This window comes from Bradyrhizobium sp. RD5-C2 (assembly GCF_019972155.1).
Taxonomy (GTDB): domain Bacteria; phylum Pseudomonadota; class Alphaproteobacteria; order Rhizobiales; family Xanthobacteraceae; genus Bradyrhizobium.
In genome coordinates, this window is sequence record NZ_BOVL01000012.1 from 399,279 (window position 1) to 506,006 (window position 106,728).

General features: G+C 63.6%; 108 protein-coding genes and 2 pseudogenes (1 of these 110 cut by a window edge). 48 read left to right on the forward strand and 62 right to left on the reverse strand.

The window, feature by feature from the left end:
• The 3 genes from BraRD5C2_RS16190 to BraRD5C2_RS16200 form a co-directional block, all read left to right on the forward strand.
• On the forward strand, positions 1-1,198 hold the 3' portion of the coding sequence (locus BraRD5C2_RS16190) for an ABC transporter substrate-binding protein (protein ID WP_223969702.1). It extends 149 nt beyond the left edge of the window; only the last 1,198 of its 1,347 coding nucleotides appear in the window; its start codon lies off the left edge, out of view; its stop codon occupies positions 1,196-1,198.
• 130 nt (positions 1,199-1,328) lie between these two features.
• Positions 1,329-2,285, forward strand: coding sequence for a carbohydrate ABC transporter permease (locus BraRD5C2_RS16195; protein ID WP_223969703.1), 957 nt, complete (start codon positions 1,329-1,331; stop codon positions 2,283-2,285).
• A 40-nt stretch (positions 2,286-2,325) separates the two neighbouring features.
• On the forward strand, positions 2,326-3,168 hold the full coding sequence (locus BraRD5C2_RS16200; RefSeq protein ID WP_223969818.1) for a carbohydrate ABC transporter permease: 843 nt from the start codon (positions 2,326-2,328) through the stop codon (positions 3,166-3,168).
• 169 nt (positions 3,169-3,337) lie between these two features.
• Here the strand turns inward: BraRD5C2_RS16200 and BraRD5C2_RS16205 are convergent, their stop codons facing one another.
• The 7 genes from BraRD5C2_RS16205 to BraRD5C2_RS16235 all read right to left on the reverse strand — a co-directional run bounded on the left by BraRD5C2_RS16205 (position 3,338) and on the right by BraRD5C2_RS16235 (position 9,300).
• Positions 3,338-4,159 carry an energy transducer TonB family protein gene (locus BraRD5C2_RS16205; RefSeq protein WP_223969704.1) on the reverse strand — a complete coding sequence of 274 codons (822 nt, stop codon included), beginning with the start codon at positions 4,157-4,159 and terminating at the stop codon, positions 3,338-3,340.
• 5 nt (positions 4,160-4,164) lie between these two features.
• Positions 4,165-4,611 carry a TonB system transport protein ExbD gene (gene exbD, locus BraRD5C2_RS16210; RefSeq protein ID WP_223969705.1) on the reverse strand — a complete coding sequence of 149 codons (447 nt, stop codon included), beginning with the start codon at positions 4,609-4,611 and terminating at the stop codon, positions 4,165-4,167.
• A 3-nt stretch (positions 4,612-4,614) separates the two neighbouring features.
• Positions 4,615-5,415 carry a tonB-system energizer ExbB gene (gene exbB, locus BraRD5C2_RS16215; protein ID WP_223969706.1) on the reverse strand — a complete coding sequence of 267 codons (801 nt, stop codon included), beginning with the start codon at positions 5,413-5,415 and terminating at the stop codon, positions 4,615-4,617.
• A gap of 214 nt (positions 5,416-5,629) precedes the next feature.
• Positions 5,630-6,103, reverse strand: a complete 474-nt coding sequence (hutX, locus tag BraRD5C2_RS16220; protein WP_374708007.1) for a heme utilization cystosolic carrier protein HutX — start codon at positions 6,101-6,103, stop codon at positions 5,630-5,632.
• 47 nt (positions 6,104-6,150) lie between these two features.
• On the reverse strand, positions 6,151-6,483 hold the full coding sequence (locus tag BraRD5C2_RS16225) for an antibiotic biosynthesis monooxygenase family protein (protein WP_097673166.1): 333 nt from the start codon (positions 6,481-6,483) through the stop codon (positions 6,151-6,153).
• Positions 6,484-6,623: 140 nt separating this feature from the next.
• The gene (locus BraRD5C2_RS16230; protein ID WP_223969707.1) at positions 6,624-8,972 is read right to left on the reverse strand and encodes a TonB-dependent hemoglobin/transferrin/lactoferrin family receptor; all 2,349 of its coding nucleotides are present in this window, start codon (positions 8,970-8,972) and stop codon (positions 6,624-6,626) included.
• 112 nt (positions 8,973-9,084) lie between these two features.
• The gene (locus BraRD5C2_RS16235) at positions 9,085-9,300 is read right to left on the reverse strand and encodes a hypothetical protein (RefSeq protein ID WP_223969823.1); all 216 of its coding nucleotides are present in this window, start codon (positions 9,298-9,300) and stop codon (positions 9,085-9,087) included.
• On the opposite strand from BraRD5C2_RS16235, the gene hemP reads away from it, so the two are divergent.
• From hemP to BraRD5C2_RS16265, 6 genes are all read left to right on the forward strand, one after another.
• Positions 9,224-9,424 carry a hemin uptake protein HemP gene (gene hemP / locus BraRD5C2_RS16240; RefSeq protein WP_223969708.1) on the forward strand — a complete coding sequence of 67 codons (201 nt, stop codon included), beginning with the start codon at positions 9,224-9,226 and terminating at the stop codon, positions 9,422-9,424. The genes BraRD5C2_RS16235 and hemP overlap by 77 nt on opposite strands.
• Before the next feature lie 8 nt (positions 9,425-9,432).
• A complete protein-coding gene (locus BraRD5C2_RS16245) occupies positions 9,433-10,383 on the forward strand; it encodes a heme/hemin ABC transporter substrate-binding protein (RefSeq protein ID WP_223969709.1) in 951 nt (316 codons plus the stop codon).
• Positions 10,380-11,480: a FecCD family ABC transporter permease gene (locus tag BraRD5C2_RS16250; protein ID WP_223969710.1), complete on the forward strand. Its 1,101-nt coding sequence runs from the start codon at positions 10,380-10,382 to the stop codon at positions 11,478-11,480. The genes BraRD5C2_RS16245 and BraRD5C2_RS16250 overlap by 4 nt, the downstream gene beginning before the upstream one ends.
• Positions 11,477-12,280, forward strand: coding sequence for a heme ABC transporter ATP-binding protein (locus tag BraRD5C2_RS16255; RefSeq protein ID WP_223969711.1), 804 nt, complete (start codon positions 11,477-11,479; stop codon positions 12,278-12,280). The genes BraRD5C2_RS16250 and BraRD5C2_RS16255 overlap by 4 nt, the downstream gene beginning before the upstream one ends.
• Positions 12,281-12,388: 108 nt before the next feature.
• A complete protein-coding gene (locus tag BraRD5C2_RS16260) occupies positions 12,389-13,741 on the forward strand; it encodes an esterase-like activity of phytase family protein (protein ID WP_223969712.1) in 1,353 nt (450 codons plus the stop codon).
• Between the two features lie 235 nt (positions 13,742-13,976).
• Entirely contained in the window at positions 13,977-14,441 is a 465-nt protein-coding gene (locus tag BraRD5C2_RS16265; RefSeq protein WP_223969713.1) for a hypothetical protein, read from the forward strand.
• A 19-nt stretch (positions 14,442-14,460) separates the two neighbouring features.
• Here the strand turns inward: BraRD5C2_RS16265 and BraRD5C2_RS16270 are convergent, their stop codons facing one another.
• From BraRD5C2_RS16270 to BraRD5C2_RS16280, 3 genes are all read right to left on the reverse strand, one after another.
• Positions 14,461-15,297: an enoyl-CoA hydratase-related protein gene (locus BraRD5C2_RS16270; RefSeq protein ID WP_223969714.1), complete on the reverse strand. Its 837-nt coding sequence runs from the start codon at positions 15,295-15,297 to the stop codon at positions 14,461-14,463.
• 84 nt (positions 15,298-15,381) lie between these two features.
• Positions 15,382-17,058 carry a mucoidy inhibitor MuiA family protein gene (locus BraRD5C2_RS16275; protein ID WP_223969715.1) on the reverse strand — a complete coding sequence of 559 codons (1,677 nt, stop codon included), beginning with the start codon at positions 17,056-17,058 and terminating at the stop codon, positions 15,382-15,384.
• A gap of 180 nt (positions 17,059-17,238) precedes the next feature.
• Positions 17,239-18,666 (reverse strand): MFS transporter, encoded by a 1,428-nt coding sequence (locus BraRD5C2_RS16280; protein ID WP_223969716.1) that lies wholly within the window; start codon positions 18,664-18,666, stop codon positions 17,239-17,241.
• Positions 18,667-18,749: 83 nt separating this feature from the next.
• On the opposite strand from BraRD5C2_RS16280, the gene BraRD5C2_RS16285 reads away from it, so the two are divergent.
• Positions 18,750-19,211 (forward strand): MarR family winged helix-turn-helix transcriptional regulator, encoded by a 462-nt coding sequence (locus tag BraRD5C2_RS16285; RefSeq protein WP_223969717.1) that lies wholly within the window; start codon positions 18,750-18,752, stop codon positions 19,209-19,211.
• Between the two features lie 72 nt (positions 19,212-19,283).
• On the opposite strand, the gene BraRD5C2_RS16290 is transcribed toward BraRD5C2_RS16285, so the two are convergent.
• The 11 genes from BraRD5C2_RS16290 to BraRD5C2_RS16340 form a co-directional block, all read right to left on the reverse strand.
• Positions 19,284-20,456: a thiolase family protein gene (locus tag BraRD5C2_RS16290; RefSeq protein WP_223969718.1), complete on the reverse strand. Its 1,173-nt coding sequence runs from the start codon at positions 20,454-20,456 to the stop codon at positions 19,284-19,286.
• Positions 20,457-20,683: 227 nt separating this feature from the next.
• Positions 20,684-22,273 carry a phosphoglycerate dehydrogenase gene (serA, locus tag BraRD5C2_RS16295; RefSeq protein ID WP_207835184.1) on the reverse strand — a complete coding sequence of 530 codons (1,590 nt, stop codon included), beginning with the start codon at positions 22,271-22,273 and terminating at the stop codon, positions 20,684-20,686.
• A 124-nt stretch (positions 22,274-22,397) separates the two neighbouring features.
• Positions 22,398-23,570: a phosphoserine transaminase gene (locus tag BraRD5C2_RS16300; protein ID WP_223969719.1), complete on the reverse strand. Its 1,173-nt coding sequence runs from the start codon at positions 23,568-23,570 to the stop codon at positions 22,398-22,400.
• Between the two features lie 78 nt (positions 23,571-23,648).
• On the reverse strand, positions 23,649-23,861 hold the full coding sequence (locus tag BraRD5C2_RS16305) for a hypothetical protein (protein WP_223969720.1): 213 nt from the start codon (positions 23,859-23,861) through the stop codon (positions 23,649-23,651).
• Between the two features lie 167 nt (positions 23,862-24,028).
• Entirely contained in the window at positions 24,029-24,499 is a 471-nt protein-coding gene (locus tag BraRD5C2_RS16310; RefSeq protein ID WP_223969721.1) for a GNAT family N-acetyltransferase, read from the reverse strand.
• A gap of 18 nt (positions 24,500-24,517) precedes the next feature.
• Positions 24,518-25,108, reverse strand: coding sequence for a glutathione S-transferase family protein (locus BraRD5C2_RS16315; RefSeq protein ID WP_223969722.1), 591 nt, complete (start codon positions 25,106-25,108; stop codon positions 24,518-24,520).
• 71 nt (positions 25,109-25,179) lie between these two features.
• Positions 25,180-26,031, reverse strand: a complete 852-nt coding sequence (locus BraRD5C2_RS16320; protein WP_223969723.1) for an outer membrane protein — start codon at positions 26,029-26,031, stop codon at positions 25,180-25,182.
• A gap of 191 nt (positions 26,032-26,222) precedes the next feature.
• Entirely contained in the window at positions 26,223-27,074 is an 852-nt protein-coding gene (locus BraRD5C2_RS16325) for an outer membrane protein (protein ID WP_223969724.1), read from the reverse strand.
• 301 nt (positions 27,075-27,375) lie between these two features.
• Entirely contained in the window at positions 27,376-28,635 is a 1,260-nt protein-coding gene (locus BraRD5C2_RS16330; protein ID WP_223969725.1) for an MFS transporter, read from the reverse strand.
• Between the two features lie 291 nt (positions 28,636-28,926).
• Positions 28,927-30,273: a phosphoglucosamine mutase gene (gene glmM / locus BraRD5C2_RS16335; RefSeq protein WP_223969726.1), complete on the reverse strand. Its 1,347-nt coding sequence runs from the start codon at positions 30,271-30,273 to the stop codon at positions 28,927-28,929.
• A 217-nt stretch (positions 30,274-30,490) separates the two neighbouring features.
• Positions 30,491-30,664, reverse strand: a complete 174-nt coding sequence (locus tag BraRD5C2_RS16340; RefSeq protein ID WP_173640907.1) for a hypothetical protein — start codon at positions 30,662-30,664, stop codon at positions 30,491-30,493.
• A gap of 123 nt (positions 30,665-30,787) precedes the next feature.
• On the opposite strand from BraRD5C2_RS16340, the gene BraRD5C2_RS16345 reads away from it, so the two are divergent.
• The gene (locus BraRD5C2_RS16345) at positions 30,788-31,924 is read left to right on the forward strand and encodes an alpha-hydroxy acid oxidase (RefSeq protein WP_223969727.1); all 1,137 of its coding nucleotides are present in this window, start codon (positions 30,788-30,790) and stop codon (positions 31,922-31,924) included.
• Positions 31,925-32,093: 169 nt separating this feature from the next.
• On the opposite strand, the gene BraRD5C2_RS16350 is transcribed toward BraRD5C2_RS16345, so the two are convergent.
• The 7 genes from BraRD5C2_RS16350 to BraRD5C2_RS16380 all read right to left on the reverse strand — a co-directional run bounded on the left by BraRD5C2_RS16350 (position 32,094) and on the right by BraRD5C2_RS16380 (position 40,690).
• On the reverse strand, positions 32,094-32,702 hold the full coding sequence (locus tag BraRD5C2_RS16350; RefSeq protein WP_223969728.1) for a single stranded DNA-binding domain-containing protein: 609 nt from the start codon (positions 32,700-32,702) through the stop codon (positions 32,094-32,096).
• 362 nt (positions 32,703-33,064) lie between these two features.
• Positions 33,065-33,643: a hypothetical protein gene (locus tag BraRD5C2_RS16355; RefSeq protein ID WP_374708008.1), complete on the reverse strand. Its 579-nt coding sequence runs from the start codon at positions 33,641-33,643 to the stop codon at positions 33,065-33,067.
• Between the two features lie 115 nt (positions 33,644-33,758).
• The gene (locus BraRD5C2_RS16360; protein WP_223969730.1) at positions 33,759-34,637 is read right to left on the reverse strand and encodes a shikimate dehydrogenase; all 879 of its coding nucleotides are present in this window, start codon (positions 34,635-34,637) and stop codon (positions 33,759-33,761) included.
• Between the two features lie 31 nt (positions 34,638-34,668).
• Positions 34,669-35,310, reverse strand: coding sequence for a YoaK family protein (locus BraRD5C2_RS16365; RefSeq protein WP_223969731.1), 642 nt, complete (start codon positions 35,308-35,310; stop codon positions 34,669-34,671).
• 90 nt (positions 35,311-35,400) lie between these two features.
• Positions 35,401-37,383: a WG repeat-containing protein gene (locus BraRD5C2_RS16370; RefSeq protein ID WP_223969732.1), complete on the reverse strand. Its 1,983-nt coding sequence runs from the start codon at positions 37,381-37,383 to the stop codon at positions 35,401-35,403.
• 182 nt (positions 37,384-37,565) lie between these two features.
• Positions 37,566-39,614, reverse strand: coding sequence for an elongation factor G (locus tag BraRD5C2_RS16375; protein WP_223969733.1), 2,049 nt, complete (start codon positions 39,612-39,614; stop codon positions 37,566-37,568).
• Positions 39,615-39,784: 170 nt separating this feature from the next.
• Positions 39,785-40,690, reverse strand: coding sequence for a LysR substrate-binding domain-containing protein (locus BraRD5C2_RS16380; RefSeq protein ID WP_223969734.1), 906 nt, complete (start codon positions 40,688-40,690; stop codon positions 39,785-39,787).
• 124 nt (positions 40,691-40,814) lie between these two features.
• On the opposite strand from BraRD5C2_RS16380, the gene BraRD5C2_RS16385 reads away from it, so the two are divergent.
• A complete protein-coding gene (locus BraRD5C2_RS16385) occupies positions 40,815-41,747 on the forward strand; it encodes an alpha/beta fold hydrolase (RefSeq protein WP_223969735.1) in 933 nt (310 codons plus the stop codon).
• On the opposite strand, the gene BraRD5C2_RS16390 is transcribed toward BraRD5C2_RS16385, so the two are convergent.
• The 3 genes from BraRD5C2_RS16390 to BraRD5C2_RS16400 all read right to left on the reverse strand — a co-directional run bounded on the left by BraRD5C2_RS16390 (position 41,744) and on the right by BraRD5C2_RS16400 (position 44,464).
• Positions 41,744-42,226, reverse strand: coding sequence for a DUF992 domain-containing protein (locus BraRD5C2_RS16390; RefSeq protein WP_223969736.1), 483 nt, complete (start codon positions 42,224-42,226; stop codon positions 41,744-41,746). The two genes, BraRD5C2_RS16385 and BraRD5C2_RS16390, sit on opposite strands and share 4 nt — an antisense overlap.
• A 254-nt stretch (positions 42,227-42,480) precedes the next feature.
• The gene (locus BraRD5C2_RS16395) at positions 42,481-43,005 is read right to left on the reverse strand and encodes a DUF992 domain-containing protein (protein WP_223969737.1); all 525 of its coding nucleotides are present in this window, start codon (positions 43,003-43,005) and stop codon (positions 42,481-42,483) included.
• Positions 43,006-43,261: 256 nt separating this feature from the next.
• Complete coding sequence (locus BraRD5C2_RS16400; protein ID WP_223969738.1) at positions 43,262-44,464, reverse strand: pyridoxal phosphate-dependent aminotransferase; 1,203 nt, start codon at positions 44,462-44,464, stop codon at positions 43,262-43,264.
• A gap of 643 nt (positions 44,465-45,107) precedes the next feature.
• Between BraRD5C2_RS16400 and BraRD5C2_RS16405 the strand changes: the two genes are divergently transcribed.
• The 3 genes from BraRD5C2_RS16405 (at position 45,108) to BraRD5C2_RS16415 (ending at position 46,338) form a co-directional block, all read left to right on the forward strand.
• Positions 45,108-45,761 carry a glutathione S-transferase family protein gene (locus BraRD5C2_RS16405; protein WP_223969739.1) on the forward strand — a complete coding sequence of 218 codons (654 nt, stop codon included), beginning with the start codon at positions 45,108-45,110 and terminating at the stop codon, positions 45,759-45,761.
• A 180-nt stretch (positions 45,762-45,941) separates the two neighbouring features.
• On the forward strand, positions 45,942-46,118 hold the full coding sequence (locus tag BraRD5C2_RS16410) for a hypothetical protein (protein WP_223969740.1): 177 nt from the start codon (positions 45,942-45,944) through the stop codon (positions 46,116-46,118).
• Positions 46,119-46,194: 76 nt separating this feature from the next.
• On the forward strand, positions 46,195-46,338 hold the full coding sequence (locus BraRD5C2_RS16415; RefSeq protein WP_223969741.1) for a hypothetical protein: 144 nt from the start codon (positions 46,195-46,197) through the stop codon (positions 46,336-46,338).
• A gap of 22 nt (positions 46,339-46,360) precedes the next feature.
• Here BraRD5C2_RS16415 and BraRD5C2_RS16420 read toward each other — a convergent pair whose 3' ends face one another.
• Positions 46,361-46,714, reverse strand: coding sequence for a DMT family protein (locus BraRD5C2_RS16420; RefSeq protein ID WP_207835159.1), 354 nt, complete (start codon positions 46,712-46,714; stop codon positions 46,361-46,363).
• 210 nt (positions 46,715-46,924) lie between these two features.
• On the opposite strand from BraRD5C2_RS16420, the gene BraRD5C2_RS16425 reads away from it, so the two are divergent.
• From BraRD5C2_RS16425 to BraRD5C2_RS16435, 3 genes are all read left to right on the forward strand, one after another.
• Positions 46,925-47,740 (forward strand): PAS domain-containing protein, encoded by an 816-nt coding sequence (locus BraRD5C2_RS16425; RefSeq protein WP_223969742.1) that lies wholly within the window; start codon positions 46,925-46,927, stop codon positions 47,738-47,740.
• Between the two features lie 102 nt (positions 47,741-47,842).
• Entirely contained in the window at positions 47,843-48,304 is a 462-nt protein-coding gene (locus BraRD5C2_RS16430) for a GNAT family N-acetyltransferase (protein ID WP_223969743.1), read from the forward strand.
• Positions 48,305-48,579: 275 nt separating this feature from the next.
• Positions 48,580-49,518, forward strand: coding sequence for an aldo/keto reductase (locus BraRD5C2_RS16435; RefSeq protein ID WP_223969744.1), 939 nt, complete (start codon positions 48,580-48,582; stop codon positions 49,516-49,518).
• A 149-nt stretch (positions 49,519-49,667) separates the two neighbouring features.
• On the opposite strand, the gene BraRD5C2_RS16440 is transcribed toward BraRD5C2_RS16435, so the two are convergent.
• Both BraRD5C2_RS16440 and BraRD5C2_RS16445 read right to left on the reverse strand, forming a co-directional pair.
• Entirely contained in the window at positions 49,668-50,897 is a 1,230-nt protein-coding gene (locus tag BraRD5C2_RS16440; RefSeq protein WP_223969745.1) for a DUF1501 domain-containing protein, read from the reverse strand.
• Positions 50,894-52,477, reverse strand: a complete 1,584-nt coding sequence (locus BraRD5C2_RS16445; RefSeq protein WP_223969746.1) for a DUF1800 family protein — start codon at positions 52,475-52,477, stop codon at positions 50,894-50,896. The genes BraRD5C2_RS16440 and BraRD5C2_RS16445 overlap by 4 nt, the downstream gene beginning before the upstream one ends.
• A gap of 328 nt (positions 52,478-52,805) precedes the next feature.
• Here BraRD5C2_RS16445 and BraRD5C2_RS16455 point away from each other — a divergent pair, with 328 nt between their 5' ends.
• Together BraRD5C2_RS16455 and BraRD5C2_RS16460 are read left to right on the forward strand one after the other, a co-directional pair.
• Positions 52,806-53,480, forward strand: coding sequence for an HAD family hydrolase (locus tag BraRD5C2_RS16455; protein WP_223969748.1), 675 nt, complete (start codon positions 52,806-52,808; stop codon positions 53,478-53,480).
• A 149-nt stretch (positions 53,481-53,629) separates the two neighbouring features.
• Positions 53,630-54,364, forward strand: a complete 735-nt coding sequence (locus tag BraRD5C2_RS16460; RefSeq protein WP_223969749.1) for a hypothetical protein — start codon at positions 53,630-53,632, stop codon at positions 54,362-54,364.
• Positions 54,365-54,411: 47 nt separating this feature from the next.
• Here the strand turns inward: BraRD5C2_RS16460 and BraRD5C2_RS16465 are convergent, their stop codons facing one another.
• On the reverse strand, positions 54,412-55,008 hold the full coding sequence (locus tag BraRD5C2_RS16465) for a TetR/AcrR family transcriptional regulator (RefSeq protein ID WP_223969750.1): 597 nt from the start codon (positions 55,006-55,008) through the stop codon (positions 54,412-54,414).
• A gap of 90 nt (positions 55,009-55,098) precedes the next feature.
• Between BraRD5C2_RS16465 and BraRD5C2_RS16470 the strand changes: the two genes are divergently transcribed.
• Positions 55,099-55,890, forward strand: a complete 792-nt coding sequence (locus BraRD5C2_RS16470; protein ID WP_223969751.1) for a crotonase/enoyl-CoA hydratase family protein — start codon at positions 55,099-55,101, stop codon at positions 55,888-55,890.
• A 119-nt stretch (positions 55,891-56,009) separates the two neighbouring features.
• Here BraRD5C2_RS16470 and BraRD5C2_RS16475 read toward each other — a convergent pair whose 3' ends face one another.
• Positions 56,010-56,717 carry a glutathione S-transferase N-terminal domain-containing protein gene (locus BraRD5C2_RS16475; protein WP_223969752.1) on the reverse strand — a complete coding sequence of 236 codons (708 nt, stop codon included), beginning with the start codon at positions 56,715-56,717 and terminating at the stop codon, positions 56,010-56,012.
• A gap of 220 nt (positions 56,718-56,937) precedes the next feature.
• Here BraRD5C2_RS16475 and BraRD5C2_RS16480 point away from each other — a divergent pair, with 220 nt between their 5' ends.
• Both BraRD5C2_RS16480 and BraRD5C2_RS16485 read left to right on the forward strand, forming a co-directional pair.
• Entirely contained in the window at positions 56,938-58,053 is a 1,116-nt protein-coding gene (locus tag BraRD5C2_RS16480; RefSeq protein WP_223969753.1) for an MBL fold metallo-hydrolase, read from the forward strand.
• The gene (locus BraRD5C2_RS16485) at positions 58,050-58,685 is read left to right on the forward strand and encodes an SCO family protein (protein WP_223969754.1); all 636 of its coding nucleotides are present in this window, start codon (positions 58,050-58,052) and stop codon (positions 58,683-58,685) included. Before BraRD5C2_RS16480 ends, BraRD5C2_RS16485 begins: the two co-directional genes overlap by 4 nt.
• Positions 58,686-58,841: 156 nt before the next feature.
• Here the strand turns inward: BraRD5C2_RS16485 and BraRD5C2_RS16490 are convergent, their stop codons facing one another.
• A complete protein-coding gene (locus BraRD5C2_RS16490) occupies positions 58,842-59,075 on the reverse strand; it encodes a hypothetical protein (RefSeq protein WP_207835145.1) in 234 nt (77 codons plus the stop codon).
• Positions 59,076-59,190: 115 nt separating this feature from the next.
• Here BraRD5C2_RS16490 and BraRD5C2_RS16495 point away from each other — a divergent pair, with 115 nt between their 5' ends.
• The 6 genes from BraRD5C2_RS16495 to BraRD5C2_RS16520 all read left to right on the forward strand — a co-directional run bounded on the left by BraRD5C2_RS16495 (position 59,191) and on the right by BraRD5C2_RS16520 (position 65,333).
• The gene (locus tag BraRD5C2_RS16495) at positions 59,191-60,093 is read left to right on the forward strand and encodes a LysR substrate-binding domain-containing protein (protein ID WP_223969755.1); all 903 of its coding nucleotides are present in this window, start codon (positions 59,191-59,193) and stop codon (positions 60,091-60,093) included.
• The gene (locus BraRD5C2_RS16500) at positions 60,086-61,396 is read left to right on the forward strand and encodes an NAD(P)-binding domain-containing protein (protein WP_223969756.1); all 1,311 of its coding nucleotides are present in this window, start codon (positions 60,086-60,088) and stop codon (positions 61,394-61,396) included. Before BraRD5C2_RS16495 ends, BraRD5C2_RS16500 begins: the two co-directional genes overlap by 8 nt.
• Before the next feature lie 64 nt (positions 61,397-61,460).
• Positions 61,461-61,685, forward strand: a complete 225-nt coding sequence (locus BraRD5C2_RS16505; protein WP_223969757.1) for a hypothetical protein — start codon at positions 61,461-61,463, stop codon at positions 61,683-61,685.
• Positions 61,682-61,888, forward strand: coding sequence for a hypothetical protein (locus BraRD5C2_RS16510; protein ID WP_374708000.1), 207 nt, complete (start codon positions 61,682-61,684; stop codon positions 61,886-61,888). The genes BraRD5C2_RS16505 and BraRD5C2_RS16510 overlap by 4 nt, the downstream gene beginning before the upstream one ends.
• 112 nt (positions 61,889-62,000) lie before the next feature.
• The gene (gene uvrB, locus BraRD5C2_RS16515) at positions 62,001-64,913 is read left to right on the forward strand and encodes an excinuclease ABC subunit UvrB (protein ID WP_223969758.1); all 2,913 of its coding nucleotides are present in this window, start codon (positions 62,001-62,003) and stop codon (positions 64,911-64,913) included.
• Positions 64,914-64,916: 3 nt separating this feature from the next.
• On the forward strand, positions 64,917-65,333 hold the full coding sequence (locus BraRD5C2_RS16520; RefSeq protein ID WP_223969759.1) for a pyridoxamine 5'-phosphate oxidase family protein: 417 nt from the start codon (positions 64,917-64,919) through the stop codon (positions 65,331-65,333).
• Positions 65,334-65,359: 26 nt separating this feature from the next.
• On the opposite strand, the gene BraRD5C2_RS16525 is transcribed toward BraRD5C2_RS16520, so the two are convergent.
• The 6 genes from BraRD5C2_RS16525 to BraRD5C2_RS16550 form a co-directional block, all read right to left on the reverse strand.
• Positions 65,360-65,554, reverse strand: a complete 195-nt coding sequence (locus BraRD5C2_RS16525; RefSeq protein WP_223969760.1) for a hypothetical protein — start codon at positions 65,552-65,554, stop codon at positions 65,360-65,362.
• Between the two features lie 108 nt (positions 65,555-65,662).
• A complete protein-coding gene (locus tag BraRD5C2_RS16530; protein ID WP_223969761.1) occupies positions 65,663-66,163 on the reverse strand; it encodes a GNAT family N-acetyltransferase in 501 nt (166 codons plus the stop codon).
• A 37-nt stretch (positions 66,164-66,200) separates the two neighbouring features.
• Positions 66,201-66,353 carry a hypothetical protein gene (locus BraRD5C2_RS16535; protein ID WP_223969762.1) on the reverse strand — a complete coding sequence of 51 codons (153 nt, stop codon included), beginning with the start codon at positions 66,351-66,353 and terminating at the stop codon, positions 66,201-66,203.
• A 27-nt stretch (positions 66,354-66,380) separates the two neighbouring features.
• Positions 66,381-66,587: a hypothetical protein gene (locus BraRD5C2_RS16540; protein ID WP_223969763.1), complete on the reverse strand. Its 207-nt coding sequence runs from the start codon at positions 66,585-66,587 to the stop codon at positions 66,381-66,383.
• Positions 66,588-66,955: 368 nt separating this feature from the next.
• Positions 66,956-67,147 (reverse strand): hypothetical protein, encoded by a 192-nt coding sequence (locus BraRD5C2_RS16545; protein WP_223969764.1) that lies wholly within the window; start codon positions 67,145-67,147, stop codon positions 66,956-66,958.
• 70 nt (positions 67,148-67,217) lie between these two features.
• On the reverse strand, positions 67,218-67,457 hold the full coding sequence (locus tag BraRD5C2_RS16550) for a hypothetical protein (protein WP_223969765.1): 240 nt from the start codon (positions 67,455-67,457) through the stop codon (positions 67,218-67,220).
• A gap of 143 nt (positions 67,458-67,600) precedes the next feature.
• Between BraRD5C2_RS16550 and BraRD5C2_RS16555 the strand changes: the two genes are divergently transcribed.
• The 7 genes from BraRD5C2_RS16555 to BraRD5C2_RS16585 all read left to right on the forward strand — a co-directional run bounded on the left by BraRD5C2_RS16555 (position 67,601) and on the right by BraRD5C2_RS16585 (position 72,375).
• Entirely contained in the window at positions 67,601-68,434 is an 834-nt protein-coding gene (locus BraRD5C2_RS16555; protein WP_223969766.1) for a hypothetical protein, read from the forward strand.
• Positions 68,435-68,633: 199 nt separating this feature from the next.
• The gene (locus BraRD5C2_RS16560; protein WP_223969767.1) at positions 68,634-69,077 is read left to right on the forward strand and encodes a nuclear transport factor 2 family protein; all 444 of its coding nucleotides are present in this window, start codon (positions 68,634-68,636) and stop codon (positions 69,075-69,077) included.
• 127 nt (positions 69,078-69,204) lie between these two features.
• Entirely contained in the window at positions 69,205-69,465 is a 261-nt protein-coding gene (locus BraRD5C2_RS16565) for a hypothetical protein (RefSeq protein ID WP_223969768.1), read from the forward strand.
• A gap of 301 nt (positions 69,466-69,766) precedes the next feature.
• Positions 69,767-70,201: a nuclear transport factor 2 family protein gene (locus BraRD5C2_RS16570; protein WP_223969769.1), complete on the forward strand. Its 435-nt coding sequence runs from the start codon at positions 69,767-69,769 to the stop codon at positions 70,199-70,201.
• Between the two features lie 262 nt (positions 70,202-70,463).
• The gene (locus BraRD5C2_RS16575; RefSeq protein WP_223969770.1) at positions 70,464-71,429 is read left to right on the forward strand and encodes a hypothetical protein; all 966 of its coding nucleotides are present in this window, start codon (positions 70,464-70,466) and stop codon (positions 71,427-71,429) included.
• A 154-nt stretch (positions 71,430-71,583) separates the two neighbouring features.
• A complete protein-coding gene (locus BraRD5C2_RS16580) occupies positions 71,584-72,006 on the forward strand; it encodes a hypothetical protein (RefSeq protein ID WP_223969771.1) in 423 nt (140 codons plus the stop codon).
• A 228-nt stretch (positions 72,007-72,234) separates the two neighbouring features.
• Positions 72,235-72,375 (forward strand): hypothetical protein, encoded by a 141-nt coding sequence (locus BraRD5C2_RS16585; RefSeq protein ID WP_167350365.1) that lies wholly within the window; start codon positions 72,235-72,237, stop codon positions 72,373-72,375.
• A gap of 108 nt (positions 72,376-72,483) precedes the next feature.
• Here BraRD5C2_RS16585 and BraRD5C2_RS16590 read toward each other — a convergent pair whose 3' ends face one another.
• The 3 genes from BraRD5C2_RS16590 to BraRD5C2_RS16600 form a co-directional block, all read right to left on the reverse strand.
• Positions 72,484-72,627, reverse strand: coding sequence for a hypothetical protein (locus BraRD5C2_RS16590; RefSeq protein WP_223969772.1), 144 nt, complete (start codon positions 72,625-72,627; stop codon positions 72,484-72,486).
• A gap of 182 nt (positions 72,628-72,809) precedes the next feature.
• The gene (locus BraRD5C2_RS16595) at positions 72,810-73,292 is read right to left on the reverse strand and encodes a MaoC family dehydratase (protein ID WP_097673100.1); all 483 of its coding nucleotides are present in this window, start codon (positions 73,290-73,292) and stop codon (positions 72,810-72,812) included.
• A gap of 8 nt (positions 73,293-73,300) precedes the next feature.
• The gene (locus BraRD5C2_RS16600; protein ID WP_212316264.1) at positions 73,301-73,759 is read right to left on the reverse strand and encodes a MaoC family dehydratase; all 459 of its coding nucleotides are present in this window, start codon (positions 73,757-73,759) and stop codon (positions 73,301-73,303) included.
• 321 nt (positions 73,760-74,080) lie between these two features.
• Between BraRD5C2_RS16600 and BraRD5C2_RS16605 the strand changes: the two genes are divergently transcribed.
• Entirely contained in the window at positions 74,081-74,377 is a 297-nt protein-coding gene (locus BraRD5C2_RS16605) for a DUF4282 domain-containing protein (protein WP_050404422.1), read from the forward strand.
• 423 nt (positions 74,378-74,800) lie between these two features.
• Here BraRD5C2_RS16605 and BraRD5C2_RS16610 read toward each other — a convergent pair whose 3' ends face one another.
• From BraRD5C2_RS16610 to BraRD5C2_RS16620, 3 genes are all read right to left on the reverse strand, one after another.
• Complete coding sequence (locus BraRD5C2_RS16610) at positions 74,801-75,481, reverse strand: ParA family protein (RefSeq protein WP_223969773.1); 681 nt, start codon at positions 75,479-75,481, stop codon at positions 74,801-74,803.
• 181 nt (positions 75,482-75,662) lie between these two features.
• Positions 75,663-75,989, reverse strand: a complete 327-nt coding sequence (locus tag BraRD5C2_RS16615) for a hypothetical protein (RefSeq protein ID WP_374708001.1) — start codon at positions 75,987-75,989, stop codon at positions 75,663-75,665.
• A 216-nt stretch (positions 75,990-76,205) separates the two neighbouring features.
• Entirely contained in the window at positions 76,206-76,541 is a 336-nt protein-coding gene (locus tag BraRD5C2_RS16620; RefSeq protein ID WP_223969775.1) for a hypothetical protein, read from the reverse strand.
• A 369-nt stretch (positions 76,542-76,910) separates the two neighbouring features.
• Between BraRD5C2_RS16620 and BraRD5C2_RS16625 the strand changes: the two genes are divergently transcribed.
• Positions 76,911-78,182 carry a tyrosine-type recombinase/integrase gene (locus BraRD5C2_RS16625; RefSeq protein ID WP_223969776.1) on the forward strand — a complete coding sequence of 424 codons (1,272 nt, stop codon included), beginning with the start codon at positions 76,911-76,913 and terminating at the stop codon, positions 78,180-78,182.
• A gap of 480 nt (positions 78,183-78,662) precedes the next feature.
• Here BraRD5C2_RS16625 and BraRD5C2_RS16630 read toward each other — a convergent pair whose 3' ends face one another.
• Positions 78,663-79,874 (reverse strand): CaiB/BaiF CoA transferase family protein, encoded by a 1,212-nt coding sequence (locus tag BraRD5C2_RS16630; RefSeq protein ID WP_223969777.1) that lies wholly within the window; start codon positions 79,872-79,874, stop codon positions 78,663-78,665.
• Positions 79,875-79,876: 2 nt separating this feature from the next.
• Positions 79,877-80,644 (reverse strand): enoyl-CoA hydratase/isomerase family protein, encoded by a 768-nt coding sequence (locus BraRD5C2_RS16635; RefSeq protein ID WP_223969778.1) that lies wholly within the window; start codon positions 80,642-80,644, stop codon positions 79,877-79,879.
• Positions 80,645-80,890: 246 nt separating this feature from the next.
• Between BraRD5C2_RS16635 and BraRD5C2_RS16640 the strand changes: the two genes are divergently transcribed.
• Entirely contained in the window at positions 80,891-81,967 is a 1,077-nt protein-coding gene (locus tag BraRD5C2_RS16640; protein ID WP_223969779.1) for an AraC family transcriptional regulator, read from the forward strand.
• Here the strand turns inward: BraRD5C2_RS16640 and BraRD5C2_RS16645 are convergent.
• The 4 genes from BraRD5C2_RS16645 to BraRD5C2_RS16660 are packed head-to-tail and all read right to left on the reverse strand — an operon-like array spanning position 81,930 to position 85,479.
• Entirely contained in the window at positions 81,930-82,082 is a 153-nt protein-coding gene (locus BraRD5C2_RS16645; RefSeq protein WP_223969780.1) for a hypothetical protein, read from the reverse strand. The genes BraRD5C2_RS16640 and BraRD5C2_RS16645 overlap by 38 nt on opposite strands.
• A 16-nt stretch (positions 82,083-82,098) precedes the next feature.
• On the reverse strand, positions 82,099-83,454 hold the full coding sequence (fahA, locus tag BraRD5C2_RS16650) for a fumarylacetoacetase (protein WP_223969781.1): 1,356 nt from the start codon (positions 83,452-83,454) through the stop codon (positions 82,099-82,101).
• Between the two features lie 16 nt (positions 83,455-83,470).
• Complete coding sequence (actP, locus tag BraRD5C2_RS16655; protein ID WP_223969782.1) at positions 83,471-85,165, reverse strand: cation/acetate symporter ActP; 1,695 nt, start codon at positions 85,163-85,165, stop codon at positions 83,471-83,473.
• Positions 85,162-85,479 carry a DUF485 domain-containing protein gene (locus BraRD5C2_RS16660; protein WP_223969783.1) on the reverse strand — a complete coding sequence of 106 codons (318 nt, stop codon included), beginning with the start codon at positions 85,477-85,479 and terminating at the stop codon, positions 85,162-85,164. The genes actP and BraRD5C2_RS16660 overlap by 4 nt, the downstream gene beginning before the upstream one ends.
• An 852-nt stretch (positions 85,480-86,331) precedes the next feature.
• Between BraRD5C2_RS16660 and BraRD5C2_RS16665 the strand changes: the two genes are divergently transcribed.
• A complete protein-coding gene (locus BraRD5C2_RS16665; RefSeq protein WP_223969784.1) occupies positions 86,332-87,441 on the forward strand; it encodes a DUF2336 domain-containing protein in 1,110 nt (369 codons plus the stop codon).
• Positions 87,442-88,815: 1,374 nt separating this feature from the next.
• Here the strand turns inward: BraRD5C2_RS16665 and BraRD5C2_RS39800 are convergent.
• Together BraRD5C2_RS39800 and BraRD5C2_RS39805 are read right to left on the reverse strand one after the other, a co-directional pair.
• Positions 88,816-89,424, reverse strand: coding sequence for a sensor histidine kinase (locus tag BraRD5C2_RS39800; protein ID WP_463671635.1), 609 nt, complete (start codon positions 89,422-89,424; stop codon positions 88,816-88,818).
• 24 nt (positions 89,425-89,448) lie between these two features.
• Positions 89,449-90,612 (reverse strand): annotated as a pseudogene (locus tag BraRD5C2_RS39805) (PAS domain-containing protein); the annotation flags it as partial.
• Between the two features lie 685 nt (positions 90,613-91,297).
• On the opposite strand from BraRD5C2_RS39805, the gene BraRD5C2_RS16675 reads away from it, so the two are divergent.
• Genes BraRD5C2_RS16675 through BraRD5C2_RS16685 form a run of 3 tightly spaced genes read left to right on the forward strand, consistent with a single transcriptional unit; the run spans position 91,298 to position 94,654 of the window.
• Positions 91,298-91,762 carry a (2Fe-2S)-binding protein gene (locus tag BraRD5C2_RS16675; RefSeq protein ID WP_223969786.1) on the forward strand — a complete coding sequence of 155 codons (465 nt, stop codon included), beginning with the start codon at positions 91,298-91,300 and terminating at the stop codon, positions 91,760-91,762.
• Between the two features lies 1 nt (position 91,763).
• A complete protein-coding gene (locus tag BraRD5C2_RS16680; protein ID WP_223969787.1) occupies positions 91,764-94,013 on the forward strand; it encodes a xanthine dehydrogenase family protein molybdopterin-binding subunit in 2,250 nt (749 codons plus the stop codon).
• Between the two features lie 8 nt (positions 94,014-94,021).
• Positions 94,022-94,654, forward strand: a complete 633-nt coding sequence (locus tag BraRD5C2_RS16685; RefSeq protein ID WP_223969788.1) for a hypothetical protein — start codon at positions 94,022-94,024, stop codon at positions 94,652-94,654.
• 212 nt (positions 94,655-94,866) lie between these two features.
• On the opposite strand, the gene BraRD5C2_RS16690 is transcribed toward BraRD5C2_RS16685, so the two are convergent.
• The 3 genes from BraRD5C2_RS16690 to BraRD5C2_RS16705 form a co-directional block, all read right to left on the reverse strand.
• On the reverse strand, positions 94,867-95,064 hold the full coding sequence (locus BraRD5C2_RS16690) for a hypothetical protein (RefSeq protein ID WP_223969789.1): 198 nt from the start codon (positions 95,062-95,064) through the stop codon (positions 94,867-94,869).
• A gap of 1,672 nt (positions 95,065-96,736) precedes the next feature.
• Positions 96,737-96,907: a hypothetical protein gene (locus BraRD5C2_RS16700; protein ID WP_223969790.1), complete on the reverse strand. Its 171-nt coding sequence runs from the start codon at positions 96,905-96,907 to the stop codon at positions 96,737-96,739.
• A gap of 470 nt (positions 96,908-97,377) precedes the next feature.
• On the reverse strand, positions 97,378-97,794 hold the full coding sequence (locus tag BraRD5C2_RS16705; protein ID WP_223969791.1) for a hypothetical protein: 417 nt from the start codon (positions 97,792-97,794) through the stop codon (positions 97,378-97,380).
• 89 nt (positions 97,795-97,883) lie between these two features.
• Between BraRD5C2_RS16705 and BraRD5C2_RS16710 the strand changes: the two genes are divergently transcribed.
• Entirely contained in the window at positions 97,884-98,081 is a 198-nt protein-coding gene (locus BraRD5C2_RS16710) for a hypothetical protein (protein WP_223969792.1), read from the forward strand.
• 122 nt (positions 98,082-98,203) lie between these two features.
• Here the strand turns inward: BraRD5C2_RS16710 and BraRD5C2_RS16715 are convergent, their stop codons facing one another.
• On the reverse strand, positions 98,204-98,515 hold the full coding sequence (locus BraRD5C2_RS16715) for a hypothetical protein (protein ID WP_223969793.1): 312 nt from the start codon (positions 98,513-98,515) through the stop codon (positions 98,204-98,206).
• A gap of 1,161 nt (positions 98,516-99,676) precedes the next feature.
• On the opposite strand from BraRD5C2_RS16715, the pseudogene BraRD5C2_RS16720 reads away from it, so the two are divergent.
• Positions 99,677-100,315, forward strand: a pseudogene (locus BraRD5C2_RS16720) (ATP-dependent DNA ligase); the annotation flags it as partial.
• Positions 100,316-102,020: 1,705 nt separating this feature from the next.
• A complete protein-coding gene (locus BraRD5C2_RS16725; RefSeq protein WP_223969794.1) occupies positions 102,021-102,206 on the forward strand; it encodes a hypothetical protein in 186 nt (61 codons plus the stop codon).
• A 1,176-nt stretch (positions 102,207-103,382) separates the two neighbouring features.
• On the opposite strand, the gene BraRD5C2_RS16730 is transcribed toward BraRD5C2_RS16725, so the two are convergent.
• Complete coding sequence (locus tag BraRD5C2_RS16730; protein WP_223969795.1) at positions 103,383-103,718, reverse strand: hypothetical protein; 336 nt, start codon at positions 103,716-103,718, stop codon at positions 103,383-103,385.
• Between the two features lie 351 nt (positions 103,719-104,069).
• Between BraRD5C2_RS16730 and BraRD5C2_RS16735 the strand changes: the two genes are divergently transcribed.
• Both BraRD5C2_RS16735 and BraRD5C2_RS16740 read left to right on the forward strand, forming a co-directional pair.
• Positions 104,070-104,231: a response regulator gene (locus BraRD5C2_RS16735; RefSeq protein WP_223969796.1), complete on the forward strand. Its 162-nt coding sequence runs from the start codon at positions 104,070-104,072 to the stop codon at positions 104,229-104,231.
• A 516-nt stretch (positions 104,232-104,747) separates the two neighbouring features.
• Positions 104,748-106,728 (forward strand): Ig-like domain-containing protein (locus BraRD5C2_RS16740; RefSeq protein ID WP_223969797.1); only part of this gene is annotated, 1,981 nt, incomplete at its 3' end.

Sequence of the window (106,728 nt, forward strand, 5' to 3'; positions counted from 1 at the left end):
CCTGCGCATGCTGCGGCCGGTGCGCTTCGTGCAGGCCGACGAAGACGTGTTCCGCGCCAATGCCAAGAAGTTCACCGACAAGACCGGCGTCGAGGTCAAGGTCGACTTCGTCGGCTGGGAAGACATCAATCAGCAGACCGCGGTGACCTCTAACTCCGGCGCCGGCCCCGACATCATCATCGGCTTCGGCGACGCGCCGCACATCTATATCGACAAGCTGATCGAGCTGACCGACGTCGCCGACTATCTCGACAAGCGCTACGGCGGATGGCTGACGCTGGCGCGCCGCTACGGCATGCGCTCGAAGTCGAAGAGCTGGATCGGCCTGCCGTTCGGCGCCTCGGGCGGCCCGCTGGTCTACCGCAAGTCGCTGGTCAACGCGGCCGGCTTCGACAAGGTGCCGGAAGACCACGCCGGCATTCTCGAACTCTGCAAGAAGCTGAAGGCGACCGGCAAGCCGGCGGGCTTCGCGCTCGGCAACGCCGTCGGCGACGGCAACGGCTTCGCCAACTGGCTGTTGTGGTCGCACAACGCAGCGCTGCTCGATGAGGAAGGCAATATCATCGTCAACAGCAAGGAGACGATCGGGGCGCTGAAATATTTGAAGGAGCTCTATCCGACCTTCATCGCCGGCACGCCGTCCTGGAACGACGTCTCCAACAACCGCGCCTACTCGTCGCAGGAAATCGGCCTGACCGCCAACGGCGTCTCGCTGTACTTCTCGCTGAAGAACGATCCCGCGACCAAGGCGGTCGCCGACGACACCGAGCATCAGCTCCTGCCCAGGGGATTGGCATCGACTTCGCCGATGTCGGGCCTGACCCTGAATGCGATGGCGTTCAAGCACAGCCCGTATCCCAACGCGGCGAAGGCGTTCCTGCAATTCATGCTGGAGAAGGAGCAGTACGAGCCGTGGCTCAACGCCAACTCCGGCTACTGGTCGCAGCCGCTTGCGGCCTACGCGGACGCTGCGGTGTGGTCGGGCGATCCCAAGGTCGCGATCTTCAAGGACACGATGAAGAGCCCCTATTACAACGGCTACAAGGGGCCGATCTCGACCGCGACCGGCGCCGTCACCGCCGACTATGTGCTGGTGCAGATGTGCGCCTCGGTGGCGACCGACGCTGCAACGCCGGAAGCCGCGGCCGCGGAAGCCGAGCAGCGCGCCAAGCGGTACTTCCGGCGGCAGGGCCGGTAACGGCGGTCATTGAACCGTGGATCTGGACCAACCGTCATTGCGAGCGAAGCGAAGCAATCCATGGTAACACGAGGGAACGGATTGCTTCGTCGCTTCGCTCCTCGCAATGACGGCAGCTGACGAGCATTCAATGTCTGTAACGACACTCCCTTCACGGGCACGAGTGCTGCGCCAGCCGGGCCGGCTCGTGCGGCTGTTCGACTACAAGCCGTTCCTGATCGTGATGTGCCTGGCGCCCGCGATCGGCCTGCTGCTGGTGTTCCTCACCTATCCGCTCGGCCTCGGCATCTGGCTCGCCTTCACCGACACCACGATCGGCCAGCGCGGCATCTATATCGGGCTCGAGAATTTCCAGTATCTGCTCAAGGACCCGCTGTGGTGGAACGCGGTGTTCTACTCGATCTTCTATACCGCGGTCGCGACCTTCGGAAAATTCGCGCTCGGCTTCTGGCTGGCGCTGCTGCTCAACAACCATTTCCCGTTCAAGAGCCTGATCCGCGCCATCGTGCTGCTGCCGTGGATCGTGCCGACGGTGCTCTCCGCACTGGCATTCTGGTGGATCTACGATCCGCAGTTCTCGATCATCTCCTATCTGCTGGTCGACGTGCTGCACCTGCGCGACAGCAATGTCGACTTCCTCGGCTCGCCCTGGCCGGCGCGGTTCTCGCTGATCGCGGCCAACATCTGGCGCGGCATCCCGTTCGTCGCGATCTCGCTGCTGGCCGGGCTGCAGACCATCTCGCCCTCGCTCTATGAGGCAGCGATGCTCGACGGCGCCACCTCCTGGCAGCGCTTCCGCTACATCACCTTCCCGATGATGATGCCGATCCTGGCGATCGTGATGACGTTCTCGATCATCTTCACTTTCACCGATTTCCAGCTGGTCTACGCCATCACCCGCGGCGGCCCGGTCAACTCGACCCATCTGCTCGCAACGCTGGCGTTCCAGCGCGGCATCGCCGGCGGCGAACTCGGCGAAGGTGCTGCGATTGCGGTCTCGATGATCCCGTTCCTGGTGTTCGCGACGTTGTTCAGCTACTTCGGCCTCGCCCGCCGCAAATGGCAGCAGGGAGAAGCCAATGACTGACGTCGCAGCCTCCAACGTCGCGCGCGCCGCACCGGACACGATGTCGTGGGACTCCGGCGCCCGTCGCGTGGTGATGATCTATCTGCCGCTCGCCTGCTTCGTCCTGATCCTGTTGTTCCCGTTCTACTGGATGGCGATCACCTCGTTCAAGCCGAACGCGGAGCTCTTGAACTACAAGGAGCACAATCCGTTCTGGATCACCTCGCCGACGCTCGCGCATGTCAAGCATCTGCTGTTCGACACCTCGTATCCGCGCTGGCTGAAGACCACCATGCTGGTCGCGATCGGCTCGACTTTCCTGTCGCTGTTCGCCTCGACGCTTGCCGCCTACGCGATCGAGCGGCTGCGCTTCCGCGGCAGCCCCTATGTCGGGCTCGGCATCTACCTCGCCTATCTGGTGCCGCCGTCGATCCTGTTCATTCCGCTTGCCACGGTGATCGTGCAGTTCGGCCTGTTCGATTCACCGCTGGCGCTGATCCTGGTCTATCCGACCTTCCTGGTGCCGTTCTGCACCTGGCTGCTAATCGGCTATTTCAAGTCGATCCCCTACGAGCTCGAGGAATGCGCGCTGGTCGACGGCGCGACGCGGCTGCAGATCCTGTGGCGGATCACGCTGCCGCTCGCGGTGCCCGGTCTGATCTCGGCCGGCATCTTCTCCTTTACGCTATCCTGGAACGAGTTCATCTACGCGCTCGCCTTCATCCAGAGCGGCGCCAACAAGACCGTGCCGGTCGCGATCCTGACCGAGCTCATCACCGGCGACGTGTACCAGTGGGGCGCGCTGATGGCCGGCTCCCTGCTCGGCTCGCTGCCGGTCGCGCTGTTCTACTCGCTGTTCGTCGACTACTACGTGTCGTCGCTGACGGGGGCTGTGAAGGAGTAGCGGGGGCATCGGTCGAAGCGAACTCAGTCTGTCACCGTCATCCTGAGGTGCGAGCGGAGCGAGCCTTGAAGGATGAACGGCCACCAGCCGGGCCGTGCATCCTTCGAGACGCGGTGCGCGCACCTCAGGATGACGGGATAGCGAGATCGCCCGTCAAGAGTATCGGACGCTACCTTGGCACGAACGCAACCGGCACGCTGAAACCCATCGAGCCCTGCGTGACCTCGGATGGAAACGCCGGAAACGGCTGGGCCTGGCGCACCATCGCCAGCGCCCGCGCGTCGAAGGTCGGATTGCCCGAGGAGCCGCCGAGATGGCTCGACAGCACCTGCCCGCCGCGGCCGAGCGTGAACACCAGCCGGACCACGCCACGCTGGCCGTTGCCGCCGGCGGGATAGGAGTGGAAGCGCAGCAGATGGGCGCGGACGCGTGCGTTGTAGGCCGCGATCGCCGACGCCGCTGCGCCGGCGCTGATCGCGGATGCTGCGGGCGCCTGACGCTCGGCCCGGCTCGGCGCGCTGGTGCGCGGCGCGGGCGTCGCCTCGGACGGCTTCTTGGCCTCGCGACGGACCACCTTGGGCTTGATCGGTTCGGGCTTCCGCTCCGGAACGACCTTTGCGGGCTCGGGCTTCGGCGGCGTGGCCTGCTGCTTCTGCTCCGGCGGCGCCGTCACCTCGGGCTTCTCCTGCAGCGGCGTCGGCGCGATCTCCTCCGGCACGGGCCGCGCGGCGGCAGGCTCCGGCGGCGACGCGTCAGCCTCCTGCATCGCCGGGCCCGGCGGCAGCTCGGTCTCGGAAATCGCCGGCGCCGAGGTGATCGGCGTCAGGTCGACCAGCACGGCCGGCACCGCGACGCCCGGCGGCGGCACCGAGACCCATGTGATGCCGAGCGCAATCAGCGCAGCATGCGCGGCCAAGATCGCGAGCGCCGACAGGCTCCACCGCCTCAGCCTGATATCGTCGCCCGCACCATGGAGCGCATACACGTTCATCGAGATCAGCTTCGCCCGTCGAGGCCGACCAGCGCGATCTTGAGATAGCCGGCATTGCGCAACAGGTTCATCACCTCCATCAGGTCGCCATAGCTGACGGCCTTGTCGGCGCGCAGGAAGATGCGCTCGTCTTTCTTGCCCTGCGTCGCGCCATCAAGGGTCGCGGTCAGCGCGTCGCGCGCGATCACGTCCTCGCCGACCGCGACCGAGAGGTCGGGCTTCACCGTGACGAATACCGGCTTGTCCGGCCGCGGCTGCGGCTCCGCGGTCGAGGCCGGCAGATCGACGCCGAGATCGACAGTCGCGAGCGGCGCCGCCACCATGAAGATGATCAGCAGCACCAGCATCACGTCGATGAACGGCGTGACGTTGATTTCATGCGCCTCGACCAGATCGTCGTCGCTGCGACGCCGGCCGCCGAATGCACCGCCAGAACCGAGCTTCGCGCCCATCGCCTACTCCGCAGCGCGTGCCAGCCGGAACAGGCTGCGATCGCCCTCGCGGCTGACGAGCAGCATCACCATGACCGAGGCATCGCCGAGCAGCGCACGGTAGGCCGCGATCGAACGCGTCAGGTGATTGTATATCACGACCGCCGGGATCGCGGCGACGAGGCCGAGCGCGGTCGCCAGCAGCGCCTCGGCAATGCCGGGCGCGACGACGGCGAGATTGGTGGTGTGGGCCTCGGAGATGCCGATAAAGGCATTCATGATGCCCCACACCGTGCCGAACAGGCCGACGAACGGCGCGGTGGCGCCGATGGTGGCGAGCACGCCGGTGCCGCGCGCGATCTGCCGCGACATCGCCGCCTCGACCCGCTCCAGCCGCAGCGCGATCCGCTCCTTGAAGCCGTCGTCGAACATGCCGCCGGAGAGCGCGGCTTCGCGCGACGCCGACTGCACGATCTGTGCGACCGCATCGCTGCCGTCGCGGCTGGCCTGCTCGACCTCGGCAAGCTGCGTGTCGCGCTCCAGCAGCCCGATCCGCTGCCGCGCAAGCGCGGTCTTGCGACGGATCTCGACGGTCTTGGCAAGCCAGACCGTCCAGGTGGCGAGCGAGGCGAAGGCGAGCCCAATCATCACCGCCTTCACAACGATGTCGGCGCTCTCGAACATGCCCCAGGGCGAGAGGTTGCGCGGCAGCAGCGCGGCGTCGGCTGCGGCGAGTGCAGCGCTTGGGAGAGATGTGGCTGCGACCGCAATCAACTGGACCACGATTGATCGCCGGCTGCTTCTGTCAAACGTGCAAATTGGCATACTCACCTCCAACCACGCCTCACCTCGCCCCGCTTGCGGGGAGAGGCATAGGCCGCCGAAGGCGGCCGTCCTCGAGAACGCCGAAGCGGAACTTCGGCTATGTCGCATCGCAAGATGCGATCCGGGTGAGGGGGACTCTCCACGAGCACGGCGCCTGGAGAGGCGCCCTCACCCCGACCCTCTCCCCGCAAGCGGGGAGAGGGACAAGAAATCTTCAGCCCGCTTTCGGTGCCAGGCGGTCCGCCAGCGCGTGGAAGCGCACCAGCTGATCGCCGCGCAGCGCGCGCGTCTCGTCGCGGCCGACGAACACCTTGAACATGATGCCGCCGTCGAGATTGATGAAGGCGATGAAGGCCGACACCTTGCCCATGAAGGGCCGCTCGACGAAGGCGATCGCCGCACAGCGCTCATGCCTGAGGTGGCCGTGCAGACCCTTCGGCTGCATCAGGTTGAAATAGCCGCGGCCCACCTCGCCTTTCGGAATGGAGCCGGTGAACTCGAAAATCGCGTCATCGGTGTGCACGATCAGCGTCACCTCGCCCCATTCCGCGATGTCCTGCATCGCGGCGACGAACTCGCCGCCACCGATCCGCATCAGGCTGTCGGGTAACGCCTCGAGCACCGCGCGCGGCGTCACCTTGCGTTCGCGCGCTACGTCCTCGATCACAGCGCCGGGATTGTCGGCCATGTAGGCCTTCAACCCGGCAAGCTCCGCGTTCTGCACGGCCGCCTCCGTCACGCCGGGCTCTTGGCGCGCTCGGTGATCAGCACCTCAAAACCTTCGAATCTGGGATGGCCGAGATAGAGGCTGCCGCCGGTCTCGTTGCCGGCGCGGGAATGGGCGCGGCGGAACGCATCGGACTTGGTCCAGTCCTCGAACGCCGCCTTGCTGGCCCACACGGTGTGGGTCGCATAGAGCGTGTGGTCCTCGGCCTCGGGGCCCTTCACGAGGTGAAACTCGATGAATCCCGGCAGATCGCCGAGATAGGATTCGCGGGTCTTCCAGACGGTCTCGAACGCCTGTTCCTTGCCCTTGATCACCTGAAACCGGTTCATTGCGATGAACATGAAAGCCTTCTCCTGTTTGACGGCGGATGCCCGCGGGCGATCCTGCCGGTTGATCTCGTTGATATCATGAACGCGCCAAAGCCGCGCTGGGGGCACCAGCGCGGCCGGAGCAACCTGGATGGAATGATCGGCTCGTCGCGTTACGCTCCACCTAGGTGAATCTTCAGCCCGGCCTTGTAAACGGTGCCCGGACCGGGGCTCGAGAACAGCACGTCGTTCTGCGTCGTGCCGTCGCTCGACGAGCCCGGGATCGCATAGGGCCGGTAGTACTGGTTCAAGAGGTTGTCGACCGACGCCGTGAAGGTGATGTCCTTGGTGGCGTTCCAGGTCAGATAGAGGTTGACCAGCTCGTAGCCGGTCGAGGGCAGATAGCCCGCCGGCAAATCGTTGTTGGCGCCGAACGAGGACCATTGCGCGGCAATGATCAGCGTGCGATCGAGCAGGCGGACGCCGCCCGTCGTCGTCACCTTGCGCGGCGTGATGGTGGCGAGCCCGACATTGGTCGCGGTATTCCGGCCACGCATCAGGTGGCCGGCGACACCCACGAACCAATCGCCCGCGTCATACATCGTCTCGAGCTCAAAGCCTTCGATGCGGGCGTGGGCGATGTTCTGGTACTGGTAAAACTGGCTGAAGCGTCCGAACGGCGTCGTGGTCGGCGTCGAGGCGACGAGGTCGATATAGCCGTCGACGTCGTTGTGGAACAAGTTGATCTTGCCGCGGAATGAATCATTCGCGGTGAAGATGCCGTCATACTTCAGGTTGATGCCGGCTTCCTTGTTCTTGCCGACCTCGGGCCGCAGCGCCGCGTTGGGCAGGAAGCAGAACAGGCCGCTGGTGCCGTCGGGGCAATTGAACAGCGCCGGGCCGCCGCCGGTGGCGTGGCCACCCGAGATCAGGGTCTCGGTGATCGACGGCGCGCGATAACCTTCGGCATAGCTCACATAGGGCGTGAAGCCGGCCACCGGCGTGACGCCGACCGTGATCTTCGGCGACAGCCGGTCGCCGCTGGTCGTGGTGTTGACCGAGGTGAGCTCGTAGTGATCGTAACGCACCGCACTGACAAGCTCGAGCCAGGTCGAATAGTTCTGCTTCAACTGGACGAAGCCGCCGGACACCGTGCGCTGGCCGCCGGGTGTCGTGATGTTGGAGTTGCCGCGGGAGTCGAAGGTCTCGACATCGTCGCGGAAGGCGTCGAAGCCGTAGGTCACGGCGTTGCGCCAGTCGCCGAAATTGAAGCGCGAAGTGTTGTTGACGTCGAGGCCGACGGTGTCGAGCGAATAGCCGCGCTTGTCGCCGACGCAGCCGGAGATGTTGTTGCCGGGATTGGCGAGCGTGCAGACGCCGCCGCCTGACGTGATGCGGTTGTTGTAGGTCTTGACCTGGTCGTTGTCGGTGCGGTTGCCGTAGACCGAGATGTTCCAGTCGAACAGCATGTCGTCGGGCTTGGAATATCGCCAGCTCAGCGTACCCGTATAGTTCCTCGCGTCGGAGGCATAGACCGAAGAGCCCGCGATCGCGGCCAGCGGCGCCGCAGTCGTGGTCGGGCCGCGGTTCGGCTGACCGATATTATACTGGTAGTCCTGGAAGACGCCGCCGATCTTGAACTCGTGGCCTTCGGCCGGGCGGATTGTCACCTTCATCAGGCCGGCCGCGATATCGTTGCCGGTGTTGCCGATCTCGGTGCCCGCGCCGTCCTTGTAGTTGCTCTGGGTGCGGTAGACCGCGCCGCCGAACACATCGACGTTCGGATCGGCGCGCACGCCGCCGAACACCGACCCCATGCCGCGGTCCTTGTTGCTGCCGTAGGAACCCGACATGTCGACGCCCCAGCGTTCGCCGGGACGCACCACATCGTCGATATCCTTGGTGCGGAACGAGACCACGCCGCCGATCGCGCCGGAGCCGTAGATATTCGCGGTCGGGCCGCGCACCACGTCGACGCCGCCGATCAATTCGGGATCGAGGAAGAACGAGCCGTTGGCGTTGTGGCCGGTGCGCTGATAGTTCTGCCGCGCGCCGTCGACCACGACCGCGACGCGGCCGAAGTCCTGCAGGCCGCGGATGTTGATGACTGTCGCCGGATCGTCGCCGCGTTCCTGGAACGAGACGCCGGGCACGTTATAGAAGATGTCGGAGACCCTGTTCGGCTGCAGGCCCTGAATCTTCTCCAGCGTGACGGAACTGACCGGCGCCAGCGCGTCGATCGCGCGCTCTTCGGTCTTGGAGGCGACCGCCGTGATGGTGTCGAGTGATTGCACCGGCACCGCGCCGATCTGCGCGCGCGCATTCATCGCAGATGACGCCGCCGCCTGCGGGTTGGCCGCAGGCTTCGGCTTGCGCTGGGCCTGCTTCGGCCGCTCGGTCGCGAGACGCGCAGCCGACGCATCGGCGGTTTGCGCCAAACCGCTTGCCGGCAGCGCTGCCGAAAATGAAAACACCGACGCACCCAACATCAAGGCGCGCGAAACCCTAGCCCTGTCAGCCATTCTAGCCCCAGCCCGATCATCGCTTTTCTGGTTTGGCTGGCGTGCGCTCCACCGAGCGGCTTGCTGGCTACGTTGCGATGCAAGCCACAGGCTCGCATCGTGTGATGATTGGTTACGAGCCGGCAACAAAACGGTCAAGAATGCGGCGGCGCTGTTTACATCGATTGTAAAGTGCGGCCGTTGGAATGCGCCTTCGCCCGCTTATACAAGCAAGCATCATTTGAAGATTTCGAAGGCGCAGCACCACGAGCATGTCGGCAACTTCCGGAGACAACATCGGCGCGGCGGGAAAGCAGGCCGTATCAGACGCGGCCAAAACGCTCGTCATGCACGGGAATCGCCTCGACAGCCGCGACCTGTTCTCGGCTGAGCGCGAGATCATCATCGTGCATGGCGAAGAGCATTACCGCTTGCGGCTGACCTCGCAGAACAAGCTGATCCTGACCAAATGACCGCCCCGATGACAATTTGTCGCACGCTCGCTTTGCTCGCGCTCTCCTGCCTGCTGCCGATCGGCGCAACCTCGGCCGAGGGCATCACCGTGCACGACGCGCGCGACCGCGACGTCGTGATCGACGATCCGACGCGGATCGTCTCGATCGGCGGTGCGATCACCGAGATCCTCTATGCGCTCGGCTTCGAGGACCGCATCGCCGGCGTCGATGCGACCAGTCTCTACCCGCCGTCTGCGCTGCGCGAGAAGCCCGACGTCGGCTACATGCGACAGCTGTCGCCGGAGGGCGTGCTCGGCCTGCATCCGTCGCTGGTGCTCGCGGTGCAGGGCTCCGGGCCGAAGGAGACCATGGACGTGCTGGAGGCGGCGAAGGTGCCGCTGGTGCTGGTGCCCGAGGCGTTCTCGGAAGCCGGGCTGGTCGAGAAGATCAAACTTGTGGGCCATGCCATGGGCGCCGATCCGCGCGCCGCTTGCCTCGCCAGCGCGGTGGAGAGCGATCTCGCACAACTGCGCACGCTGCGCGCCAAGGTCACAAAGCCGGTGCGCGTGATGTTCGTGATGTCGCTCTTGAACGGTCGGGCGTTGGCCGCGGGCCACAAGACCGCCGCGGACGAGATCATCCAGCTCGCCGGCGGCGTCAACGCGATCGACGGTTACGACGGCTACAAGCCGGTCAACGACGAGGCCATCGTGGCTGCTAAACCCGATGTCGTACTGTCGATCGATCGCGGCAAGGACTCGCTGACGTCAGATACCGTGTTCACCCATCCGGCCTTCGCACTGACACCGGTTGCGACCAACAAGGCCTTCATCGCGATGGAGGGGCTTTATCTGCTCGGCTTCGGACCGCGCACCGCGGCCGCGGCGCGTGACCTCTCGGTCAAGCTCTATCCGGCGCTGGCGCCGGAGGCCGCAACCTTCAAGCCGGCGGCGCTGACCGCGAATTGCCGGCAATGAGCGTGCTGGCCGAACGCTCCGCGCGTGCGAAACAACGGCGCGCCGGCATGTCGCTACGGCCGGCGGCGACCCTCACCCTGCTCTGCCTGCTTGCGGCGCTCGCGGGGGCCGCCCTGGTCGCCCTGACGGTCGGGGCCGCGGGTATCCCAATGGCACGGCTTCCCGCCGCGCTCGGGCTATGGGGCGACGGCGCGGCCAACCCGTTGCTCGCGCGCGACCAGCTCGTGGTGTGGTCGATCCGGATCCCGCGGATCGCGGCGGCCGCGATGGTGGGCGCTCTGCTCGCCGTCTCCGGCGCCATCATGCAGGGCCTGTTCCGCAACCCCCTCGCCGATCCCGCGCTGGTCGGCGTCTCTTCCGGCGGCGCGTTTGCCGCCGCAGTGGCAATCGTGTTCACCGACAGCCATCTCGGCGAGAGCCTGCGCTTCCTGCAGCATCAGTTGCTGCCCATCGCGGCCTTCGCCGGGTCGCTGATCACGACCATCGTGCTCTATGGCATTGCGAGCCGTGGCGGCCGGACCTCGATCGCGATCTTCCTGCTCGCCGGGCTTGCGATTGCCGCGATCGCCAATGCCGGCATCGGGCTCCTGGTCTTCGTCGCCGACGACCGCCAGCTGCGCGACATCACCTTCTGGATGCTGGGTTCGCTGAGCGGCGCGACCTGGACCAAGCTCACGGCGCTTGCCCCCGTGCTGGCCGCGGCTCTGATCGCCTGCCTCTGGATCGCGCGCGGGCTCGACGTGCTGGTGCTTGGCGAAGCCGAGGCGTTCCACAGCGGCGTCGACGTCGAACGGCTGAAGCGCATTTCGATCGTCCTGGTGTCAGCGATGACCGGGGTCGCGGTTTCGGTCTGCGGTGTGGTCGGCTTCGTCGGCATCGTGGTGCCGCATCTGCTGCGGCTTGTGATCGGACCCGGGCATCGCCTGCTGCTGCCGGCTTCCGCATTGCTCGGCGCCATCCTGCTGGTCGGCGCCGACACCGTGGCACGCACCATCGTGGCTCCCGCCGAGATGCCGATCGGCATCCTGACCGCGGCGATCGGGGCGCCGTTCTTCCTCGCCATGCTGCTGCGCCAGCGCGGGCTGGTGTCACTGTGAGTTCGCTGATCGAAGCACAGTCGGTATCGATGACGGTCGGCGGCGCCACGCTGGTCGATGCGGTCTCGCTGCAGATCGGCGCCGGCGAGATGGTCGCGATCGTGGGTCCCAACGGCGCCGGCAAATCGACCCTGCTGCGAATGCTGTCGGGCGATCTCCGTCCGTCGCGCGGGACGATCCGGCTCCGCCAGCGCGATCTCAATGCCTACGGTCCGCGCGAGCTGGCGCAGCACCGCGCGATGCTGTCGCAGCACGTCAACGTCACCTTCCCGTTCACGGTCGAGGAAATCGTCAGCATGGGCGCCGGCGAGAGCCCGCGCGCGGTGACGCGTGCGCTGGTCACTGCCGCGCTGGACGAGGTTGGGCTTTCGCATTTCCGTTTCAGGCAATTGCCGACACTATCCGGCGGCGAGCAGCAGCGCGCGCATTTCGCCCGCGTGCTGGTGCAACTCGCCTGCGGCGAGGCGCTGCATGGGCCGGGGCTGTTGCTGCTGGACGAGCCGACCTCAAGCCTCGATCTGCGGCATCAGATCGACCTGGTCGAGACCGCCCGGCGGCGCGCCGCGCGCGGCACCGCCGTGATCGCGATCCTGCATGATCTCAACCTCGCGATGCGGTTCGCCGACCGCATCCTGCTGCTGCATCGGGGCCGGCTTGCCATCGACGGCGACCGTGCCGCCGCGATGCAAGCGGACACGCTTCGTAAGATCTTCGAGATCGACGCCACGATCGACTACACCGGGGGTGGCGTGCCGTTCCTGCTGCCGCAGACGATGCGGCCGGCGGCCAAGGCGACGTAACGCCGCAAGCCTTATCCCGTCGCAACATCCGCGATTCACAAAACTGTCAGCCGGCTGTAACAGGCGGCTCGGAGAACACCGCATCGTTTGTACTTTGGGAGATCAACCATGCGCCTGTCACTGCTCTGTTCCGTCGCCTCGATCCTGCTCGCCACATCGGCGTTCGCGCAGAGCGAGGGCGAATTCCCGGCGACGCTGGCAGGACACGCCGTGATGCCGGCGGAGAGCTTCATCGACGCCCCCACTGACGCGCCGGCCGATCTGAAGACATCGGGCAAATACACCACCGGCAAGCGCGTCGACGCCATCGGCACTGTGATCGGCAAGTCCTACGAGCGGCCGACCGGCGTGTCGCTGCCGTTCAAGGGCCAGCCGCTGCAGGGCCATTCCGGCATCAAGGCGATGCCGGACGGCTCGTTCTGGGTGATTACCGACAACGGCATGGGCGCGCGCTACAACTCGGCGGACTCGATGCTGTACCTGAACCGCTACAAGATGGACTGGGCGAGCGGCAAGATCGAACGCCAGGAGACCGTGTTCCTGCACGACCCCGACAAGAAGGTGCCGTTCCGCATCGTTCATGAGGACACCGCCAAGCGCTACCTCACCGGCGCCGACTTCGACACCGAAGGCTTCCAGATCATCAACGATACCTTCTGGATCGGCGACGAGTTCGGGCCGTATATCCTCAAGGCCGACAAGACCGGCAAGATCCTCGCGGTGTTCGAGACGGTCGCCGACGGCAAGCCGGTGCGCTCGCCGGATCACTGGGCCGTGCAGTCGCCTGGCGCGCCCGGCGCCACCTACACCAACGTCAATCTGCGCCGCTCCAAGGGCTATGAGGGCTTTGCCTCCTCCAAGGACGGCAAGTTCCTCTACGGCCTGCTCGAAGGGCCGCTGTGGGATGCCGACAAGAAGGACTGGGAGAAGGTCGACGGCAAGGAAGCCTCGCGCATCCTCGAATTCGACGTCGCGGCGGAGAAGTTTACCGGTCGCTACTGGCAATATGTGTTCGAGCAGAGCGGCAACGCGATCGGCGACTTCAACATGATCGATCCGACCCAGGGCCTCGTGATCGAGCGCGACAATGGCGAAGGCACCGCCGACAAGGCCTGCCCGCAGGGCACCCGCGGCGAGAACTGCTTCCCTGACCTCGCCAAGTTCAAGCGGGTCTACAAAATCGAGCTGTCGGACGCCAATGTCGGCAAGCCGGTGCGCAAGATCGCCTATATCGACCTGATGAAGATCCGCGATCCGAACAAGAAGGCCCGCAAGCCGCTCAACGACGGTGTCTACACCTTCCCGTTCTTCACCATCGAGAACGTCGACCGGGTCGACGAGACCCACATCATTGTCGGCAACGACAACAACCTGCCGTTCTCCTCGAGCCGCGATCCGAACAAGGCCGATGACGACGAGTTCGTGCTGCTCGAAGTCGGTGACTTCCTGAAGGCGAAGTGAGCGGTTGCGCTTGCCGTCAACAACAGCGTCGTCGCCCGGCTTGACCGGGCGACCCAGTATTCCAGAGGCGCCCGAGTTCAACGGATAAGCCGCAGCGCACTGGATGCCCCCTCAAGGCGGGCATGACAGTGAATTTGCGGCAAACTCGGCGGGCCATAAGGTCAGCCTAATCCAACGGTTGTCTTGCAATTGTCCCTCTACCGAAGCGCTCAATGATGATAGCCTCCGCCAGTACGTGAATCGCCTGGGGCAAATCATGCGAGAAAAATCCAGCCTGACCTACATCGAGGCGTTGATCGCCGCGGGCTTCGTTGCGTATTTGAGCTGGGACGAGAGCTGGGGCCTTCCGCCTGGACTGGCCGCATTGCTTCTCGGCGTGATCGTCTACGTTGCCTACCTATGCCTGATGCGACGGTTGGTGAGATTTCACCAAAACAGCTATGAGATCGTGGCGACGATCCTGGCCGTTGCGTGGGGCGTGCTGGCTTACCTGGTCACTGGCGCGCTGCAGGCGGGGTTCGCCAACCAAATACCCGCCACGTTGCTGATGCATCTGTGGCCCTGGATCGCGGCGCTGGCGGCTTTCATCGGAGCACTCACCAGCAAAGTGCGCTTCATGGACGATGTTCGCGAATATGTCGTCGGCCGCCGCGCGCGCTGGGACAATCAGCAATGGCTGGAGGAGGACGCGGGCTTCTAGCCCGCATTCGCAAAAGCCATCATTCCTTCCTGGTCCGGTAATCCCCGAACGTGGTGTCGCGCTGGTCGAGCTGGGTCTTCACGCTGGCGCCGTCGCGGCGGAAGCCGGCCATGTAGGCCTTGCTGGCCTCGGTGGTGAAGGCCAGCGCCTGGATCTCGGTGCCGGCGCGCATCGCGGCGCGGGCGCCCATGATCTCCATCGCGCGATGCACTGAGCGCTTGTTGAGCTGCTGCAGCTCGACCGGCACCTTCGCGGCGCGCTCGGCGAAATCCAGCGTCTTCGCCTCCAGCTCGGCGAGCGGGAACGAGCGGGTCGCATAGCCCCACTCGGCGGCCTCGCGTCCAGACATCGCATCGCCCGTCAGCATCAATTCCATGGCGCGGCGCATGCCCACCAGCCAGGGGTGATACTGCATGTCGGGCGGGCTCATCAGCCGCACCGGCGGATAGCCGATCTGGGCATCGTCGGCGACATAGACCACGTCGCAGGCAGTCGCGAGCTCGGTGCCGCCGGCGAGGCAATAGCCGTGCACCTGCGCGATCACGGGCTTGGCGAGATCCCAGATCGAGAACCAGCCTTCGACGACGTGGCGCGACCACTGGCCGGGGCCGGGTGCCGAATGATAGGGCTGATCGACGCGGTTGTCGGCGGAGAGATCATAGCCTGCCGAGAAGCACGGACCCGCGCCGCGCAGGATCGAGATCGAAATGTCGGGATCGCGATCGGCCTGCTCCAGCACCTCGAAGATCTCGCCGCGCAGCCGGTTGTTCAGCGCGTTGCGCTTCTCGGGCCGGTTCAGTGTGATGCGGCGGACGCGCGGTCGCGGATCATCGACGATGATGTGCTGGTAGCTCATGGAACCTCCCGATCTCAGGCTTTTTTTGCCGTTGGCAAAATGTTGCCCGAGATCGGGAGGGATGTCATCGGCTACCGGTGCAGATCAGCCCGCCGGCACCATCACGACGCCCTTGTCCTTCGGCCAGCGCATCCGCCAGGCGAAATTGACGTCGCGGACTTCACCGGCCTTGGCCTCGAACGCCCACTCCAGCACACCGCGCTTGTCGCGCAGGTTGATGGTGGTGGCAGGCGTCGACGACGACAGCATCTCGACCACGATATCGTCGTTCTCGCTGACCGGAAGCTGATCCTGGATCGCGACCTTGATGGGGAAGTCGTGGCCGTTGCGCACCGTGGTCTTGAACGCGCGCTCGTCGGTCTTCGACGTCGTCACGATCAGGCCGGCGGAGCCTTCATTGCGCTTCACCACCGTGCGCTCGATCTTGACCTTGTCGTCGGCGCCGAAGCCGAGCCGCACGGTCTCGTCTTTGGCGGCGGTCGCCATCCGGCTGCGGCCGACAAAGATGCCGTCGCGATAGATTGCGACCAGCCCCGGCAGCAGCGGCGCGTCGTCGGCCTGCACGAAGCTCGCCTCCAGGAACGCGGTCGGATCGATCACCGGGACGGCGCGGATGGCGAGATCGGGAGTGATCATGGCCGTCGAGATGCGCAGGCTCTTGGCGCCCTCATTGGCGGTGACGCTGACGCGGCCGGGAATCTTGAAGGTGGCCTGGAAGGCGCCGATCTCGGGGGTTGCCTGTTGCTCGTCAAGGGCCGTTCCTGCGCCAAGGCGGAATTCCTCGAGCGCGGCGGCCGCCGGAGCGGGCGCAAGCGCGGATCGCTGTTGCACGCTGTCAAGCAGCTTGCCGGCCATGGCCGGCCGCGGCGGCTGTGGGTACTGCACGATCAGCGAATGGAGATCGGGCGCGTTGCCGCCGCGCGCGACGCGGACGGTGGAGACGACGAGCGCGACGTTCGACCAGTCCTCGCCGGTGGTCTGGGTGATCTCGGCGCGGCGCACCAGCTCGATCGCCGGCTTGCGGTCCTTGGTCCCGGTATCGAGACGGGCGTCGTAGAGCGGCGTCCAGCGCGCGTTGCGCACCGCATAGGTCACCCGCAGCGTCGCGCGGGTGGCAGCGGCGGAGGCCAGCTCGATCCGCACCTCGAGCTTGCTCGGCGGCTTGGCGGCGCGCTCCGCTTCAAGCCGCACGATCTCGCGATCGATGTCGCGCTGCTTGCGTGCGGCGTCGCGGATCGCATTGTCGGCGGTCGCGACCTCGTCGCCGACCGCCGAGAACGCGGCGCGCCACTCGCTGACCGGACGCGCCTCGCCCTTCTCGCCGATCCCGACCGGCGCGGCCTCGGCGAAATGTTCGGCGAATTTGCGCCGCGCCTCGGCCGAGGTGATCATGCCTTGCAGATCCTCGCGCTGGTCTCGCAGCGCCTCGATCCGCTTGTCGATCTCGGGCAGGTTGGCCGGCGACACCGGGTGCGGATGCCGCGCGTCGATGGCCCCGATCGTGAGCTTGGCGCCAGCCTCGCCTTCCACCCGCAGCGAGCCCGTGTCGAGCGCCATCGGGAAATCCTTGGCGATGAGGGTGTTGTCGCCGGCGGGCAGATCCAGCGTGATGACACGGGTGACGCTCGCGCCGTCGGGATAGACGGTCACGGCATCGACCTGCGACGCCGCATCGAGATTGGCCGCCTGCAGCGGCCCGGCAACCAGCGTACCCACCAGCACCAGGCTGGTGGTCACAAGACAATTCGCAATCCTTCGCATGACATCCCTCCGGAAAAAACGCCGCATGGCGCGCGAGACGAACGGCGCGCCGGGCTCGAAGGCGCGCCGTTTCTCGTGGTGAGACGCAGCGAGGAAGGGACTGGTTCGATTGAGGTTTCCCTGCGGCGCAACGATGGCGCGCTCGCGGCTGCCGGATGGCGCGGCGGCGGCTTTGACCCGTTAGTGGTCCGCCCTGCGCCGGATGAACAGGTAATTCGGTACGAAGCCGGCAATAGTGATGGCGATCATGATCCACCAGCCGCGATGAAACGCCGCGATCCGCTCAGTCATCGAGGCCGGCGTTGCCAGGATCGCGACAAAGATCGCGACGCCGATCGCCAGCGCGGCCTGCCGGATCATGTTGATGACACCGGAGCCGGTCGCAAATGACGAAGGCGGCAGCGAACCGGCACCGACGCCCATCAGGGTCGGAAAGGTCAGCCCGACGCCGATGCCCGTGAACATCATGCCGACCACAAAGGCGGGCATGTCGGGGTCAACTCCAAGCAACGTTGCCCAAATCGCAAGACCGCCCGCGAACGATACGATCCCGGCGGACACGACGGCCGCGGCGCCAAATCGCGCGATCAGGCGGCGGGCAAACAACAGCGAGGTGAACGGGACAAGCAGCGGACCCGGCGCGATCGCAAGGCCGGTCTTCAGCGCCGACCAGCCCCACACCGTTTGCTCCCACAACGCCACCGACAGCAGCATCGCGCCGAAGGCCGCCGAGTATGGCGCCATGACAAACGTCGCCCCGGTGAACGGCCGCACCTTGAACAACGCAGGATCGACGAAGGGATTCTTCGAGTTGAGGCAGTGCCACGTAAAGGCAGCGAGCGAGACGGCTGCGATGGCAAAGCCAAGCACGACGCCGCGCGAACCCCATCCCCAGTCATTGGCCTTCACGATCGCAAGGGTGAGCGCACCGATGCCGCAGGTGACAAGTAGCGCCGCCCATGAACTCGGACGCGGCACGTCATGGCCGGGCACTTCCGGCAGTTTCAGCCAGCCGATGATCAGTGCGAGGATGCCGATCGGGATATTGACGATGAAGATCCAGCGCCAGTCGAAGGTGACGAGCACGCCGCCCGCCAGCGGCCCGAGCGCGGCCGCAAGGCCGCCGATCGCCGTCCAGGTCCGCACCGCGCCGGGACGCTGCTCGGGAGGGAACGACGCCAGCAGCAGGCCGATCGAGGTCGGGGTCATCAACGCCGCACCGGCGGCCTGCGCGACGCGGGCGACGACCAGCAATTCGACGTTGGGCGCAAGCGCGCAGGCCGCCGACGCGGCCGTGAACAGCGCAACGCCGAGCAGGAAGCTCAGATTGCGGCTGTGGCGTTCGGCGAGCCGGCCGAAAAACACCAGCAGCGCCGCATAGACGATCGCATAGCCATTGAGGATCCAGGACAAATCCTCGAGCGAGGCGCCACGGAATTCCTGCGCGATGTTCGGCAACCCGACATTGACGATGAACAGGTCGAGGTTTGCGAGGCAGATGCCCACCGATACGATCGCGAGCACCTGGCGCGGTGTTGCGACACGGGAGCGTGGCCGCGCCTCAGTTCCGATAGCCAGCCCGATCGTCTCCGCCTCGATCTCCGACATCACATCCTCCAAATATGTGCATATGCATCTATTGCCTTTAGGTGCATATACATGTATCTGTCAAGCCTAGTTTGGAGGCAGCGATGGTGGTGAAAACGGAACCCAGCCGGTGCAATCTCACGGCGTTGCGCAAGGCGACGCGGCGCGTGTCGCAGCTCTACGATCAGGTCCTGGCGACATCCGGCCTGCGCGGCACGCAACGCGCCATTCTGGTCCACATCAGACGTTCGGGCGCGCCGACGATGGGCGAACTGGCCGCCGCGCTGGTGCTCGACCGCACCGCGCTCAACCACAACCTCAAGCCGCTGGAGCGCGATGGCCTCCTGAGCATCACCGTCGACAAGAATGACCGGCGCAGCCGCCTGGTGCGGCTGACCAAACGCGGCGAAGCCCGGCTTGACGAGTCGCAGGCCGCCTGGCGTGAGGCGCAGGAGCGCTTCGAGACCGCTTTCGGCGCGAAACAGGCCGCCGATCTCAGGCAGACGCTCGAGTTGATCGCGGCGCTCGAGTTCGGCGAACGCGCCGCGGATTTGCCGGCAACATAACCGGCTTCAAACGGAAGCGGCCCGGCGTTACCGCCGGGCCGCTGGTTCTGACACGATCAGGATCGGTCGCGCTCAGCTGTAGATCTCGAACAGGCCTGCGCCGCCCTGGCCACCGCCGATGCACATGGTCACGACGCCCCACTTGGCCTTGCGGCGGCGGCCTTCCTGCAGCAGGTGGCCGGTGAGCCGGGCACCGGTCATGCCGAAGGGATGGCCGATCGCGATCGAGCCGCCGTTGACGTTGTACTTCTCGGGATCGATGCCGAGCTGGTCGCGCGAATAGAGGCACTGGCTGGCGAAGGCCTCGTTGAGCTCCCAGAGATCGATGTCCTCGACCTTCAGGCCGTGGCGCTTCAAGAGCTTCGGCACGGCGAACACCGGACCGATGCCCATCTCGTCGGGCTCGCAGCCGGCCGAGGCCCAGGCGACGAAGCGGCCGAGCGGGTTGAGGCCGCGCTTCTCGGCGTCCTTGGCTTCCATCAGCACCACCGCAGCGGCGCCGTCGGACAGCTGGCTGGCATTGCCGGCGGTGACGAACTTGCCCGGGCCCTTGACCGGCTCGAGCTTGGCAAGGCCTTCCAGCGTGGTTTCGGGGCGATTGCACTCGTCGCGATCGACGACGTAGTCGACGATCGACTCGGCCTTGGTCGCCTTGTCGACCACCTTCATCTTGGTCTTCATCGGGACGATTTCGTCCTTGAACTTGTTGGCCTGCTGCGCGGCTGCCATGCGGCGCTGCGACTCCAGCGAATACTCGTCCTGGTATTCGCGGCTGAGCTTGTAGCGCTCGGCGACGATGTCGGCGGTATCGATCATCGCCATGAAGATGGCGGGCGCGGTCTTCAGCAGGTCGGGATCGATCGATTCCTTCGGCGAGCCGCCGCCCGGAATCGAGATGCTCTCGACGCCGCCGGCGACGATGCAATCGGAGCCGTCGGAACGGATCGAGTTCGCAGCCATCGCAATGGTCTGCAGGCCCGACGAGCAGAAGCGGTTCACCGAGACACCCGCGGTCGACTTCGGCAGGCCGGCGAGCAGCGCCGCCTGACGGCCGATGTTCGGCGCGCCATGCGCGCAATTGCCGAGATAGCAATCCTCGACATAGTCCTTGTAGACGCCGGCGCGCTCGACCGCGTGCTTGATGGCGTGCCCGGCCAATGACATCGGCGGGGTGATGTTGAATCCGCCACGGCCGGACTTCGCCAGGCCGGTGCGCGCGTAGGAAACGATTACGGCTTCACGCATTGTTTTCTCCCTCTGAGATCGCCGGATAGTGGCGCGTCTTGACGCCTTCGTACACATTTTTCATCGGGCGCAACAGCTATACCAGGCGCCCCGGAACGGCAAACGCCGCCTCCGGGACCGGAGGCGGCGTCATGTTCCGCAGATCGGAATTTGGATGTGCTTGAGCGGTATCTTCCCGCGTCATGCCGGCCCGTCCCGGGCGATGACGAGAGCCGCTCAAACAACGTTTAAAACGTCAGCGCCTTGGCCTGCTTCACCTGCGGCAGCGACTGCACCTTGGCGAGCAGATCCGCCGGCACCGCACCGTCGACCTCGACCAGCGCGATGGCGTCGCCGCCCTGCTTGACGCGGCCGAGATGGAAGGTCGCGATATTGATTTTCGCGTCACCCAAGAGGCTCGCGAACGCGCCGATGAAGCCCGGCTTGTCCTCGTTGGTCACGTAGATCATCGACTTGCCGAACTCGGCGTCGACGCGAATGCCCTTGATGTCGACGAGACGCGGCTTGCCGTCGGCATAGACTGTGCCGGACACCGAACGCTCCTGGCGCTCGGTGGTGACGGTGACGGTGATCAGGCTCTCATAGTCGCTCTGCGCGGCGCGAACGACCTCGTCCACCACCATGCCGCGCTCCTTGGCGACGACAGGCGCCGACACCACGTTGACCTCGCCCAGCATCGGCCGCAGCAGGCCGGACAGCACCGCCGAGGTGATCGCCTTGATCTTCATCTCGGCGACGTGGCCCTCGTAGGTGATCGTGGTCTTGAGGATGCCGCTCTCGGTGAGCTGGCCGGCGAACGAGCCGAGCTTCTCGGCGAGCTCGATGAACGGCTTCAGCTTCGGCGCCTCTTCCGCCGTGATCGAGGGGAAGTTGACCGCGTTGGAGATCGCGCCCGACAGCAGATAGTCCGACATCTGCTCCGCGACCTGCAGCGCGACGTTCTCCTGCGCCTCGGTGGTGGAGGCGCCGAGATGCGGGGTGCAGATCACGTTGGGGTGGCCGAACAGCACGTTCGAGGTCGCCGGCTCCTCGACGAACACGTCGAAGGCGGCGCCCGCGACATGCTTGGAATTCAGCGCATCGACCAGCGCCTGCTCGTCGACCAGGCCGCCGCGGGCGCAGTTGATGATGCGCACACCCTTCTTCATCTTGGCGATCGCGGCCGCGTCGATGACGTTGCGGGTCTTCTCGGTCAGCGGCGTGTGCAGCGTGATGAAATCGGCGCGCTTGAGCAAGTCGTCGAGCTCGACTTTCTCGACGCCGATGTCCTTGGCGCGTTCCGGCGACAGGAACGGATCGAACGCGATCACCTTCATGCGCAGGCCGAGCGCGCGGTCAGCGACGATCGAGCCGATATTGCCGCAACCGATCACCCCGAGTGTCTTGGCGGTGATCTCGACACCCATGAAGCGGTTCTTCTCCCACTTGCCGGCCTGGGTCGAGGCGTCGGCCTGCGGGATCTCGCGCGCCAGCGCCAGCATCAGAGTGATGGCGTGCTCGGCGGTCGTGATCGAATTGCCGAACGGCGTGTTCATCACGATGATGCCCTTGGCGGTCGCCGCCGGAATCTCGACATTGTCGACGCCGATGCCGGCGCGGCCGATCACCTTGAGCTTGGTCGCCTTCTCGATGATCTTGGCGGTCGCCTTGGTGGCCGAGCGGATCGCAAGGCCATCATAGTTGCCGATGATCTCGGCGAGCTTGTCCTTGTCCTTGCCGAGATTGGGCTGAAAGTCGACCTCGACGCCGCGATCCTTGAAGATCTGCACGGCAGCGGGAGACAGCGCGTCGGAAATCAGAACTTTGGGTTTTGTCATCGGAATGATCCGTTGCTGAACGATGCGTTTGAATACACGAGGGCCGCGGGCGCGAAGCATGCGCGGCCACTTTGCACGATGGATGGCCGGGTCGAGCCCGGCCATGACAAGATCGATGACTTGCTTATGCTGCCTTGGGCAGCGCTGCCTTGGTTTCGGCGAAGGCCCAGTCGATCCACTGCGTCAGCAGTTCGACGTCCTTGGCCTCGACGGTGGCGCCGCACCAGATCCGCAGGCCCGCCGGCGCATCGCGGTAATACGCGAAGTCGAAACCGGCGTTCTCCTTCTCCACCAGCGCGACCAGCTTCTTGCAGAAGTCAGCCTGGACATCGGCGGGAAGCGAGGTGATCGCGGGATCGGTGAACTTCAGGCACACCGAGGTGTTGGAGCGGATCGCGGGATCCTTGGCCAGGAAGTCGATCCAGGGCGTCCGCGCCTTCCAGTCGGCGAGCGCCTTGGTGTTGGCGTCGGCGCGCCCGATCAGCGCCTTCAGGCCGCCGATCGACTTCGCCCAGTTCAGCGCATCGAGATAGTCCTCGACGCAAAGCATCGAAGGCGTGTTGATGGTCTCGCCTTCGAAGATGCCCTGGTTGAGCTTGCCGCCCTTGGTGAGGCGGAAGATCTTCGGCAGCGGCCAGGCCGGCTTGTAGGTCTCGAGCCGTTCCACGGCGCGTGGGCTGAGGATCAGCATGCCGTGCGCCGCTTCGCCGCCGAGCGCCTTCTGCCAGGAGAAGGTGACGACATCGAGCTTGGCGAAATCGAGCGGCTGCGCGAAGGCAGCCGAGGTCGCGTCGCAAATCGTGAGGCCTTCACGGGTTGCGCTGATCCAGTCGGCGTTCGGCACGCGCACGCCGGAGGTGGTGCCGTTCCAGGTGAAGACGACGTCGGACGCAGGGTCGACCTTGGCGAGATCGGGAATTTCACCGTAAGCCGCATTCAGCTTGGTGACGTCCTTCAGCTTCAATTCCTTGACGATGTCGCTGACCCAGCCCTCGCCGAAGGATTCCCAGGCGAGCGTGGTGACGGGCCGCGCACCGAGCAACGACCACAGCGCCATCTCGACCGCGCCGGTGTCCGACGCCGGCACGATGCCGATCTTGTAGTCCGCAGGCACCTCAAGCACTTCGCGCGTCAATTCGATCGCGAGCTTGAGCTTGGCCTTGCCGACCTTCGCACGATGCGAGCGGCCGAGGGCGGCGTCCTTGAGATTGTTGGGGTTCCAGCCGGGGCGCTTGGCGCAGGGGCCGGAGGAGAAATGCGGCACGTTGGGCCGCGAAGCGGGCTTCGCTGCAGTCATAATCTACCCTTCCAGATAGCTGCCTCTCGGTGGGGAGAGGTTTCCCGCCGTCGGAAATAGTGGAAGGGCCCCAAAACGTCAAGGAAGTTCGGACTTTTCCGGGGCAATCGGGGGATCACGGCTGATTGATGGGGCGTCCTCGACCTGCTGCATCGTCTCCTGATCGAGCAAATCTGCCGCGAGAGTCATGATCTTAACTGCCCTGCGCCGGCTCGATACTTTCAAAATGCTCTTATCGCCGGCCTGCACGATGTACTCGTTGCCGACCCGCACGATCGAATAATCCGACATTCCAATCCCCAGTCGCCGCCGCCCCGTGGGAGACGCCCGACATACCGGACTCGTTCCGCCCCGTAAATTCACGGAGACCGGCTTAGTTTATTGGCTGTTAACCGGATAGCGCAGCAGCGGCTACCGCAGGCATTGTCCTGTATGCGGCACAACTTCTTGCGTGCACGTCAAAAGCGGAGCGTCATGCCCACATGGCTGCGCGCGAATCCGAGCCGCTCATAGAAGCGCTGCGCATCGACGCGCGTGTGATGCGTCAGCAACTCGACGAGCATGCAACCTTGCGCACGCGCCTCCGCGACCGCCCACTCCACGAGCTGCTCGCCGATACCGCGGCTGCGGCAGTGTGTTGCGACACGGACGTCCTCGAGCAGGCCGCGCGAAGAGCCCTGCGAGCTGATGCCTGGCAGAACCGCAAGCTGCAGGCATCCGACAACGGCGCCCTCCCCATCGACGGCGACGACGAGTTGCAGGTTCGGATCACGCTCGACCCGCGCAAAGGCATCGTAATAGCTTTGCGGCAGCGGATCCGCGATCCGCTCGCGCGCACTGCCGAGCGGATCGTCCGCCAGCATGCCGACGATGGCCGCGACATCCTCGCGGCGGGCGCGGCGGATCGCGATCGATGAAGCTTCACGCATGGCGGCATTCACTCAATGTCAGCGCACAGCCGGCAGGCCGAGCACATGTTCGGCGTCGGCGATCCAGCGGCGGATCATGGGATAGCGTTCCAGCGCGAGTCCGCCGTCCTCCGCAACGCGCGTATAGGCGAGCAGCGAGACGTCGGCGAGCGAGAACGCATCGCCGACCAGGAATTTCGTACCGGCAAGATGCCGCTCCAGCTGATCGAGCGCCCCATAGCCGCGCTTGATGAGGTGCGGATCGATCTCCGACACCGCCTTGCCGAGATACACGGTCTGAAAGCGGCAGACGGCGACATAGGGCTCGTGGCTGTTCTGCTCCCAGAACATCCAGGCATCCATCTGCGCCGCGCGATAGGGGTCGCCGGGGATCAGATCGCTGCCGCGCGCGAGGTAGCGGATGATGGCGTTGGATTGCGCGAGCGTGCGGCCGTCATCCAGTTCGACCGTCGGCACCTGGCCCCAACCGTTCAGCTTGAGGAATTCCGCGGTGCGGCTGCCGCCCTTCATGGTGTCGATCTCGACCCATGTGTACGGCAGCGCCAACTTGTCGCACACCCATTTCACCTTCAGGCAATTGCCTGAATTGGCGTCGCCGTGGATTTTCATCTGAGGTCGCTCCGCTTGCGGAGCAACATCCGATCAGCCGCACATTGCAGTGTCAAGCGAGGCGGCGTGCGTCAGAACTTGTAGCCGATGGCGGCGCGCACGCTGTTCTGCGTGACCGACGTGTTCTTGACCGGTGCGAACTTGACGTATTCCCACTCGCCGCGCACGAAGACACAGTTCCACAACATGTATTCCAGGCCGAGACCAGCGGTCCAGCCGGCAACGTAGGCGTCCGTCTTCGCATCTGTCGCGGTTTGCGAAAACTGCGGCAGTGCAAAGGTGGTCGAACTTCCATCAGCAAAGTTGATCGTTCGGTTCACGGAGCTGGTGACTGTGCGCGAAACATCCATTCGGCCGACTGCGAGGCCGCCGAAGGCGTAAGGCAGGAAGTCACCGGTCGCCCAACCCGCGCGGCCGCGGAATGTCATCTCGTCCTTGAGTTTAAGCGACGCGCTTCCATTCAACGTCACGCCGTCGGCGGCAGTGGCGCCGACTGGCAGGACCAGGGTCGGCTGAGCGACTTGAATCGGACCCAGACTTCCGGAGGTCGTTGTCGTCAGTCCGGACCAATAGGTATAGTTTGCTTCGACACCGACCACGACGTCGTCAAACTGATAGTTGCGTCCGACGAATGCGCCGAAGCCCGAGCTTTGCGCATTGACCCGACCCAGCAGATTGAATTGGGACGTCGGCGCCTGCAGCGTCGTGTTGCGGAAGATGGAATTGGTCAGGGAAGCAACGCTGCCCCCGAAGTCGGTGTTGATCCATGTCTGGCTGACCTGGCCGCCGGCATACCAGCCGTCCCAGTTTCTGGTCGGCGCGCTGGAAGCGGGAAGACTGCCGCGAAGGAAATCAGGCATGTCGGCCGCCTGCGCGCCGGTCACCGCCCCGAACATCATCGCCACCAGCAAGAACCTACGCATTGCAACGCTCCATCCCACTCACCGAATGCGCGTTGATCATCGCCTGTTAACCTTAACCAATCGTTGTCGCCGGCGGCTTTCGACCACTCAAGTTGCAGAAGGTGGCGACATGACACGCAAAGAAAAACGGCGCGGGATGATCCCGCGCCGCTTCAATCGTTAACCGTGAAGGCTCGAAATTAACCCTCAGATCAGCCCTTGCGGATCAGCGGGGGCGGCGGCGGCGGCGGCAGCACGTCGCAGCACGGCAAGGCGAAGCGCACGCCGAGCTTCACATCCTGCGAGGTCATGTCGCGGTACTGGAAGCTCGAGGGACCGGTCGGCGTGCCGTCGAAGAAGTGACCCTGGCCGTGGCCGGCCGTGCCCATGTCGAGGTAGCGATAGGCCAGTTCAACCGTGAAGTTGTTGGTGACCCTGTAGGCGACACCGGCATGCAGCGCCCAGGCGAAGTTGGTCTTGGTGGCGCCGTCGGCGACGAAGGAACTGGTCACGCCGGACCCGGTCGGGAACGTCGCGACGTCGGAGAAGGCCGAGGTCTTGATCACCGCAGCACCGACACCGGCACCGATGAACGGGGTCAAGCAACCCCAGGTGCCGAGATCGGCGTAGATGTTCGCGAGGCCGACCCAGCTCTGGACGCCGCCGTGGTAGGTGTCACCCAGCGAACTCGGCCCGGGGAACGTGAAGAAGTCGGTGCCGTTGAAGCTCACCTTGGAGCGATACTCACCGGTGATGTCGGCGCGGAACCAGCTGTTGAATTGATAGCCGACGCCGACGCCGAACAGCATGCCGCTGTCGAAGCCGGTGCCGAACTGGTTGAACGTGGTGCCGGCCGGCAGCGTGTCGTAGGCATTGGCGTGCAGCTTGGCCTGGGTGTTGGTCATGCCGATGTCGCCGCGCAGATACCAGCCGCCGAAATCCTGGACCGGCGGAGGAGCATACGCCATCGGGGGCGGCGGCATGATCGGCATGTCGGCAGCGAACGCCGCCGAGGACAACAGGGATGCCGCTCCGGCGGCGATCAGGGTCTTTACGCTACGCATTGGCTTCGTCCTTTTGGCCCAAGTGAGGCGACACGAAAGGCCCCACGTCTGAAACTCACGGGCGGACGATGGCAGCAAATGTTTAAGCGGCACTTAACCCTAATTTTTAAGGTTGATTTTCTCTCACCTTTTGCTGCGGCTGTTGCTTATGGGGCCATAAAGGCGCGCGTGCAGCGGCGAAAGATGGCGATCTCGCCACAGGTGCTAATGAAGCGTTGGCGCACGCGCGCGGTTTGCAGCGCACGCAAGCGCTGAGCGTTAGCGAATGCTTAATGAAGGGCGGCGCCCTCGCCGCGGACGTTCAGCGAACGGCCTTCGGCATCTTCGGCAGGAACACCGCGAGCAGGCCGATCGCCGGCAGGAATGAGCACAGCTGATAGACGAAGGCGATGCCGGTGTGGTCCGCAAGCTTGCCAAGCACCGCGGCGCCGAGACCGCCGATGCCGAAGGCGACGCCGAAGAACACGCCGGAGATCATGCCGAAGCGATGCGGCATCAACTCTTGCGCAAATACGATGATCGCCGACGTCGCCGACGAAATGATCAGGCCAATCACGACCGTCAGCACGGCGCTTGTGAACAGTCCGGCATAAGGCAACGCCAGCGTGAACGGCAGCGCGCCGAGGATCGAGAACCAGATCACGTATTTGCGGCCGAAGCGGTCGCCGAGCGGTCCGCCGATGAACGCGCCCGCGGCGTTCGCCGCCAGGAAGATGAACAGATAGAGTTGCGCCGCCTGCGTCGAGACGCCGAACCGGTCGATCAGATAGAAGATGTAATAGCTCGACAGGCTCGAGACATAGAGCTGCTTGGAGAACAGCAGCGCAACCAGCACGATGAGCGCGGTCATCACGCGCCGCCGATCCGGATGGTCGGGATGCCGCTCGATGGTGACCGCCTTCTTGCCTGCGATCTGCGGCTTGTACCAAACGCCGATGCGCCAGAGGATCACGATGGCGAGGAACGCGATCGAGGAGAACCAGGCGATCGAGGGCTGGCCGAACGGCACCACGATCAGCGCGGCGAGCACCGGCCCCATCGAGGTGCCGAAACTTCCGCCGAGCTGGAACACCGATTGCGCGAAACCGTAACGCCCGCCCGAAGCCAACCGCGCGATGCGCGAGGATTCCGGGTGGAACACCGCGGAGCCGAGACCGACCAGCGACGCCGCGATCAGGATCATTCCATAGGAGTGCGCGACGCTGAGCAACAGCAGCCCGAAGAAGGTGAAGCCCATGCCGGTCGCAAGCGAGAACGGCTGCGCTTTCTTGTCGGTGAAATGCCCGACCAGCGGCTGCAGCAGCGAGGCGGTGAACTGGAACGCCAGCGTGATCATGCCGATCTGCGCGAAGTCGAGCGCGTAATTGTCCTTCAGGATCGGATAGACCGAGGCGATCAGCGACTGCATCGTGTCGTTGAGGAAGTGCGAGAAGCTGATGCCGGCAAGCACGACATAGGCCGGCCCCGCAGCGGCGGCCGCCTTCGCGGCCTGCGCGGCAGTCAACTCCGGCACCGGCACCGGTTCGCCCAGTGCCTGCTCGCTTACGACGGGCTTGTTCAATGCAGCATTCCCGGCAGGATTCGCAAAACTACCTCCGTGTCGTACGACGCGGAGGTGAAACGGACCAGTTGCGCTGGACGATGGCAGCGATGCGCTATGTGGCCGACGCGCGAACTCTCTCGCCGTCATCCTGAGGAGCGGCCTCTTGGGCCGCGTCTCGAAGGATGAATCGGCCACCAGCCGGGCCGTGCACCCTTCGAGACGCGCGCAAGAGCGCGCTCCTCCAGCGACAAAGGCGAAGCCTTTGCGCGAGAGGATGACGGATCACTGGCTGATGCAGCCGGAAGGGCCTTACGCCGCCGCGGCGTGGCCGAGTGCGCTGACGATGTTGTCGACGACCTCTTCTACCAGGATGCGATCGTCGCCCTCGCCCATCACGCGGATCACCGGCTCGGTGCCGGAGGGGCGGATCAGCAAACGGCCATGGCCGTTGAGGCGCTTCTCGCCGTCGGTGATCGCGGACTTGACCTCGGCGTCGTCGAGCGGCTTGCCGCTGCGATAGCGCACGTTCTTCAGGATCTGCGGCAAAGGATCGAAACGCCGGCAGATCTCCGACACCGGGCGGCGCAGCTTCTGCACCACGGCCAGCACCTGCAACGCAGCGACGAAGCCGTCGCCGGTGGTCGAATAGTCCGACATGATGATATGGCCCGACGGCTCGCCGCCGAGATTGTAGCCGCCGCTGAGCATCTGCTCGAGCACGTAGCGGTCACCGACCGGGGTACGGACCATCGAAAGCCCGAGGCCCTGCAGGAAGCGCTCCAGTCCGAGATTGGACATTACGGTCGTGACGATGCCGGGCTTGGCGAGGCGCCCCTCTTCCTTCCAGCTCTGCGCGATCACCGCGAGCAGCTGGTCGCCGTCGACGATATGGCCGCGCTCGTCGACCAGGATGACGCGATCGGCGTCGCCATCGAGCGCGATGCCGATGTCGGCGCGCATCTCGCGCACCTTCCGCGACAGCGCTTCCGGCGAGGTCGAGCCGCATTCCTTGTTGATGTTGAAGCCGTCGGGTTCGACCCCGATCGGCACCACGTCGGCGCCGAGCTCCCACAGTGCTTCCGGCACCACCTTGTAGGCGGCGCCATTGGCACAATCGACCACGACGCGCAGGCCGTCGAGCGAGAGGTCGCGCGGCAGGGTGCGCTTGGCGAATTCGATGTAGCGGTCGTGGACGCCGTCGATGCGGCGGGCGCGGCCGAGGCTCGCGCTCTGCGCCAGGCGGCGGTCGAGCGATTCGTCGAGCAGCTGCTCGATCTGCTTCTCGACATCGTCGGAGAGCTTGAAGCCCTGCGGGCCGAACAGCTTGATGCCGTTGTCCTCGAAAAGATTATGCGACGCCGAGATCATGACGCCGAGATCGGCGCGCATCGACTTGGTCAGCATCGCGATCGCCGGCGTCGGCATCGGGCCGACCAGCAGCACGTCCATGCCGACCGAGGTAAAGCCTGCGACCATGGCGTATTCGATCATGTAGCCGGACAGCCGCGTGTCCTTGCCGATCACGACGCGATGGCGATGGTCACCACGCTGAAACACCAACCCTGCGGCCTGCCCCACCTTGAGCGCGAGCTCCGGCGTGATCAGCCCATTGGCGCGGCCCCGAATTCCATCGGTCCCGAAATATTTGCGGCTCATGATACCCCCAACACGGACCTCTCGAACCACCCGGCGAGAGAGTCCTGAACGCCTACCAGTGTAGCGTGCATCGGCCTTATAGACTGCCAGGCGCTAAAATGACTTCAAAAAATATGATGAATCATTACCGCGGCCGAACCGCGTTTTTCGGCATTAACGCGCTGAAAAATATAACATTATCGCCCTTCAGGCAATCCCCGGGAACGAGCGCTGTCCCCTACCTCTTGCCGCCTCGTTTGACGTGCTGGTCGCCCTTGCTGGGGGCCGGCTGGGTGACATTGACCGGGTCGGAACCGGGAAACGTCTCCTCCAGGCCCTCTTCCAGGGCCTCGTCGAGCCGGCGCTTTTCGGCATTGTCGTCTGGCTTCGGCTTGGAGCCTGATTGCGTCATCGTGCTCTCCTGTCCGTCTTCAGATTTGGCGGGCCTTCCAACCATGCTAGATGACGGCAAGACCGAACACCCGCAAGACGTCTGCATCGAACTTGCGACCGAGAAGAAGGGCCGGGAACGTCCATGAAGCACATTACCTGCATTGAAGACCTGCGCCAGCTGCACAAGCGCAGGGTGCCGAAGGCGTTTTTCGATTATGCGGACCGCGGCTCCTACACCGAGGATACGCTGCGCGCCAACTCCGAAGACCTGCAGCAGATCAAGTTCCGCCAGCGCATCCTGGTCGATGTGTCCAAGCGCAGCCTGGCGACCACGATCCTGGGTGAACCCTCGGCGATGCCGCTGATCCTGGCGCCGGTCGGCCTGCTCGGCATGCAGCATGGCGACGGCGAGATCCACGCCTGCCGCGCGGCCCAGGCGGCCGGCATCCCGTTCACCCAGAGCACGATGTCGATCTGCTCGATCGAGGACATCGCGGCCGCCGTCGAACAGCCGTTCTGGTTCCAGCTCTACGTCATGAAGGACCGCGGCTTCATCAAGTCGCTGATCGAGCGCGCGATCGCGGCGAAATGCTCGGCACTGGTGCTGACCGTCGATCTGCAGGTGATCGGCCAGCGCCACCAGGACATCAAGAACGGCATGACGGTGCCGCCGGAATGGTCGCTGTCGAAACTGATCGACTTCGCGACCAAGCCCGCCTGGGTGTCGGGCGTGCTGCAAGGCAAGCGCCGCACCTTCGGCAACATCGCAGGCCACGTCAAAGGCATGGACGACATCGTCAAGCTCTCGGAATGGACCGCATCGCAGTTCGACACCACGTTGAACTGGAAGGACATCGACTGGATCCGCAGCATCTGGCCGGGCAAGCTGATCCTTAAAGGGATTCTTGATGTCGAGGACGCCGAGCTCGCCGCCAAGACCGGCGCGCAGGCAATCGTGGTGTCCAACCATGGCGGCCGCCAGCTCGACGGCGCTCCGTCCTCGATCGAGGTGCTGCCGGAGATCGTCGACGAGGTCGGCTCGAAGCTCGAGATCATGTTCGACGGCGGCATCCGCACCGGCATGGACGTCATGCGCGCGCTCGCGCTTGGCGCGAAGTCCTGCATGATCGGCCGCGCCTATGCCTACGGCCTCGGCGCCGGCGGCGAGGCCGGCGTCGCCAAGGCGCTCGACATCTTGGGCAAGGAGCTCACCACCACGATGGGGCTGTGCGGCGTCAACACCATCGCCGAGATCGACGACAAGGTGCTGGCCGTTTAGGGCGCAGCCACGTACTCCCTCGTCGTCCCGGGCAAGCGAAGCGCGACCTATCGTAGCCCGTCATTCCGGGATGGTCCGAAGGACCAGACCCGGAATCTCGAGATCCCCCGATGCGCAATTGCGCATCTGAGGTTCGATGCTTCGCATCGCCCCGGGATGACGCTTCGCGTCACATCGGCGGCGCGATGCCGTCGCGGCCGACATTGACGCGGTTGGCTTCCAGCGTGCCGTCGTCTTTCTTCACCGCGCCGAAGATGATGATCTTGGCGCCCGGCTTCAGCTCCGACTTGTCGCCGGAGACGAAGGTGACGACCGGGGTATCCGGCGGCACCACGACCTTCTTCTCACCGTCCTTGTACTTCACCAGGATGTTCTGGCCGTCGGTGCCCTTCACCGTCTCGGCGACGGTGGCGTTGGTCATGGTCGAGTTGGCGCGCAGATCCCAGGGACGGAAGCCCTCGGCGGCGCCGCGCTGGTTTTCCGGGAAGATGTGAACCGCGATCGCCTTCTGGGTTCCGTCCGGCTCGGGCATCGCGGTGACGCCGATATAGGAACCGGCCTTGATCTCAGACAGATCGGTCTTGGCGACGCCGAACACCGCGACGTTGTCGGTGGTGCGCACCTTCATGTCGGCGCCGTCGCGCGACTTGATCGACAGCATCGCGCCGTCGACGGCCTCGATGGTGCCGCGGATGCGGACCATCGGCGGCTGCTGGGCGGATGCGGCCGAAGTGAAGGCAACGAGAAGCAATGCGGCGAACAGCGTCGATTTCGGCATGGTGTTCCTCATGGGTTTGGCTGGCGAATCAGGGAACACCGGGGAGTTGCAGGTATTCCGTGCGGCTACCTCCCCTTCGCGGGAAAGTGGCGCGCACGACAACTACGGGCCGGATGAGGATGCCGTTACTGCGGTAACGGACAGGTGATATGCTTGAGCGCTCCACGGCCCGCGGCCCGAATAGTCTTCGTCGTCCCGGGCAAGCGAAGCGCGACCCGGGACCCATAACCACGACCCTGCGAGATTCGGCACGCTGTGGCCCCGGCTCTTCTCAACAATTATGAACGGTGGTTATGGGTCCCGGCTCCCGTGCGCAATTGCGCACTAGGCCGGGACGACACATTGAGAGGCTGCCGTTCGCCTCACATCGGCGGCGTGAGCCCGTCGCGGCCGACGCTGACACGGTCGGTCTCAAACGAGCCGTCGGGCAGCTTCTTCATGAAGGCGATGACCTTGGCGCCGGTCTTGAGGTCCGCCTTGTCGCCGGGAACGTAGGTCACGACAGGCGTGTCGGGCGTGACCTGCACCTTCTTCTCGCCGTCCTTGTACTTGACCAGCAACGTATGACCGTCGTTGCCGACGACGGATTCCGCGACGGTGGCGTTGGTCATGCTGCTGTTCGGCTTCAGATCATACGGCCGCGAACCCTCGCCGGTGCCGCGCATGTTTTCCGGGAAGACATGCACCTCGACCGCCTTCGGCACGCCATCGGGGCCCGGCACCGTGGTCGTACCGATGAAGGAACCGACTTTGATGTCGGCCAGGCCGATCTTGGTGAGACCGAGCACCACCATATTGCCCGCCATATGCAGCTTGACGTCCTCGCCGCTGCGCGACTTCACCGCCAGCGTATCGCCGTCGACGCCTTCGACGGTTCCACGCACCCGCGTCGGCGTCGGCGGCTGTTGCGCAAGCGCGTAGAGCGTGGATGCCGTCACCATCGCGAGCGCAATGAACGGACGAATGAAATGGGAACGGCTGGCAGGCATGGGGATCTCCGGGAGGGAACGCGGGGGACTAACACGAGACACCGTTCCGGAGACGCTATTCCAGGCCTCAAGTCTTTGTGAGATCGGCCTCGACAAGCGCACGCAATTCCGCCGTGACCTTCGGGCGCTGTCCGAACCACAATTCGAAACCGCGCACCGCCTGATGCAGCAGCATGCCGAGGCCGTCGGCGGTCTTCAGGCCACGCGCCTCGGCTGCGGCGAGCAGCGGCGTCACCAGCGGCACATAGACAATATCGGAAACAACCGCATTTTGCGGCAGCAACCGCACATCGACCTCGAGCGCGGGCTGGCCATGCTGGCCGAGCGACGTGGCGTTCACCAGCAGCCCTGCGCGCGGCAGTAGCTCGCCGACCGTGTCCCACGTCGCGGGATGAACGCGTGCGCCGAACTGGTCGGCCAGCGCACGGGCTCGATCGATGGTGCGGTTGACCACATGCACGCGCGCAATCCCGCGCTCGATCAGGCCGAACACCACCGCGCGCGCCGCGCCGCCGGCCCCTAACACCAGCGCATCTTCGGTCTTGTCCCAGCCGGGTTCGCAGGCGTCGAGATTGTTGATGAAGCCTTCGACATCGGTGTTGGTCGAACGCAACTCGCCATCGGCAAACCACAAGGTGTTGGCGGCGCCGACGGCGCGGGCGCGCGCATCCGGCGTCGACAGCGCCAGCGCTTGCTCCTTGTGCGGAATGGTGACGTTGGCCCCGACGAAGCCGCGCAGCGACAGGCGGAACAGGAAATCCTTGAAATCCTCCGGCGGCACCGCCTCGATCACGTAGCCGCCCTCGATGCCGAGCGTGCGCAGCCAGTAATGATGGATCAGTGGCGAGCGGGAATGCGCCGCCGGCCAGCCGATCAGGCAGGCGGCGCGGGTTTTGCCTTGAGCGCTGCCTTGGGTGTTACCGTGAGTGTCGCCTTGGGATGTCATGGCTGTGACATTGGCCAAGGCAGGCGCGCTGTCAATCCGTCCGCTTCGCGGTTGCGGCAACCAGCGCGCTAAGGGCGAACGCGGTGGCCGCGGCAAACCAGATCGCACCGAGATTGATCCAGCGGTAGGCCAATGCGCCGCCGAGAGCGCCCGCAACCAGCGCCGCCCACAGCAATACGTTGGGCAGCCAGGCCCAAGGCGCACCACCGGTCAGCGCGGCGGCGATCAGCTGCCCCGCCTTGACCAGCGCGCCCGTGACATAGGTCAGCCCAAGCCCGGCCCCGCCTTCCAGCTGGAACACGGCGTTCTCGAGCCCCATCGCCAGCACGATGGCGGCGACCGCCGCATTCGGCAGGCCATACCCATAGGCCAAGGCCGCCGATGTCAGCAGCAGTGCCTCGACCAGCAGGATCAGCGGCTGGCGATGCGCGATGCGGCTGAGCACGACCAGGCTGCCGGCCGCAGCACCGGCGACGAACAGCACGATCAGCTCCAGCGCTTCCAGGGCATGCTGCCAGTGCCCCTCCGCCAAGGTCACGCCGAGCCGCGTCGAGTTGCCGCTCATGAAGGAGACGAACAGCCCGCCGAGATGCAGATAGCCGATGCCGTCGACATAGCCGGCCAGCGCGCTGAGCGCACAGGCCAGCGCCAGGTTACGGCGGGATTCAAGCATGATGTCGTTGCGCCCCCATCAGGGACACAAGCTAGCTGGCGGCGGTCATCCTGCCAACGATCACGCCCGCGCGGCGCGCGATTGCAGGAGTCAGCGCTCGACTTTGCACTCGAAGCGGTTGTCGCGCCCCAAGGGGTTGGCGTCGAGGCATGCGATGCCCGGGACCAAGTGAGCATGCCGGTCGATCGCACACCATTTGCCGTCGCGCTTCGCCCACGCCACGCCGCGTTGGCGCGGCGTGAAATAGACCGGCTCGTCGAACTGCGGCTCGACCACCACCTTCCCGGCAGTGTCGACGAGCCCCCATTTGCCGTCCCTGAGAAAGGTCAGGAGACCGAAATCGACGTTGACCCCCACACGTTCGGCGCCAATGTCGATCCACGTCTCCCCGGTCCGCGACAGGATGGCGCGCTTGCCCGCGGCTTCCGACATGATCACGGGACTGATACTGACGTCGCACAGAACGCCCGGACGCGGCGGGATGACCCAGGATTGGTCCGAAAGCCGGAGCACACCGGTCGTTCCGGACAGGGTCACAAAGGCGGTATCGTTTTCGCGACGCAGCGCGGCCGCGTCGAATTTCGGCTCGATCAGCCATGATCCGTCCGAGCGCATGAAGCCGCGCTTGCCATCGATCGACGCGACAAAGAGATCGGTGCCAGTCGAGAGGTAATCGTATTTGGGTTCCAGCACCCAATGTCCGTCCGGACCAAGGCGCCCCCAATTGCCATCGAGCTTGGCATTCTTGACGCCCGATCCGGCCGAGACAATCGCCTCGAATTGCACAGGCGTCACAGGGTTCGAGCCGGCATCGACCAGACCGAATTTGTCTCCGATCTTCAGAACGAACGGCGAAGTGCCGCCATAACACGACGCGTCGATAAGCCGGCCGCCCGGCGGCTGCAGCGGGCTGCCGTCCGCCTTGAAGTGGAGCCATTCCTTGTTCTTGTATGCGTCGAGCCGGCCATCGGCGCATTGCCCGATCGGCTGATCGTATTCGGCATCGAGAACCACGTGGCCGTTGAGGTCCAGAAGTCCCCAACGATCCGCCATCTTGAAGTGCCAGCCGAACACGGCGCCGGGGCGATCAGACTTCAGACCGGCAAAGGCAAACTGAAGCTGTTGGTAGTTGGTCTGGAATATCCAGGCGCCTGATTTGTCGATCACGCCGACGATGCCGTCGCGCTCGGCCGATGTGCGATCGAAGCCCGCGATGAACCACCCAGCTTTGTCGAAAACCGGCTCGATGACGAAGTTTCCCTGCCGGTCGATAAAGCCGACCTTGCCGTTGACCGTCACGCGTGCGAGCCCGTTATTCAGCGCACTCACCTGCTGGAATTTCGGCTCGACAAGCCAGCTTCCGTCGACACGCATGAGCCCCCAAAGCTCGTCCTTTTGCACCCAGCGGAGTGCAGGGTTGTTGTCGAACCCGGGAATCGGTGGCTTGCGCGACTCGATCAATCGCCCCCGGATGTCGACGACGTCGGCCGACATCGGTATCGCTTCGAAGATAATGTCGGCCTGTCCGCCGAAACCGATCCTGCTATTGGAAAAATCGTCCCCGCCGGTCATTCCGCCCAGCCTCCGGGTTTCCGACACGGCAAATCGATCCGGACCTATCGCGCGTATGAATCCGTATTTCGGCTCGATCACCATCTTGCCGTCCAGGTCGATCAGGCCGGACTTTCCGTCCACGTCGACTTGGGCGAAGCCGAATTTGTAATCGTCAACGATGCGGTATTGCGGCTTGACGATCTCGTTGCCGTCCTCGTCGACGAAACCGTAGAGACCGCGAAGGCGGACCGCGGCCCGTTGATCCGAGAACGTCCCAACCCAGTCGTTGCGCGGGAGTACCGCGACCGTACCATCGCGGTGCACCGCGCCACACAGGCCGCCGGGAAACGCGCACATTGGCAGGGGGCCAGACGAAGGAGGATCGTAGGGGGAGGGCTTATGCGCGATCAAATCCCGCAAGACGGCTTTGCCGGCCGGCGTCAATTCGACCGGCCTGTCTTGCGCGAGCGCGCCATGCATCAGCAGCACGCCCGCCAACGCGGCAACCTTCGACCACACGCGCACGGTCCTGCCCTCACGGTCCAAACCGGGATCGACGAGTAGGCGCACTCCATGGCGGGATAGTGTCGGTCATTCTACAATGTGTAATTGCACATCGTTGCAGGCCGATAGCGGCAGAAGCCAACGTAGCCGCGAATCCCGGGCGCGAGTTTCGCGCGCCCGGGATGACTGCTACAGTCTCACGCCGCGTCGCGATGCGCGGCGATGATCTGGTCGGCGGCGCGGCCGGTCACTTCGGCCATGCGGTCGAACTGGCGGGTGAAGGTGCCAGCGCCGGCGGTGGCGGAGCGCAGCTCGACGATGAGGTCGCCGATCTCGGATTCCGGCATCGTGGCGCGGACGCAGTCCCAGCCGCTCCAGCCCTCGCGGGTATCGAAGCCGAGGATCTGGCCGCGCCGCGCCGACAGGATCGCGTTGACCTTGGCGGTCGCCTCGGTCGGGCAGACGATCTCCACCATATGGATCGGCTCCAGCAGCACCGGCTGGCACTGCGGCAGCGCCTCGCTGACGCCGGCCCGCGCCGCGGTACGGAACGCCAGGTCGGAGGAGTCGACGCTGTGATAGGAGCCGTCGGTCAGCGTAACGTCGACATCGATCACGGGAAAGCCGAGTGGCCCGCGGACCAGCGCGTCGACCACGCCCTCCTCCACCGCACCGATATAGTTACGCGGCACTGCGCCGCCGACCACCTTCTCGTGGAATTCGAAGCCAGATCCGCGCGGCTTCGGCTTGATGTCGAGCACGACGTCGCCGAACTGACCGTGGCCGCCGGACTGCTTCTTGTGCCGTCCGCGCTGGGTGACCGCCTTGCGGATGGTCTCCTGATAGCCGATCGCCGGCGGATGCGATTTGACGTTGACGCCGTAGCGGTCCTTCAGCCGCTCCTGCGCGACGCGCAGATGCATCTCGCCCTGCCCCCACAGCACGGTGTCGTGGGTGCGCGGGTTCTGGATCATCGTCAGCGACGGATCCTCCTCGTTCAGCCGCAGCAGCGCCTGGCCGAGCTTGACGTCGTCCTTGCGGTCGGTCGCGGCGATCGAGATCGACAGCACCGCCGCGACGGGCTCGACCTTGACCAGCGAGGCCGGAGCCGTCTTGCCGCTCGACACCGTATCGCCGGTCTTGATCGCATCGAGCTTGCCGAGCGCGACCGCGTCGCCGGCCTCCGCCTGCGGCCGCTTGCTGTCATGCGTGCCCGAGACCGCGAGGATGCCGGAGACGCGTCCGCTCTCGCCGCTTGAGGATTGCAGCGTCGCGCCGTCGTCGAGCCGGCCTGCAAGCATGCGCGCCAGCGACAGCTTGCCGCCGTGCTGCAGATGCACGGTCTTGAACACATAGGCCAGCGCATCCTTCTGGTCCTTGATGTCGAGCCGCGCGGCAGTCTCAGTGACGCCGGGCGCCTCGTGGCGCAGCGCCTTCAAAAGGCGGAGCACGCCGTTCTCGCGGCTCGCCGCACCCAGCAGCACCGGACAGATCAGCCCATCGCGCAGTTCGCGCGCGAGATCGTCGAACACCGCATCGCGCGGCGGCTGGATATCCTCCAGCAACTGCTCCATCAGCGCATCGTCGTGATCGGCGAGCTTCTCCAGCATCGAGAAGCGCGCTTCCTTCTCGCGATCGAGATTGCCGCCCTCGAGCGCCATCACCTCCGACGGCTTGTGCTCGCGATAGACGAAGGCGCGCTCCAGCGCGAGATCGACGAAGCCTTCGATCAGATCGCCATTCCAGATCGGGATCTGGCGCAGCACCAGCGGTACGCGCGACGCCGGCTGCAGCGTCGCAAGCGTCTCGCGGACGCGCTTGTTGGCGCGGTCGATCTTGTTCAGGAACAGGAAACGGGGAATCCCGAGCTCCTCGAGCTCGCGCAGGATGATCTGCAACTGCGGCAGCTTCTTCTCGTCAGCCTCGCAGACCACGACCGCGGCATCGACCGCCGGCAACGCGGCACGCATGTCGTGCGCGAACTCGATCGAGCCGGGGCAATCGATAAAGGTGTAGCTGTCCCCCATAAAGGTGGTGGTCGCGGCGGTCAGGCCTACGCCCATCTTGTGTTGACGTGCCTCGGGGCTGGCATCGCCGACGGAGGTTCCGGCATCGACGCTGCCGGCTGTCTTGATGGCGCCAGTGCGCGCCAGGATCGCTTCCAGAAGTGTGGTTTTACCGCTTTGGAAAGGGCCCACCAATGCGATGCACCGTGGACCTCGGGGACTTCTGACGTCTTGTCCCATTGCCGCCTCCTCGTGTTGGAGCTCGGCCCATGATTGGGTCGGCGACCGTTTATGCTCTGCCTGCGTTTGACATTTGGCAAGCGGGAAAACGTCGCTGCGGTGCGGCGTCGCGGGAGTTTGCGATGGCGGAGTTGCGCGCCGTGGTTCGCCGGGCGCGTGCGTCCGATGCGTCAGTTCCTTAGCGGCGTGATGTCGCGCCAGCGCTGCACGATGTCGAGCAGGCGCTGCACGGCAGGCGACACATCTTCCTCGCGCCACGCAATCGTGAGCGGAGCCGTCACAACAGGCGCGGCAAGCGAAACGTACGCCACGCCGCGACCGGTCTGCGCGCGCGCCGCGGCTTCAGGCACGAGCGACACGCCGACACCGGCGGCGACCAGGCCGATCGCGGTTTGCAGATGCAAAACTTCCTGCGCGAGCCGCGGCGTGAAGCCGGCGGCCTGGCATGCCGCGACGATCAGGCCGGTGACCGAAGGCTCCGGCTGCGCCGGATACAGCACGAAAGCATCGTCGGACAGTTCGGCGAGCGCAATGTCGCCGCGCGCCGCGAGGGGATGCGCGCGCGGCAGCGCCGCGACATAGGGCTCATCGAGGATCAGGCGCTGCGCGAGACCCGCTTCGGGCAACAGCGCCGGGCGTGCGAAGCCGACGTCGATCCGGCGCCGCCGCAGCGCCTCGGCAATCTCCGCCGCCAGCATCTCGTCGAGCACGAGTTCGACGTCGGGACAGGCATCGCGATAGGCGCCGATGATATCGGGCAGGCCGGCAAACATGGCGGAGCCGACGAATCCGATCGCGAGCCTGCCGGCCTGGCCGCGCCCGACACGCCGCGTGTCGGCAACCGCGCTCTCGAAATTTGCGAGCAGCACGCGTGCGCGCGCCAGAAACAGCTCGCCGGCCTCGGTAAGCCTGATCGGACGGCTATTCCGCTGCAGCAGCGTGACGCCGAGCTCGTCCTCGAGCTGACGGATCTGCTGGCTGAGCGGCGGCTGCGCGATGTGCAGCCGCTCGGCCGCACGGGTGAAATTCAATTCCTCGCCGAGCGCCACGAAATATCTGAGGTGTCGCAATTCCATGCCGGCGATATAGCACGGCGGCCGGCGCTTGCAGCCATACGCGATAGCTCTGCTAGCGTATCGAACGAGTATTGGACCGGACGCGCGAACGCGGACAGCCTGCGGCAAACCACAGGAGGTCGCCATGACGGCACTGGAAAAAGCCTTCGCGGATGCAGCCGCGGCCGGCATCACGCAGCAGAAGATCGAGATCGGCGGCCTGTCCGTCAACGTCGCGCGCTTCGGCAAAGGCCCGCCGCTGCTGCTGCTTCACGGCTGGCCGGAGTTCTGGCTGGTGTGGCGTCCGCTGATGCTGCGGCTCGGCGACAGTTTCGAGCTGATCGCGCCGGACCTACGCGGCTGCGGCGACACCGGCAAGCCGGCGCCGGGACCTGACCCGTCCGCCACTGCGGATCGGCATGCGCTGGATATGTTCGCGCTCATGGACGCGCTCGGTCATATCAGCTTCGGCGTGATCGGCGGCGATCTCGGCGCCTATGTCATGCAGGCGATGTCGCATCGTCAGCCGCGGCGGCTGCGAGGGACGCTCTATCTCTGCACACCCTATCCGGGCCTCGGCCAGCGCTACGGCGAGCCCGGCCACCTGATCGAGGTCTGGTATCAATACTTCCAGCAGCTGCCATGGGCCGCGCAACTGGTCGGAAGCTCGCGCGAGTCATGCCGGCTCTACTTCCGCCATTTCCTCGACCATTGGTCGGGCGACGATCCCGCCGTGTTCGGCGACCTGTTAGAGGCCTATGTCGACAACTTCATGAAGCCGGGCAACATCCAGGGCGGCTTCGACTGGTATCTCTCGTCCGCGCCCAATCGCCGGCTCTGGCTGGAAGGCAGACTGCCGACGCAGCCGCGCATCGAAATCCCCTCGCGCTTTCTCTGGGGCCGCCGTGATCCGTTGATCGCGCCGGAATGGTCGGACCGGCTGGGGGATTACTGGCGCGAACCTTCGATCAGGTTCGTCGACACCGGGCATTATGTTCACGCCGAGGCGCCCCGGATCGTTGCCGAAGAAGCCCGCGGCTTCTTCGGCGGATTGCGGAACGCTGCGCGCGAAAATTAACGCCCCGGACGCAGCTCCAGGCTCTCAAGGCCGGCGGCGATGTTGACGCCGACCTGGCCCTGCACGCTGAGCGGCTGCAAGGCGATCGTGTTGTCGGAGCCACCGACCAGCACGTTGCCGCCGACGCCGACGCCGAGCGTCGCACTGCCCTGCGCGCCGGCGTAGTTGCCGGAGAGCGCACCCGGTCCGAGCCGCTCCACCGGTGCGTAGACGCCCCAGGCCAGCGCCGATTCCTGGGTGATGCCGAGATCGATGCCGACCTTCTGGATGGTCGCGATGTAGCGATCCTCAGGCTGGCCATTGGCGCGCAGCACGCAACCGAGATGGGTCACGGAGCCGACGATGAAGCCGACACTCGCGCCACCGCGACATTCCAGGACGCCGACCTGAACGCGCTGGCTCGGCTGTTGGGCGTTGGCGCCAACGATTGCGGTCAGCGTGGCGATGGCGGCACCGGCAAGGAGAGTGAAGCGACGCATGGTGGAGAGTCTCCGGCTGAAGGGCATGACGCGAGCAGAGAACAGAACGGCGCCGTGTCTACGGCGCCTTGCGCATCCTATGCCACAACATCGGATGTACAGCCAGAATTTGCGGTGCTCGACCACCAATTGTTACGGGATGTGGCGGTGTTGCTAGGTCCTTCGGGCCTGCCGATCCTGGTCGGGCGACCGACAGCAGACGACAAAAAAAGAGGCCCGCTTTCGCGGGCCTCTTTGATCGAACACCGACCAGCTTAGTGGTGGTGATGATGACGGTGGTGACGATGATGACGGCGCGGACCCGCGGTGCGGACCGGCTCGAGATCGATCCCGGCGATGCCGGCCGCAACGTTGAGGCCGGTCTGGCCCTGAACGCTAATCGGCTGCAGCGCGTAGGCGTTGTTCGGGCCGCCGAACAGGAAGTTACCGCCGGCACCGAGGCCGACCGAAGCGTTGACGCCGACGCCGCCGTAGCTGCCGGCGAGCGCACCGCGCGGAACTACCGTGGTCGGCGCGCTGACGGCCCAAGCGAGCTGGGTCGTCGCGGTGACGCCGAGGTCGACGCCGATCCGCTTCACGGTCGCAACATAAGGCTCGGGACGGCGGCCGCCGCTCTGGAACACGCACTCGAGGCGGGCAACAGAGCCGACGACGAAGCCGACGTTCTCGCCGCCCTGGCATTGCAGAACCCCGGCCTGAACCTGCTGGGGTGCCGCGTTGGCGGTGGCGAACGGCGCCAGCAACGCAAGCGCTGCAAGGGTGAGAGTCGAAAGTCGCATTATCTGTCTCCGCAAGGTGAACTGAACTGAATTTGTGCGGCGGACAGAATGCAAGGGTCGTGTCCAAAACAAGGCAGTTCGCAAAGAGGCCGTAGAAACTTCCAGCGTGTGGCATCGATGTTCGCACACACACGCGTGAGATGCGCGTGATGTGATTTGACTCACCAATTTTACCGCCCCGCGATCTCAGCACACAAACAGAAACGCTCCCGCACCAGGTGCGGGAGCGTTTCTTGGTTTCTTAGTTCAGAACCAATTACCGCAGATTACCGCAGAAGCGCTGGATGCGCTTGCACGCATCCTCGAGATCCGAGGTCTTGGTCGCGTAGGAGATGCGGAACGCCGGTCCGAGACCGAACGCCGACCCCTGCACGACCGCGACGCCTTCGCTCTCGAGCAGCTCGGTGACGAACGCTTCGTCGTTGTCGATCACCTTGCCCGACGGCGCCTTCTTGCCGATCGTGCCGGCGCAGGACGGATAGACGTAGAACGCGCCTTCCGGCCGCGGGCATTCGATGCCGTTCGCCTGGTTGAGCATCGACACCACGAGGTCGCGGCGTTCCTTGAACACCTTGTTGTTCGCGGCGATGAAGTCCTGCGGACCGTTGAGCGCCTCGACCGAGGCCCACTGCGCGATCGACGACGGGTTCGAGGTCGACTGCGACTGGATCGTCGCCATCGCCTTGATCAGCTGCGCCGGGCCACCAGCATAGCCGATGCGCCAGCCGGTCATGCAGTAGGCCTTCGACACGCCGTTCACGGTCAGCGTGCGCTCGTAGAGGCTCGGCTCGACCTGCGCCGCGGTGGTGAAGACGAAGTCGTCATAGACGAGATGCTCGTACATGTCGTCGGTCATCACCCAGACATGCGGATGCTTGACCAGCACGTCGGTGATCGCCTTGAGCTCGCTCCCGGTATAGGCCGAGCCGGTCGGGTTCGACGGCGAGCACAGGATCACCCACTTGGTCTTCGGCGTGATCGCCTTCTCGAGATCTTCCGGGCGCAGCTTGAAGCCGCTCGACGCCGGGCAGATTACCGGCACCGACTCGCCGCCGGCGAGCGCAACCATCTCGGGATAGCTGACCCAATACGGCGCCGGGATGATCACCTCGTCGCCCGGATTGATGGTCGCCATCAGTGCATTGTAGAGCACCTGCTTGCCGCCGGTGCCGACGATGATCTGGTTCGGCTTGTAGGTCAGACCGTTCTCGCGCGAGAACTTGTTGATGATGGCTTCCTTGAGCTCCGGAATGCCGCCGACATCGGTGTACTTGGTCTTGCCGGCCTCGATCGCGTGGATCGCAGCCAGCTTGATGTTGGCGGGCGTGTCGAAGTCAGGCTCGCCGGCGCCGAGGCCGATGACGTTGCGGCCCGCGGCTTTCAGCGCGCGTGCTTTGTCCGTGACCGCGATCGTCGCGGACGGCTTCACACGGTCGAGCGCAGCGGACAGGAAGGCCATTATCATCTCCTGGCAAACGTCGTGAGCCGTTGGGCCACGACTTGATTTGAATGGGATCGCGGCACCCTAGGCCTGTCGCCGCTGCATCGCAAGAAGCTTGGCGGCAAAGCACGAAAACTTTCCGGCATGGCTCGCAACATGCGCAATTTTCCGCAAGTTCCGGCCCCAAATGACTCATATCCGGCAAGCGCCGCTGTGGCCGCTCCAGCCTTGCCGGCGAGGCCTGCGGTCGCGTGCGCCAGCGCGAATTGCTCCGAGTACAATTGCCGCGCGGCGCATGCCTGATGGTGCCGTCGGCGGGCGGTCCGTTGCAGCCACCGGTGGGCATATCGCGCGATCGGGATGGCGCGTTAACGTTTGTAAATTGCCGCGGGCCGGCCACGGTATCGACCTCGACATCGATGGCACCGACCGACACCATGCACAGCGTCGCGCAGCCGTGATCCGAGTTGTTCTGCCGTGTTGATGGAATCGTTCTGCACGCGTGCAGTGCGGTAGACGTTTCGACTTTTCCACGTTCCAGGGCTTGCGACGCACCCCTGTCGGCATCATTGTTTAGCGGCGTTGCGGTGTGACAGGCCGCGCAACTTCCAAGCGTACCGTCTCTTGCAGCCGACTTCCTGATCGAGTGAACCACGACGCAATGTACAAGCTCTATTCGATGCAGCGCTCCGGCAACAGCTACAAGGTCCGGCTGGCGCTTGCGGTGCTGAACACGCCATACGAGGCGATCGAGATCGACATCCTGCGCGGCGAGAGCCGCACCCCGGACTTCCTGGCCAAGAATCCGAGCGGCCAGGTGCCGTTGCTCGAGGTCGCCGACGGCCGCCATCTCGCCGAGTCCAACGCCATCCTCTGGTATGTCGCGATCGGCACGCCGCTGGCGCCGGAGTCGCGGATCGAGCGCGCCGAGGCGCTGCAATGGATGTTCTTCGAGCAGCACGCGCTGGAGCCGAATATCGGCGCCGCCTATTTCTGGCTGTCGCTGGTCAAGGGCGGGCGCGACCTGCAGACGCACGCGCTGGAGGACTGGATGGAGCGCGGCTACGCGGCGCTGCAGGTGATGGAAAATCACCTCAAGGGCCACGCCTTTTTCGCGGCCGAACAATTCACGGTCGCCGACATTGCTCTCTACGGCTACACCCACGTCGCCGACCGCTGCGACTTCGACCTGGCGACCTTCCCGTCGATCCGCGCCTGGCTGAAACGGGTCGAGCAGACCCCCGGATTTGTCTCGATGGATTGGCAGCCTGGTGCCGGGGCCGAGCCCCAGGCCCGCCTTGTGGCAGGCGTTTGAACAACGGGGCCTGAATTCCGGGAATAGCAGGGAAACTGCCCAAATAACGGGCAAAACCCTCGTCGAGACCGCATTTTCGCCGTTTTCGAGGGGCCTCGCCGCCGCAATGTTGCCGGTGACGCTGGGCAGATTCGCTCGGATGTCGCGAGTGATTCGCTCGCGGTCTGAGGGATTTCGACCATGAAACGGTGGTCCGGCACGGCAGGCTTCCATGGCCGCCCTGCCCCAGTGGCATCATCCCGCCTGACGAACGCGATCGCCGCGTCGCTCGCGCTTGGCGCACTGACGCTGTGCCTCGTCGTCGCCGTGACGGTGCTGGCGAGCAACATCGGCATGGCGACATCGATCCCGGCGTAACCCAGCGATTTCCTTTTGGCACCTGATCCGCGGCAAGGCGCGGGAGAGACAGCGGCGCGACATGATGAAGACCCCCGTGGGACTTGTGACTGTGACGCTGTCGGCGGCGATCCTGCTTGCGGCTTCACTCCTGATCGTGACCGGTACGCAGGGCGAGGACCGCGCGCACCCGGCGCATGTCACAACGCCCGTCGCCAACAAGCAGGCTCCGCACCGCTAGCGCGCACTCCAGCGCAAGCGCGCTAGCTCCATTTGTGGAAGATGAAGAACGCGCCGGCGGCGATGAAGGCAAATCCGAGCGCGTGATTCCAGCCCAGCGGCTCCTTCAGATACAACACCGAGAAGCCGGCGAACACGACCAGCGTGATCACCTCCTGCATGGTCTTGAGCTGCGCCGCGCTGTAGACCTCGCTGCCCCAGCGATTGGCCGGCACCGCCAGCCAGTATTCGAAGAAGGCGATGCCCCAGCTCACCATGATGACGATCGGGAGCGAATGATCCTTGTACTTGAGATGGCCGTACCAGGCGAAGGTCATGAAGACGTTCGAGGCAAACAGCATCAGGATCGGCAGCAGCGAAGGCGAAATGGCGGGCATCGATGTCCTCTTCAAGTAAAGCACGCGGTAACCCGCAGGCCCGGAACCGGGTTCCATCCCGATCTGCATATCATTTGATTTGAAAGCAGCGAAAGCTGGTTCGGCCCCCGCAAGGCCCGCTTAACGGTCGGGGCGGAAATCCCGGCGCCATTGCGGAGCTGTCGTCAAACTACCGCTTTATCGTTCGTTTGACAGATAGCGAGAACGCGCATGCGGTTTGATTGGCGTGCAATTTCAGGTCCGGCCCTGACGGCGATCACGGCGCTCGCCGCCTTCCTGATCGATCGCCTCCTTGTCCCAGTCCCCAATCCGGCGCCGCTGTTCGTCTGCATCGTGGCGCTCGCCAGCTCGATCAGCGGCATCACCTCCGGGCTCGTCTCCGCCGCGATCGCGGTGGCCGCCTCGGCGCTGTTCTTCCTCGACCATCGCGCACTGCCCGGTTATGACGCGGCCGATGTCGCGCGGATGCTGATGCTGGCCGCGACCGCGGCCGGCACCGCCCTGATCACCGGAATGCTGCGGCAGAAATGGATCGACGCGTTTGCCGCGGACCAGCAGAATCACGCCACCTCGGCGCGGCTCGCCGCAGCACTCGACCAGGTCGACATCGGCATCGTGCTGCTCGATGCCGACACCCGCGCCGAATTCATCAACCGCGCCTTCCGCGAATATTTCGCGCTCTCCGATGCGCAGGCCGACAGCAAGCCGCCCTTCGTCGCGCTGATGTATCATGGCCGCGACACCGGCGCCTACGAATTGCCGGAAGACGAGCTGAGCGCGTTCATCGCCGAGCGCATCGCGATGATGCGCTCGGGCGATTCGACGCCAATCAACCTCAATCTCGCCGACGGCCAGGTGCTGCGCTTCAGCTGCACGGCGCTGCCGGACGGCGGCCGGATGCTGAGCTATACCCCGGTGACCGACCTCGTGCGGCACACCGACGATCCGACGAAGGCCGACGAATATCGCGCACAACGCGCCGGGCGCGAACGCCATCTGGCGCGGCTGCTGCGCGCCGCCGAGTGAGGCGCGACCACGTCGGCAATTGATCCCACGCGAGAGCGACGCTAGAACGGTCGCGAGCGATGCGCAGACATCGTGCAACGCGGGATCATCCAAGGTTCGTTCATGTCCGACGACGTCACCATCCGCTTCGTCACGCGCGACGATTACGCCCAATGGCTTCCGCTATGGGACGGCTACAACGCCTTCTATGAACGTTCAGGACCGACCGCGCTCGCGCCCGAGATCACCGCGATGACGTGGCAGCGCTTCTTCGACGCCTACGAGCCGATGCATGCGCTGGTCGCCGACGCCGGCGGCACGCTGCTCGGGCTGACGCACTATCTGTTTCACCGCTCGACCACGGCGATCGCGCCAACGTGCTATTTGCAGGATCTCTTCACGAGTGAGGCCGCGCGCGGCAAGGGCGTCGGCCGCGCCTTGATCAACGGCGTCTACGCACAGGCGAAACTCGTTGGATCGCCGCGCGTCTACTGGCAGACGCATGAGACCAATCGCACCGCGATGCAGCTATATGACAAGGTCGCGGACAAGCCCGGCTTCGTCATCTATCGCAAGATCATCTGAGCGCGCTTGCGCGGCCTGTGGATGGCATGGAGATGTCACCGGCGCGTTACAAAGCCCGGCTAGGCTTCCGCGTGCGTAAGATCAGGCCCCCCGTCTCAGATCTCGCGCCCCGAGCGGTCCCCGTCAGTCGCCGCGTCTGACCGGGACCGCTTTTTTTCGACATTGCCATGCGTGATAGGTGCCATGCGCGATCGGCGGTAGGGCCGCACCTTGCCGCCCCTTGGCATGCTTGTCACAATGCACCGCATCCCTCGCCTATCCCACAGGATTGTCTCATGGAAATTCGTAATCTCGGCGGCTCCGGCCTGCGCGTGTCCGCGGTCGGCATCGGCTGCAACAATTTCGGCCAGCGCACCGATCTGGAAACCTCGCGCAAGGTGATCCACAAGGCGATCGATCTCGGCATCACCCTGTTCGACACCGCCGACATCTATGCGGGGATGGGCGGCTCGGAGACCGTGCTCGGCACCGTGCTGGGCGATCGCCGCAAGGACATCGTGCTCGCCACGAAATTCTCCAAGCCGATGGCGACCGACGGCACCAAGCAGGGCGCCTCGCGGCGCTACATCATGTCCGCCGTCGAAGCGAGCCTCACCCGCCTGAAGACCGACTACATCGATCTTTACCAGCAGCATGATTATGATCCGCTGACCCCGATCGACGAGACGCTGCGCGCGCTCGACGATCTCGTGCGCCAGGGCAAGGTGCGCTACATCGGCAACTCCAACTTCCCGGCATGGCGGATCGCGGAGGCCGAATACGTCGCGCGCGAGCTGAACGTGAACCGGTTCGTGTCCTGCCAGGACGAATACAGCCTCGTGGTGCGCGGCATCGAGAAGGACCTGTTGCCGGCGGCTCAAGCCTACAATCTCGGCCTGCTACCGTTCTTCCCGCTCGCCAGCGGACTGTTGACCGGCAAGTACCAGCGCGGCACTGCGGCGCCCGCCGACACCCGCTTCGCCAAGGCGCCGGCCTTGAAGGATCGCTACGTCACGCCGCGCAACGAGGACATCGTCGAGCAGCTGCAGGCCTTCGCGCAGGAGCGGGGCCACACCATGCTGGAGCTCGCCTTCTCCTGGCTCGCCGCCCGCCCGCAAATCGCAAGCGTCATCGCCGGCGCGACGCGTCCCGGGCAGATCGAGCAGAATGTCAAAGCGATCAGCTGGAAGCTGAGCGCGGAGGAGATGGCGGAGATCGACCGGATTACGAAGTAGCCCTCGCTGTCGTCCCTGCGAAAGCAGGGACCCATAACCACAGGATTCGGTTGTTGCAGCGCGCTGTGGCCCCAGCATCGCGCAACGTTGAGCATTCGTGGTTATGGGTCCCGGCCTTCGCCGGGACGACACCGTGGTTGTGGTGGGCGCTAAGCCACCAGCCCCTTCATTGGCTTCACCGGGGCGCTGTCCGGGAACACGGCATCGGCCAGCACGCGCTCGCCGAGGCCGAACTGGTCGTGCAGCACGCCCTTGATCACGGCGCGCAGGTCAGTGGTCGGGGCGAGGTCGCGAGCCTGGTAGAGATTGGCGGGCTTCAGGCCCGGCCAGTCGGTGATCATGCGGCCGCCGTTCACCGCGCCACCGGCGAGCAGCGCGATGGTGCCGGTGCCGTGGTCGGTGCCCTCGGTGCCGTTGATGCGCGCGGTGCGGCCGAACTCGGTGGCGACCACGATCACGGTGTCGCGCCAGCGCGCACCTAAGCCGCTCTGAAATTCCGCCAGCGCGCCGTCGAGGCCACCGAGCAGCTGCGCGAGCCGGCCGACCGGGCCACCTTCGTTGGCGTGGGTATCCCAGCCGTCGAAGGCGAGCGCACCGATCCGCGGTCCGTCATCGGCCGCCATCAACTTGGCGGCGCCGCGCGCCACCAGCCGCATCGCCGCGACGCCGCCACCGCCTGGCTGCGGCTTGATCTCGTTGCCCTGCGCCTGCTTCTCGAGCTGCAAGCCCTGCGTCAGCGCGCTCGCCAGCGTCGGATCGCGATGCTGGTAGAGATCGAGCAGCCGCATCGCGGTGTCATCGGCGGCCTGCGGCAGCGCAGTCGGCGCCCAGCCGACGGTCGGCGCTGCGCCGCGCAACACCAGCGGCGTGGTCGGGCCGACCGCGAGCGCGCTCGTCACCCGCTCGCCCTTCGGCAATGCTTCGAGTGCGCGGTTGAGCCAGCCGGACTGCACCCGGCCGGGACCGGGGAAGCCGCTCTCCAGCACGTCCTGGCCGTCGAAATGCGAACGATCGCGATAGGAGGTCGCAACCGCATGAACCACCGCCGCTTGCTTGGCGCGATACATCCGCGAAAATTCCGGCATCGCCGGATGCAGGCCGAAGAACGGATCGAGCATCACCGCCGCGTTCGGCCCATCGGCCTTCAATGCGATCGCGCCGTGCAGGCCGGCATAATCGGGGTCGCCGATCGGCGCTACGGTGGCAAGACCATCGAGCGCACCGCGTAGAATGATGGTGACGAAGCGCGGATCACGGCCATCGGCCGCGCGCGCGAATTTCGGCAAATAGGCCCAGGCGGCAAAGGAGGCACCGCCGAGCAGCAGCGCGCGCCGCGACGTCGCCTGCAGCATCAGGCTCTCGGAGCAATCCATGATCATCTCCTCTGGAATTCCGGCGACATCAGCAGCAGCGCCAGCGCCTGCTGCCGCGATTCCGCGCGCTCGATGGAGCGCCGCGTCTCGACCGAAGCGGCGTCCGCCGCGATCAGCTCGAGCAGGTCGCGCGGGTCGAACCGGTCGGCGAGCTGGGAGCCAAGCTGCGCCGAGATGTCGAGCCTGAGCTTGATGCCTTCGGGCGCGGCCCAGGCCGCCGCGGTATCCGGGAAACCGTTCGGCCCGGCTGGCGACCACAGCGGCTGGCCGAGCAAATTGAGACCATTGAGATAGCGGCCCGGATCCTCCGGATTGCGCGCCAGCAGACGGCCGGAGGCGAGCAGGAATTCGTAAGGTGAGCGCATCTTCGTCAGCGGCGCCTGCCACGCCTCGTTGGACTGGATGAGCGCGGTGGCCAGCGCCCTGAGATCGCCGTCGGTTTTGGTGAAGGTGTCCTGCAGCTTCGCCACCAGCGCGGGCGGCGGATCGTCGGCAACAAAGTGGCGGGCGAACTTGGTCGCGATGAATTTTGCGGTCGAGGGATGCCGCGCGATATCCGATAGCACCGCCTCGCCCTGGGCGAGACCGGCCTGCGCGTAGGTCTTGCCCAGCACCTGCTGCGGCCCGGGCTGATGCGCATTGGCATTGAACACGAAGCTGCCGGGCGCACCGAGCTGGCCGCGGCGGCCGGCAAAAGTCCAGCCGGTGATGACGCGTGCCAGCGACGTGACGTCGTCCTGGGTGTAGCCGCCGCCGACGCCGAGCGTATGCAGCTCCATGATCTCGCGCGCGAGGTTTTCGTTGAGGCCGCGGTTGCGGTTGATGCCGGCGCGCGACTCCGGTCCGAGCGATTGCTGGTTGTCGAGGAAGAACAGCATCGCCGGATGCTGCTCGACGGTCTTCAGCATGTCTGAGAAATGGCCAAGCACATGCGGGCGGATCGCCTCGCGCTCGAACGAGCCGGCCCACATCCGCGCCAGCGCGCCCTTGTTGGCTGAGATGCAGAAGTGGTTGGACCAGAACACCACGAGCCGCTCGACGAAACCGCAATCGGCGACCACGCCGCGCTGCAGCCGCGCCAGTGCCTCGGCGCGGAACGTCTTCTGAATGATGTTGAGCGGCTGCGCCGGCGGCTTGGGCGGACCGGCCACCGTCTGCATCGTCGGAGGCTGCATCGTCGCGGACGGCGTCATCGCTGCATTGGCGTTGTCGGCGGGCTGCGGCTGCATCGCCGGATCCTTCCCGGCAATCTCCTTCGCGGCAGTCGACAGCGACAGATTGCGCCGCTGCGGCTGCTTCGCGTCGGATCCCTGCGCCGGCGTCTCGCTCGCGCCTTGCTGCGCGACTTTCGCGGCGTTGCGCGCCTGCTGGATCTCGAACTGATAGTCGAACACCTGCTTGCCGAGCTCCGGGGTCGAAAGCAGGCCCGGCACTTCGAGCAGCGCGCCGTTCGGACGCGCCAGCTCCGTCAGCACGAAACCGCGCGGATCGGAGGCCGCGTTGATGAAGTCGCCGGCCGCCCCGCCGCGGGCGCCAAATCCAAACCGGTTGAGGGCAATCAGCGCGGCTTGCGAATCACGGGCCATCAGAATTCCCTTAAACGATTCCCTTGACCGTCTATCCCGGCTATATCTGTTGCCCGGCATCATAGCGCGGCCCGGGATGAACCCGAGATTAATTCACGCATTAAATCGCGGTTAGAATGGACCTCTCTTCACACGATCGTTCCGAACAAGCCTCACCGCGCCGGCTTGCCTGCACGGCCTGCGGCAGCGAATTTTCCTGCTCGCTCACGGGATCGTGCTGGTGTTCCGACGAAAGCTTCCGTCTGCCGATGCCGGCCGATGGCGGCGACTGCCTCTGCCCCACCTGCCTGCGGAGACTGGCGGAACAGCAAGCCGCGGCGAGCGCCACGTGAACGCACCCTGGACCGTTGACGCCGTCCTGCTCGACATGGACGGCACGCTGCTCGACACCGAGAAAGTCTACTTCGACAGCCTGGTCACGGCGCTGAATGCATGTGGCTACACCGACGGCGTCGTCGCGCTGTGCCATTCCATGGTCGGCCTCCCCGGCCCGGTCTGCGAAGCGATGCTGCGCGATCACTACGGCGCGGCGTTTCCGCTCGAGGAGGTCAATCGCGCCTTCATCGTCACCCGCGATCGCATGTTTGACGCCGGCCTGCCGCTCAAGCCCGGCACACTCGCGCTGCTCGACGGCCTTGCCGCCGCCAACTGCCGGACCGCGATCGTGACCTCGTCATCCCGCCGCACGGCCGAGCGCCATCTCACCCTCGCCGGCATCCGCAATCGCTTCGAGACGCTGCTGACGCTCGATGACGTGACCCACGGAAAGCCGGACCCGGAGCTCTATCTGAAGGCGGCCGCGCAGCTCGGCGTGACGCCGCCGGTCTGCATCGCGGTGGAAGATTCCAACCACGGCGTCACGGCCGCCCACACCGCCGGCGCGATCACGCTGATGGTGCCCGACATGGCACCGCCGACCGACGCGACGCGCGCGAAATGCGCAGCCGTGCTGCCGGACCTCAACGCGGTGCTGGCACTGCTGCAGGCGCGCGGCGCGCTTTAGCCGTCATTGCGAGCGAAGCGAAGCAATCCATCGTCCCGCATATGCGGAGCGATCGTGAGTGTGCATCTTGGCCTCAATTGCGTTACGGTTCAGATGCAGCGGGATAACCTTCGACTTTCGACCACGCCTTGCATGTGAGCGACATTTCGATGATCAAACGCGGCCTATCAGTCTTCGATCCGCCTAACGACCTGCTCGACACCTCTGGGGTGACGCCCAAGCTGGGTGAAGGCGAGCTCGTTCTCTGGGTTGGCACGCCGGGATGGCTCAGCAGCTTCTTCTGCACAGCCTCATTTGTAACAGCGGGCGCTCTCGTTTTGGCGCTTATCGCCTACCACGGGATTTATTCACTAACGCCAGAACAATATGCCATTGAAGGGCTCGTCAGGAAGCGGTGGATAGTTGTCGATGCATTGGTCTTTTTTGCTTTCATACCTCAACTGATAGCGCTGCGCATGGGCGGCGCTTTTGTCTACATTCTCACAACAAAGCGAATGATGGTCAGAGTAGACCAGACAAGATTACTCGTCAGATTATTCAGGTACTTCAAAAGCGTCGTAGATGCGGATGGCTTCGCCGCATATGATTTGAGATACCTCAACGGTGCCCGCGTCTATGCCGGCTTGTGGAGCTACGGAAATGTGAGCGTCCGGTACACCGTCGGCTCATTAGGCGAAGTCAGGGGCGACTTGAGCACATATGATTCCAAACCATTCTTCTTTCGTGACCGCCGGTACGTAAAGGTATTCTACCGCAAGCTTGCCTGCTTTCATTTGGCCGAGACGTTTTGCAACGTGTACTTCGGGATCAAGGATGTGGGCAGGCTTGGTGATGTTTTGAATGATCAATGCGCGGCTCGTCTTGGGCGCATCGCTCCCCGGTAACCTTAGCGAGACCGAACGTCAAACGACGAAAAGCGCGGTAGCCAATCCTAACTCCGTCTACGCCCCAACTTCCCCATCGCCGTCTCGATCAGCATGCGGGCAGCCTCACCGGCGGTTTCCATGTAGCTCGCGTCGCGATGCAGCAGCACGACGGCGAACGAGCCGTCCAGCAGCAGCAGGATTTGCCGCGCCAGCTTGAGCGGATCGGCGATGCCCTGCTCTGCGAAGGTCGCGCGCAGCCAGTCCTCGAACTTCTTCTTGTGCGCGGCGCCGATCCGGATCGCGGGATGCCCGGGCATGTTGGCGAGCTCGGCCGAGGTGCGCAGGAAGCCGCAGCCCTTCCATTTCGGATGCCGCGCCGAGCGCGCGAGGTTCTTGAAGATCGCGTCGACCTTCGCCGGCAGCCCGCCCTCGGCCTCCGCGAACCATTTGCGGAACAGCGCGAGATTGGGCTGGTCGCGTGCGGCAAGATAGGCGGCGACCAAATCGTCCTTGCTCTTGAAGTGATAATACAGCGTGCGCTTGGTGAGTCCGGCCTTGGCGGCGACCTCGTCGACGCTGACGCGGCGGATTCCTTCACTGTAGAACAGCGAATTCGCCGCCTGGACGATGCGCTCGCGGGTGGGCTCGGAGGGTCTGGGCATCCATCGTATGTATACTCACCAGTGAATATACACAAATTCCGCGAGCCTCTAGGGTCGGTCCCACGAAACACCCATGCCGGAGACTGCACCATGCCCGCCCCCATCCTGCTCGCCATCGACGACGGGATCGCCCTGGTCACCCTGAACCGCCCCGCGCAGCTCAACGCGCTCAATTACCAGCTGATCGATCAGCTGATGGCGGCGCTCGACCGCATCGAGGGCGACGCCGGCGTGCGCGCCGTGATCCTGACCGGCGCCGGCGAACGCGCCTTTTCGGCGGGCGCCGACATCAAGGAGTTTTCCGAGAGCGTCAAACAGGGCGCGGCCGTCGCGGTCCGCGACTTCGTCCGCCGCGGCCAGGCCATGACCGCGCGGCTGGAGGCGTTCAAGAAGCCCGTCATCGCCGCGGTCAACGGGCTCGCCTTCGGCGGCGGCTGCGAGATCACGGAGGCGGTGCATCTCGCCATCGCCAGCGACCGTGCGCTGTTTGCAAAACCCGAGATCAAGCTCGGCATGCCCCCGACCTTCGGCGGCACACAGCGGCTGCCGCGGCTGGCGGGGCGCAAGCGCGCCCTAGAGCTGCTGCTATCAGGCGATCCGTTCCCGCCCGAGCACGCGCGCGAGATCGGCCTCGTCAACCGGCTCGTGCCGCACGATCAGTTGCTGACCGCCGCGCGCGAACTCGCCGGCCGCATCACCAGGCATTCGCCTGATGCGGTCGCCGGCACCATCACCGCGGTGACGCGCGGGCTCAACATGCCGATTGCCGAGGGCCTGCTGGTCGAGAGCGAGCAGTTCGGCGCGCTGGTGCCGAGCCACGATCTCGCCGAGGGGCTCGTGGCGTGGAAGGAGCGGCGACCGGCGAGGTATCTCGGGGCGTGAAAACCCGCTAGCGCTACATTCGTCATTGCGAGCGAAGCGAAGCAATCCATCGACCCGCATGCGCGGAAAGATGGATTGCTTCGTCGCTTCGCTCCTCGCAATGACGGCGAGACTGCGCCCTACCGCACCACCGCCGCGGTCTGTCCGAACAGCAGCTTGCGCTCTTCCTCGGTGCGGATCGCGGGCTGGCCGAAATTCGGGTTGACCTCCTTCGCCTTGGCATAGGCGCGCTCGGTCGCCGGGCGCTTGCCGATGGTCTCCAGCCAGCGCTTCAGATGCGGGAAGTCGTCGATCTCCTGGCCCTGGTTCTTGTAGGGCACCACCCAGGGATAGCTCGCCATGTCGGCGATCGAATAGTCGCCGGCGATGAATTCGCGGTCGGCGAGCCGCTTGTTGAGCACGCCGTAGAGCCGGTTGGTCTCGTTGACATAGCGGTCGATCGCGTAAGGCAGCTTCTCGACCGCGTAGTTGCGGAAGTGATGGTTCTGCCCGGCCATCGGCCCGAGCCCGCCCATCTGCCAGAACGTCCACTGGATCGCGTCATAGCGGCCGTAGAGATCCTCGGGCAGGAATTTTCCGGTCTTCTCGGCGAGATAGAGCAGGATCGCACCGGACTCGAACAGAGAGATCGGCTTGCCACCGCCCTTCGGCGCGTGATCGACGATCGCCGGAATGCGGTTGTTAGGCGCGACTTGCAGGAAGTCCGGCCTGAACTGATCGCCCTTGCCGATATTCACCGGGAAAACCTTGTATTCCAGTCCGGTCTCTTCGAGGAACATCGTGATCTTGTGGCCGTTCGGCGTGGACCAGTAGTGGAGATCGATCATGGGCGAGATCCTGCATTTCCAGGGATTGCTGACGCATCGGCGAGAAAGATGCGAATGCATGGAGTTGGGCGCATAACCGCACCCAAGTCAATGGCGGCGCATTGCGCCGCGCGCGAATGTGATCTGCAAACGACGCAAGCGCCCGATTGAGCTGCGTCCCGATAGCACCTAGGCTCCGTACCGTTCGCATCGAATAATTTTCGAAACTTGGGGGATAATAATGACACGGGATTTGGCACGACGTGATTTCCTGAAAGGCTCGGCGGCGATCGCCGGTGCCGCCGCCGCGGGCGCATTCTCCTGCGTCGAGATCGCAAGCGCCGCGCCGATCGAGGTGCCAACCGTCGACAAGCTGTCGATCCGCGTGCTGGTCGATTCCAGCTTCGACGCCTTCTTCAAGCCGAAACAGGCTAACGGCGTCTCGATCGCGCCGGCAGTGCGCGGCGCCGATTTCCGCAAATCGTTGCACAATGAATGGGGACTGTCGCTGTGGCTGGAATCGGAGGCCGCCGGCAGCCGGCGCAGCCTGATGCTCGACTACGGCTACACGCCCGAGGTGCTGCTCAACAACATGGAGCTGGTCGGCGTCGATCCCGCCAAGCTCGACGCGCTGATCGTGAGCCATGGGCACTACGACCATTTCGGCGGCCTCAGCGGCTTCCTCGACAAATTCCGCGACAGACTGCCGGCCGACGTGAAACTCTATGCCGGCGGCGAGGACAATTTCTGCCACCGCGTCAGCGCGACGCCGACCAAGGGCCAGTTCGCCGATTTCGGCACGCTGGATCGCCGCCAGCTCGCCGCACAGCGCGTCACCACGGTGCTGTGCGAGACCCCGACCGTGATCGCGGGCCACGCCTTCACGACCGGCAAGATCACCCGCCGCAGCATCGAGCGCGTGCTGCCGCAGACCTGGGTCGAGTTCGGCATGAAGGACGGGCTCGGTTGCAACGCCAGTCACTATCTGCCGGCCGAGATGGAGGGCAAGATCGTGCCCGACGAGCACATCCACGAGCACGCGACCTGCTTCAATTTGAAGGATTTCGGCCTGGTCGTGATCTCGTCCTGTGGCCATGTCGGCATCGTCAATTCGGTCAAGCAGGCGCAGGAAGTCTCCGGCATCCAGAAGGTGCACGCGATCGTCGGCGGCTTCCATCTCGGACCGGCGCCGAAGGACTACCTCACCGAGGTCGTCGCCGAGATCAAGAAGCTCGACCCCGACGTGCTGATCCCGATGCATTGCTCCGGGCTCAACTTCGTGCAGGAGGCGACCGCGCAGATGGGCGACAAGGTGCTGGTCACGACAACCGGCAGCCGCCTCTCCTTCGGCATATGAACCGACCGATCCTGCGCGTTATTGCATGCGCCGGCGCCGGCCTGTGGCTGGCGCTGGCGTCCGCGCTGGCCGGCGATGCGCCTCAGCAATCGACGCGTTCCGCCGCCGACATCATGGACATCCTGATGTGGAACAGGGAGCCGGTCGGCGGGCCGTTCGCGCTGACCGATCAGGCCGGCCATGCGCGCACCGACAAGGAATTCCGCGGCAAGCTGATGCTGGTCTATTTCGGCTTCACCTATTGCCCCGACGTCTGTCCGACCGATCTGCAGGCGATCGCGCTCGCACTCGACAAGCTCGGCCCCGACGGCGATCAGGTGCAACCGATCTTCATCACGGTCGATCCCGAGCGCGACACCGCAGCCCACCTCGCCGAGTACGTGCCGCTGTTTCACCCGCGGCTGATCGGGCTGACCGGCAGCGATGATGCGATCCGCAAGGTAGCGGATGCCTACAAGGTCTACTATGCCCGCGTGCCGCTGAAGGATGCCGGCGACTACACCGTCGATCACACCGCCTACATCTATCTGATGGACCGCGACGGCAATTATCTCGGCTTCTTTCCGCCCGGCACCTCGGCCGACCGCATGGTCGAGATCATCCGGCCGAGGTTAGCGGAGCCGGCGCGCTAAAGCGGCAACGGGACTGCGCCCCCTCTGCCGCTTGCGAGGGAGGGTCGGGGTCGGGGCTCTCTCCGCGAGTCGGAATCTTGATGTGGAAGCACCCCCACCCGCTGCGCTACGCGCGTCGGCCTCCCCCGCAAGCGGGAGAGGCAAAGAAAGACGGCCTCAATGCATCCGCCCATGCGCGCGCAGGAACGTCTCGCCGGTTTCCGTCACCATCACCCGCATGCCCTCGACCGAGGGACGGCGCGCGACATAGCCGCGGTCGACCGCGTCTTCCCAGATCGTCAGCCGCGGGCATGAGGTGCGCCAGACCTCGAGCACCTCGGCATAGGGCCGCGGCTCGCGCGCCACCCATTCCACGAGATCGAGCACCAGGGCGTCCGTGGTTTCTGTCATCTGGTCCTCGCTGGGGTCAGCAGGGATTCAAAATCGTCTCCGGTATTTCTGCGCTGCTTGGCCTCCGCCGGCAAACTGAGTTATCTTGCCCTTGCATCAGTTTTCCTGAGGGTTCATGCGGCGGCTGCTCTTTCTCAACGGCATCAAGGCATTCGAGGCGGCGGCGCGGACCGGCAGCTTCGCGGCCGCCGGCCACGAGCTCAACGTCTCGGCCGCCGCGATCAGCCGGATGGTGCATCTGCTGGAAGAGCGGCTCGGCGTTGCGCTGTTCGAGCGCAAGGCCAACCGCCTCGTCACCACACCGGCCGGCCGTGCCTATCAGGGCGGGCTGACCCCGATCTTCGACGCGCTGGCGAGCCTCACCGCACAGGTCACGGCCTCCGCGAGCGCGCGCGTGCTGACCGTCGGCGTCGGCCCGACGTTTGCGCTGAAATGGATGATTCCGCACCTCGCCGAGTTCCGCAAAGCTGAGCCCGACATCGAGGTGCGGATCACCACCGGCGGCATGGCGGTGCCGTTCGCCGACGACTGGAGCTGCGGCATCCAGCTCGGCGACGGCCAGTGGCCGGGCCTCGTCGCCGAGCCGCTGTTCGCTGCCGACCTGATGCCGGTGTGCACCGCGCGGCTCGCCAATGCCCTGAAGCGTCCCGCCGACCTCAAGGGACCGAGCCTGATCCGCGTCGCGCATTCGCCCGACGACTGGCCGTCCTGGCTGAAGGCTGCGGGCGTGCCGCGCCTGACGGCGCGCGGGCCCGAATTCCAGTTCTACGGCCAGGCACTGCAGGCAGCGAGCGACGGGCTCGGGATCGCGATGGGCATCCGGCCCTATATCGATGACGATCTCGCCGCCGGCCGGCTGGTCGCGCCATTTGCGCTCAGCGTGCCGAAGGGCATGCGCTGGTACCTGGTCTATCGCGGCTTCCACGCCGAGCAGCGCGATTTCGCCGCGTTCCGGCGCTGGATCATCCGCGCCGCTGCGGAGCCCGCCGCGCGCCGCAAGGGAGCGCGCAATGCGTGAGGAGACCATCGACACGCTGGTGATCGGCGGCGGCCAGGCCGGGCTCACCATGAGCCACCGGCTGAAGCAGCGCGGCATCGCCCATCTGGTGCTGGAGCGGCGGCGAATCGCCGAGCGCTGGCGCAGCGAACGCTGGGACGGCCTGATGTTCCAGTTTCCGAACTGGTCGGTGCGGCTACCGGAGTTTGCGTATCCGCACAGCGATCCCGACGGCTTCTCGGACACCGCATCGATCATCGCCTTCATCGAGGCCTACGCCGCGTTCGTCGCGCCGCCGATCCGCTGCGGCCTCGAGGTGACGAAGCTGCGCCGCGACGCCGGCGGCTTCCTCGCCGAGATTGCCGACGGCCGCATCGCCGCCCGCAACGTCGTCGTCGCCACCGGCCCGTATCAGCGGCCGCTGCAGCCCGACGTGCTGCGCGAGCAGCCCGGCCTGTTTCAGGTTCACGCCAGCGACTACAAAAATCCCGCGCAATTGCCTGATGGGGCGGTGCTCGTGATCGGCGCCGGCGCCTCGGGCGCGCAGATCACCGACGAGCTGGTGCGGGCCGGGCGCCATGTCTTCCTTTCGGTCGGACGTCACAACCGCCTGCCGCGCCGCTATCGCGGCCGCGACCTGTTCTGGTGGCTGGCCGAGATGGGCGTCGACGAGACGCCGGTCGAGCAGCGTGGCCCGTCCCGCCTGCTGCCGGTGATCTCGGGCGCCCACGGCGGCCACACCATCGATTTCCGCCGCTTCGCCGCCGACGGCGTGACGCTGCTCGGCCGCGTGACGGCGGCGCGCGACGGCGTGCTCGAGATCGCGCCCGATCTCGCCGGCAACATCGCCAATGGCGATGCCTACTACGCGACATTCCTCGGGATCGTCGACGACTTCATCGCGGCCCGCGGCCTCGATCAGCCCGACGATCCCTTGGCGCGTGTCAGTCTGCCCGATCCGCCCTGCCTCACTGCGCCGCTTGATACCATCGACCTGGGCACCGAACGGATCAGCAGCGTGATCTGGGCCACCGGCTATGGGCTCGAACTGAACTGGATCGACATACCGGTGCTGGACGACAATGGAGCACCACGACACCGCCGCGGCGTCTCCGAGGTGCCGGGCCTGTATTTTCTCGGCCTGCAATGGCTGTCGAAGATGAAATCCTCGTTCCTGTCGGGCGTCGGCGACGACGCGGCCGTGCTCGCAGATCACATCGCCGCCCGCGCCCTAGCGGGTTGGTGCGGTTCACCTCAAGAAACCGTGTCAAAACAAAAAGCTGGAACTCCTCTGCTCCACGGAAATAAACCGCGCGACTTGTGATCTGGTTCACATAGGGCGCCTTTGCGCCCGTGCTTCCTATGAGAAGGGACATCCCGAGGTCGCGATGATTTACAGCGGTTTTCAGATCAAGTCGTTCGAGATGGGGAAGGGGCAATGGCACGCCAGGATTCAACGGGTCGATCAAAGGCCGGTCGTCATCGATGGCATGCCGTTTCCGATGCTCGACATCGGCTTTGCGTGGTCCGATCCGGATGCGGCGATCGACGACGCGAAGCGGACCATCGACCGGTTCCCACAACGGTATGGCATGACAATTCCGTCGGCGTGACCGGCAACGTCGTGGTCGCAGTCGTCCCGCAATGCGAGCCGGATCCGGTCCGGCCGGCGCAGGTCAGGACCAGCTGCCCGGAATGTGCCGCCCAACTCTCGCTGCTGCGCGTGATTCCCGGCCGCGCCGCCGAATACTGGACCATGCGCTGCGACGGCTGCGGCGGCATCCATCTCGACATCGTCGACCTGCCGCGGGCCTGAAATCCGCGAAAGCGCCGCCTGCTGACACCCTGCTGTCAGCAGCATCGCCTGTGCGCCAATCCAGCCGCCGATTGCCCTTTTCTCGCCGCCGGACTCGTCCCATATTCCGGCCATGGCGAAGACACCGAACACTCCGAAAAAGCCCGGCAAATCCCCCAAATCCAAGGCACACCGGCCCGAAGTCCAACCGATCGGACCGGCGCTGGCCGAGCTGCTCAATCCCGCGATCAATCGCGGCGATGCCGGCATGGGTTCGGGCACCGGCTTGCAGCCGCCGCCGGACAATTCCTGGGACCGCCGCGCCGGCGGCGAGGCCGCCGCGCATCGCGCGCGGGCGTCGACGCGGGAGACCAGCGAGGACGTCGCCAGGCGCGACGCTTCCGGCCTCGAGGAAGCCCCGCAGGCCAATTACGGCACTTCGGCCACCATCCCGACGCTCGATCCGGAACTGGCGCGGCAGCTCGGCCTGCCGACCGCCGAGGACGATGACGAAGCATTGGCCCGTCCGCCGCGCAGCAAGATGGAGGCGCTCGGCGTCAAGGCCACCGCCGACGCGCTGGAGAACCTGATCCGCGACGGCCGCCCGGAATTCCGCAGGGATGACGGCTCGATGCGGGTGTGGACCCCGCACCGGCCGCCGCGCCCCGAGAAATCCGAAGGCGGCGTGCGGTTCGAGATCAAGTCGTCCTACGAGCCCAGGGGCGACCAGCCGACCGCGATCGCCGAGCTTGTCGAAGGCATCGCGCGCAACGATCGCACCCAGGTGCTGCTCGGCGTCACCGGCTCGGGCAAGACCTACACCATGGCCAAGGTGATCGAGGCGACGCAGCGCCCGGCGCTGATCCTGGCGCCGAACAAGACGCTAGCCGCGCAGCTCTACGGCGAGTTCAAGAGCTTCTTCCCCGACAACGCAGTCGAGTATTTCGTCAGCTATTACGACTACTACCAGCCCGAAGCCTACGTCCCGCGCACCGACACCTATATCGAGAAGGATTCCTCGATCAACGAGCAGATCGACCGCATGCGCCACTCGGCGACGCGTGCGCTGCTCGAGCGCGACGACGTTATCATCGTCGCTTCGGTGTCGTGTATCTACGGTATCGGCTCGGTCGAGACCTACACCGCGATGACCTTCGCGCTGAAGAAGGGCGAGCGCATCGACCAACGGCAGCTCATCGCGGACCTGGTCGCGCTGCAATACAAGCGCACCCAGGCCGATTTCACCCGCGGCACCTTCCGGGTCCGCGGCGACGTCATCGACATCTTCCCGGCGCACTATGAAGACCGCGCCTGGCGCGTGAACCTGTTCGGCGACACCATCGAGACCATCGAGGAGTTCGATCCGCTCACCGGCCACAAGCAGGACGAGCTCGAATTCATCAAGATGTACGCCAATTCGCACTATGTGACGCCGCGCCCGACCTTGGTGCAGGCGATCAAGTCGATCAAATCGGAATTGAAGATGCGGCTCGACCAGCTCAACGACCAGGGCCGCCTGCTGGAGGCGCAGCGGCTGGAGCAGCGCACCACCTTCGATCTCGAGATGATGGAAGCGACCGGAAGCTGCGCCGGCATCGAGAACTATTCGCGCTACCTCACTGGCCGCCGCCCCGGCGAGCCGCCGCCGACGCTGTTCGAATACGTGCCCGACAACGCGCTGGTGTTCGCCGACGAAAGCCACGTCACCGTGCCGCAGATCGGCGGCATGTTCCGCGGCGACTTCCGCCGCAAGGCGACGCTCGCCGAATACGGCTTCCGCCTGCCCTCCTGCATGGACAACCGCCCGCTCCGCTTCGAGGAATGGGACATGATGCGGCCGCAGTCGGTCGCGGTGTCGGCAACGCCGAGCGGCTGGGAGCTGAACGAAAGCGGCGGCGTGTTCGTCGAGCAGGTGATCCGACCGACCGGCCTGATCGATCCGCCCGTCAATATTCGCCCCGCCCGCACCCAGGTCGACGACCTCGTCGGCGAGGTCCGCGCCACTGCGCAGGCCGGCTACCGGTCGCTGATCACGGTGCTGACCAAGCGCATGGCGGAGGATCTCACCGAATATCTGCATGAGCAGGGCATCCGCGTCCGCTACATGCACTCCGACATCGACACCATCGAGCGCATCGAGATCATCAGGGATCTCCGCCTCGGCGCGTTCGACGCGCTGGTCGGCATCAACCTGCTGCGCGAAGGCCTCGACATTCCGGAATGCGCGCTGGTCGCGATCCTCGATGCCGACAAGGAAGGTTTTCTGCGCAGCGAGACCTCGCTGATCCAGACCATCGGCCGTGCCGCGCGCAACGTCGACGGCAAGGTGATCCTCTACGCCGATCAGATGACCGGCTCGATGGAGCGCGCCATCGCCGAGACCAACCGCCGCCGCGAGAAGCAGGTCGAGTACAACGAGGCCCACGGCATCACGCCGGAGAGCGTCAAGAAGTCGATCGGCGACATCCTCAACTCGGTCTACGAGCGCGATCACGTGCTGGTCGAGATCGGCGACGGCGGCATGGCCGACGACGTGATCTCGATCGGGCACAATTTCGAGGCCGTGCTGAGCGACCTCGAAACACGGATGCGCGAGGCCGCCGCCGATTTGAACTTCGAGGAAGCCGCGCGGCTGCGCGACGAGGTCAAGCGGCTGCGCGCCACCGAGATGGCCGTGGTCGACGATCCGACCGCCAAGCAACGCAACGTGCAGAAGCAGGCCGGCGCCTATGCCGGCACCAGGAAATACGGCGATGCCGCCAACCTGCCGGTCGCCGCGCTGAAGAACAAGATCGCACAGACCTCGCTCAAGGCGAGCCGCGGCGGCAAGTCCGGCTCGCGGGTGCACAAGCCAGATCTCGACGAGATGCACGGCCCGGAATCGCTGCCCTTCCGCCCGGACGGCGCGCTGCCGGCCAAACCGTTCGGCACCACCAGCCGCATCATCCAGCCGACCGACTCGCGGCAGTCGGGGCCGGAGTTCGGGCCGAGCCCGCGGAGCAGCGGTGGCGCTCCGGGCAAGCGCGGTGGGTGGAAGAAAAGGTAGACCATGACGCGCGCCGAGCTTCTCGCCTTCCTGCGGATGCATCGGCTTGCAGTGGTCAGCACGGTCCACGACGGCGCGCCGCAAGCCGCCGTCGTCGGCATCGCGGTCAGCGATGGGCTCGAGATCATCTTCGACACGCTGACCACCTCGCGCAAGTACCAGAACCTCCGCACCGATCCCCGCGCCGCGTTGGTGGTCGGATGGGACGCAGAGCAAACCGCGCAACTCGAGGGCGTCGCCGACTTTCCGACCGGCGCGGAGTTGGCCGCCTGCAAGCAGGTGTACTTCGCGGCGTGGCCCGACGGCCCGGAGCGCGAGGCATGGCCGAACATCGGCTATGTCCGCGTGCGGCCGACCTGGGTACGGTTCAGCGATTTTGGCGAGGCGCCGGCGCGGGTTGAGGAGATGCAGCTTGGTTGATCAGCCTATCGCATGACCGGCGAGCGCTATGGCTGGACGAAGAACACCACATAGAGCGCGAGGCCGATCGCCAGAAACGACGCCGCAACGGCAAACCAGTTGTACTTGATGCCGCGCGCGAAAATTGCGTTCTTCGCAAACCACAGGACAAGACCGATAAAGATCGCTGCGAAGATCTTGCCCCAGAACAACTTCAGAAGGTGTAGATCCGCGAATAACATCCTCGCCCCGGACGATGGCTTTCGCTGAAGCCGCAGGCTACTGCCGATACAGGTTGTTATCACGACAGGGGTTGTCAGGGAAACGGAGGCCGCCGCAACGGCGCCAGATCACGCGACGTCGAATGCCGGATGATATCGCACGTCCCCCTTCGGCGGCTCGCCCGTCAGCACCAGCCGCTGAAAATACGGGCTCGGCGTGCCGCCATAGGTCAGCGTGGGATCGCTGACGAAGCCGAAGCGGCTGTAGTAGGCGGGATCACCGAGCAGGACGCAGCCGTTGGCGTTCAGGGCCGCGAGGCGGGCAAGGCCCCCGCGGATGAGAGCGCCGCCGATGCCCTGGCGTTGCAGACCGGGCGCGACCGAGACCGGGCCAAGGCCGTACCAGCGGCCGGTCGCGCCGTCGATCTGCACCGGCGAGAAGGCAATGTGACCGACGATGCACCCGTCGTCCGATGTCGCCACCAGCGAGATGGTCTGCGCGCCGGCTTGGCGCAGCGCCTCGACGATGCGGGCTTCGGTGCCGCTGCTGTGCGGCGCTGTCGCGAATGCGGCCGCCGTGATGCGGCTGACCGCGGCGGCGTCTTCATCGCGTTCGTCTCTGATCTGCATGCGCGCAGATAAGGCCGATCTGCGGCGACGCGCAAGCTTAGCCGACGCTGACGACGACGACCGCCAGCAGCGACATCATGATCATCGTGGTCATGAACTGCAGCGAGACGCCCGGCGGGCTCCGCCATTGCGCGATCTTCTCGGAGAACGACAGACTCGCGTCGAAGAACATCGGCGCATGGATGTGCACGAAGCGCTTCGGGAATTTGGCGGCAAGTCACGGCGTGAGCGCGGCGTAGACCAGCGACGACAGCACGACGTAGATCGCGGCGCCATAGCGTTCGCCGACGATTTCCGGGGCGCCGAACATTTTCAGCATCAGCACGGCGGCGGCGAAGGTCGGCAGGCCCTGGAGGATGGCGGTGAGCGCAAAGCCTTCGAGCCGGTTCTGCGCGGAAGATTTCGGTGCAGCGATGGCGTTCATGGCGGCGATCCCTTCTCAATCGGGTGATCCGATGCCGCCATGCTAGCCGCGCGCCCTCGCTTGCGGCGTGATGCAGGTCACGGGGAAAGCGGGATCGCGGCGCGGCTACCCGTTATCTGGCCATGCGGTTGCAAGTTGATGGATTTCGCTGCGCTCTACCCATCCTACATGTCCGTTTGACATGTGAAGCGGAATTTCACCCACGTCGTCCCGGGCAAGCGCAGCGCGACGCGACCCGGGACCCATAACCACAAATGGCAATTGTTACGCGACGCTCGGGCCACAGCCTCCTCAACAACGCAACCCTGCGGTTATGGGTCCCTGCTTTCGCAGGGACGACGGCGGAGTTTGCTGCGCGATCCGGAATTCTACCCCGACCGCTTGTTGCTGGTGTTCTGGATCAGATTGCCGTGCGCAGCCTGCTCGCGGATGTTGTGCTTCTCGTCGTCGCGATGGCCCTTGGTGGTGTCGAGGGGAACGCCGGGGGCACTGCCGGGGCCCTTGCGGCTCTGGTTGGCGTCGGGAACGGGCTGGACGGTCTTGTTCAGTGGTTTCGTCATCACGGTCTCCGTTGCGCAAGGAGACAACGCCGCCCGTGCGGGCGGCGTTCCGGACATCTCGCAACTTGCCTTACAGCTTGTCCTGCTGCGCGGGCTGCGCCTGTTGCTGCTGGCGCTGACGTTCCTGCTCCTTGGCGTGATGGCGGCCGTAGAGGCATCCGGCGGCGGCGCCGAGCATGCCGTGATGGCCGGCATAATGACCGGCGACACCGCCGACGACCGCGCCCTTGATGCAGCCCTTGGCGTCGGCAGACGAGGTGGCGGCAATCGCGCTGACGGCAATGACGGAAGCGAGAAGAATGGATTTCATGATACGGCTCCAATGGAATTCTCAAGGCAGTAACGACCGAGCCGCCACGCCGGTTCCCGCCGCTTCGCCGCAGAAATTCGCTGCGCGCCTGTCACGATCATGCTCTAAATGCCGCCGCATTGCGGACGGCGTCTTGAAGATTCATGCGGACATCACACATTGCTTTCCTCTCGGCCTTCATCCCGGCCCTTCTCGCGCCGGCGTTCAGCGCGGGGATGCTGTTCATGCCGAGCCCGGCCCACGCAGCGAACAACGACCGCGCGCTGCTCGCGACATTCTGCGCCAGCGCCAACATCAAGGGATCGACCTGCACGCGGGCGCGGTCCTACCCCGATGGCCGCGCGTGCGACGTCAAGCTGACCCAGGAGCGCTACGCCGGCCGCTTCCTCGCCGCCGGCAATGCGCTGCTCGCCGTCAACTATGAAAGCGAATGCGAGCCGCACGCGACCGATTTCGGCGGTGTCGCGCTGTTCGAGCAGAACGGCACGGCCCATCGCTTCATCCGCTTCCTGCCCGGCGCGCAGGGCCACGACTGCATCGTCCTGGCCAAGGACGCGCAGCAGGACCTGCTGATCTGCACGGTCGGCCACATGGGCCAGGGCATTCTCGAAAGCGGGGTAGCGCGGATGGAGTTCAGCAAGAAGTCCGGCAAGCGGATCGAGATCGCGCCCGACTTCCTGCTCAGGGCCGAGGATGCGGTCAACGCCTACGGCTCCAATGTCGTGATGTGCAACGAGGGTCCGAAATATTTCGGCCTCTCCAACCTCGCCGCGGGTCCGCGCCGCAACACGGTCGCGGTCGACGTCGACTATGCCGACAACGAGACCATCCGCACCGCCTGCGGCGAAGGCTTTCCGAAGCCGAAAGAGCTTTACCACGACCTGGCACCCGGCGAGGCCTTCGTGCCGCCGGGCTCCGAGAAGACGAAGCGGTTCACGATCGATCTTCTGACCGGCAACGCTGCGCCAGCGGAATAGGGGCCGCGCCGACGGAGTAAAGGCCGCGCCAACGAATGAGATGGCGCCGTGCGCATTTTTCGCCGCAATGCACGTTCCGGTTGTCGAACCTAATCGCGTCTCGTGCGTCAAAACATATGTTTCAGAGTGGAGCGCTTCGGTTCACAATGCGGGCCAGGGCCAGTCAGAGGCGAGTCGGACTGAACCGGCGGAGTCGATCATGGGCGAGGATTTGAACCGGCAGCGCGTCTTGAACTTCCTCGACGTCTATTATGCCGGCGGCATCGAGGGCGCGCTCGATCGTTGCAGCGACGACGTCGCGTTTCTCGCCAACGCCCCGATCGACATTCTTCCGCATATGGGCCAACACCGCGGCAAGGCCGCGCTGCGCCAGATGTGGACCACGATCCACGAGCGCTATTCCGACATGCGCTACGAGGCGCCGACGGTGGTGGCCGAAGGCGACAAGGTCGCGGCGCAGCTGCGAGTGTTCTTCCGCAAGCGCAACAACCGGCGCGTGGTGCAGTTCGATGTCGCGGTGTTCTACACGCTGCGCGACGGCAAGATCACCGAGATCCGCGAGATCATCGACACCTTCGACCTCGTCCAGCAGGTGCTGGAGCGCGACGTCGCGGCGGCGCTGACCGGGCAGAACGCGGAATAGCTCCCGGAAACCCGGGCAACGCATGGCGACGCCCCCCGCCCCGCAAATTCGTCCCCGCCGACGTTGAACCTCGAAGGCTCGGCGCTGACCTATCACTGGGCTTGTTGCGGTCGGGGCTGAAATCACCATGAAAGTCGCATTGCTCGCTGTGCTCGGCCTTGCGCTGGGCGCCCTTGGCGGCTCCGCTCTCGGCATCGGAGCCGGGCTCACCTGGATCGGACTGGCCAAAACCTCAGGTCTCGACAGCGGAACGCTGGTGTTCTTCACGTTCATGCCGCTCGGCGCCGCGATCGGCGGCATCGGCGGCGCGCTGTTGTTCGCGGTGGTGGCGATCCACGACGCCGAGATCGTGATCGAACGGCAGCCGCTGCGGCAGCGCGATCGCTGAATTGCGGTGACCGGAGCGTTTTCGAGCGAAGCTTGCCCCGCACTTGATGCGGGGTGGACACCGGTTCGCGTGAAGAAAACCCGGTTCCGATCCCATCGGAACCGGAACCGGGTTTTGCGGGCAGGCGGTCACATTCCGGTTAGGACCAGCGCAATTGTGCATTGCAAAAAAGTCATTTGCGTTTTGGCCGTTCCGCACTATTTGAGGCCGTAATAGTGACGTGCAGCAACCTGGCAGGGCGTCGGCGCTGACCGCCTGCCATTCGTTTGCTTTGAAAATCCAGTTTCAGGACGAGACCAAAATGACAGAGCACAGCCTCTGGCGTTTTTCGCGCGCATTGCATCGCGCGATCAACGAACGCCAGCTTGCAGACATCGAGCCGTTGCTCGATGACGAGGTTGAATGGGCCATCTACGGGCCGATCGACCTGTTTTCCTTTTTCGGCTCGCGCCGCGGCAAGGCCGCCGTGCTCGAGGTGATCAGGCAGATCGGCGAGAACCTGCGGGTTCACCGCTTCGACCGGGAGTCCATCATGCTGGGCGCGGATTCCGCGGCCTCGATGCTGCGCTATTCGCTGACGGCATTGGACTCCAACAAGCCGATCTCGCTCAGGATCGCGCATTTCGCGCAGTTCAAGTCCGGCAGGCTCACGAGCTTCCGCGTGCTGGTCGACAGTTTCGACCTCGTCGAGCAGACCGTCGGTTACCCGATCCATCTGCCGCGCATCGCGGTCTGACGGATCCCCGATTTCACGCCTTCGTCATGTCCGGGCTCGAGCGCGAAGCGCGTCTTCGCGTGTTCGGCGCTCCGGGCGGGACGCGGCCGGTTTTACCAGCCCCGAACCGGCCGCGCGGGGGGCCTTGCGCATGCGCGCGCTTGTCCCGGACATGACGATCACTTAGGCGATCACGCGGCTCTCACTTGCCTGAAGCGCTGCGCTGCCACAATTTCGCACCAAGAAAACCGCATGTTGCGGCGCTGGAATTTGCGGGCCGGGAATGACTTCTACATCACGATTTGGCTGGGCAAGGCTGCCGGTGCTGGCGGCCGGCTTCAGCGTGGCGATAGCGCTTTCGGCCACGGCGCAGACCTCACCATGGCCGGTCGTTCCCGCCGCCCAAGAGATAGCGAAAGACGCCGCGAAAGGTACCCCCGCTGACGACGCCGAGGCTTCGGCCGATGAGGCGCCGCCGGCGGCCGACGCCAATGACGCCGACATCCTGAAGGACATCGACCAGAGCAAGCTCGACTGGAGCCAGCTCGACACCGACTCCACCAGCCTGCCCACGCTGGCGCCGAAGCGCGCGGCCAAGCCCAGCAGCATCGCCGGCAACGATCCGTCCTGGTCGACCAACAACAACGCCAACGGCTCGTCCGCGGTGTCGGTCAAGCAGTCGGTATCGCCGTTCCTCGACACCCGCATCGGCGCCGACATGACGGTCGCCAAACAGGGCACGATGACGACGTCGGAGCAATTGTCGGAGCGGCTCGCCAATGGCGGCAGCCTGCCGCAATCCGGCGGCTCGGCCTGGGCTTCGGTGTCGGCACCAGGCGTGGCTTCGATCTGGGACAAGACCTCGGTCGAGGCGCGGGTCGATCCGGGCGCCGACCAGAGCAAGATCGGCACCTCGCTCAGCAAATCGGTGCCGCTGTCGGAGCAGTATTCGCTGACGCTGCAGAGCGGCTACAATTTGATCCAGCAAGGCTTCGTCCCGGTGCCCGGCATCATTGGCAATCCGTCGCGCAGCTACGATACCGATCAGTCGGCACGCCTGTCCGTGACCGACTCCGGCACCAGCATCACCGCCGGCCAGACGCTGTCGACCTCCGATGACAGATGGCTGCGCCGGGTCGGCGCCGAGCAGAAGCTGTTCGACGGCGTCACCGTCTCCGGCTCGGTCGGCGAGACCCCCCAGGGCACGATCAACAAGAGCATCGGCGCCGGCTACAAGCGCTCATGGTGAACGATCTGTTAGCCCTGTCGCGCTAATGATCAGGCATTGCCCCAACTTGGCCCAGATGCGGTCAAATTCGGCGGCACTGATAGGTCCGTAACTTCATCAATTCGTCGTGCGGGGGACAAGCCGCGCTTCGCTATTGCGAACCAGGGGAAAGCCGATGAACGCCACCAACCGTACCGAGGAAGCCGAAGCCGAAACGACTTCCGAGGTCGATTCCAACCTTGCTGCGGTCTCGGAAGTCGAAGCCGGTATCCGCGACTTCGTGCGCAACGACATCGCCTATCTGCGCCGCCCGGTGGCGAGCCCGGAGACTGCGCCGACCGATACCAATACCGATGCCACCGTCAGCAACGTCAACTCGCTTATCCAGCGCGTCGCCGGCACCTCGCTCGCCGAGATCGAGAAGCTGATCGGCGAGCTCGAGAGCCTGCGCGACCTGCTGCATGCCGAGGGCCAGCGCGTCCAGCGCGAGATCTCCGGCTATGCCCAGCTCAGCCAGGCCGCGATGAAGTCGACGCGGATGATCGCCGACAACGTCTCGCAGTGGAAGCGTGCCGCCGACGGCCTGCGCAACAGCTGATCCTGATCAGTTTTCCAGACTGATGGCCGCCGCCTCCCGAACGGGGGGCGGCGGCTTCGTTTTGCGCGGGCCGATTGGGCGCAGAACGATTCATTATTCAGCGCGGTGTAGACTGCGCGGCGTCAATTCTTGCAGACGCCAATTTGAACTTGGGATGCCGAGCCCGCGTCCAATCCGGAATTCGCATCCGGACCGCGCCTGGGTGGGGCATCCATTTGGAGAGAATTCATGCAGAGCGTCCGGCCGGACAACGCCGCCGATCCTATACCGCTGCGTCAGCCGCAGCAGGGCATCGGCACGATCATGATCCGGTTCATCGGCATCCTGGCAGCCGCGACCGTCGTGATGGTGCTGATCTGGAATCGTTAAATGTCGGGATCGGGAGAAGTGTGACGCAGCCTGCCGAGGGGTCACATTGAAAAGCGCGGATGCGCGCTACCTGGCGCTCCCTCGAGCGCCGACGTCACTGACGGTCGATCAGCGGTCGATGCTCGCGGTGGTCTCGAAGGAATAATTGCCGTCGGCGAAGCCCTTCACGACCATTCCGGTGGCCACCATCACGACAACAGTCACCGTCGCAAAGATAATGCCGACGAGTTTCAGCGCGCTGCGATCTGCCATAGTAGTCCCCAGCTGTTCGGCCAAGTGCTCGCTCAAGTGCTCGTGCCCCCGGCCATAAGGCAGGGACAAAGGTTCAAAATGCGTTAGCAAAAAATGAGTTCCACGCAACGCACAACTACGTCGACAGCAGAAGTAGCTGCCGACCATGGCGTCCGTGCAACATCAGAGGCGTGCGGGCAACATCAGGAACCGGGATTCCGGCGCGGTACGAAGGCGGTCGCGAGGAACGAGAACACCACCTCATTGCGCTGATTGACGCCGGTATTGCGGGCTTGAATGATGCCCCATTCCGGCCGCTTCTCGGAGGTGCGCTTGGTCTCGACCTGGTTGGTGAAGCTGATGGTGTCGCCAGCCAGCACCGGGCGGATCCAGCGCAGCTCGCGGAAGCCTGGCGAGGGTCCCCAGACTGCGACCGTCTCGCCGCGCGCGGCGGCTTCGGCGGCAAGCCGTTTGCCGTCGGCGACCAGCAGCTTCATGCAGACGCTGGCGACATGCCAGCCCGATGCGGCGAGCCCGCCGAACAGCGATTTGCGTCCCTCCTCCTCGTCGAGATGGAAGCGCTGCGGATCGAACTGCGCGGCAAAGCGCTTGATGTCCTCGGCGGTGAAGGTGAATGAGCCGAACGCGCGCTGGGCGCCGATTTCCATGTCTTCAAAAAAGCGCATGATCTCTCCTATGCGCTCGCAGTGTCACGGCGGCCGATCATGATCGGCGCCTCCATCTCGCACAGCATCTCGCCGCGCGCGTTGCGGATCGTGCTCTTGAAGGTGACGATGCCGGTCTCGGGGCGGCTCTTGGAGACGCGCGCCTCGACGACATCGACATCCAGCGTCAAATCGTCGCCCGGACGCAGCGGCGCCACCCAGCGCATCTCGTTGACCCCGGGCGCGCCCAGCGAGGCGGTGCGGCCGATGAAGCCGTCGAACATCATCCGCATCATCAGCGAGCCGAGATGCCAGCCCGAGCCCGACAGGCCGCGGAGCATGGATTTCTTCGCCGCCTCCTCGTCGAGATGCATCGGCTGCGGGTCGAATTCGGCGGCAAAGGCCAGGATCTCCTCGCGCGAAACATGGCGCGGGCCGAACGTGCCGAAACGGCCGGGCTTGAAGTCTTCGAAGGTCAGCGTGGTCATTGGGTGAGGATATGCTGGAGGGAAGCCCGATTGTGGCCGTTATTTGCAGCAATCACAACCAGCCCACTCGCATAGCTCGCCCCTGGACTGCCGGCGCCCGGTCCCGGGCCTGGCTTTGGCGAGACTGATTGGGTTTCTGCGGTATCGATCCCTCTGGGTGCGGAGGCGCTTTGGCGCCGCCCCGAACCATTGGCCCGGCGAGACGCCTCGTCCTGACGGTCGCCTGCTGCGCAGGCTGGCGGGACGAAGTGATCACGCCGGGGGTGACGCAGTAGGATACACGCGACGCGAATCATATTTCGGCTGGCCGGGAGAACCATGATGTTCGATTTCCAGGATCTGTTTCAGTGGGACCGCTTCATCACGCCCACGATCATCAAGACGTTCTACTGGCTGGTGATCGCGGTCATCGTGCTGTTCGGGATCTCCGGCATCCTGTGGAGCCTCACCGCGATGGCGATCAGCCCGTTCGTCGGCTTCATCCAGCTGCTCGCATCGATCGCCAGCGTCTTCGTCGGCATCGTGTTCTCGCGCATCGCCGCGGAGTTCATCCTGATCGTATTCCGGATCAACGAGCATCTCGGCGCGATTCGCGATCGCGACGGAAGCATGCACTGAAGCGTTCGGCCTCCCGCCGGATGCGGCCTGCCGCCCCGGCTGTGGTTAATCCGAAGTAGCACCGCTGCGAAAATGCCAGCGAAATTCCGGGCGGGATCTTAAAACCGCTCGCGTATCAGTCTCCGCATTGCGCTTAAGATCAACGCGGGGGCGTCGTGAATTCGAGGAACGGTTTTTTTGCCGTGAGGCCGGGTGCCGAGCCGGGCTTCACGACCGAGGATATTCTATGGGCTGTCGGCATCTGGTCGGTGATCCTGACCCTGGCGCCGGTGATCGCATTCTATCTGCTGATGGTGGCGTAACGCCATCCATCGCGTCATCGCCAAAGTCAGCGAGGCAATCTGCGATTGCCTCGTCGCTTCAGCACACAAAAAACGCGCGACTGCCGCGCGTTTCTTTCCAGTTCGAACCAAAGCGGCGTTGTTACGCCGCCTGCTTGTGCATCGCGCCGGACGACGACGCCGTGCCGCGAATTGCCTTGATCGAGCGTTCGATCGCGGCCCACAGCCGGTTGATCTCGGCAGCAGCGCGGCCTTCCGCATAATATTCGCGGGCGCCTTCACCCTGGCCGAGCGCCATCAGCAGGTCGGCGCGGTTGGTGATCTGGCCGCTCCACACCGGTGCGCGGAATTTCGCCAGCGCCTCACGCGCGATCGCGACGATGCGGCTTTCGGCGCCGTCACGCTGCGCAGGCGCGCCGTTGATCACGACGGCGTAGGGCTTGCGCATCGAGCGGCAGGTCTGAATCGTTTCCTGCACCGCGTTGACGTCGAACACGCCGGGCCGCGCCGGAATGATCACCATCGTGGCGTTCTTGATGGAGTCGTCGACCACGGCCGACAGATTCGGCGGCGTGTCGATGAACACCCATTCGATGCCGTCGCGCTTGGCTTGAGCAATGATCCCGCTGACCGAGTTCACCGCCGTCTTGATCGCCGGCTCGTTGGTGCCGCGTAATTTATGCCAGAGCGTCAGCGAGCCCTGCGGATCGGCATCGATCAGCAGACAGGGCTTCGTTGCCTTGTGCACTTGCGCGGCGAGGTGAGCAGCCAGGGTACTTTTCCCCGAGCCCCCCTTACGCGAAGCGAAAACAATCACGTTCATACGTTGGCCTCCAGATTGACCCCAGGAGGCGAAAATGAATCAGCACGCTGATTCGCGAAAGAAGAAACTTCTTGCAATCCGCAAAGCGGCCAAGATTACCGGTGCATTCTGCTTTTTGAGTCACACTCAACTTATGACACAACCGAAAATGGAAGCGCTAAGCGTTTGATATGACTCAGGCCTAGCGCTTTTCGGCAGTTTTGGCGCGCTGCCGCGCGATCCATTTGCGCTCGATCCAGCCGAGCAATTGCGCCGTCGGTTTCTGCAAGAACGGGACATCCTGCGCGAACAAAAGGAGTCCGAGCGGCAGCATCCAGAGTCCGAGTATCGGCAGGAAGCTGAAGATGCCGCCGATGATCAGGAGGATCGCGAGCGGAATCCGCACATAGCGCGACGACGGCTTGCGCAGCCACGCGACAAAGCGCGCCGGCCTTTCCGGAAGCTTGGCTTCGAACCAGGCGAAGTGCCGATCGATCTCTTGCTTGTCGTATTCGCTCACGCGCCTCACTCCATCCGTTCCGTCGCGAAACGGATTTGGCAGACAACACCAACAGCAGAGATGATGCTGCGTGACAGCGTCACAAGGCGTCAGTCTGTCGCGCATGACGGTCTTGAAATTGCCGCTGAGCATTCCACCGCGAAGCCACACCGGTTCGCGTCAAGACAACGCGCCGGGCTCGCGCCTCTCGCGTGCGCGCGATGGGAATCAAATCAGCGGCGGACGTCAGTGGGTCGACTTCTTCGCCTTGTGCGACTTGGAGACCTTTCGCTTCGCAGCGACCGGCCGCCGTTCGACACGCTCGCTCGCCTCACGCGGCTCGGGATCTGCGCGGAAGAACACGCGGCAGGCCGGCGACAGCTGCGCCCTGTTCCTGATCATGCAGGCCGTGATGCGATCGACATCGGGAATCTCGGGACCACAAAGCCGGAACGCATCCGGCGTACAGGCCTGCTGCTGGTCGGGCGTGTAGGCCTCACTCCGGGCCGGCAGCAGCAGCGCGGCAAAGCCGACCACTGATATCAACGCAAACGAAAAACTCCTTGAACCGGCGGTCCCCATGCATCCCCCCAAGGTGGCACTAAGGTGTCGTTAAGGCGTCGTTTCGCGGAGTGTGGGTGATGGCACGAGGAAGTGCAAGCGGGCGAGATGACACGCCACCGGCGATCAAGGGAGACGGCAAGCGATCTTGCGATGGCCCCGAGCTTGCGACGTCGCGGTGGGTGATGGTGTGGATGGTACAGTTGGGTGGGCTCGAACCACCGACCTCCTGTTCCACAGGCAAAAAAAGAGCTCCGCCGGTATTACGATATTCCCGCCGTTTGCGCGAAAATGTCATTATTATCAATAGGTAAGACCGAAGCGCCTCGCCTTATCTGCGCTCCAATTGGCGCTATGGTGGTAGCTAAGTGGTAGCTACAGAGGCGACGGATGGCGGTCTCGAGTATAACGATTCGCGCAGTCCAAGCGCTCAAGCCAGGCGAAGCTATTTGGGACGCAGACCACCGCCAAGCGGTGCGAGGTTTTGGCGTTCGGCGTCAACGTGACCAAGCGACCTACGTCCTCAAGTACCGAGTGTTCGGCCGGCAGCGCTTCGTCACCATCGGTCCTCATGGCGCCCCCTGGACACCCGAGCTCGCACGTAGGGAAGCCAAGCGGCTTTTGGGTCTGGTTGCCGACGGCAAAGACCCGGCGGACGAGAAAGCCAAGGCCCGCATGCAGGCGGCCGACACCCTCCGGGTGATCGCGGATCAATATCTCCGGAACGCCAAGCAAAGGCTGAGGCCCACGACCTACTCGGGAATAGAGCGGTACCTGTTGGTCATTTGGAAACCTTTGCATCCTGTCTCGGTCTTCCAGATCACCCGTCGTCACATCTCGGCTCGTATCGCTGACATCGCATCACGTCATGGAAAGGTCTCAGCGGCCCGCGCCCGTACCGCGCTGTCCTCAATGTTCAACTGGGCAATCCGCGAGGGACTCGACATTGCCGCGAACCCGGTTCTCGGCACCAATCGACCCGCGCAGCCGGGAAGCCGGGAACGGGTCCTCACCGAGTCGGAGCTTTCAGCCATCTGGCAGGCCTGCGAGGATGACGATTACGGACGCATTGTGCGTTTGTTGCTCCTCACAGCCCAACGCCGTCATGAAGTAGGCAGTATGCAATGGACCGAACTCGATACGAGTTCGGGGCTCTGGACCCTGCCAGGTGCCCGGACCAAGAACCATCGCGAGCACTTGCTGCCATTGGTTCCCGCCGCCTTGGCCTTGCTCCCGCCCCGCCGAAAAAGCCGAGACTTCCTCTTTGGCGACGGGCCCCGACGCAGCAGTGACCCGCATCGTGGGTTCTCCGGCTGGTCAAAGTCGAAGGCGGCGCTTGATGAGCGCATCGCCGAGGCCCTCGGCGAACCCCTGCCCCATTGGACGGTTCACGATCTCCGGAGATCGGCGTCCACGGTAATGGCCGACCGGCTTGGCGTGTTGCCACACATCGTGGAGGCGATCTTAAACCACGTCAGCGGCCACCGGGCCGGCGTTGCCGGCGTATATAACCGCGCTCGGTACGCCGCCGAGATGCGCGAGGCGCTTGAACGCTGGGCACAACACGTTACGGCCTTGCCAGGACATGTTGGCGCTGTGAAAGCGAGCGCCGGCTTCTCTCATCCTGGTGCCTCCCAAAGGGCCGTTGGAGTCCTTTCCTAGTTCGTGTAACTGGCCTGCGGCAATCGGGGGTCGAGGCACCAAGATCTACGATATTTTCTCCGGGCGTCCGCCAAAACCTGGATCCCATCGAGTGGTAGGTTCAAATCGGGATAGGAGCCGCGGGTTTCGAGTCGTGGTCCGCTACATCGCAAGACCCACTATGCTCGAAGCCCCTTTCTTCTTACTAACGGGCAGCCTCCCCCTCGAGATCCTCGTGATAGCGCGGCAAAGGCCGCCTTTCGCCCGCAATTCCTCGCCGCCCAAAATGCGCGCCCAAATACCTGCAGATCCCCCATCTCAAAGGCGTGGCCTTGGGCCGGCGAGAGGGTCGGAACCAGTTTGCCGCCGGCTTGAGAGTTCGCGTCGGGAAATTTGCGTTGCGGAATATGCGAAGAAAATCGGCTCGGATCGGCTGATGCCGTTGGATTCCTCCTCCACCCAATTCAAACGCTCCCTTTACAATGCCCGGACAAGCTCTACCTACCGCCGGCTGAGCAGGATGTTCCGCTGTTGCAGATCCTTGATCCTCTCGGGCGCAAAGTCGAGTTGGCCAAGAACCTCTTCATTGTGCTCGCCCTGATAGGCCGGCAGGCCGGGCGACGGCAGTTCCGAACGGCTGAATATCCAGGGGTTGCCCGGCATGCGGACCAGCCCGCCGGCGCGGTCATCGACCTCGATCACGGCGTTCCACTCCTTGGCCCACTCCGTCTGCACGAACTCATTGACCGTACGCACGCGCCCAACCGCGAGCCCGGCTTCACTGACCTGCGCCTGCAACTGTTCGAGGTTCTCGAACGTGGTGATCCAGGCGCGGATTTCCGCGAGCAGCGGCGCGAGGTTCTGCCGGCGCAGGCTGGCGGTGGCGTAGCGCGGATCCGCCAGCAGATCGCTTCGACGCATCATGGCGCAGTAGCGCGTGAACATCGGCGAATAGATCGGGCTCGCGGCGATCGTCAGCCGGGTGCCGTCGGACATCTCGAAGATGTGCGACTCGTTCGCCGACAGAGCTATCGGCTCGCCGTCGGTATCGATCCCCGACATCATCGCGCCGGCGCGCTCGTTGACTGACAGCATCGTCGCGGCCATCGACACGTCGATGTGTTGTCCCTCGCCGGTGCGGTTGCGATGCTGAAGCGCGGCGAGCACGGCGATCACGCCCTGCAGCCCGGTATAGACATCGGCGTGGCTGCAGGAATCGCCGCGCGGCTCGGTCAGCGCCTCGCCGAAGTGATCCTGCACGATCGAGGTCAGGCCGGTCTCGGCCTGCACCGTTGGCGCAAAGGCCGGACGATTGCGCCATGAGGTCGACTGCCCGTAACCGCTCAGCGAGACGTAGATGATGCCGGGGTTGAAGGCGCGCACGTCATCATAGCTAAAGGCGAATCGCGCCAAGGTACCGGGACGGAAATTCTCGACAATGATGTCGGCATCTTTACACAGACGAGCGACGATCTCGCGCCCCTCCACGTAGTTCAGGTCGATACTGAGGTTCCGCTTGCCGGCGTTCTGCTGCACGAAGTAGAGACCCATGCCGCCGACGTAAGGCAATCCGGCGCGGCCGATATCGCCGGACGGCGGCTCGATCTTCGTGACGTCTGCGCCGAGGTCGCGCAGCGCCTTGGTGCAGTGCGGACCGGCCAGCACTCGGGTGAAGTCGACCACCCGTAATCCTTGAAGAGGCGCAGCCGACATTGTCAGTCTCCCTCGAAGACGGCCGTGGCCGGGCCCGATGCGAAGAAGGCATCGGCGCCGCGCTGGCGATCCTTGGCCTTCCAGATCATGTCGTTGATCTCGACCTGCCGTGCGTCTGCGGCCGCGACGCCGCCGCGCGCCTGCAGATTGGCCTGCATCTTGACGCCCGCGAGGACCTTGGTCGGACCGGCGGCAAGCTGCCGGGCCATGGTCATCGATGATGCCGCCAGCTCCGCTTCCGGGACGACGAGGTTGATGATGCCCCAGCGTTCGAACGCCTCGGGCGTGTGACGGCGGCCGAGCATCGCGATCTCCTTGGCGCGCGCGATGCCGGCGCGTTGCGCGATGCGCTGGGTGCCACCGAGCAACGGCAGCAATCCGACAGCGACCTCGACCTGGCCGAGGAACGCGGTGTTCGCCGCGATGATCATGTCACAGGTCAACGCGAGCTCGAGACCGCCGCCCAGCACACCGCCGTTGACGGCTGCAACCGTCGGAACCGGCGCGTCCTCCAGACTGCGCCAGACTTTTTCAAGACCGGCCTGATCAGTGTGCAGCTTGGTGCCGGTTCCCCACGACGCCATCTCCGCGCCGGCGCAGAAGTGCCGCATCGCACTGCGCAGCAGGATGGCACGGCAGCCGGCCGCGACCACTGCGTGGTAAGCGCCGACCACATCGTTGATGAGCTGGTCGTCGAGCAAATTGTGCGGCGGCTTCGCCAGCGTGACCACGCCGACCTTGCCGTCCATCTCGTAATTTACTGTCGCCATCGGAGTTCCCTCGTTCGATCCAAAAGGCCCGCGCCGCGGTCGACGCGGCATCACGACGGGCGGACGTTTCCTCACTGCGGGCGGCCTTGGCGCAGGTCCCGCTGTTCTGATGTTTTGAATGTTGCGCGTCATAACAAGCGTGACAACGTCAAGCTCTGCCAATTATGATGTCGAAAATTGCCAATCGGCCGGAAGAGCCGTTCGCTGGCTTGTCAATCTGTGCCAGCCGGACGTAGAGGAACCGCCATGAAATCGATCAAGATCGTGATGCCGATCTCGAGCGATCCCGATGCGCCGACGCAGAGCCTGCTGGGCCTGGCCGCACTGGCCGCCGAGCTCGCGGCGCAGGGCGTGTCGGTTCGGGAGTTGTTTGCACGGACCGGTCTCGACGCTTCCCAGCTCGAGGATCCCCATGCGCGCATCTCGCACCGGCAACGGCTGGCGATCTACCGCAACGCGATGCGGCTGGCGAAGCGATCCGACATTGGGCTGCTCGCGGGCGCTCGGCAGCGCATCAGTGATTACGGAATCTACGGCTATGCGCTGGTGTCGAGCCGGACATTCGGCGAAGCGCTGATGTTCTCCCTCGACCACATCACGATGGCCGGACCGGCGGTGCGGCAGATCAGCTTCCGGATCGAGCACGGAACAACCGCGATCCTGCGCAGCCACGGGCTCGATCCGCTCGGCGAGTTGTTGCCATTTGCCGCGGAATTCTGGCGCAGCTCGATGACCGCGGTGTTCAGCCGCATCCTCGAGTCACCCTTCCCCAGCAAGCGGATGATCTTTCCGTTCCCGGCCCCCGTGCACTGGCGCAACTATGAGCGGATGTTCAACTGCCCGATCGACTTCGGTGCCGACCGCATGGAATGGCATTTCGACGCCAAGATACTCGATCTGCCTTGCCCCAATGCCAACCCGATCACCGCGAAGATCTGCCAGCAGCTCTGCGACGTCGTTATGACCGAACGGCCCGGCGAATCCGAACTGGTCAGGCGGATCAGAGCCGCATGCCTCAACAGTCCCAACCGATTTGCCGGCGCGCCGGAGATCGCATCGCAGCTCGGGCTGTCGTTGCGAACCTTCCACCGCAGACTGGCGGAGGATGGGCGATCGTTCCAGTCGATCGTCGACGGGATGCGGCGATCGATTGCGACGGAGTTGCTGGAGAATACGCATCTGGCAATCGACCAGGTCGCCGAGCGTGTCGGCTTTGCCGACGCGACGAGCTTCCGCAAGGCGTTCAAGAAATGGACCAACCGCTCGCCGTCGGATTTCCGCCACCCTACAGTGCAGCGGCCAGCAGCATCGCCAGACGCGTGACCTGCAGCAGCGACAACCCGACTGCCAGCGTCAGAAGCTGTCCGAAACGGACGTCCTCCGGGTCGACCGCCGCGCCCTGCAGATGCGCGTAGATGAGCGGCGACTGAAACTCCATATCGGCCTCCCGCCAATCAGGTATGGTCGCTTCCAGCAATCGCGGCATGCGCCGGCGCGATCCTGCCGACGCATGATCCGAACCCGATGCTCGCAAAACCCTCCCGGCTGCAGCGGCCGCGGAAGGTGACTTCGTCGCCATCCTCGAGAAAGCCGCGGCTCTCGCCGTTCGGTAGCACGGCCGGCCGTGCTCCTGCGGCGGTGAACTCGAGCATGCTCGAGAGCTGCGCCGGACTAGGTCCCGAGATGGTGCCGGTGCCGATCAGGTCGCCCGGCTGCAGATTGCAGCCGTTGATGCTGTGGTGCGCGACCATCTGCGCCGGCGTCCAGTACAGGTGCTTGGCGTTGGATGTGAGAATCGCCGCAGCGGGCTGGCTCGCGGCGCGCATCTGCGCGGTCGAGAGCAGGACCTCGAGCTGAATGTCCAGGCCGCCGTGCGATTGATCGGCCGTGTCGAACAGGTAATCGAGCGGCCGCGGATCGCCATCCGGGCGCGCCAGCGCCGCGACGCGGAACGGCGCCAACGCGTCCGACGTGACGACCCAGGGTGACACCGAGGTCGCAAAGCTCTTGCTGAGGAACGGCCCAAGCGGGAACATTTCCCAGCGCTGGATGTCGCGCGCCGACCAGTCGTTCAGCAGCGAATAGCCGACGATCTGCTGCGATGCCTCGGAGATCGGGACCGGATTGCCGAGGCGATTGCCGGCAGCGACGTAGAGACCCATCTCGAGCTCGAAATCCAGCCGTTCGCACGGGCCAAAGCTCGGAGCGCCGCCAATCGCCGCCGGCGGACGCTGCCCGAGCGGCCGCCGCACGATCCCGCGCCCGACCTGCACCGACGACGCCCGGCCGTGATAGGCGATGGGGACCCATTTGTAGTTCGCGGGAAGCGGATTTTCCGGAGTCAGGAGCGCGCCCGCCGCCCTCGCGTGATAGATGCCGGCGTAGAAGTCCGTGTAGTTCGATACCCGTGTCGGCAGATGCGGCGTTGCATCCGCGATCGGCGTCAGGAGCTCGGACGCGCGGCATCTGGTGTCATTGGCCGCGCTGCCCTGGCCGAGCAGATCGGCGGTGAGGCGGCGCAGCTCCCGTAGCGCCATGGGTCCGAGCGCGAACAACGCATTGAGCGTATCCTGCTGCAGCGCCTGGCGGATCGACGCCGTAAGACGCTCATCCGAACCGAGCGCCCGCTTCAGGTCAAAGACGAGATCCCCGATGGCAGTACCGATCCGCGGCTGCGGATCGGCCGCGGTGCCGAAGACACCGAGCGGTAGATTCTGGATCGGGAAATCGGTCGCGATGCGGTTTGCCGTTTCGACGAAACTCTTCCGCGCCGGGTCGTGGGTCTCATCGAGTTGAACTGCGTTGGTCATGCCCGGCTCCTCGATGTCACGAGACCGCGGCGGCGAGAGCTGGTCGCTTGCTGGCCAAAGCTGTTCCGATCTCTGACTGGATAAACTGCGCAGCAAACGCTTCGCGTTCGCACGATGCGCGTTCGCTCCGGTCCGTCACCGAGAACAGCCAGACCAATAGGAAGGCCAGAGGCATCGAAAACAGCGCGGGATTGTCGTACGGGAACAACGCCGTTGAAAAGCCGAAGACGGCGACCCAGACCGTCTTGCTGAGCACGACGAGGACGACTGATGCGACGAGGCCAGCGAGGCCGCCGGCAACGGCGCCGCGCGTGGTGGTGCCACGCCAGAACATCGCCATTGCCAGCACTGGAAAGTTGCAGCTCGCGGCCACCGACAATGCAAGCCCCGCCATGAAAGCCACGTTCTGGTTCTCGAAAGCATAGGCCAGCAGAACCGCAACGACGCCGATGGCGACAGCCGATATCTTCGAGACCAGCAGCTCGCGCACTTCCGATGCCTTGCCGCCGGCTAGCACCTGGCCGTAGATGTCATGACTGACAGCCGAGGCGCCGGCGAGCGTCAGGCCGGCCACGACGGCGAGAATGGTCGCGAATGCGACCGCCGAGATAAATCCGAGCAGCAGCGGTCCACCCATCGCGTGGGCGAGATGGATCGACGCCATGTTCGGGCCGCCGATCAGATCGGCGATCTTGTTGAACTGTCCGGACGCCGCAACGTTGAAATAGCTGGGATCGGTCATCAGGATTGCAGCGGCGGCAAAGCCCAGCACCGGAATGATCCAGCAGAAATAGGCGACGCAGGCCGTCGCATAGAATACGGATTTGCGGGCCGCCGCGGCGTCCTTCACCGTGAAGAACCGCATCAGGATGTGCGGCAGGCCGGCGGTGCCGAACACGAGCGCGAGGCCAAGCGAGATGGCGGACACCGGTTCGGCAAACAGGCCGCCGGGCACGAGAATGGCGGCGCCTTTGGGATGGACCTGGCTTGCGGCCGCGAGCAGCCGTCCGAGGCTGAAGTCGAAATGCCACAACGCGGCCAGAGCGAGCAGTGTTCCGCCACACAGCAGCAACACGGCCTTGGTGATCTGCACCCATGTCGTGGCCTGCATGCCCCCAACGATCACGTAGAGGATCATCAGCACGCCGACGCCGAGCACGGCGAAGATGTAATTCATGCCGAACAGCAGCTGAATCACCTTGCCCGCACCGATCAGCTGCGCGATCAGGTAGAACAGGACGACGACGAGACTTCCGGTCGCGGCGACCAGCCGAACCGGCGTCCGCTGCAGGCGAAACGCGGCCGCATCGGCAAAGGTGTAGCTACCGAGGTTGCGCATTCGCTCCGACATCAGGAACAGCACGATCGGCCATCCCGTGAGAAACCCGAGTGCGTAGATGAAGCCGTCGAAGCCGTTGGCGTAGACCAGCGCGGATATGCCGAGAAAGGCCGCCGCCGACAGGAAATCGCCGGCGGTCGCCAACCCGTTCTGCACCGGGGTGATCGCGTGTCCGGCGGTATAGAAGCCTGCTTTCGATCCTGTGCTGCCGGCCGAGCGCCAGGTGATGACGAGCGTGACGGCGACGATCATGAGGAACATCCCGATCGCGATCCAGTCGGGCCCCCGCACCCTCGTCGCCGTCGTCCCCTGGGCCATGGCCGCGAATGGAAACGCGACGCAAAGCGCGATCAACAGCGACCTAACGATCATCGGCCGAACTCCTGATTGACGAGGCGCGTAAGTTCGTCGAAGCGCGTGTTCGACCGTTGAACATAGAAGCCCGTGAACGCGATGATTGCTGCGACCATGAGAAGCGCGATCGCGAAGCCAACCGGCATCGCACTCCCGGCGAAGCTCGCGCCGAGCGCGGCTTTCGCCGTCGAAATCAGCGCGATGAAACCGAAGAACATGAGCAGAGTCAGGATCGACAACCCCCATCGCAACCGCGCCCGTCCCGAGACCAGTTCCCTGAACGCGGCATCGGCGAGGATTTTTCGCGTGCGGTCGGGCGACAGTTGCAGCATCCGGTTCCTCCTCGGAGACATTTGCTGATCGCCGTGCCCATCTGCGTGCGTTGCGCCGCAGAAATTCAGGGCTCGGGGTGTCTCCTCTCCTAGGCTCCGAGCATCGGAATCCGGAGTGCATCCGACAAGGTGATATCCTGCCAAAGTCCGGGTGATTTTATGCCATGCCGGGGTGCGCCGCGATCGCTGCCCGATCGCCTGTCTCGAACGCAGAAATCAGCCAGCCGCCGGCAACGGCCGAAGGTCCAAAGACCGGCCATGCTGGGTTGTTTTTGAATTTGCGCGAGACGCTTCAATTCCCCGTAAGAAAATCCTTCAGGACCGCAGCGCGTCGATGGCGTGGGCAATGGGCTGTCGAATAGCGCTGGGTCTGACGGAGGGCTTCCTTCCCGGCGATTTCTGGTGGGGTATTGGGATATGGTCAGCCAAAAAGAGGGTTCAAGAAGCCTTGCTCGCGCTGGCTTCCTCTCTCCTCGACACCAAAGACGCGAAAACTCGAGCACAATCGCGACGACACCCGAGAGACAAGTAAACCGTTACGTCGAGAGCTTTTGTTCCTCCTGCGACCACGTTGACGCTTCTCTTCGACGCCGAACGTTGATCGCACGGGGCGCCTTCCGCATATCCTTATGGAAGAAGTCGGCCTTTGGCCGATGCGGCCAGGCGCCCGGGTTAGACGCGATTGCCACTCACCCCACCGCCTCCTCACCCAGCGCATGTTTGCAGGACTTACGTTGGCTAACCGGCCATCGCACCGCAAAATCGGCCCGAGACTCAATCTTTAACGAAGTGCATACCTTCGGTCGGTACTGCATTGAAGCTTATATTGCCCGTTTAATTTCGGATTTTTCCATGGACGATTCCGCGGCGTTGCTGCATGAGCTCGAGGACTCGATTTCGCAGGGCACTCCGGACAGTCGCGAAAGAGCCTTATGGCATGCAACCGATCTGTTGATCGCCGGCCGCTATTCGGACGATCAAATTTGGCTATTCGGAGCCATCATAGAGCGTCTCGCAAGCGAGATTGAAATCAAGGCACGAGCCCAGCTCGCGGACCGATTGGCTCGAGTCGAAAGCGCTCCAGTCAATATCGTCAACAAGCTGGCGTCAGACAAGTCGATAGCTGTAGCAGGCCAAATTCTCCGTCATTCGAATCGCCTCGACGTACGTGCGCTGGTGACAAGCGCGAGCACGCAAAGCCAAGACCACCTTTTGGCTATTTCCAAGCGCGCGACGCTTTGTGAAGCCGTCACCGATGTTCTCGTGACACGAGGGAATCGAGAGGTTGTTCATTCCGTTGCTGCAAATTGCGGGGCGCGATTTTCTGAATCTGGATTTCTGGCATTACTCAAGCGCTCTGAGGGCGATTACATTCTAGCTGAGACCCTTGGTCAACGAACCGACATTCCGCGGCACGTCTTCCAGCAGTTGATTGCAAAGGCTTCAGGCGAGGTCAAACAAAAGCTTGGTAGCGAACGTCCGGAGCTAGCGGACCAAATCAAAACCTCAGTCACCGATGTCACCGGCTCGATACACGCAACATTTGGACCTGCATCTGCGCAGTATTTCGCCGCAAAGAAGGCCGTCTCATCATTACATCGCCAGGGAAACTTAAGTGAGACACAGATCTGCGCTTACGCGCAGCAACAAAAGCGCGACGAGGCTGCAATCGCTCTGTCGCTCTTGTGCTCGATGCCGGTAAACGTCGCCGAACGCGCCATACACGACCAAACAGGAGAAATGGTACTCATACTTGCAAGCGCGCTCGATTTCTCGTGGGATACCGCCATGGCATTGCTGTTTCTCGGCGCTCCGGAGGGACGGATTGCTGCAAGCAGGTTGGACGATCTCAAGATCGCGTTTTCTCGGCTCAAGCCGGAGACCTCTCGGACCGTACTTGAGTTATACCAGTCGCGCAGGCAGGCCGCCACTCAGACCGGCGTCACGCCCCGCCTACGCTGACAAGCTGCGCTCGCTTGCCGAGATTCAGGCCTTCAAAAGCCGACCTCGAAACGGGAGGATCGGCGTGCAGCTTTCTCGTCTAGCATCGAAGGGATGTGCTCGGCGTACAACATCGGCCCACCGCACCTCTCGTTAGGTGTCTCTCCTCGCTACTTCACCTTTCGACGTAGAAGATATTCAAACGTGCCAGCGATGTTAGCGAATAGCTTGCCGTGACGGTGCCGCGACCGAAGATGCGAACTTAGAACCAGTAGTCCCGCGGCCTGTAGATCCGCCAGGCTGCAACTACCGTTTCGAGCACATAGAATAAGACCGTCGGCAATTTGCTTTCTCAGCTCGTCGCTATCTTTGTCGGCAGGGATCTTCTTGCAAACGAAGTCAAGCGCCGCGGTCATGTTCGCAATAGTGTTCTGATCAAATTCAGTAAGCATGCTTCTCTCGAAATCCAAAGCTAGAACCGAAGCAAGTTTCGCGCCAGCGACCGTGCATCTTGTTCGAAGAGCTATGTCTGCACAGCGGAATATGTCGCTGGAGAGGATTGATGCCCGAAGGCAAATTTTAATGTCGTTAGCTAGAAAGACACCCTGATTTTAGTGCTGCGAAACATCCACTGCGATCTCAACGGCAGCTGGGACCTGCGGTTCAAGCGCAAAAAGCACTCAACCCGATTTGCGCAATTCACGTTGCGCTTTGAACGCAGCCTTGAACACCTCGAGGCCGGCAGAGGTCAATCCACTCTCTGAGATGAGGCCCAACCGCGTAAGGTTGATCGTTTCGATCACGCTGTCGCTGTGTGTGGATCCGCCACCGAACAATCTAATGACAATACGCTGTTCCCTGCGCGTTAGCCCATTCCAGAGTGTTAGATCGTGCATCCCAATGCCCCATGCGAATCACTGCATGACACTGAGCAATTTGCCGGATACTGAGAGGCAAAATCGTGGCTGGCAAGGAATAGACCAGGGAAAACACAAACTTTGGGCCGTTGAAGCCGACTTGCGGGTTCATCCATTGCGAGCATAGCACGACCAACCAAGCGTCTCGATCGAAGACCAACGGTTGAGCCTGAAAACGATTGTCCCCGCGCGTGGCGCACCAAGGGCCGGACCCATGGGACCGCACATAGTGACGGTGGGCGCAGCCGAACACGATGTCGGTGGCTTCGGCTGCCCTGATCCAGTGGATAGTGTCAGATGCACCGGTCTTCGACTTGTTTAACCCACGGAGTGGTTGCGAGGGCAATGTCGCTAGCGGAACCAGCCAAAACCGGATGGCCAAACGCTCCTGTTTGAATCCACCGCAAGGCACCGTCGTAGCTGACAGCATCTCGCCCGGGACGCGCGAGCACTGAACCTGCTCACCGGCGTGGAAAGATTACCGGCGGTCACTGTTCGCGTTTGCGTTGCTATCCTGACTACCATCGAGAGGCACGGCAATTCGACAAAGCAGTCCCCCAGGGTCAAACTGCACGCTCACCTCTCCATCAAGATCATGAGCCAGTGTCCGTTCAAGCAGGGTGGATCCAAAGCCTCGGCGCGTCGGCCGTGAGACGGCGGGGCCGCCGCTTTCCCGCCAAACAATGCGAAGCTGTGGCCGTGCATCACTCGTCCAGTTCCATTCAACTCGGACAAGCCCCGCCTCGTTGGAGAGTGCTCCGTACTTCGTTGCATTTGTACGAAGCTCGTGCAACGCCATCGCAATCGAAACTGCTTGTTTAGGGGTCAGCAGAACCCTTGGTCCATCGAGCGATATCCGATCCGCATTTACTCCCCTGGCATCGAGTGTCGCTTCCGTGAGATCGGCCAACGAAGCGTTTTCCCAGTTCGATTTCGTAAGCAAATCATGCGCGCGCCCAAGCGCAATCAACCTCCCCTCGAATGCATGCCGGGCTTCGACCGGATCAGCGTTATTTCTGAATGTCTGGTGTGCGATGGCCTGAACAATCGCAAGCGTGTTCTTGACGCGGTGGTTAAGCTCGTCCACCAGTAGCTCGCGCGCTCTCTCCGCCTCATCGCGCTCGGTAACATCGACGTTTGCTCCAATCATCCCAACGAATTCGCCCGAAGCCGAGAACCGTGGATGAGCGCTCGTATCGAGTATGCGATAGTGGCCGCTCGCAGCAAGGTAACGCGCCTTCAGAGCGAACCCGCTACGTTCTTCGAGAGCAAGGGAAACTCTGCCGACCACGTTGGGACGATCCTCTGGGTGCAGTGTATTGCTCCAATCAAATCCTTGCGCTTCCTGGTCGGAAACATCCCAGAATTCTCGCAGCATCTGGTTGAGATGGACACACCTTCCATCGGAATCGCTCATCCAGATCATCACCGGCGCGCTGTCGAGCATAAGTCGAAATCGCTCCTCGGACGCGCGAAGCTCAATTTCGGCTTGCTTTTCTGAGGTGATGTCGTGTGCCACGCCGATAAAGCCGACATGCTGACCGCGTTCATCGTACCTGGGCTGAGAAACCGCCTTGATCCATCTCCAATCCGTACCAGCTCGCAGGATTCTGATTTCGATCGCGAACCGGTTCCTAGATAAGACAGGGTTCGCCGGCACAAGTGTCCTAAGCTGCTCAGCCTTCAGGATCCGCGCAGCATCTTCTGGGTGCACCCGAGAGCGCCAATCGAATCTCAACGCCTCCTCGTAGGTTAACTCAAAGAATTCCGTATACGCCTGATTGACGAATGAGCGCTCGCCATCGAGTTTGGTGACCCACATCGGAATCGGCGCGCTGTTGGCTATGGTTCGAAACCGCTCCTCGCTCTCTCGCAAAGCCTGTTCTGCAAATTTAGCGTCAGTCACGTCGAAATGCGCGCCGATCAAGCGGAGCGGTCGACCGGTCGCGTCACGGTCGATTTGAGCCGCGACGCGGACCCAGCGTGTCTGGCCGTCGCTGGGCCGGACGATGCGATACTCGGCCGAGTAATCCGAGGCCCGACCAGCCAGTGCTTCGAGAAATTGGCCTTCGGCGCGAGTTCGATCCGCGGGATGAATTCGCGCCACCCAATCCTGGTGCGACTCGTTCGTCGCCGTCGGCGGCAAGCCGTGGATCTTCAAATATTCGGGCGACCTACGATTCTGAAAGCCATCTCGGAGGTCAACCTCAACGCCACCGACGCCGGCGATCCGGTGGATGAGCGCCAGCTCCGCTTCGCGCGCTTGCAATTGCCGGAGCAGTCGATGAACGTCTGGTCCGGCGTCCTGTTTCAAAGCACTCAATTATGTTTCTCTGGTCAAATGATTTTACAGGGTAACCGGTTGGCGACATAAAACCTAACAGAACGCCGCGGGGGATCGCTAGTTCCTAGGCGCGACTGGGGCGCCATGATGAAAAGCCCGCCAGGCGGCCGCCTCCGGACGCACCGACGCTGGATGGGTCGGCACCACCGACCATCCCCGTTATGAAGAATGGCGGCTTGCGACGTTGCTGCTCCTCCCATCCGGTAAGTGAGACTCGAGCTGCGTCCAAAGGCCGATTGGTGCGCCAGGGGAGGGGATCGAGCGGCGATCCGTTCAGATATAACCCAAACGACAACCTCGGTAGGTTGTTCGCGCGAGGGGAACTCGAGCGAGTAAGAGTTTGCAGTAGCTTCGCCTCCGGCTCGCGAAGAGAAAGCTCAGCATAGTGGTGAGCGGCCTCACGGCCTAAGCCGACGGCGAGGTAAGTTGCGCCTCCCATTGCACGGTCCGCAACCGGTCTCCCCTGAGCGTACAATTTGTCCAGCGCCTCAAGTTGCCGATGCGCGACGCGATGGCGCAGGACTGCCTAATCACTACGCTTGGCAGTGTGGCAAGCCTCAGTTACCGTCCTATTTTCGCCTGACCGTAAGTCAAGGCTACAACCTGCGAGGACAACATGATCGAGCTCACGATCAATGGGACCAAGCACCAAGTCGACGTGGTCCCCGAGATGCCTTTGCTGTGGGTACTGCGCGACGAACTCGGGATCACAAGCCCCAAATACGGCTGCGGAGTTGCGCAATGCGGCGCTTGCACCGTCCAGATTGACGGAATGGCGGTCCGATCCTGTCAGGCGCATATTGGCGAGATTGCAGGCAAGTCGGTCGTCACCCTCGAAGGGTTGGAAAAGCGAGACCAACACCCAGTTCTGCAGGCTTGGATCGAACATCAGGTTCCACAGTGCGGGTACTGCCAGACCGGCCAGATCATGCAGGCCATCTCGCTTCTCGATCTGATCGCGCAGCCGACCGACGAAGATATCAACGAGGTGATGTCCGGCAATCTATGCCGTTGCGGAACTTATCCGCGCATTCGGGCGGCAATCCACGCGGCAGCCGCGAAGAAGATGGCGGAGAAGTGAGATGGGCCGCCAGAATCTTTCGCGCCGCGCATTCGTTTTCGGCTCGGCTGCCGTAGCCGGCGGCGTAGCTTTCGGCTCATACGCCGAAGCCGCGCAAACCGCGACTGCCAGCGACAATCCATTGACTGCCGATCTCGGGCCGAACTCCGTAACCTTCAATCCTTGGGTCGAAATTAGCCCGGAGAAAATCACGCTTATCGCGCAACACGCCGACATCGGCCAAGGCGTTGGCTCAGTGCAGCCGATCATGATCGCCGAAGAGATGGACCTCGATCCCGGCCAGTTCGAGATCCGGTTCGCCGGCCCCAGTCCCGCCTACTTCAACACGGGTTTTGCAGACGAGTTCGCGCCGTTCGTGGCCGCGGACCAAAGCCCGGCCGCCGAAGAGGCGCGCGCTGCCACGCTCGAGTATCTCAGAAAAACCGGTCTGCAAATGACTGGCGGCTCGAGTACGATTCCGGACACTTACCAAAAGCTGCGGGTCGCCGGCGCGGTCGCGCGCGAGACACTGAAGGCCGCCGCAGCCAAGCGTGCGGGTGTTGCCATCGCCGACCTTCGGACCCAATCCGGCCATGTCGTCCTGCCGGACGGAAAGAAGATTGCCTATCTCGAACTCGCGGCAGATGCCGCGAAGATAGCGCCCGTGCTCGATGCAAAGCCGCGCGATCCGTCACAATGGCGGTTGCTGGGCAAGCCCATGACACGTCTCGATGTTCGCTCGAAGGTTATGGGCGAACTAAAGTTCGGCATCGATATGAGGATGGACGGCATGCTCTATGCCTCCGTCAAGCTGAACCCCAACAAGGGGCAGCCGCTGAAATCATATGACGCAAGCAAGGCGCGCACGATGCCGGGGGTCAAGAAGATCCTCGAAATCAGGAATGGCGTTGCGGTGGTTGCCACCAACAGCTGGTATGCGATGAAGGCGGTCGCCGCGATCGATTGCGAATGGGCGCCCTCGGCATACCCCTCCGAGCAGGCCGACCATTGGAAAGTGCTGGAAACGTCGTTCAAGCCCGAATTCCTCGGCAAGGAGTGGCGCAAGATCGGCGATATTGAGGCCGGGCTAAAGACCGGCACGCCCGTCGAGGCCGAATATCGCGCACCCTATCTGGCGCATCAACCGCTTGAGCCTCTCAACGGAATCGGACACGTCACCGACAAGGGGATGGAGATCTGGGTCGGTCATCAGAGCCCGCAATTCGTGCAGAATATCGCGGCGGCTGCGATCGGCCTGAAGCCGGAACAGGTCACCTTCCACAATCAATGGACGGGCGGAAGCTTCGGGCACCGTCTCGAGTATGAGAACGTTCGCGTCCTGGCGGAGATCGCAAACCAGATGCGCGGCACGCCGATCAAACTCGTCTTCTCGCGCGAGGAGGATTTTCTCCAGGACATTCCGCGGCAGATTGCAATCGCCAGGCACAGGGGCAGCGTTGACAACGGCAAGATTGTTGCCGTCGATCTGCAACTGGCCTCGACGACTCCGCTCAAGGGACTGCTCGAGCGCTCGGGCATCCCATCGAAGGATCCCGACGGGCAGTTGGCCGCGGGTCTGTGGAACGTATATTACGACATCCCCAACTTCCGTGGCACGAGCTATGAGGCGCAAGGATTGTCGCCGAGCACCACATGGCGATCGGTCGGTGCTTCAACAGCGGGCTTCTTCACCGAGAGCTTCATCGACGAGCTGATCCACGCCGCGGGCCTCGATCCCATGAAGGCGCGCATCGCGATGTGCAATGTGCCGACCTACCGGAAGGTGCTGGAGACGGTCGCGGAGATGTCAGATTGGAAGGGACCGCTCGGGAACGGCCGAGGCCGCGGCGTCGCGTTTGTCGAGGCTTTCGGCACGCCGACTGCGGAAGTAGTCGAAGTGACGAAGACGGACAGGGGCATCAGGATCGACAAGGTCTGGGTCGCCGTCGATGTCGGCAAGGTCGTCGATCCCGTCAATTTCGAGAATCAGGTGCAAGGCGGCGTTATCTGGGGGCTCGGCCATGCAATCAATTGCGAGCTCACGTACGCGAAGGGCGCAGTGCAGCAGACCAATTACAATCACCACGAAGCGATGCGGATTTACCAATGTCCTGTAATCGAAGTGCGCGGACTTGAGAACGATCCTAAAGTGAGGGGCGTCGGAGAGCCGCCGGTTCCGCCGGCCGCTCCTGCGCTCGCGAACGCGATCTTCGCAGCGACCGGGCAGCGCATCCGCGAAATGCCCTTCAACAAGTTCATCGATTTCGTGTGAGGCGGGCTATGAAGAGGTCTCTGATCATGCTCGCTCTTGCCGCTTCGACAACTGCCGTCCTGACCGGGATTGTTGCGGCCAAGGACGAAACCAACAAGGATGTCTTGCCGCCTGGCAGCGTCAGCCGCACCGAGGGGTTGGAGGCCTGGAAACGCATTGAGGCTGTTGTGACACATCCGCGATGTGCGAACTGTCACGTCGATGCCAGGGCCATTCCGATCTGGACGCCAGCAGGTGAATCCAAGCCTCGCGTGCATGGCATGAACATCCACGGGGGCGACAGTCGCATCGGCGCCGAGAAGATCGCCTGCTCGACCTGTCACATGACATCGACCCAGGCCAACGAGCCGGCACCGTCGCCGCCACGTGCCGGCATCGACTGGCAACTCGCACCCGTCGAATTCATCTGGTTCGGCAAGAGTGGCGCCGAGATTTGCGCGCAACTAAAGGACCCCAAGCGCAACGGCGGTCGCGACGCCGTTGGTTTGCTCGAGCATCTCAGGCACGATGCATCGCTGAACGGCTTCATCCCGCGCGGATGGGCGCCTGGGGCGGGTCGTACGACGCCGCCGGGGACGTTTGAGGATCACGTCAAGGATGTGGCCATGTGGGGCGCAGCCGGACAACCGTGCCCGGATTGACCTCTATCGTCGTCATCGGATTGTGGGCCTTGGCGCGGGTCCGTTCGACTGCCGGACCTTGAGTCTCGAGCCCCCAAGGAATCGGCCGCCCACTTGGGCATCCTGTTCGCATTCTCGAAAGCAAAATTGAACATCGAACCGACCTCTACGACATCGCAGACCCATCATGGCGTCCCATCCCAACGTGGAGACGAAATGCCAGGGGCTCTGGCTCATCCCGAATTTGCGGGCGGCTTCTGAACGGTTCTGAGCAACTGTTGCGCGGCCTCGGCGTTCGTCGCGCAACGCGCGAGCCAGCGAGCCACGAGAAAATCCACCCGCGCGGCAAATCGCAGCCGAGCCGCCGCCAACACAAGCCTCGCGTCTAACCTTGGATCGGATAGTTTCTTGAGGTCGTTACGGGCGTTCATCTTGCCCTCCTGCCGTTTCGGCGGAGGGAGTAGCCCGGCGCCGACGATTACACGCTTGCTTTGCCGATCAGCTTCGCTTCGAGCTGAAAATTCACACTCCGTGTCATCACGGACACGCACGACCAATCGGCCCGCTGAATAAGCGCCCGGACGCTGGCGGCAGTCTCTGCGATGTGCGTGCGAGCGTTGCGCATGACGGTCCTAAAGAGTGCAGGCAATTCTTACCTACGACGAACGTGACGATGTAAACGCAGAGAAAATTCGACGCGTCAAATGGTTTCGTCGATGAGGCGCGTAATTTGTTACGTGCTCTCCGCCGCAAATGCGCAAGTCAGGATGTCTGCTGCCATCAAGGATACCGCCACCGCCGCAAATGCGCAGGTTCGGAGTTGCTGCACAATCTAAGGTCGACCGCAGATAGTGCGACACATCTTGGCACGGTCGTCGTGTCGTTATGCGATGATGCAACCTTTCATCAAATTGCATTCTCGCTTCTCTCTTCGGGGTCGTGGGGCGAATGGGGTTCCCTTCACCTCGTTTGGTATTAATCGCGGCAGCCTTGGTCCGCGCGACTCCTTGCCGCATGCATGCGCGGCTCTGCTGAAGTCGACACTCCAATCGATCAGCAAGTCACGTCGATTTGATGCTGCGCACGAGATGCACAGGAACCACTTCCGGAGGTTGCATTTGGTTAGATGCGAGAAAGCGGGAGCTTGCAGCCCTTGGCATTCAGTCAGGCCAAGGCGCCCAAACGTGACAAGCAAACCAAATCCAGGGAGCAAGCCATGACGAGTCTAAGAGTTCTTGGCGCGGCTGTGATAGTGGCATCCGCAGTTTCGAGCCCCGCATCGGCGCAAGCCGTTTTCTCCAACCCGGCCGCCTGTGCATCTCAATTTGCCAGTGCCAATTGCCTCAATAGAGGAGCCGGTAGCCCGTACGACAGCACGAGAGGCTATTATCATCGGCGAACCGCCTATCGCGAACCCGTGGGACCGGTGGGTGTCGCCGCCGGCGTGGCCGGCGCTGCCGTCGGAACGGCCGCAGCGATCGCGACCGCTCCCTTCAGCGGCTGGCGTAATTCCTACGCCGCATATAGCTCCTACGATCAACCCGGTGCCTACGGCGACTACTATGCGTGGAACGGCGACTGGAACACTTACGCGTCGCACAATGGCATTGTCTGCAGGCCTGGTACCATTTTCAAGGGGGCCGACGGACTCCCACATCTCTGCCAATAGACAAACTGCCAGCACGCTAATCTTCGCAGGCGGTCGCAAGGGCCGCCTGCTCGTTGTCCTGGTCCAGTTCGCTCCTCGCGGCTGGGACGCTCTGTACCGATCGGCACCTCTGGCGCCCTGCTGTACCGCGAGCATCCTCGCTGTGTGACTCCGCTCTATGTTTCTTCTCTATGTTTCGTCGAGGCTTTGGACCAGCTTCGCGGAACCGCGGGAGATCGCCAGAGTAAACGACTGCGAAGAGAATCTCGCCGTACGACTGGAACGAGCCGATCGAGTAACTGGCACTTTCAGGAAAGGGAAAGCTCGATTCCTGGGCGACCAGGCACGCGGTGCCGGCGGCATTCAATTTTGGAGCGCCCTGAGGGCTCTGCCTTCTCAACAACCACTGCAGTTGACGATCTCCGAAACCCCACCGCAACGCGCTTGGCAGGCAGTCACGATCGCTGTATCGGCGACCCCGCCGCCGGAAGATCAGCGCGATCTCGTTCGATGCGTCGCTCGTAGTGGGCCGCCAGTTGCAACAGCCGCAGCTTGATGAGGGGATCGGCCTGTTCAGCTAGCGCACGAACGGTCCGCGCTCTTTCCTTGCAAAACTCGTCGTCCATAGCATCCCGCCAAATCACCGCGGGATACTGCCAGTCAAACCGTCGGGCTGACTGTGATGTAGGTTACATTGTTGTCGTGCTTTCCCCGCAATTCACCGCGTCGTGATAGTCGGCTCGGTAACAAATGCAACGCCAACCCATGTGCCTTTTCGCCAAACGACGTTGCACGCGTAGGTCTTGCTAGGCGGAACGATAAGCGTGAATTGGTCAGGAAGGGGCGACGGCGGATCATCCACCTTCAGCGCCGCGCCGTTCTCTGTGATGTTGCCAATGACACAACACGGTGACAGGCCACCGACCCTGATCAACGCATTGTCCAACGATAGATTACGCACAGACTTTTCGTCTGTCAGGAAGACCTATCATCTCCGAGCCCATCAATAACTAATGCAAATTAGACCGATGCTGCGCGAGAAGGATTGCGTTTCTGCTAACGATCGTAGTGCTGGGCTAAAGCTGGCGACGCGGCTTCACGCCGTCTGTCGATTTGACCGGCCTTTGCCGCGGCGACGCCGCGTTCGTTGACGACGATTTCGAGGAGGATCAGGCAATCTCGTCGAATCCGTCGCCTCCAGTGCGGCGGCCTCGGTCGTTGGCGGATCGTCCACTGACCGAAGCGGCGACCTTCGAACGGCGACGGCGGTTTCGAGCGCAGCGAGGAATAGCCGCCCCTGCTCCGTGATCTCCCAACCCGCATCATCGCGCACCACGAACTTGGCCGAGAAGATATTCAGGTCCGGCGCATGCTCGGCCAACCGCTTCATGCGATCGGTCCAGTCTCTGCCGCTATTCATCAAGATTGCAACGGCGTGCCGTAAGTCGGCAACAGAGGCTCGTCCGGCGGACTGGCCGGCCAGCACTTTCAAGACGGTCAGTTGGAAGGACACTTCCACGTCTCCGGTCTGGCTGGCCGTGGAGTATGCGTGAGATTGGTTAACCGCCGGTCAAAGAATTCAGTGCGCAACGAGCCTTACGAATGAAGGCCGAACGTGATTGCCGATACTTGGATAAGGAGACGATCGCGACGACAGCCGCGGTCATCGTCTTTCCGCCCGCTGCGTTTCTGGTCGGCGGAGACAAGCAAACCGCGTCCGAGATCGCTCAGATGAAGGCAAATGGTTGCAATCGAACAAGTCTCGATCGCCAAGAAGTGCAACATCCATTTTCAGAATAAGCGACGCCCGGACGGACTTAACGAGCCTGTTAAAAGGATGCGAAGCGCCTTGACCAATCCGTGGTGATCGTCGCCTCCGCCCGCGAGGCGTAACGGCTTCACCCGGCGCTGCATTGGCGCGATCATTGGGAATGCACCAGCGTCGATACACCAAATGGTCCGGCCGCTCGTTCCCAACTGGCAGCCCTGCGGAATGGCTCGCTGACGGCCATGCTACCTGCAACATCCGGTGCCACGGAGGGCGCGATCGGATGGTGGATGTTCGTCTGGATGCCCTTGCGCAGCAATTCCCCGATGGGCCCACGGGGGCTCTGCTTCGTGAATTGATTAGGGATGTTGAGTCGCAGATCGCCGAGCATAACGCTTTCAGCCCTTTGGCCGTCTCTCTCACGCTGGAGGATTGCAATTTCCAGTTTGAGTGCCAGCGCCGCCAAGTCTTATACCGCTTGGTCGCGCCGTGCGCTTGAGCCGCCGGAGCGGGCCGCCCCGGCACTTTGAGGCAACTCTCCTGCCATTTATGTTAGCTCCCGTTGACTGCAGTTCCGAATTAACTTGGAACCGCCAGATCGCGGGCGTATTAACGATTTGTCACCGCAACCCCCGTGGCAACTATCGGTGATGAGAACGCCCGGTTAGCGCTCCCGCCCCAAAAAACGGGAAGTGCTTCATGATCCAGCAGCCCCCTTTCGACCCCTATTCAGTGGCAGCGCGGCCTGTCTTGGCGTAGCGATTTTTAGCGCGACCGTACTCGTCACGGTGGTGAGCGCTTGCGTCTTGTAGCGGGGGCATTTCATGGAAGGCCTGAAGCTGAGAGGACAAGTTATGAGGACCGCGTTGCTCTCGGTGACCACGCTGGTTGCCGTGTCGTCTCTGGCTATCGCGGAAAATAGGCCTTCGGCTCCCAAGACGAATGACCTGGTTGATCCCACGACACCAACGTTACGGACTAATGCCCCCGGCGGCAGACTGCACTATGATGTGCCTTGCCGAGTGTCGTCGGCGGGTACGTGCACGACAGAACCACCGCTATATCCGCCACGTAGGCCAAGACCCTAAGCGGCGGCGCAGGACGGGCGATAAACAGCCCACCCGATCGGCTGGCTGAATCGTCCCCACCAAACCAGCGACCCTCGGCACCTGAGGAGTCCACAGCACCGAGGATCGCTACTCCCGGAGGGCTTGGGGGCAGAGGCCGGGAGCTAAACGGCCGACGTTCCGCGTTCTAGTTCGTTCCTTCCGATGAGCATTACATTTGGAGTGGGTTCGTGGGAGATCAGAAAGAGCAGTTGTACATCGTCAGCGTGCTAAACCGAGCTGCCTTCCAAGGAAAAGGCAGCATCATCATGCTAGAATTGGCGGACGAAGATACCGCGATGAGGTGAGGGTGGCTCAAAGGATCGCTTCCGAAACCGGACGTTGCGTCACGGTGCGTGACGAAGATATGCAGATCATCGGCACGATATCAGCGGCCACGGCGCATTGAGATGCAGCGGAGTCGTCGCCGCTTTGGATGGCGGCAACTGAGGTCGCCGGCTCCGCCGTCTGCCGCGGTGGAACGATTGTGACTATGCCAGTTTGAATGGGTTTATTGTTTTGTGGAGTGCTGCTGTGGCGTTTCAGCGAAAGAAGCCCGATCCTTTCCCGGCTTCATCTCGCCGGCCCTGGCGTCGCCGATCGAGAAGGTGCTGAGCAGCACGCACTGGATCCACGAGATCAAGTTCGACGGTTATCGCGTCCAGACCCACCTCGCCAATGAAGAGGTGAAGATTTATACCCGGCGCGGCAACGACTGAACCAAGCGCTTCAAGAAGGTCGCCGAGGATACCTGGCACATCTCCGCTGCCTCAGCAATTCTCGACGGCGAAATCGTCGTTCCGTCACCCGACGGGACGACCGATTTCTCGGTGCTGCAGAACGAGCTGCGCGGCAAATCCACCAAGATCGTCATGGTTGCCTTCGATCTGCTCTATCTCAATGGCCGCGATGTGCGGAAATTGCCGCTGAGGGAACGCAAGGCCTTGCTGAAAAAGCTCATCGCCGGCAGGAACATCCAATTCAGCGAAAGCTTAGAAGTCGACGGCCCCGAGATGTTTACCCACGCCTGCAAGCTCGGCTACGAGAGCGTCATCTCGAAGGTGGCTGACAGCGCTTACCCGACTGGCGCCCGCAGCCGCGACTGGGTCAAGAAGACCTGCTCCCAGCGCGAGACTCTGACCATCGCCGGGTTTGGCCTCCCCCTCGGAATAACGCTTCTCAGCGTCGACCGCCGACCAGGAAAAGGCCTTCCAACGAGCGAAGCAGGTCTTGGTCTCATCAACTGTCAGCTTTGCAGCTTCCTTGAGCGTGGCTCCAAGCGCCCAGGCGGCGCTGCCCCTCCTCCGGCCATCAGCACCGAGCTCGGATTGAAGCCGGCCGAGATCAGCGCCCGGGCGGCGTCTACGAATGGCTGTCTGCTCAGGCACAGACCTGTTCCATCGGCTAACTCAGCTCGGTAGCGGCCGTGACTGCTTACTTGCACCAAGTAGATGTTAATCTCTTGGCATGAACTGGCTGGTGAGCCAGCATCCGAAAATTCACTTAGATCGTAGTTGTCCTCCTTAGGCTTGTGAGCCAGGTTAAGTGATTGATTTGGGTCGGTGTGGCCGTTCTGCCGGGATCGCCACAACTTGTGCCGATGAAATAAGGGTTTCTTGCAGTTTCGGCTTCGTTCTAGCGTCCGTTTTCGTCTTGCAAGACGTTGCAAGCCAATACCCGTAAAATCAACACATTACCGACGCCTACAAATCACTCCACGCAACACGGGCACAACACGGCGGTTTGGGTTTTGTTCTAAAAATGAAAATGTCGGTCCGGATTTTGGCGGTGGGAATAATCGGCTATGCCGGTATGGGTGCGGTTGCGGCGCTCGCGAGAGATCCGGCGCCGACCCCAAGCGTCGAGTATCCAGTAGCGGAGCGCGCTAAGAAGGCCGATCGGCTTTCGCTCGTTCCAGAGCAGCCGACGGTCAGTGCCACATCGAGCGCCCCCGCGATGCAGCCAGCGCCGATCGCATCGGTATCGCCGCCACCTGCCCCGCAAACGAAAAGCATCTCGGCGCCCCCCGTCGCGCCTGTCGTCGCTCCACATCGGCATGAAGCGACCGGTCGGAGTTTGAAAAAGAGCAAGCGGCTCGCCGGCAGCACGCAATCTCAGGCCGTCCAGCCCGAAAAACCGACCCGCACCGTCGACTGCAGCGGAGGCGGATTGGATAGTCTTCTGCGATCGATGCGGCTCAAGCCAGGCTGCTTGTGAAGCGTTTATGAAAAGCATCCGGCTCGCCGGAAAACGATATCCATTGTCCGCCGGCCGCGTGAGGCCGTTAGCAAATCAGCAAGCAGGCCGGCGCAGGCTTCCCTGAGGGACGGGACTGATTTTGAACGTCTTGGCGGTTCCGTTTCGGAGGAGCCGGCACCTTCCCCATAGCCTACCGGCTCCTCTTTCTTAGTCCTGTGTGGGTCAGGCAACAGTCATTTGCCCACGCACTTGCTAAGTTAATGGCACTAGGCCCAGCGCTGGAAAACATGACGCCGCCGGGACAATGTATTTTGAGCCCGGCGGCGTTACTTTTTTGATCAGATCCAGGCAGGCACCTGCCCCAGTCAAGCAGACGATCTGGACGGGGCTTCTCGAGCAGCTGCGACCAGCACGGCATCAACCGTTATACGGGCTGCCCCACAAGCATCCCACAAATTAGAACGACCCTGGCGCGTGCGGCACGCCAGGGTCGCATTCCAAATCTCCCGCAGTCGGGGGGGCTGTGACACGGGAGCAATAGATGACTCCCATAGTTGCCACTTGTTCCCGCGCGGCCGGTGCCGACGAAACCATTTTCCCGAAGCCGCGAAGCTATCTCGAAACAAAACCGGCCTAGCCTTTCCTAGTCCAGAAGGAGCAACGGCCATGACGAACTCGGTGTGGACTGGCAAGGTACGCATGCTGGTGGTCGTAAATTTGCTGGCTGGCGCTGCGGTGCTGTTGGCGATGGCCGCCCCTCACTCTGTCTCAAGCAATACACTCGGTGGTGAGTGGCAATGCAGCAAGGCTGGATTTGTCTTCACAACCTGCCGTCAGATCCCGCCCGTCTGAACGTCTCAACTATGGCATAGGCCCTGCAATCTAAGCTGTGCTGGGGATTTAAGTGTCCCAGTTTAGGAAGAAAACGCCGCCGGGCGTGTATTTGTGAAACCGGCGGCGTCTTTTCTTGGGACCGTCTTAGATCCAGGCAGTCGCCCACTCGGGCAAACGATCCACGGGAAGCGGCTTGTCAAGCAGGCCGGCCACCAGCACGCCGAGGACCACGCCTTCGACGCAGCTTTCGGTGAACTCGACATTCTCGCCGTCTTGACCCGCATACCCTCGCTGGTAGTGGGACGCAGCGTGATTATGCGAGCTTCAAACGCGTCTTCCGCCGCCGTGTCGTCAGCACCGATCTCGTGAAGCCGGAGGGCCTCCTCGCTAGCGGCATCACGGATTCCTCGCTATTTCGACGAACTGGCGTCCGAGGTCGATCAGCTCAGCGTCCGGGTTTGCCAATGGTACGGTTGCCACGGCTGGAGCCGCTGCAGCGCCCGCAATCATGCTCAGCCTGAACCTTCGGGTTAAAGGCTTCATGCTAACCCTCCCTGCCAGCAGTCCTCGGTCCCGACCTGCTCGAGTAGGCCTTCGCGATCGCCAATACCTAACTCGGCGGGGTCTAGCTCCAGATCGCGGCGAACCGCCCGCGGCCCAGCGCTCCTGGCTCTGGTCGTGGTCCAGGCTGCCAATGGATGGCTCGCTGTCGGCGTCGTCCTGCTCAGCGTCCTCGACGATGACCGCCTCTCCACGAGGGCGCTGCCGCGTGGCGTTCTCCTGGTCAAACATACGATCGAAGCTGCCAAGGTCGAACTCCCGATCGTCCCCGCCTCCGCCTTTACCTGCGCCGGGAAAGGTTTCTTGGAAACCGAGAGACGGCTCGTCATCGTCATCTGGCTCCCCGCTCCGCCTGGACGTATTCATCACTCTGGTCGAGGAATCGAGCAGCCGCTGGATCTCGGCGGATGCCTCGGCCCGCTTCCCTTTCTGACACGAATTTGGCGAGGATTTGTATTGGCTATTTGGGCTCGGCTTCGTCGCCAACTAAGACGGCCTTAACAACGCTATGCCGCCCGTTTGAAAATCTTACGGGCGGCATAGCCTTCCAGCCGAGAGGGTACTAACAAAATCCCGGTCATATTGGGTACGGACGCAGCTACGAAAGGTTCCAGGCCGCCAACTGAGGCGGCCTTAACTCTCATCGTCGCGCTTCTGCTGATCGCGCTTTTCCTGCTGCAAGTCACTCGTCAATCGGTCCATACGCTCAGAGGTCGCCAAGTCCTCGGCTCGCTTGGACATGCGCTGGGATTCGTTGATCTGCCGGTTCAGGGCGTGCACTTCGCTGGATAGAAGGTGCTGATGCCGCAAGATGACGACTAGGCGAGCGCCGCTCCAAAGCTCTACGTCGTGGCCCTCAACGAGACTTCCAGCTTTGCCAGAGGCTTCGTCGTCATCGGCGCAAATAAGCTCTTCAAACCCGATGAAGTGGCCATCACGGCCGACGATGAATGCGCGATATTCCGGCACAAAAACGCTCGCCAGGGATCAGGCGGGAGCGCAAAACTCTCAGCCACTGATGAATGCCGCGACGCCCTAGAGGTCAATCGCTCGCCTACCGTGAGCCCTAATGTTCATGCTACACGATATCCGCGTTGTCACTCGGAAACAGATAATCTCGCCTTGATCTGCTAGCTCAGGCGGGAAGCTGAGCCCCGCGATTTCCGCTTCGCGCTTGCCAGCTGACGTTAGCACTCCTGACAAGTGAGGAGTTTCGGCTCGTCGCGTTTTCGTCTCACCTGGCGCGGTGAATTACTCTGTCCGACATCTCGAAAGCGAAGACTCTGGCCTTGTATCATGATCGACGTTAGAGATTTATAAATGATTGCCTTGACCAACGAGCGGCCGATGTGTCCGGCGCGCAAGCACCGGATGGCCTTGGCGCGCATCTCGCCTGGCGAGCGCGAGCTCGAGGAACGCACGTTCGAGTGCTCGACCTGCGTGCGGACCGAAATGCTCTCGATGTCTTTAGACCCGATGTAGAGTGACGCGGCCGGCTGGCTGGCCAGCGAATTGAAGCCGCCCAACTGAGATTGCTGCAGGTCGCCGCCAGAGGCCTTACTGGTCACTCGTCCACCCAGCCGTTGTAGCTCGGCTCTTCAGCCCTCCTCTGCACCGCAAGAGCACCCCGCACGAGGCGCCGGCTCCCGAGGTAACCCAAAAGAGCGAGGACAATTCCGATGTTTCGCCATAAGTTGATTGAAACACTTGCTTTTACAGTAAGAGCTACAACGTCCAGCAAGCCAAGGTCCGCAACGGAGGAAAGCCGGATTGGTTAGTGGTTCCGAGATCCAAAACTCCGTCCAGTATCTTGAAGCCGATTGGCTCAAAATACGACGGCCATAGACCAAGCTTGATCTAGCGTCGTTCGCAAGCGTGAGCGATGGCAGATCAGTTGATCAAGCATCTGTCGGTTCTTGCCGTCACCGTTTCGCTTTTGAATAAGGCGCCATTCCCTTAGCTGGTACCGGGTTCATCTTCACTCTGAGGACCAATCAGATGAATGAAACAGTGACCTATCTAGGAAGCGGTCTTGTCTTCAACAACACGTATGGCGCAGGGGTAACTCCAGCCTATCGCTCGGCGATTATCACTGCCGAGAACTACTTTCAGAGCCACTTCAACAATTCAGTCGTGCTCAACATGAGTTTCGACTTAACGCCGCTAGACGTAAAATTCGCGGGACAAAATAACTACAATCCAGTTCACGTCGATTTCTTCACACTGGTAAGCGCGCTTCGCGCAAAGGCGACGAGTCCGGATGACGTTGCCGCGGCGAATTATCTTGGGCTCAAGACGGATCCAAGTCATGGCGCTGGATTCGATGTCTCGGTCGGCATGGCCAGGATATTGGGCCTCGCTTCAGCCGGCACCGGCATCGATGACGCGATTGTCCTGAACAGTAACCTCTACTGGAGCTATGGCAGCGATACAGTCGGGGTGCTGGAGCACGAAATCTCGGAAGGCGCCATGGGGCGCATCGGTGGACTGGGCATCCAGAATGATGCCTGGGGACCGATGGATTTGTTTCGATCGACGTTACAGATCGGCGCAACCATCCCCGCTTATTTCACTTTTGGAGGGGCGGTCTTCACAGACTACGAATTCCACAACGTATCGAACGGTCAGGATTTCGGAGATTGGGACCATACCGTCGGTGATGCGTTCGGGCCGTACAATGCGGGCATTCCGGCCTCTCTCTCTGATGTCGATCTGCAAATCATGGACCTCCTGGGTTGGACGCGGTTCTATGCGCCGACGCCCACAGGCCTCGCGCTGTCGCCAGCTACGGATAGCGGGATAAAAGGCGACGGCAATACGAACCAGGCGAAACAGGTGATCACCGGCACAGGCGAGGCGGGCGATACGGTCATCCTGAGTGATTCCTGGAGCGGCCCGGTGGTGACCGGAGGAGGACCAGCACCTTCCACGGCAATCGGAAGCGCGGTCGTCGATTCAAGCGGAACCTGGTCGATCAGCGTCAGCTTGCCCGTCGGAGGCGTTCATACATTGACCGCCACCGAGAGCGACGCGCTTCACGGCGGAAGCCTGCCCTCCTCGCCTTTCTTGGTGAGTGTAGTTCAGGCAGCTCCGCTGCCTACGTTGACTAACCTGGCGCTTTTTGCAGCTTCCGATACCGGGGTCGTAGGAGACAACGCAACATATGTGACCACGCCGGTTATTGTAGGTAATGGCGGCAGCTTCGGGCAAATAGTCACTCTTTATGACAATGGAGTGGCTGTGGGCACCGGAACGGTTGGATTCGTGAGTACCTGGTCGGTGACGTCCGGACCGTTATCGATCGGCACGCACAAATTGACCGCATCCGTGGACGATGGAGCAGGAGATGTAAGTGCTCCATCGGCTTCTTTGACTGTAAGCATAGTGCCTTCGCCAGCCCCCGTCGTTACGCCGATGAATGCGGATTTGTCGGCGACCCATCACCAGAGCTTTACGGCATCCAGTCTCTTCAGCGCAAGCGATCCAAACGGCGATGCGATTACCACATATGCTTTTTGGGATATCGGCACCGGGGGAGCCCACTTCCTGCTCAGTGGCGTGGCGCAGGGAACGAACCAGGAAATCGACGTGACTGCCGCCCAGCTCTCGCAGGTTAGCTACCAGTCAGGGTCTGGCGTTGACACACTTTGGGTGCGAGCGAACGATGGGACACAATGGGGGTCCTGGTCTCCGAGCTTCAACATAACGGCGCCGACTGATCACAGTCCGAACGTTGGCGCCCCGGACTTCGCTGCGAGCCACAATCAGAACATTGCTATCTCAACCCTGTTCTCAGTCAGCGACGCCGACGGCGACAGCATGACCGCCTACCTCTTCTGGGATTCGACTACCGATCCGGCCAGCGGCCATTTCGTTGTTGGCGGCGTCGTCCAAGGTACGAACCAGAACATCGACATCACGGCCGCACAGCTCGCCGGCACCACGTTCCAGAGTGGTTCGGGTTCGGATGATGTTTGGG

What these genes read in the sequence shown, in the direction of transcription:
- exbB (WP_223969706.1), bottom strand. Translation starts at nt 5,415, where the DNA reads ATGCCAATTTGCACGTTTGACAGAAGCAGCCGGCGATCAATCGTGGTC.
- BraRD5C2_RS16340 (WP_173640907.1), bottom strand. Translation starts at nt 30,664, where the DNA reads ATGACGCAATCAGGCTCCAAGCCGAAGCCAGACGACAATGCCGAAAAG.
- BraRD5C2_RS16235 (WP_223969823.1), bottom strand. Translation starts at nt 9,300, where the DNA reads ATGACGAGCGTTTTGGCCGCGTCTGATACGGCCTGCTTTCCCGCCGCG.
- hemP (WP_223969708.1), top strand. Translation starts at nt 9,224, where the DNA reads ATGTCGGCAACTTCCGGAGACAACATCGGCGCGGCGGGAAAGCAGGCC.
- BraRD5C2_RS16590 (WP_223969772.1), bottom strand. Translation starts at nt 72,627, where the DNA reads ATGGCAGATCGCAGCGCGCTGAAACTCGTCGGCATTATCTTTGCGACG.
- BraRD5C2_RS16365 (WP_223969731.1), bottom strand. Translation starts at nt 35,310, where the DNA reads ATGCTTGAATCCCGCCGTAACCTGGCGCTGGCCTGTGCGCTCAGCGCG.
- BraRD5C2_RS16700 (WP_223969790.1), bottom strand. Translation starts at nt 96,907, where the DNA reads ATGGACGACGAGTTTTGCAAGGAAAGAGCGCGGACCGTTCGTGCGCTA.
- BraRD5C2_RS16555 (WP_223969766.1), top strand. Translation starts at nt 67,601, where the DNA reads ATGCGGACATCACACATTGCTTTCCTCTCGGCCTTCATCCCGGCCCTT.
- BraRD5C2_RS16495 (WP_223969755.1), top strand. Translation starts at nt 59,191, where the DNA reads ATGCGGCGGCTGCTCTTTCTCAACGGCATCAAGGCATTCGAGGCGGCG.
- BraRD5C2_RS16245 (WP_223969709.1), top strand. Translation starts at nt 9,433, where the DNA reads ATGACAATTTGTCGCACGCTCGCTTTGCTCGCGCTCTCCTGCCTGCTG.
- BraRD5C2_RS16500 (WP_223969756.1), top strand. Translation starts at nt 60,086, where the DNA reads ATGCGTGAGGAGACCATCGACACGCTGGTGATCGGCGGCGGCCAGGCC.
- uvrB (WP_223969758.1), top strand. Translation starts at nt 62,001, where the DNA reads ATGGCGAAGACACCGAACACTCCGAAAAAGCCCGGCAAATCCCCCAAA.
- BraRD5C2_RS16505 (WP_223969757.1), top strand. Translation starts at nt 61,461, where the DNA reads ATGATTTACAGCGGTTTTCAGATCAAGTCGTTCGAGATGGGGAAGGGG.
- BraRD5C2_RS16320 (WP_223969723.1), bottom strand. Translation starts at nt 26,031, where the DNA reads ATGCGTAGGTTCTTGCTGGTGGCGATGATGTTCGGGGCGGTGACCGGC.
- BraRD5C2_RS16440 (WP_223969745.1), bottom strand. Translation starts at nt 50,897, where the DNA reads ATGATCATGGATTGCTCCGAGAGCCTGATGCTGCAGGCGACGTCGCGG.
- BraRD5C2_RS16355 (WP_374708008.1), bottom strand. Translation starts at nt 33,643, where the DNA reads ATGGTGACGGCATCCACGCTCTACGCGCTTGCGCAACAGCCGCCGACG.
- hutX (WP_374708007.1), bottom strand. Translation starts at nt 6,103, where the DNA reads ATGGCCGACAATCCCGGCGCTGTGATCGAGGACGTAGCGCGCGAACGC.
- glmM (WP_223969726.1), bottom strand. Translation starts at nt 30,273, where the DNA reads ATGAGCCGCAAATATTTCGGGACCGATGGAATTCGGGGCCGCGCCAAT.
- BraRD5C2_RS16395 (WP_223969737.1), bottom strand. Translation starts at nt 43,005, where the DNA reads ATGCGACTTTCGACTCTCACCCTTGCAGCGCTTGCGTTGCTGGCGCCG.
- BraRD5C2_RS16410 (WP_223969740.1), top strand. Translation starts at nt 45,942, where the DNA reads ATGAAACGGTGGTCCGGCACGGCAGGCTTCCATGGCCGCCCTGCCCCA.
- BraRD5C2_RS16665 (WP_223969784.1), top strand. Translation starts at nt 86,332, where the DNA reads ATGGACGATTCCGCGGCGTTGCTGCATGAGCTCGAGGACTCGATTTCG.
- BraRD5C2_RS16310 (WP_223969721.1), bottom strand. Translation starts at nt 24,499, where the DNA reads ATGCGTGAAGCTTCATCGATCGCGATCCGCCGCGCCCGCCGCGAGGAT.
- BraRD5C2_RS16570 (WP_223969769.1), top strand. Translation starts at nt 69,767, where the DNA reads ATGACAGAGCACAGCCTCTGGCGTTTTTCGCGCGCATTGCATCGCGCG.
- BraRD5C2_RS16595 (WP_097673100.1), bottom strand. Translation starts at nt 73,292, where the DNA reads ATGCGCTTTTTTGAAGACATGGAAATCGGCGCCCAGCGCGCGTTCGGC.
- BraRD5C2_RS16520 (WP_223969759.1), top strand. Translation starts at nt 64,917, where the DNA reads ATGACGCGCGCCGAGCTTCTCGCCTTCCTGCGGATGCATCGGCTTGCA.
- BraRD5C2_RS16420 (WP_207835159.1), bottom strand. Translation starts at nt 46,714, where the DNA reads ATGCCCGCCATTTCGCCTTCGCTGCTGCCGATCCTGATGCTGTTTGCC.
- BraRD5C2_RS16585 (WP_167350365.1), top strand. Translation starts at nt 72,235, where the DNA reads ATGCAGAGCGTCCGGCCGGACAACGCCGCCGATCCTATACCGCTGCGT.
- BraRD5C2_RS16600 (WP_212316264.1), bottom strand. Translation starts at nt 73,759, where the DNA reads ATGACCACGCTGACCTTCGAAGACTTCAAGCCCGGCCGTTTCGGCACG.
- serA (WP_207835184.1), bottom strand. Translation starts at nt 22,273, where the DNA reads ATGACAAAACCCAAAGTTCTGATTTCCGACGCGCTGTCTCCCGCTGCC.
- BraRD5C2_RS16350 (WP_223969728.1), bottom strand. Translation starts at nt 32,702, where the DNA reads ATGCCGAAATCGACGCTGTTCGCCGCATTGCTTCTCGTTGCCTTCACT.
- BraRD5C2_RS16465 (WP_223969750.1), bottom strand. Translation starts at nt 55,008, where the DNA reads ATGCCCAGACCCTCCGAGCCCACCCGCGAGCGCATCGTCCAGGCGGCG.
- BraRD5C2_RS16630 (WP_223969777.1), bottom strand. Translation starts at nt 79,874, where the DNA reads ATGTCGGCTGCGCCTCTTCAAGGATTACGGGTGGTCGACTTCACCCGA.
- BraRD5C2_RS16435 (WP_223969744.1), top strand. Translation starts at nt 48,580, where the DNA reads ATGGAAATTCGTAATCTCGGCGGCTCCGGCCTGCGCGTGTCCGCGGTC.
- BraRD5C2_RS16445 (WP_223969746.1), bottom strand. Translation starts at nt 52,477, where the DNA reads ATGGCCCGTGATTCGCAAGCCGCGCTGATTGCCCTCAACCGGTTTGGA.
- BraRD5C2_RS16460 (WP_223969749.1), top strand. Translation starts at nt 53,630, where the DNA reads ATGATCAAACGCGGCCTATCAGTCTTCGATCCGCCTAACGACCTGCTC.
- BraRD5C2_RS16680 (WP_223969787.1), top strand. Translation starts at nt 91,764, where the DNA reads ATGGGCCGCCAGAATCTTTCGCGCCGCGCATTCGTTTTCGGCTCGGCT.
- BraRD5C2_RS16625 (WP_223969776.1), top strand. Translation starts at nt 76,911, where the DNA reads ATGGCGGTCTCGAGTATAACGATTCGCGCAGTCCAAGCGCTCAAGCCA.
- BraRD5C2_RS16270 (WP_223969714.1), bottom strand. Translation starts at nt 15,297, where the DNA reads ATGAGCTACCAGCACATCATCGTCGATGATCCGCGACCGCGCGTCCGC.
- BraRD5C2_RS16490 (WP_207835145.1), bottom strand. Translation starts at nt 59,075, where the DNA reads ATGACAGAAACCACGGACGCCCTGGTGCTCGATCTCGTGGAATGGGTG.
- BraRD5C2_RS16690 (WP_223969789.1), bottom strand. Translation starts at nt 95,064, where the DNA reads ATGAACGCCCGTAACGACCTCAAGAAACTATCCGATCCAAGGTTAGAC.
- BraRD5C2_RS16540 (WP_223969763.1), bottom strand. Translation starts at nt 66,587, where the DNA reads ATGAACGCCATCGCTGCACCGAAATCTTCCGCGCAGAACCGGCTCGAA.
- BraRD5C2_RS16290 (WP_223969718.1), bottom strand. Translation starts at nt 20,456, where the DNA reads ATGCGTGAAGCCGTAATCGTTTCCTACGCGCGCACCGGCCTGGCGAAG.
- BraRD5C2_RS16325 (WP_223969724.1), bottom strand. Translation starts at nt 27,074, where the DNA reads ATGCGTAGCGTAAAGACCCTGATCGCCGCCGGAGCGGCATCCCTGTTG.
- BraRD5C2_RS16480 (WP_223969753.1), top strand. Translation starts at nt 56,938, where the DNA reads ATGACACGGGATTTGGCACGACGTGATTTCCTGAAAGGCTCGGCGGCG.
- BraRD5C2_RS16260 (WP_223969712.1), top strand. Translation starts at nt 12,389, where the DNA reads ATGCGCCTGTCACTGCTCTGTTCCGTCGCCTCGATCCTGCTCGCCACA.
- BraRD5C2_RS16205 (WP_223969704.1), bottom strand. Translation starts at nt 4,159, where the DNA reads ATGAACGTGTATGCGCTCCATGGTGCGGGCGACGATATCAGGCTGAGG.
- BraRD5C2_RS16285 (WP_223969717.1), top strand. Translation starts at nt 18,750, where the DNA reads ATGGTGGTGAAAACGGAACCCAGCCGGTGCAATCTCACGGCGTTGCGC.
- BraRD5C2_RS16390 (WP_223969736.1), bottom strand. Translation starts at nt 42,226, where the DNA reads ATGCGTCGCTTCACTCTCCTTGCCGGTGCCGCCATCGCCACGCTGACC.
- BraRD5C2_RS16405 (WP_223969739.1), top strand. Translation starts at nt 45,108, where the DNA reads ATGTACAAGCTCTATTCGATGCAGCGCTCCGGCAACAGCTACAAGGTC.
- BraRD5C2_RS16735 (WP_223969796.1), top strand. Translation starts at nt 104,070, where the DNA reads ATGATTGCCTTGACCAACGAGCGGCCGATGTGTCCGGCGCGCAAGCAC.
- BraRD5C2_RS16620 (WP_223969775.1), bottom strand. Translation starts at nt 76,541, where the DNA reads ATGGGGACCGCCGGTTCAAGGAGTTTTTCGTTTGCGTTGATATCAGTG.
- BraRD5C2_RS16375 (WP_223969733.1), bottom strand. Translation starts at nt 39,614, where the DNA reads ATGGGACAAGACGTCAGAAGTCCCCGAGGTCCACGGTGCATCGCATTG.
- BraRD5C2_RS16565 (WP_223969768.1), top strand. Translation starts at nt 69,205, where the DNA reads ATGAAAGTCGCATTGCTCGCTGTGCTCGGCCTTGCGCTGGGCGCCCTT.
- BraRD5C2_RS16560 (WP_223969767.1), top strand. Translation starts at nt 68,634, where the DNA reads ATGGGCGAGGATTTGAACCGGCAGCGCGTCTTGAACTTCCTCGACGTC.
- BraRD5C2_RS16470 (WP_223969751.1), top strand. Translation starts at nt 55,099, where the DNA reads ATGCCCGCCCCCATCCTGCTCGCCATCGACGACGGGATCGCCCTGGTC.
- BraRD5C2_RS16475 (WP_223969752.1), bottom strand. Translation starts at nt 56,717, where the DNA reads ATGATCGATCTCCACTACTGGTCCACGCCGAACGGCCACAAGATCACG.
- BraRD5C2_RS16525 (WP_223969760.1), bottom strand. Translation starts at nt 65,554, where the DNA reads ATGTTATTCGCGGATCTACACCTTCTGAAGTTGTTCTGGGGCAAGATC.
- BraRD5C2_RS16275 (WP_223969715.1), bottom strand. Translation starts at nt 17,058, where the DNA reads ATGCGAAGGATTGCGAATTGTCTTGTGACCACCAGCCTGGTGCTGGTG.
- BraRD5C2_RS16250 (WP_223969710.1), top strand. Translation starts at nt 10,380, where the DNA reads ATGAGCGTGCTGGCCGAACGCTCCGCGCGTGCGAAACAACGGCGCGCC.
- BraRD5C2_RS16710 (WP_223969792.1), top strand. Translation starts at nt 97,884, where the DNA reads ATGAAGGCCGAACGTGATTGCCGATACTTGGATAAGGAGACGATCGCG.
- BraRD5C2_RS16550 (WP_223969765.1), bottom strand. Translation starts at nt 67,457, where the DNA reads ATGAAATCCATTCTTCTCGCTTCCGTCATTGCCGTCAGCGCGATTGCC.
- BraRD5C2_RS16200 (WP_223969818.1), top strand. Translation starts at nt 2,326, where the DNA reads ATGTCGTGGGACTCCGGCGCCCGTCGCGTGGTGATGATCTATCTGCCG.
- BraRD5C2_RS16640 (WP_223969779.1), top strand. Translation starts at nt 80,891, where the DNA reads ATGAAATCGATCAAGATCGTGATGCCGATCTCGAGCGATCCCGATGCG.
- BraRD5C2_RS16280 (WP_223969716.1), bottom strand. Translation starts at nt 18,666, where the DNA reads ATGTCGGAGATCGAGGCGGAGACGATCGGGCTGGCTATCGGAACTGAG.
- BraRD5C2_RS16635 (WP_223969778.1), bottom strand. Translation starts at nt 80,644, where the DNA reads ATGGCGACAGTAAATTACGAGATGGACGGCAAGGTCGGCGTGGTCACG.
- BraRD5C2_RS16610 (WP_223969773.1), bottom strand. Translation starts at nt 75,481, where the DNA reads ATGAACGTGATTGTTTTCGCTTCGCGTAAGGGGGGCTCGGGGAAAAGT.
- BraRD5C2_RS16660 (WP_223969783.1), bottom strand. Translation starts at nt 85,479, where the DNA reads ATGCTGCAACTGTCGCCCGACCGCACGCGAAAAATCCTCGCCGATGCC.
- BraRD5C2_RS16645 (WP_223969780.1), bottom strand. Translation starts at nt 82,082, where the DNA reads ATGGAGTTTCAGTCGCCGCTCATCTACGCGCATCTGCAGGGCGCGGCG.
- BraRD5C2_RS16360 (WP_223969730.1), bottom strand. Translation starts at nt 34,637, where the DNA reads ATGACATCCCAAGGCGACACTCACGGTAACACCCAAGGCAGCGCTCAA.
- exbD (WP_223969705.1), bottom strand. Translation starts at nt 4,611, where the DNA reads ATGGGCGCGAAGCTCGGTTCTGGCGGTGCATTCGGCGGCCGGCGTCGC.
- BraRD5C2_RS16385 (WP_223969735.1), top strand. Translation starts at nt 40,815, where the DNA reads ATGACGGCACTGGAAAAAGCCTTCGCGGATGCAGCCGCGGCCGGCATC.
- actP (WP_223969782.1), bottom strand. Translation starts at nt 85,165, where the DNA reads ATGATCGTTAGGTCGCTGTTGATCGCGCTTTGCGTCGCGTTTCCATTC.
- BraRD5C2_RS16425 (WP_223969742.1), top strand. Translation starts at nt 46,925, where the DNA reads ATGCGGTTTGATTGGCGTGCAATTTCAGGTCCGGCCCTGACGGCGATC.
- BraRD5C2_RS16380 (WP_223969734.1), bottom strand. Translation starts at nt 40,690, where the DNA reads ATGGAATTGCGACACCTCAGATATTTCGTGGCGCTCGGCGAGGAATTG.
- BraRD5C2_RS16575 (WP_223969770.1), top strand. Translation starts at nt 70,464, where the DNA reads ATGACTTCTACATCACGATTTGGCTGGGCAAGGCTGCCGGTGCTGGCG.
- BraRD5C2_RS16530 (WP_223969761.1), bottom strand. Translation starts at nt 66,163, where the DNA reads ATGCAGATCAGAGACGAACGCGATGAAGACGCCGCCGCGGTCAGCCGC.
- BraRD5C2_RS16675 (WP_223969786.1), top strand. Translation starts at nt 91,298, where the DNA reads ATGATCGAGCTCACGATCAATGGGACCAAGCACCAAGTCGACGTGGTC.
- BraRD5C2_RS16345 (WP_223969727.1), top strand. Translation starts at nt 30,788, where the DNA reads ATGAAGCACATTACCTGCATTGAAGACCTGCGCCAGCTGCACAAGCGC.
- BraRD5C2_RS16315 (WP_223969722.1), bottom strand. Translation starts at nt 25,108, where the DNA reads ATGAAAATCCACGGCGACGCCAATTCAGGCAATTGCCTGAAGGTGAAA.
- BraRD5C2_RS16230 (WP_223969707.1), bottom strand. Translation starts at nt 8,972, where the DNA reads ATGGCTGACAGGGCTAGGGTTTCGCGCGCCTTGATGTTGGGTGCGTCG.
- BraRD5C2_RS16580 (WP_223969771.1), top strand. Translation starts at nt 71,584, where the DNA reads ATGAACGCCACCAACCGTACCGAGGAAGCCGAAGCCGAAACGACTTCC.
- BraRD5C2_RS16725 (WP_223969794.1), top strand. Translation starts at nt 102,021, where the DNA reads ATGACGAACTCGGTGTGGACTGGCAAGGTACGCATGCTGGTGGTCGTA.
- BraRD5C2_RS16485 (WP_223969754.1), top strand. Translation starts at nt 58,050, where the DNA reads ATGAACCGACCGATCCTGCGCGTTATTGCATGCGCCGGCGCCGGCCTG.
- BraRD5C2_RS16300 (WP_223969719.1), bottom strand. Translation starts at nt 23,570, where the DNA reads ATGACTGCAGCGAAGCCCGCTTCGCGGCCCAACGTGCCGCATTTCTCC.
- BraRD5C2_RS16305 (WP_223969720.1), bottom strand. Translation starts at nt 23,861, where the DNA reads ATGTCGGATTATTCGATCGTGCGGGTCGGCAACGAGTACATCGTGCAG.
- BraRD5C2_RS16400 (WP_223969738.1), bottom strand. Translation starts at nt 44,464, where the DNA reads ATGGCCTTCCTGTCCGCTGCGCTCGACCGTGTGAAGCCGTCCGCGACG.
- BraRD5C2_RS16685 (WP_223969788.1), top strand. Translation starts at nt 94,022, where the DNA reads ATGAAGAGGTCTCTGATCATGCTCGCTCTTGCCGCTTCGACAACTGCC.
- BraRD5C2_RS16545 (WP_223969764.1), bottom strand. Translation starts at nt 67,147, where the DNA reads ATGACGAAACCACTGAACAAGACCGTCCAGCCCGTTCCCGACGCCAAC.
- BraRD5C2_RS16605 (WP_050404422.1), top strand. Translation starts at nt 74,081, where the DNA reads ATGTTCGATTTCCAGGATCTGTTTCAGTGGGACCGCTTCATCACGCCC.
- fahA (WP_223969781.1), bottom strand. Translation starts at nt 83,454, where the DNA reads ATGACCAACGCAGTTCAACTCGATGAGACCCACGACCCGGCGCGGAAG.
- BraRD5C2_RS16225 (WP_097673166.1), bottom strand. Translation starts at nt 6,483, where the DNA reads ATGTTCATCGCAATGAACCGGTTTCAGGTGATCAAGGGCAAGGAACAG.
- BraRD5C2_RS16195 (WP_223969703.1), top strand. Translation starts at nt 1,329, where the DNA reads ATGTCTGTAACGACACTCCCTTCACGGGCACGAGTGCTGCGCCAGCCG.
- BraRD5C2_RS16430 (WP_223969743.1), top strand. Translation starts at nt 47,843, where the DNA reads ATGTCCGACGACGTCACCATCCGCTTCGTCACGCGCGACGATTACGCC.